Annotated in this window: 112 protein-coding genes and 1 pseudogene (2 of these 113 only partly in view); 26 read left to right on the top strand and 87 right to left on the bottom strand. The window is 72.1% G+C overall.

Features of this window, described 5'->3' with window-relative positions; all coding sequences use genetic code 11:
- From IEZ05_RS24430 to IEZ05_RS24280, 31 genes are all read right to left on the bottom strand, one after another.
- Positions 1-1,369, bottom strand: the 5' portion of a protein-coding gene (locus IEZ05_RS24430) for a glycerophosphodiester phosphodiesterase (RefSeq protein WP_189232375.1). 398 nt of this gene lie to the left of the window's left edge; 1,369 of the gene's 1,767 nt are visible here — the first part of the coding sequence; it begins with the start codon at positions 1,367-1,369; the stop codon falls past the left edge of the window.
- A gap of 9 nt (positions 1,370-1,378) precedes the next feature.
- Positions 1,379-1,984: a hypothetical protein gene (locus tag IEZ05_RS24425; RefSeq protein WP_189232374.1), complete on the bottom strand. Its 606-nt coding sequence runs from the start codon at positions 1,982-1,984 to the stop codon at positions 1,379-1,381.
- 12 nt (positions 1,985-1,996) lie between these two features.
- Entirely contained in the window at positions 1,997-2,926 is a 930-nt protein-coding gene (locus tag IEZ05_RS24420; RefSeq protein WP_189232373.1) for a hypothetical protein, read from the bottom strand.
- Positions 2,926-4,071 carry a phage tail protein gene (locus IEZ05_RS24415; RefSeq protein ID WP_189232372.1) on the bottom strand — a complete coding sequence of 382 codons (1,146 nt, stop codon included), beginning with the start codon at positions 4,069-4,071 and terminating at the stop codon, positions 2,926-2,928. The genes IEZ05_RS24420 and IEZ05_RS24415 overlap by 1 nt, the downstream gene beginning before the upstream one ends.
- A complete protein-coding gene (locus tag IEZ05_RS24410; RefSeq protein WP_189232371.1) occupies positions 4,071-5,480 on the bottom strand; it encodes a hypothetical protein in 1,410 nt (469 codons plus the stop codon). Before IEZ05_RS24410 ends, IEZ05_RS24415 begins: the two co-directional genes overlap by 1 nt.
- Before the next feature lie 11 nt (positions 5,481-5,491).
- Positions 5,492-9,103 (bottom strand): phage tail tape measure protein, encoded by a 3,612-nt coding sequence (locus IEZ05_RS24405; RefSeq protein ID WP_189232370.1) that lies wholly within the window; start codon positions 9,101-9,103, stop codon positions 5,492-5,494.
- Between the two features lie 3 nt (positions 9,104-9,106).
- Positions 9,107-9,403, bottom strand: a complete 297-nt coding sequence (locus tag IEZ05_RS24400) for a hypothetical protein (protein WP_189232369.1) — start codon at positions 9,401-9,403, stop codon at positions 9,107-9,109.
- Between the two features lie 170 nt (positions 9,404-9,573).
- Positions 9,574-9,912 carry a hypothetical protein gene (locus IEZ05_RS24395; RefSeq protein WP_189232368.1) on the bottom strand — a complete coding sequence of 113 codons (339 nt, stop codon included), beginning with the start codon at positions 9,910-9,912 and terminating at the stop codon, positions 9,574-9,576.
- Between the two features lie 105 nt (positions 9,913-10,017).
- The gene (locus tag IEZ05_RS24390; protein WP_189232367.1) at positions 10,018-10,677 is read right to left on the bottom strand and encodes a phage tail tube protein; all 660 of its coding nucleotides are present in this window, start codon (positions 10,675-10,677) and stop codon (positions 10,018-10,020) included.
- 74 nt (positions 10,678-10,751) lie between these two features.
- Positions 10,752-11,159, bottom strand: a complete 408-nt coding sequence (locus IEZ05_RS24385; RefSeq protein ID WP_189232366.1) for a hypothetical protein — start codon at positions 11,157-11,159, stop codon at positions 10,752-10,754.
- Positions 11,159-11,428 (bottom strand): hypothetical protein, encoded by a 270-nt coding sequence (locus IEZ05_RS24380; RefSeq protein WP_189232365.1) that lies wholly within the window; start codon positions 11,426-11,428, stop codon positions 11,159-11,161. The genes IEZ05_RS24385 and IEZ05_RS24380 overlap by 1 nt, the downstream gene beginning before the upstream one ends.
- Before the next feature lie 3 nt (positions 11,429-11,431).
- Complete coding sequence (locus IEZ05_RS24375) at positions 11,432-11,791, bottom strand: phage head completion protein (RefSeq protein WP_189232364.1); 360 nt, start codon at positions 11,789-11,791, stop codon at positions 11,432-11,434.
- On the bottom strand, positions 11,788-12,237 hold the full coding sequence (locus tag IEZ05_RS24370) for a hypothetical protein (RefSeq protein WP_189232363.1): 450 nt from the start codon (positions 12,235-12,237) through the stop codon (positions 11,788-11,790). The genes IEZ05_RS24375 and IEZ05_RS24370 overlap by 4 nt, the downstream gene beginning before the upstream one ends.
- A gap of 4 nt (positions 12,238-12,241) precedes the next feature.
- A complete protein-coding gene (locus IEZ05_RS24365) occupies positions 12,242-12,586 on the bottom strand; it encodes a hypothetical protein (RefSeq protein ID WP_189232362.1) in 345 nt (114 codons plus the stop codon).
- Positions 12,586-13,641, bottom strand: a complete 1,056-nt coding sequence (locus IEZ05_RS24360) for a major capsid protein (RefSeq protein ID WP_189232361.1) — start codon at positions 13,639-13,641, stop codon at positions 12,586-12,588. The genes IEZ05_RS24365 and IEZ05_RS24360 overlap by 1 nt, the downstream gene beginning before the upstream one ends.
- Positions 13,642-13,656: 15 nt before the next feature.
- The gene (locus IEZ05_RS24355) at positions 13,657-14,046 is read right to left on the bottom strand and encodes a head decoration protein (RefSeq protein ID WP_189232360.1); all 390 of its coding nucleotides are present in this window, start codon (positions 14,044-14,046) and stop codon (positions 13,657-13,659) included.
- 14 nt (positions 14,047-14,060) lie between these two features.
- On the bottom strand, positions 14,061-14,807 hold the full coding sequence (locus IEZ05_RS24350) for a hypothetical protein (RefSeq protein WP_229869839.1): 747 nt from the start codon (positions 14,805-14,807) through the stop codon (positions 14,061-14,063).
- A gap of 62 nt (positions 14,808-14,869) precedes the next feature.
- Entirely contained in the window at positions 14,870-15,676 is an 807-nt protein-coding gene (locus IEZ05_RS24345; RefSeq protein WP_229869838.1) for a hypothetical protein, read from the bottom strand.
- Positions 15,666-17,099 (bottom strand): phage portal protein, encoded by a 1,434-nt coding sequence (locus IEZ05_RS24340; RefSeq protein ID WP_189232358.1) that lies wholly within the window; start codon positions 17,097-17,099, stop codon positions 15,666-15,668. Before IEZ05_RS24340 ends, IEZ05_RS24345 begins: the two co-directional genes overlap by 11 nt.
- 15 nt (positions 17,100-17,114) lie before the next feature.
- On the bottom strand, positions 17,115-18,791 hold the full coding sequence (locus IEZ05_RS24335; RefSeq protein ID WP_189232357.1) for a terminase: 1,677 nt from the start codon (positions 18,789-18,791) through the stop codon (positions 17,115-17,117).
- Between the two features lie 15 nt (positions 18,792-18,806).
- Positions 18,807-19,301, bottom strand: coding sequence for a phage terminase small subunit (locus IEZ05_RS24330; RefSeq protein WP_189232356.1), 495 nt, complete (start codon positions 19,299-19,301; stop codon positions 18,807-18,809).
- The gene (locus IEZ05_RS24325; protein WP_189232355.1) at positions 19,301-20,023 is read right to left on the bottom strand and encodes a hypothetical protein; all 723 of its coding nucleotides are present in this window, start codon (positions 20,021-20,023) and stop codon (positions 19,301-19,303) included. The genes IEZ05_RS24330 and IEZ05_RS24325 overlap by 1 nt, the downstream gene beginning before the upstream one ends.
- Before the next feature lie 50 nt (positions 20,024-20,073).
- The gene (locus tag IEZ05_RS24320; protein WP_189232354.1) at positions 20,074-20,664 is read right to left on the bottom strand and encodes a bifunctional DNA primase/polymerase; all 591 of its coding nucleotides are present in this window, start codon (positions 20,662-20,664) and stop codon (positions 20,074-20,076) included.
- Positions 20,665-20,954: 290 nt separating this feature from the next.
- On the bottom strand, positions 20,955-21,257 hold the full coding sequence (locus IEZ05_RS24315) for an HNH endonuclease (protein WP_189232353.1): 303 nt from the start codon (positions 21,255-21,257) through the stop codon (positions 20,955-20,957).
- The gene (locus IEZ05_RS24310; RefSeq protein ID WP_189232352.1) at positions 21,254-21,520 is read right to left on the bottom strand and encodes a hypothetical protein; all 267 of its coding nucleotides are present in this window, start codon (positions 21,518-21,520) and stop codon (positions 21,254-21,256) included. The genes IEZ05_RS24315 and IEZ05_RS24310 overlap by 4 nt, the downstream gene beginning before the upstream one ends.
- Positions 21,521-22,235: 715 nt before the next feature.
- Positions 22,236-22,586 carry a hypothetical protein gene (locus IEZ05_RS24305; RefSeq protein WP_189232351.1) on the bottom strand — a complete coding sequence of 117 codons (351 nt, stop codon included), beginning with the start codon at positions 22,584-22,586 and terminating at the stop codon, positions 22,236-22,238.
- Positions 22,587-22,654: 68 nt separating this feature from the next.
- Entirely contained in the window at positions 22,655-22,891 is a 237-nt protein-coding gene (locus IEZ05_RS24300) for a hypothetical protein (protein ID WP_189232350.1), read from the bottom strand.
- Between the two features lie 22 nt (positions 22,892-22,913).
- The gene (locus IEZ05_RS24295; RefSeq protein ID WP_189232349.1) at positions 22,914-23,384 is read right to left on the bottom strand and encodes a hypothetical protein; all 471 of its coding nucleotides are present in this window, start codon (positions 23,382-23,384) and stop codon (positions 22,914-22,916) included.
- The gene (locus IEZ05_RS24290; protein WP_189232348.1) at positions 23,381-25,495 is read right to left on the bottom strand and encodes a hypothetical protein; all 2,115 of its coding nucleotides are present in this window, start codon (positions 25,493-25,495) and stop codon (positions 23,381-23,383) included. Before IEZ05_RS24290 ends, IEZ05_RS24295 begins: the two co-directional genes overlap by 4 nt.
- Before the next feature lie 14 nt (positions 25,496-25,509).
- Positions 25,510-27,096 (bottom strand): hypothetical protein, encoded by a 1,587-nt coding sequence (locus IEZ05_RS24285; RefSeq protein WP_189232347.1) that lies wholly within the window; start codon positions 27,094-27,096, stop codon positions 25,510-25,512.
- Positions 27,097-27,210: 114 nt separating this feature from the next.
- Entirely contained in the window at positions 27,211-28,431 is a 1,221-nt protein-coding gene (locus IEZ05_RS24280; RefSeq protein ID WP_229869837.1) for a DUF2637 domain-containing protein, read from the bottom strand.
- A gap of 184 nt (positions 28,432-28,615) precedes the next feature.
- Here IEZ05_RS24280 and IEZ05_RS24275 point away from each other — a divergent pair, with 184 nt between their 5' ends.
- Positions 28,616-28,861, top strand: a complete 246-nt coding sequence (locus IEZ05_RS24275) for a hypothetical protein (protein ID WP_189232346.1) — start codon at positions 28,616-28,618, stop codon at positions 28,859-28,861.
- A 24-nt stretch (positions 28,862-28,885) separates the two neighbouring features.
- Complete coding sequence (locus IEZ05_RS24270; RefSeq protein ID WP_189232345.1) at positions 28,886-29,377, top strand: GIY-YIG nuclease family protein; 492 nt, start codon at positions 28,886-28,888, stop codon at positions 29,375-29,377.
- 57 nt (positions 29,378-29,434) lie between these two features.
- On the opposite strand, the gene IEZ05_RS24265 is transcribed toward IEZ05_RS24270, so the two are convergent.
- From IEZ05_RS24265 to IEZ05_RS24145, 23 genes are all read right to left on the bottom strand, one after another.
- Positions 29,435-30,355, bottom strand: a complete 921-nt coding sequence (locus IEZ05_RS24265; RefSeq protein ID WP_189232344.1) for a hypothetical protein — start codon at positions 30,353-30,355, stop codon at positions 29,435-29,437.
- A gap of 95 nt (positions 30,356-30,450) precedes the next feature.
- A complete protein-coding gene (locus tag IEZ05_RS36460) occupies positions 30,451-31,059 on the bottom strand; it encodes a hypothetical protein (RefSeq protein ID WP_229869836.1) in 609 nt (202 codons plus the stop codon).
- Positions 31,056-31,631, bottom strand: coding sequence for a hypothetical protein (locus IEZ05_RS36455; protein WP_229869835.1), 576 nt, complete (start codon positions 31,629-31,631; stop codon positions 31,056-31,058). Before IEZ05_RS36455 ends, IEZ05_RS36460 begins: the two co-directional genes overlap by 4 nt.
- Entirely contained in the window at positions 31,628-32,593 is a 966-nt protein-coding gene (locus IEZ05_RS24250) for a DNA-methyltransferase (protein ID WP_189232343.1), read from the bottom strand. Before IEZ05_RS24250 ends, IEZ05_RS36455 begins: the two co-directional genes overlap by 4 nt.
- Positions 32,590-32,805 carry a hypothetical protein gene (locus tag IEZ05_RS24245; protein WP_189232342.1) on the bottom strand — a complete coding sequence of 72 codons (216 nt, stop codon included), beginning with the start codon at positions 32,803-32,805 and terminating at the stop codon, positions 32,590-32,592. The genes IEZ05_RS24250 and IEZ05_RS24245 overlap by 4 nt, the downstream gene beginning before the upstream one ends.
- Positions 32,802-33,455, bottom strand: coding sequence for a zinc finger domain-containing protein (locus tag IEZ05_RS24240; protein WP_189232341.1), 654 nt, complete (start codon positions 33,453-33,455; stop codon positions 32,802-32,804). The genes IEZ05_RS24245 and IEZ05_RS24240 overlap by 4 nt, the downstream gene beginning before the upstream one ends.
- Positions 33,452-34,210 carry a hypothetical protein gene (locus tag IEZ05_RS24235; RefSeq protein WP_189232340.1) on the bottom strand — a complete coding sequence of 253 codons (759 nt, stop codon included), beginning with the start codon at positions 34,208-34,210 and terminating at the stop codon, positions 33,452-33,454. The genes IEZ05_RS24240 and IEZ05_RS24235 overlap by 4 nt, the downstream gene beginning before the upstream one ends.
- 10 nt (positions 34,211-34,220) lie before the next feature.
- Positions 34,221-34,574, bottom strand: coding sequence for a hypothetical protein (locus IEZ05_RS24230; protein ID WP_189232339.1), 354 nt, complete (start codon positions 34,572-34,574; stop codon positions 34,221-34,223).
- On the bottom strand, positions 34,574-35,014 hold the full coding sequence (locus IEZ05_RS24225) for a hypothetical protein (RefSeq protein ID WP_189232338.1): 441 nt from the start codon (positions 35,012-35,014) through the stop codon (positions 34,574-34,576). The genes IEZ05_RS24230 and IEZ05_RS24225 overlap by 1 nt, the downstream gene beginning before the upstream one ends.
- A 2-nt stretch (positions 35,015-35,016) precedes the next feature.
- Positions 35,017-36,216 (bottom strand): DNA cytosine methyltransferase, encoded by a 1,200-nt coding sequence (locus IEZ05_RS36965; RefSeq protein WP_308426956.1) that lies wholly within the window; start codon positions 36,214-36,216, stop codon positions 35,017-35,019.
- Complete coding sequence (locus IEZ05_RS24205; RefSeq protein WP_189232335.1) at positions 36,213-36,845, bottom strand: RuvC family protein; 633 nt, start codon at positions 36,843-36,845, stop codon at positions 36,213-36,215. Before IEZ05_RS24205 ends, IEZ05_RS36965 begins: the two co-directional genes overlap by 4 nt.
- The gene (locus IEZ05_RS24200) at positions 36,842-37,306 is read right to left on the bottom strand and encodes a phiSA1p31-related protein (RefSeq protein WP_189232334.1); all 465 of its coding nucleotides are present in this window, start codon (positions 37,304-37,306) and stop codon (positions 36,842-36,844) included. Before IEZ05_RS24200 ends, IEZ05_RS24205 begins: the two co-directional genes overlap by 4 nt.
- On the bottom strand, positions 37,303-38,121 hold the full coding sequence (locus IEZ05_RS24195; protein WP_189232333.1) for an exonuclease domain-containing protein: 819 nt from the start codon (positions 38,119-38,121) through the stop codon (positions 37,303-37,305). Before IEZ05_RS24195 ends, IEZ05_RS24200 begins: the two co-directional genes overlap by 4 nt.
- The gene (locus tag IEZ05_RS24190) at positions 38,118-38,273 is read right to left on the bottom strand and encodes a hypothetical protein (RefSeq protein WP_189232332.1); all 156 of its coding nucleotides are present in this window, start codon (positions 38,271-38,273) and stop codon (positions 38,118-38,120) included. The genes IEZ05_RS24195 and IEZ05_RS24190 overlap by 4 nt, the downstream gene beginning before the upstream one ends.
- Positions 38,274-38,284: 11 nt before the next feature.
- Positions 38,285-39,346, bottom strand: coding sequence for a recombination directionality factor (locus IEZ05_RS24185; RefSeq protein ID WP_229869834.1), 1,062 nt, complete (start codon positions 39,344-39,346; stop codon positions 38,285-38,287).
- A gap of 18 nt (positions 39,347-39,364) precedes the next feature.
- The gene (locus tag IEZ05_RS24180; RefSeq protein ID WP_189232331.1) at positions 39,365-40,192 is read right to left on the bottom strand and encodes a hypothetical protein; all 828 of its coding nucleotides are present in this window, start codon (positions 40,190-40,192) and stop codon (positions 39,365-39,367) included.
- A complete protein-coding gene (locus IEZ05_RS24175) occupies positions 40,189-40,542 on the bottom strand; it encodes a hypothetical protein (RefSeq protein ID WP_189232491.1) in 354 nt (117 codons plus the stop codon). Before IEZ05_RS24175 ends, IEZ05_RS24180 begins: the two co-directional genes overlap by 4 nt.
- A complete protein-coding gene (locus IEZ05_RS24170; protein ID WP_189232330.1) occupies positions 40,539-41,309 on the bottom strand; it encodes a hypothetical protein in 771 nt (256 codons plus the stop codon). The genes IEZ05_RS24175 and IEZ05_RS24170 overlap by 4 nt, the downstream gene beginning before the upstream one ends.
- Positions 41,306-41,683: a hypothetical protein gene (locus tag IEZ05_RS24165; protein WP_189232329.1), complete on the bottom strand. Its 378-nt coding sequence runs from the start codon at positions 41,681-41,683 to the stop codon at positions 41,306-41,308. Before IEZ05_RS24165 ends, IEZ05_RS24170 begins: the two co-directional genes overlap by 4 nt.
- Before the next feature lie 82 nt (positions 41,684-41,765).
- Positions 41,766-42,260 carry a hypothetical protein gene (locus IEZ05_RS24160; RefSeq protein ID WP_229869833.1) on the bottom strand — a complete coding sequence of 165 codons (495 nt, stop codon included), beginning with the start codon at positions 42,258-42,260 and terminating at the stop codon, positions 41,766-41,768.
- A complete protein-coding gene (locus tag IEZ05_RS24155; protein ID WP_189232328.1) occupies positions 42,257-42,625 on the bottom strand; it encodes a hypothetical protein in 369 nt (122 codons plus the stop codon). The genes IEZ05_RS24160 and IEZ05_RS24155 overlap by 4 nt, the downstream gene beginning before the upstream one ends.
- A gap of 100 nt (positions 42,626-42,725) precedes the next feature.
- Positions 42,726-42,944: a hypothetical protein gene (locus tag IEZ05_RS24150; protein ID WP_189232327.1), complete on the bottom strand. Its 219-nt coding sequence runs from the start codon at positions 42,942-42,944 to the stop codon at positions 42,726-42,728.
- The gene (locus IEZ05_RS24145; RefSeq protein ID WP_189232326.1) at positions 42,941-43,231 is read right to left on the bottom strand and encodes a helix-turn-helix domain-containing protein; all 291 of its coding nucleotides are present in this window, start codon (positions 43,229-43,231) and stop codon (positions 42,941-42,943) included. The genes IEZ05_RS24150 and IEZ05_RS24145 overlap by 4 nt, the downstream gene beginning before the upstream one ends.
- A 243-nt stretch (positions 43,232-43,474) precedes the next feature.
- Between IEZ05_RS24145 and IEZ05_RS24140 the strand changes: the two genes are divergently transcribed.
- From IEZ05_RS24140 to IEZ05_RS24125, 4 genes are read left to right on the top strand one after another with little or no spacing between them, the layout of a single operon-like run.
- Positions 43,475-43,951, top strand: a complete 477-nt coding sequence (locus tag IEZ05_RS24140; RefSeq protein ID WP_189232325.1) for a helix-turn-helix domain-containing protein — start codon at positions 43,475-43,477, stop codon at positions 43,949-43,951.
- A gap of 3 nt (positions 43,952-43,954) precedes the next feature.
- A complete protein-coding gene (locus IEZ05_RS24135) occupies positions 43,955-44,323 on the top strand; it encodes a hypothetical protein (protein WP_189232324.1) in 369 nt (122 codons plus the stop codon).
- 14 nt (positions 44,324-44,337) lie between these two features.
- Positions 44,338-45,954: a recombinase family protein gene (locus tag IEZ05_RS24130; protein WP_308426954.1), complete on the top strand. Its 1,617-nt coding sequence runs from the start codon at positions 44,338-44,340 to the stop codon at positions 45,952-45,954.
- Positions 45,955-45,969: 15 nt separating this feature from the next.
- A complete protein-coding gene (locus IEZ05_RS24125) occupies positions 45,970-46,920 on the top strand; it encodes an LLM class F420-dependent oxidoreductase (RefSeq protein WP_268255229.1) in 951 nt (316 codons plus the stop codon).
- 76 nt (positions 46,921-46,996) lie between these two features.
- Here the strand turns inward: IEZ05_RS24125 and IEZ05_RS24120 are convergent, their stop codons facing one another.
- Complete coding sequence (locus IEZ05_RS24120) at positions 46,997-47,497, bottom strand: phage holin family protein (protein WP_189232321.1); 501 nt, start codon at positions 47,495-47,497, stop codon at positions 46,997-46,999.
- Between the two features lie 71 nt (positions 47,498-47,568).
- Here IEZ05_RS24120 and IEZ05_RS24115 point away from each other — a divergent pair, with 71 nt between their 5' ends.
- Positions 47,569-47,916, top strand: coding sequence for a VOC family protein (locus IEZ05_RS24115; RefSeq protein ID WP_189232320.1), 348 nt, complete (start codon positions 47,569-47,571; stop codon positions 47,914-47,916).
- A gap of 38 nt (positions 47,917-47,954) precedes the next feature.
- Here IEZ05_RS24115 and IEZ05_RS24110 read toward each other — a convergent pair.
- Positions 47,955-48,281 (bottom strand): annotated as a pseudogene (locus IEZ05_RS24110) (DUF5107 domain-containing protein); the annotation flags it as partial.
- 220 nt (positions 48,282-48,501) lie between these two features.
- Here IEZ05_RS24110 and IEZ05_RS24105 point away from each other — a divergent pair.
- Positions 48,502-48,849 (top strand): DUF6204 family protein, encoded by a 348-nt coding sequence (locus IEZ05_RS24105; protein ID WP_189232319.1) that lies wholly within the window; start codon positions 48,502-48,504, stop codon positions 48,847-48,849.
- On the opposite strand, the gene IEZ05_RS24100 is transcribed toward IEZ05_RS24105, so the two are convergent.
- The 11 genes from IEZ05_RS24100 to IEZ05_RS24050 all read right to left on the bottom strand — a co-directional run bounded on the left by IEZ05_RS24100 (position 48,821) and on the right by IEZ05_RS24050 (position 64,075).
- Positions 48,821-49,372 carry a GNAT family N-acetyltransferase gene (locus IEZ05_RS24100; protein ID WP_189232318.1) on the bottom strand — a complete coding sequence of 184 codons (552 nt, stop codon included), beginning with the start codon at positions 49,370-49,372 and terminating at the stop codon, positions 48,821-48,823. The genes IEZ05_RS24105 and IEZ05_RS24100 overlap by 29 nt on opposite strands.
- 37 nt (positions 49,373-49,409) lie before the next feature.
- Positions 49,410-50,336: a S66 peptidase family protein gene (locus IEZ05_RS24095; RefSeq protein ID WP_189232317.1), complete on the bottom strand. Its 927-nt coding sequence runs from the start codon at positions 50,334-50,336 to the stop codon at positions 49,410-49,412.
- Positions 50,333-52,288 (bottom strand): prolyl oligopeptidase family serine peptidase, encoded by a 1,956-nt coding sequence (locus IEZ05_RS24090; protein ID WP_373298841.1) that lies wholly within the window; start codon positions 52,286-52,288, stop codon positions 50,333-50,335. Before IEZ05_RS24090 ends, IEZ05_RS24095 begins: the two co-directional genes overlap by 4 nt.
- Positions 52,289-52,330: 42 nt before the next feature.
- Positions 52,331-53,650 (bottom strand): M20/M25/M40 family metallo-hydrolase, encoded by a 1,320-nt coding sequence (locus IEZ05_RS24085; protein ID WP_189232315.1) that lies wholly within the window; start codon positions 53,648-53,650, stop codon positions 52,331-52,333.
- Positions 53,643-54,476, bottom strand: a complete 834-nt coding sequence (locus IEZ05_RS24080; protein WP_189232314.1) for a M55 family metallopeptidase — start codon at positions 54,474-54,476, stop codon at positions 53,643-53,645. The genes IEZ05_RS24085 and IEZ05_RS24080 overlap by 8 nt, the downstream gene beginning before the upstream one ends.
- A 159-nt stretch (positions 54,477-54,635) precedes the next feature.
- Positions 54,636-55,451 carry an S-methyl-5'-thioadenosine phosphorylase gene (locus tag IEZ05_RS24075; protein ID WP_189232313.1) on the bottom strand — a complete coding sequence of 272 codons (816 nt, stop codon included), beginning with the start codon at positions 55,449-55,451 and terminating at the stop codon, positions 54,636-54,638.
- Positions 55,452-55,499: 48 nt separating this feature from the next.
- On the bottom strand, positions 55,500-56,660 hold the full coding sequence (locus IEZ05_RS24070; RefSeq protein ID WP_189232312.1) for a GNAT family N-acetyltransferase: 1,161 nt from the start codon (positions 56,658-56,660) through the stop codon (positions 55,500-55,502).
- Positions 56,657-57,454, bottom strand: coding sequence for a thioesterase II family protein (locus IEZ05_RS24065; RefSeq protein WP_189232311.1), 798 nt, complete (start codon positions 57,452-57,454; stop codon positions 56,657-56,659). The genes IEZ05_RS24070 and IEZ05_RS24065 overlap by 4 nt, the downstream gene beginning before the upstream one ends.
- Entirely contained in the window at positions 57,451-58,650 is a 1,200-nt protein-coding gene (locus tag IEZ05_RS24060) for an aminotransferase class V-fold PLP-dependent enzyme (RefSeq protein WP_189232310.1), read from the bottom strand. Before IEZ05_RS24060 ends, IEZ05_RS24065 begins: the two co-directional genes overlap by 4 nt.
- A gap of 96 nt (positions 58,651-58,746) precedes the next feature.
- Positions 58,747-62,277 (bottom strand): type I polyketide synthase, encoded by a 3,531-nt coding sequence (locus IEZ05_RS24055; RefSeq protein WP_189232309.1) that lies wholly within the window; start codon positions 62,275-62,277, stop codon positions 58,747-58,749.
- Between the two features lie 4 nt (positions 62,278-62,281).
- Positions 62,282-64,075 (bottom strand): non-ribosomal peptide synthetase, encoded by a 1,794-nt coding sequence (locus IEZ05_RS24050; protein WP_189232308.1) that lies wholly within the window; start codon positions 64,073-64,075, stop codon positions 62,282-62,284.
- A 350-nt stretch (positions 64,076-64,425) separates the two neighbouring features.
- Between IEZ05_RS24050 and IEZ05_RS24045 the strand changes: the two genes are divergently transcribed.
- Genes IEZ05_RS24045 through mtnB form a run of 3 tightly spaced genes read left to right on the top strand, consistent with a single transcriptional unit; the run spans position 64,426 to position 66,373 of the window.
- A complete protein-coding gene (locus tag IEZ05_RS24045; RefSeq protein ID WP_189232307.1) occupies positions 64,426-65,019 on the top strand; it encodes a 1,2-dihydroxy-3-keto-5-methylthiopentene dioxygenase in 594 nt (197 codons plus the stop codon).
- Positions 65,016-65,741, top strand: a complete 726-nt coding sequence (gene mtnC / locus IEZ05_RS24040) for an acireductone synthase (RefSeq protein WP_189232306.1) — start codon at positions 65,016-65,018, stop codon at positions 65,739-65,741. Before IEZ05_RS24045 ends, mtnC begins: the two co-directional genes overlap by 4 nt.
- The gene (gene mtnB, locus IEZ05_RS24035) at positions 65,738-66,373 is read left to right on the top strand and encodes a methylthioribulose 1-phosphate dehydratase (protein ID WP_229869832.1); all 636 of its coding nucleotides are present in this window, start codon (positions 65,738-65,740) and stop codon (positions 66,371-66,373) included. The genes mtnC and mtnB overlap by 4 nt, the downstream gene beginning before the upstream one ends.
- Before the next feature lie 114 nt (positions 66,374-66,487).
- Here the strand turns inward: mtnB and mtnA are convergent, their stop codons facing one another.
- The 13 genes from mtnA to IEZ05_RS23970 form a co-directional block, all read right to left on the bottom strand.
- A complete protein-coding gene (gene mtnA, locus IEZ05_RS24030; RefSeq protein ID WP_189232305.1) occupies positions 66,488-67,528 on the bottom strand; it encodes an S-methyl-5-thioribose-1-phosphate isomerase in 1,041 nt (346 codons plus the stop codon).
- Positions 67,525-68,811: an MFS transporter gene (locus IEZ05_RS24025; RefSeq protein ID WP_189232304.1), complete on the bottom strand. Its 1,287-nt coding sequence runs from the start codon at positions 68,809-68,811 to the stop codon at positions 67,525-67,527. Before IEZ05_RS24025 ends, mtnA begins: the two co-directional genes overlap by 4 nt.
- A 124-nt stretch (positions 68,812-68,935) precedes the next feature.
- On the bottom strand, positions 68,936-69,253 hold the full coding sequence (locus tag IEZ05_RS24020; protein WP_189232303.1) for a hypothetical protein: 318 nt from the start codon (positions 69,251-69,253) through the stop codon (positions 68,936-68,938).
- A 143-nt stretch (positions 69,254-69,396) separates the two neighbouring features.
- On the bottom strand, positions 69,397-69,627 hold the full coding sequence (locus IEZ05_RS24015) for a ferredoxin (RefSeq protein ID WP_189232302.1): 231 nt from the start codon (positions 69,625-69,627) through the stop codon (positions 69,397-69,399).
- A complete protein-coding gene (locus IEZ05_RS24010; RefSeq protein ID WP_189232301.1) occupies positions 69,620-70,894 on the bottom strand; it encodes a cytochrome P450 in 1,275 nt (424 codons plus the stop codon). The genes IEZ05_RS24015 and IEZ05_RS24010 overlap by 8 nt, the downstream gene beginning before the upstream one ends.
- A 64-nt stretch (positions 70,895-70,958) precedes the next feature.
- Positions 70,959-72,410: an aldehyde dehydrogenase family protein gene (locus IEZ05_RS24005; protein WP_189232300.1), complete on the bottom strand. Its 1,452-nt coding sequence runs from the start codon at positions 72,408-72,410 to the stop codon at positions 70,959-70,961.
- Positions 72,407-73,801 (bottom strand): cytochrome P450, encoded by a 1,395-nt coding sequence (locus tag IEZ05_RS24000; RefSeq protein ID WP_189232299.1) that lies wholly within the window; start codon positions 73,799-73,801, stop codon positions 72,407-72,409. Before IEZ05_RS24000 ends, IEZ05_RS24005 begins: the two co-directional genes overlap by 4 nt.
- A gap of 49 nt (positions 73,802-73,850) precedes the next feature.
- Positions 73,851-74,711, bottom strand: coding sequence for an oxidoreductase (locus IEZ05_RS23995; protein WP_189232298.1), 861 nt, complete (start codon positions 74,709-74,711; stop codon positions 73,851-73,853).
- A gap of 154 nt (positions 74,712-74,865) precedes the next feature.
- Positions 74,866-75,294 carry an ester cyclase gene (locus tag IEZ05_RS23990; RefSeq protein WP_189232297.1) on the bottom strand — a complete coding sequence of 143 codons (429 nt, stop codon included), beginning with the start codon at positions 75,292-75,294 and terminating at the stop codon, positions 74,866-74,868.
- A 118-nt stretch (positions 75,295-75,412) separates the two neighbouring features.
- Positions 75,413-77,887, bottom strand: a complete 2,475-nt coding sequence (locus IEZ05_RS23985; RefSeq protein ID WP_189232296.1) for a KR domain-containing protein — start codon at positions 77,885-77,887, stop codon at positions 75,413-75,415.
- Positions 77,884-84,156, bottom strand: a complete 6,273-nt coding sequence (locus tag IEZ05_RS23980; RefSeq protein ID WP_189232295.1) for an SDR family oxidoreductase — start codon at positions 84,154-84,156, stop codon at positions 77,884-77,886. The genes IEZ05_RS23985 and IEZ05_RS23980 overlap by 4 nt, the downstream gene beginning before the upstream one ends.
- 26 nt (positions 84,157-84,182) lie before the next feature.
- Entirely contained in the window at positions 84,183-85,979 is a 1,797-nt protein-coding gene (locus IEZ05_RS23975) for an acyltransferase domain-containing protein (RefSeq protein ID WP_189232294.1), read from the bottom strand.
- Positions 85,980-86,093: 114 nt separating this feature from the next.
- Positions 86,094-87,461: an NAD(P)/FAD-dependent oxidoreductase gene (locus IEZ05_RS23970; protein ID WP_189232293.1), complete on the bottom strand. Its 1,368-nt coding sequence runs from the start codon at positions 87,459-87,461 to the stop codon at positions 86,094-86,096.
- A gap of 326 nt (positions 87,462-87,787) precedes the next feature.
- Here IEZ05_RS23970 and IEZ05_RS23965 point away from each other — a divergent pair, with 326 nt between their 5' ends.
- The 3 genes from IEZ05_RS23965 (at position 87,788) to IEZ05_RS23955 (ending at position 90,393) form a co-directional block, all read left to right on the top strand.
- The gene (locus IEZ05_RS23965) at positions 87,788-88,324 is read left to right on the top strand and encodes a heme-binding beta-barrel domain-containing protein (RefSeq protein ID WP_189232292.1); all 537 of its coding nucleotides are present in this window, start codon (positions 87,788-87,790) and stop codon (positions 88,322-88,324) included.
- A 14-nt stretch (positions 88,325-88,338) separates the two neighbouring features.
- Positions 88,339-89,064, top strand: a complete 726-nt coding sequence (locus IEZ05_RS23960) for a 4'-phosphopantetheinyl transferase family protein (protein ID WP_189232291.1) — start codon at positions 88,339-88,341, stop codon at positions 89,062-89,064.
- A 552-nt stretch (positions 89,065-89,616) separates the two neighbouring features.
- The gene (locus tag IEZ05_RS23955; RefSeq protein ID WP_229869830.1) at positions 89,617-90,393 is read left to right on the top strand and encodes an IclR family transcriptional regulator; all 777 of its coding nucleotides are present in this window, start codon (positions 89,617-89,619) and stop codon (positions 90,391-90,393) included.
- Between the two features lie 82 nt (positions 90,394-90,475).
- On the opposite strand, the gene IEZ05_RS23950 is transcribed toward IEZ05_RS23955, so the two are convergent.
- Positions 90,476-91,708, bottom strand: a complete 1,233-nt coding sequence (locus IEZ05_RS23950) for an MFS transporter (RefSeq protein WP_229869829.1) — start codon at positions 91,706-91,708, stop codon at positions 90,476-90,478.
- 127 nt (positions 91,709-91,835) lie between these two features.
- Between IEZ05_RS23950 and IEZ05_RS23945 the strand changes: the two genes are divergently transcribed.
- Complete coding sequence (locus tag IEZ05_RS23945; protein WP_189232289.1) at positions 91,836-92,441, top strand: CGNR zinc finger domain-containing protein; 606 nt, start codon at positions 91,836-91,838, stop codon at positions 92,439-92,441.
- A gap of 298 nt (positions 92,442-92,739) precedes the next feature.
- Here IEZ05_RS23945 and IEZ05_RS23940 read toward each other — a convergent pair whose 3' ends face one another.
- From IEZ05_RS23940 to IEZ05_RS23930, 3 genes are all read right to left on the bottom strand, one after another.
- Complete coding sequence (locus IEZ05_RS23940; protein ID WP_189232288.1) at positions 92,740-93,366, bottom strand: Imm52 family immunity protein; 627 nt, start codon at positions 93,364-93,366, stop codon at positions 92,740-92,742.
- A 47-nt stretch (positions 93,367-93,413) separates the two neighbouring features.
- Positions 93,414-95,816 (bottom strand): MFS transporter, encoded by a 2,403-nt coding sequence (locus IEZ05_RS23935; RefSeq protein WP_189232287.1) that lies wholly within the window; start codon positions 95,814-95,816, stop codon positions 93,414-93,416.
- Positions 95,817-95,965: 149 nt separating this feature from the next.
- Positions 95,966-96,409 (bottom strand): SRPBCC family protein, encoded by a 444-nt coding sequence (locus IEZ05_RS23930; RefSeq protein WP_189232286.1) that lies wholly within the window; start codon positions 96,407-96,409, stop codon positions 95,966-95,968.
- A 157-nt stretch (positions 96,410-96,566) separates the two neighbouring features.
- On the opposite strand from IEZ05_RS23930, the gene IEZ05_RS23925 reads away from it, so the two are divergent.
- Positions 96,567-97,607 (top strand): Rv2578c family radical SAM protein, encoded by a 1,041-nt coding sequence (locus tag IEZ05_RS23925; protein ID WP_189232285.1) that lies wholly within the window; start codon positions 96,567-96,569, stop codon positions 97,605-97,607.
- 160 nt (positions 97,608-97,767) lie between these two features.
- Here IEZ05_RS23925 and IEZ05_RS23920 read toward each other — a convergent pair whose 3' ends face one another.
- Positions 97,768-97,950, bottom strand: coding sequence for a VOC family protein (locus tag IEZ05_RS23920; RefSeq protein WP_189232284.1), 183 nt, complete (start codon positions 97,948-97,950; stop codon positions 97,768-97,770).
- 85 nt (positions 97,951-98,035) lie between these two features.
- Positions 98,036-98,731 (bottom strand): DNA alkylation repair protein, encoded by a 696-nt coding sequence (locus tag IEZ05_RS23915; RefSeq protein WP_189232283.1) that lies wholly within the window; start codon positions 98,729-98,731, stop codon positions 98,036-98,038.
- A 252-nt stretch (positions 98,732-98,983) separates the two neighbouring features.
- Between IEZ05_RS23915 and IEZ05_RS23910 the strand changes: the two genes are divergently transcribed.
- The 3 genes from IEZ05_RS23910 to IEZ05_RS23900 all read left to right on the top strand — a co-directional run bounded on the left by IEZ05_RS23910 (position 98,984) and on the right by IEZ05_RS23900 (position 101,552).
- Positions 98,984-100,561: an alpha/beta hydrolase gene (locus IEZ05_RS23910; protein ID WP_189232282.1), complete on the top strand. Its 1,578-nt coding sequence runs from the start codon at positions 98,984-98,986 to the stop codon at positions 100,559-100,561.
- Between the two features lie 68 nt (positions 100,562-100,629).
- Positions 100,630-101,028 carry a RidA family protein gene (locus IEZ05_RS23905; protein ID WP_189232281.1) on the top strand — a complete coding sequence of 133 codons (399 nt, stop codon included), beginning with the start codon at positions 100,630-100,632 and terminating at the stop codon, positions 101,026-101,028.
- Between the two features lie 20 nt (positions 101,029-101,048).
- Entirely contained in the window at positions 101,049-101,552 is a 504-nt protein-coding gene (locus tag IEZ05_RS23900; protein ID WP_189232482.1) for a GNAT family N-acetyltransferase, read from the top strand.
- A 21-nt stretch (positions 101,553-101,573) separates the two neighbouring features.
- On the opposite strand, the gene IEZ05_RS23895 is transcribed toward IEZ05_RS23900, so the two are convergent.
- A complete protein-coding gene (locus tag IEZ05_RS23895; RefSeq protein WP_189232280.1) occupies positions 101,574-102,167 on the bottom strand; it encodes an adenylosuccinate lyase in 594 nt (197 codons plus the stop codon).
- A 375-nt stretch (positions 102,168-102,542) separates the two neighbouring features.
- Here IEZ05_RS23895 and IEZ05_RS23890 point away from each other — a divergent pair, with 375 nt between their 5' ends.
- The 7 genes from IEZ05_RS23890 to IEZ05_RS23860 all read left to right on the top strand — a co-directional run.
- Entirely contained in the window at positions 102,543-104,348 is a 1,806-nt protein-coding gene (locus IEZ05_RS23890) for a 3-hydroxyacyl-CoA dehydrogenase family protein (RefSeq protein WP_189232279.1), read from the top strand.
- Between the two features lie 139 nt (positions 104,349-104,487).
- The gene (locus IEZ05_RS23885; protein ID WP_229869828.1) at positions 104,488-105,300 is read left to right on the top strand and encodes a TetR family transcriptional regulator; all 813 of its coding nucleotides are present in this window, start codon (positions 104,488-104,490) and stop codon (positions 105,298-105,300) included.
- Positions 105,301-105,622: 322 nt separating this feature from the next.
- Entirely contained in the window at positions 105,623-106,966 is a 1,344-nt protein-coding gene (gene ccrA, locus IEZ05_RS23880; protein WP_189232277.1) for a crotonyl-CoA carboxylase/reductase, read from the top strand.
- A gap of 10 nt (positions 106,967-106,976) precedes the next feature.
- On the top strand, positions 106,977-109,004 hold the full coding sequence (locus IEZ05_RS23875) for a protein meaA (RefSeq protein WP_189232276.1): 2,028 nt from the start codon (positions 106,977-106,979) through the stop codon (positions 109,002-109,004).
- Entirely contained in the window at positions 109,001-109,963 is a 963-nt protein-coding gene (locus IEZ05_RS23870; protein ID WP_189232275.1) for an HpcH/HpaI aldolase/citrate lyase family protein, read from the top strand. Before IEZ05_RS23875 ends, IEZ05_RS23870 begins: the two co-directional genes overlap by 4 nt.
- Before the next feature lie 5 nt (positions 109,964-109,968).
- Positions 109,969-110,481, top strand: a complete 513-nt coding sequence (locus IEZ05_RS23865) for a MaoC family dehydratase (protein WP_043377938.1) — start codon at positions 109,969-109,971, stop codon at positions 110,479-110,481.
- On the top strand, positions 110,482-111,682 hold the 5' portion of the coding sequence (locus IEZ05_RS23860) for an acyl-CoA dehydrogenase family protein (RefSeq protein WP_189232274.1). Its footprint extends 5 nt past the window's final position; only the first 1,201 of its 1,206 coding nucleotides appear in the window; its start codon is at positions 110,482-110,484; its stop codon lies off the right edge, out of view.

The following is a 111,682-nucleotide window of genomic DNA, read 5'->3' as shown; positions in this document are numbered from 1 at the left end:
CAAGGGTGAAAGTGTTCGGCAGCGGCCCGAGGTAGCCCTGCACCGTCGACGCGTAGCCGCCGTTCGAGGCGAGCGCCGTCCCCGAGGTGTCGAGGCCGAACCATGAGACGCCGCCGGACTGCTGGAAAAACCCGCGATAGTCCGCAGCGTCGGTGATCCCGACCATGCCGTGATACCAGGTCTGCGCGGCGAACAGGTCGCTCGTGCGCATCGGCCCGGTGCCGCGCACGTACCACGGGTCATCGGAGATGACGCCCCACACGGACCCATCCTTGGGCAGCTTCGCGAAGTCGCCGCGGCGGTTGACGGTGTACGCGAGGACACGCATCCCCGCGGCCGCCGCCGCCTGGATCGTCGCGTTGGACGTCTTGCTGTAGTCGACCCCGAGGTACTGCGTACCGGACGCGATGAGCTGCGCGTAGGTCTGCGACGGCAGCACCCCGTCTTCGTCGAGCAGCAGACTCGGGATGCGGGCGGCGCGGGCGGCGGCGAGCTCCGCCTCGGTCCACGCCATGATCAAAACGTTCGCGTCGAGTTCCTGCCGTTGGATCTCGGCAACGGCGAGCGCCCCCGAGCCGAAGTTGTTCGCGTGCACGATGATCGGGATCGTGTTGCCGATCTCGGCGAGGACGTCGGCGAAAAGCGGAATCCGCAAGTCGTTGGGCCAGGTGTTGGCGAACCATGTGCCGGCGTCGATCCGCCCGCGCAGCGCCGCCGGGGTGGTGAGCGCCGCCGTGTTGCCGGTGAGGTTGCTCGTCCTGTCGACGGTCGCGTCGTGCATGACGAACAGCGACCCGTCAGCGACGCGGTACACGTCGATCTCGATCGCGTCGATCGCGAGCGCCGCCGCCATGCGGTACGCCTCGATCGTGTTCTCAGGGGCCAACAGACTGCCGCCGCGATGCGCGACCCATCGGGGGCCGGCTGCGGCTTCCAGTGCCGCCCACGGGGCGACGGTGCCCGAGGTGAGCCTGCCCCACACCGGGGCGCCGTCCGATCCGAGCAGCAGCGCGTCGCCGTCGCGGCCCGACGTCGCCGGCCGGGGCAGCGCTCCCTGCGCGGTCGTGAGCGCTTCCTGCGCGACCTCCCGCCCGGCCTGATACCAGCGCACCGGATCCCCGGACGTGCCGTTGTACTCGTATTCGATCTCCGTCACGTCGTCGATCTGGAACGGACGTATCGCGCCGGGCTGATCGGCGCCGGCCGGGTTGCTGCGTAGCTGCCCGATCGGGGCGCCGTCCGTCTCGTACAGGGCGGTGATCTGCTGCCCGGTCCCGGCGGCCCGCACGATGACGGGATAGTCGGGCACCACGTTGCCGGCGGTGTCGGTGAGGACGTCGGCGGGGCTGCCGCCGTAGGTGTACCGCATGCGTGCCTTTCAGTCGGTCCAGTACTGCAGGTCGACCCCTACCCAGGGGGATCCGGGCGCCTCTTGGCTGTACCAGATCACCGACCCCGGGCCGCCGGACGGTTTCTCCCACCCGATGGGGAGCACCTCGACCCGGCCGAGGCCGATCTCCAGGTCGCCGAGGATCGACTGACCGGCGCCGCCCGAGGCGAGCGCCTTGGGAATGCAGTCGTCGGGGACCTGCGCAATTTTGATGTCACCGCTCGACGTGATGAGCCCGCCGTCGGTGCGCTCGACCCTGCCTCTGATCCACACCTGCTTACCGACCCTGCGGATCTTCGGGGATTCCTCGCCGCCGGTGTATCCGGCGACGAGCGGCAGGTTCCGCCACGCCTCGGGTTCTTCGTGCGCGGTGATCCACGTACCGTCGATGACCTTGACCCACACGGTGCCGGCTACGGACACGGTGACCGTGCCCGGGTCGGCGTCGCCGAACGTGGCGTCGCGGTCGGCGGCGTCGTCGACGGGGTGCACGAGCCGCTTGTCGACGGCGAGGGCGAGCGCGGCCATGTCGCCGGGCGTCGTGGGTGCCTGTCCGCCGCCGGGGACGGGGAGTTGCGCGCGGCCTATCTGCATACGAACCCGCTCCTATCCGAACGTGATCTTCAGTTTTCCGCCGGACAGCGACATGTAGTCCCGGGATCCGGTCGCATACACGGCGAACCCACGCGCCGAGCCGGACGCGAGCGCCGACCGCCACGCCGACGGCAGCACCGCCGTGCGTGTCGCCCCCACCGACAGGGACATGAGGGATTGCGGGCCGTCGCCGAGGGTGAGCTGCCCCGACGGCGCGGACGTGTAGCCGTGCAGGTAGACGTGCACCGGCCGGGCCGCATTCACCCCCGAGCCCCGGCGGCGGGTGAGCGTGAGCTCCATACGGGTCACGGTCTTGCCCGCGCACGCGGCGGCGATCGCCGTGCCGTAGAAGAACGCGCCGCGCCGGTTGCCGCCGCCGGTCCAGTCGCCTTGCGTCGGATAGGTGGCATACGAGTCGGGCTTGCCGGTGCGCCACGACCCATAATCGGTCGGGGTGAGCGTGACCGGCTTCGCGCCCCGGGCCGGCGGCGCGGACGGTGACGTGTCGGACTGTGAGCCGAGTTGCCCGTACAGCTCGACCTTTCCCTCGCTGTTCTTGCGTAGGTACATGGTCGTGACGGTCTGCCAGCCGGTACCCGACGGTGCCGCGGTGCCCCACGTCGCTGCGCGCATCACCTGCGCGTCGAGGGCGACCTCCGTTGCGATTGCCCGCACCGATTCCTCGTCGGTGCCGCCGGGGTCGTCCTCGGGCCGGCCGAGGACGACCGGCCGTGATCCGGTACGGACCATGACCCAGTCGCCCGGCTGCCGGTTGCGGTACGCGCCGAGGCACGGCACGTCGATGACGAGCGCCCCGGACAACATCAGGTTGACGCCCCGGTCGGTGACGTCGACGACCTGCGCCGAAACGGTCTGCACCGTGGCCGCGCCCTTCGATGTGCGGGCAGTGTCCTCGCCGAACGCGCGGGCGGCGTCCCCCATCACAGCCTCCGTGTGCTCGTCCTGGTCGTGCACGCCATCGACACCCCGCCGAGCGTGTAGGGGTTGCTGTCGATGATGTGCCTCTGCCACTCACCGGGCCGCACCTCGACCTCGACGACGTCGCCCGGCTCCAACGCCGGATTGCACACGGTCGTGAACGACAGCGACGACTGCACGCCGGTGGAGTCGGCGAGCCGGGCCCGGCCGACGGTGTACGCCTGCGCCTCCGAGGTGATCAGCGCGGAGGTGTACCGCTCGACTCGCACCCGCACGTGGGTGAGCCCGAGCCGCTGCGGCGCGAGCGGGTCGTTGATCGGGTCGGGTCCGGCGAACGTGAGCGAGTTCGGGTCGTCGTCCCACACATAGATCGGGCCGACAGCGGGCGTGCCGTCGCCGCCGTCCCCGGAGATCACCCACACGTTCACCAGGCCCTCCGCGGTCTGCCGCTCGGCCGGTTTGGCGACGGCGACGCCGTACGGGATCCGCCACACGACGTCGTCGGCGATCGTCGGCACCGGGGCGACGGTCGGCACGCCGCGGGCGTCGACGTACAGCTCGGCCCCCATCGCCGCGGCGATACCGGTCTGCGTGCCCGCCGAGTCGGTGCCCGCGCTGAGCGCCTGCCACCGGTCCTCGTCGGCAACGAACTTGGGCACTTCCGTGTCCGGGTCGACGCCGCGCCGCCATGACACCGTCGCCCCGGGCAGTGCCTCGCCGACCAGGTCGGGCAGCAGCGCCCGAGCCGAGTTCGGCCCGAGGGTGCGCGGCGTCGGAAACTTCGCGCCCCTGATGGCGTCTTCGGTGCCGAGCAGTTCGACGCTTGCCCCGAGCCGGGTTCGCTCGACGTCGTCGACGACGTACACGCCGGCCGGGATCCATTCGGGTTCGGGCATGCGCGGCGCGGCGATCCCTTGGAACAGCCGCACGCGGGTCGCGACGGAGTTGATACCGCTACGCCCCAGCGGCACGCCGAGCAGCTCGGCGGATGCCGAGTACCGGCATTCCGCGGTGCGGTCGGGCCGCACGTCGGCGTCACCGATCCGTGCCGGGGTCCAGGTGCGGCCGCCGTCGTTCGACCACTCGGCGCGGCCCGGCCGGCGTGCGGCGCGCAGCCCGTGCAGCGCGGCATCGCTGATCGGCAGCACTACAGCACTCCGTCGGTCGACAGCGCCGCATATGAGCTGTACGAGCCGGCGACCGCGTCATAGGTGCCGAACTGCGCGGCCATCCGGTCATAGGACCAGTTCGGCAGCATCATGGGCTGCCCGGCGGGGTCGGGCCGCTCGAACGGCTCGATCGTCCACCCGAACCGGTAGCCCTCGGATGAGCCGAGTTTGCCCGTCGGTGTCGGGCCGGTGATGTCCGCCGGGACGTGGAACGCGTCGGGGAAGTAGTAGCCGGGCCGTGCCTGCGCGAGCAGCACCCCCGACCGCAGCAGCTCGCGCATGCGGTCGACGTCCTCGGGTGGCACGTCGACGACGATCGGGATCGTTTCGGCGCCGTGCACGTCATAGGCGACCGCCCGGTACGGCGACCCGTCGACGTCGAGGGTTTCCTGCCGGCCGGTCGCGGTCGGTCCGGGCCAGTCGACGAGCATCACCCGCATGGACAGTCCCGGCTCGTCGATCGACTTGACCCATAGGTCGCGGTCCTCGCCCGGCTCGGGCGCCGGGACGGTGACCGCGAGCGCCGACGACGGGCCGGTGCTGCCGTCCTGGTAGATCGGTGTCGCGGTGTAGATGACGGGCACCCCGAGGGGCGCCTCGTGGTCATACGCGGCGCCGACGCCCTCGACCGCCCACGCCGGGTCGCCCGAACGGACGGGGACGGGTTCCGTGGCGCCCGGGTCGGTGCGGGTGATCCGCACCTGCAGCACCTCGGCGGCGTTCGGTACGGCGGTCACGAGCTGCGACGGCGACGCGTTCGGGGCGCCCTCCCACACGGCGCCCGGCGTCGATCCGTCGACATAGTCGGACGGGGCACTCACCCCGGCCTCGACCATCATCGCGTCGGCCAGCCACACCGTCCCCACGGGCGCGTTGTGGGCGATGGCGACCTCGGTCACGGTCTGCCCGGCGGGCACGGTGTACGTGCCGGACAGTCGAACCCACTGGTTCGGTGCCGGGGTGCCCACGCTGACCAGCTGCAGCGTCGCGGACGCGGAACGGAACGCGAAAAAGCACGTCGTGCCGGTCCCCGGGACCTTGACCCACACCGACGCAGTCAGCACGGTGCCCGCGGCCGCCGGCGCGATCGCGTACCGCGTGCCGGAGAACGTGCCTCCGGACGTCTGCGTGTGCTGGATGGACGCCACCCCGCGCGCGGCGTCGCTCGTGATCCGGGCGCGGGTGGCGAATGAGTACAGCGTCGTGTTCGACAGATCGACTTCGGCCGACGGGTTCAGCACCAGGTTCCGCGCGGCGGGCGGGGTGGCGCCGTTGTACGACAGCGTCACGCCCGCCCACAGCTCGTCGACGATCGCCGCGAACCATCCGTCGGGCGACACGATCCGTTCCGGCGGCGTGATCTGCGGCGCCCCCGGATCGACGATCATCGGCATCCTTCTTACCCCCTTGCTCCTGCGCGCCTGCGCCGGCGCGCGTCGTTGAACCCTGCGTCGACCCGCTCGTCGATGACCGCCTGGAACTCGTGCTCACCGATGCGGACGACGATCGTGTCGCCGCGGCGCAGCGCCCCGTCGACGGCAGCCGGCTGCGCGGCGGCCGGGATCGCCGACGCTGCTCGCGCGGCCGACAGATCGACGGTCGGCAGCCGCTTGGACATGGCGGCGACGAGCCCGGCGCCGACTTCGGTCGCGGCGATCTGCATCGACGACTCGTGATCGATGACCCGGCCGCCGCCGCCGAACTGGTACAGCTCGGGGCCGCGTTCACCGACCCATGCGAGCTCGCCGGGCTTCGGTACGCCGCCACCCGCATACCCGGCTGGGGGCCGGTTCGCGTTGGCTTGCTGTACGCGCGTGATGTTGCCGTACCGCGCCACGATGTACCGGGTCGCGGCCGCTACGTTGGCGACGGGGTCGAGGATCCCGCGCGAGCGCAGCGACTTGGGCACGTACGCGTAGAACGTCGGCGGGATCGTCTGGGCCAAGCCTTGGCTCGGCACGCCGTTGCGGGCGTTGATATCCCAGTTGTTGGCGGCGCGCGGGTTCCATCCGCTTTCCCTCGTGATCAGGGTGTTGAGCCCGGCCAGCCATTGCGCGAGTGTGCCGGGCGGCGGCACCCCGGCCGCGGCGAGTGCCTGCGTGATGATGCTGCGGCGCTGCCCCGAGGGGATCGTGCCGCCGATGTTCCCGCCGCCGTCGTCGCCTAGGAATCCCTTTGCCGCACCGACGATCTTGTCTTTCAGCCCGGAGAGCATTTTCAGCGGGAACTTCGCGAGGACCTGCGCCCACCGGGATTGGCCGATCTTCGCGATCCGATCCTTCACGTACCCGACGGCTTTGTCCCACAGCTTCCCGGGGTTGGCGATGAAGTCGGCGCCGTCCATGATGGCGCCGCCCACCTTCTTTGCTTTGTCGCCGATCCATCCGGCGATGTCCCCGACGACGCCGCCGTCGGCGAACTTCTGCACCGGCGCGGGCGGCAGCTCGCCTGTGCGGTTGATGTACTCCAGCGTCCCGAACCCGACCGAGCGGGCGCTGTCGCGCTTCACGACGAACTCGTCGGCCATCATCAGCGCCGGGATGGAGTCCTTGCCGGGGATGCCGCCATGGGTGCGGCCACCGTTGGCGAGCAGCTTCGGTGCGGCGGGCAGCTTATCGAGCCCAACAAACCCGGCTACTTTATCCCAAACCGCCTTAATTCCTTTCGAATACACCCATTCGATAATGAAGTTGACAGGCTTTTTGGCGATATCGGAAACCTGCCCCCACGCCTTCGCGATGGCATCCTTCGCGACGCTGAACGCCTTCCCGAACAGCCCGACCCCGGTCTTTCCGGCGTCGAACGCCGGCTTGAGCGCCTTCGTCCACAGCCACGACGCGGCCGCGCCGATCCCGTCGAACGCAGGCTTGATCGCGACCCGGTACAGCGCCGTCCCGGCGTCGCCGAGCGCCTTCAACCCGGCCTTGAACCAGCCGAACACGACCTTTACGCCGGTCCACAGCCACCCGGCCACGACGACAATGCCCTGAAACGCGGGTCGGATCGCGGTCGTGTACAGCCACGTCCCGACCGAACCGAGCACGCGAATACCGGCCTTGAACCACCCGAAGATCGTCTCTACCTGCGTCCACAGCCACGACGCCCCGGCCACGATCCCGTCCCACGCCGGTTTGATCGCGCTCGTCCACAACCACTGTGCGCCCGCGCCGATCGCCGCGAACGTCGGCTGCAGCGCGCTCGTCCACAGCCACGAACCGACCGCGGCCAGCCCGCGGAATGCGATCACGAACGGCGTGATGAGCACCGTCGCCACGACCGCGAACAGGATGCGCGCGCCGAGCCCGATCGCCGAAAACGTCGGCTGCAGCACCGTCGACCACAGCCACGACGCGGCCGTGCCGATAGCCTGCAGCCCGGTCATGAGGTACCCGAACCCGGGCCGCAGCGCCCCGTTCCACAGCAGATCCCAACCCGCCTTGATCCCGGACCAGGTGGCTTGCACGACGTCGCGGAACCAACCGACCTTGGTGTACGCGACGATCGCCGCAGCGACGAGTGCCATGATCCCGACGACGACCAGACCGATCGGGTTCGCCGACATGACCGCGTTGAGTACGCCCTGCACGACCGCCCACCCGCGGGTGACCGCGGTCACCGCCAGGATGACGCCGCGATAGATCGAGAATGCGGCGGTCATGCCCCACGTGGCGATCGTCGAGGCACCGGCCACGACCGCAACACCGCCGATCGCGACGCCGAGCGGGATCAGCCACGCCCCATAATCCTTGACCCACTGAACGCCGCCCATGAACGCGTCGGCCGTGCCCTTGACCGCGGGCACGAGCACGTTCACGAGCTCGCCGCCGATCCGCTGCGCCGGCGGCAGTACACGGTCGTTGAGGACCGATCCGAACCGGGCGAGCGCCGGAAGCGCGTACTTGTCAGCGAAGGTGGCGAGGCCCTGCAGCGCCTGCCGCTTGAACACTTCGAGTGGCTGCGTCGCCGTGTTGTGGACCTGCTTACCCATGCGCTCCGCGGCGCCGCCGACGTCGCCGATACCCTTCGCGGCTGTCGACGGATCCATCGCGAGCAAACTCGCCCCGAGGTCCTCGGCCTGCGTACCGAACAGGGCGACCGCTGCCTGCGACTGAAGCACCGGATCCTTGATGCCGCGCAGCCGGTCGAGGGTGACGTCGAGGACGCCCTTTGCCGTCTCGCCGCCCTGCGCGAACCCGCGCGCCATGTCGGCGGCGTTGAGCTTCAGCATCTTGAACCCGTCGGCGGTCGTCTTGCTGCCGTCGATGGCGCGGATACTGAATTCCTTGATCGCGTCGGCGGCGACGTCACCGTCGCGGGCGCCGGCCTGCAACGCCTGATTGATCAGACCGATCGCGGTCGCCCCGTCGAGCCCGGCCTTCCTCCATTGCGTGCTGTACTCGTTGACCGTGTCGATCAGGTCGCCGGCCTTGTCGGCGCCCGACTGGAACCCGGCCGTGAGCAGGTCGAAACCTTCCTGCCCGTTCTTGACCAGGCCCGTGCGGATCAACTGGCCGACGGCCTTCGCGGACTCGCCGACGTCGGCGTCGAACGTCTCGGCGAGCGCGAGCGCGCTCTTGGACAGCCCGACGAGTTCCTTCTTCGGGGCGTTGATCGACGTGACGCCGTTCTGCGCGAGTCCCTTGAGCGCGTCGTTGACCTGGTCGATCGACTCGCCGTACCCCTTCGCGTACACGTCGCCGGCGATCTTCCCCGCGCGCGCGGACTCCTTCTCTGTGAGCCCGAGTTGCGCCCCTAGCTTCGCGTTGCTCTTGTCCTGCTCGACCGCCTCGGCGAAACCGGCCGCGAACAACGCGCCCGCACCCGCAGCGACGCCCGCGATACCGGCCTTGACGACGCCGCCGATCCCGCCGAGGAACCCCCGGCCGGCTTCCTGCCCGGCCGTGTCGCCGACGCTCACGGACTCGCCGCGTATCTGCTGAGTGAGCAGCCGGCCGAACCCGCGCGCCTCGGGGACGACGGACACGTACCCGACGCCGACCTCGACCGGCATGCCTCATTCCCCCTTCGAGGGCAGTACTTGTGCGGTGATGTGCTCGTACGCGGCACGGGCCTGCGCCCGGTCCTGCGCCCGCTTCGTCTCGACGTCCTCGGGCAGCGGATCGCCCGGCCGCCATCCCGGCTCGGGCCACGGCATCGCCTGCGTGCCCTCTTTCCGGTTGGCGTTGACGAACGCGGTGAACATCAGCGCGGCGAGATCGCGGGAGTCGGCGGCCGCGAAGTCGAGCGGCTGCCACGCGTGCCCGTTGACCGCGCGGGCCGTTGCCCCCGTCGGGGGGAGCTGCTCGACCATGACGCGCAGCCATCGCAGGCTGATCTCGCCCCGCCAGTACGCGGCGAGCGGGCCGCCGGGCCCATAACCGGGGTAGTGGTGCGCTAGGTCGGCCTCGACCGCCTCGGGGTGCTCGCCGAGGACGTCAAGGACGGTGTACGTGTAGGTCTCGACGACGTCGTCGCCGTCGCCTACCCCTTCGTAGGGCGTACCTTCGCGACCGTGTCCTGCGCCTCGTTACGGACACCGACGTACAGCAGCATGACCGACGTCGGGTCGCCGCCCGCGGCGATGAACGCGTCGTACTGGTCGCCGAGCAGCACGCGGGCGCTCGCTTCGTCGCCCTCGCCCTGCACGTCGTTCAGCCCCTTGTTCACGTCGTCCGGGGCGAACACCGGGTGAGGGAAGCTGAACACCTGCGGGGCGTCCTCGGGGCCGACCTCGAACTCGACGCGCTCGCCGCCGACCGCGTCGACGTACGACCGGCGCACGGTCTCCAGGCGGTACCGCTTCCCGTTCGGCTTGCTCATGATCGTCTCTCTCTTCCTCGGGTGAGCAGCGGGTGAGCATGCAAGGGGGGCGAGGGACGGTCGGGGCTCACCCAGAACCGCCGCCCCTCGCCCGATCGAGGGGGTCTACGGGGTTGCCGGGGCGGCGAGCGCACGCCACCCGGGCCCATCGACCCATTCCTTCTCCGACGTCTTCAGCACCGGGTCGCGGAACGCCTGGACGGTGACCGGCCACTGCGTCTCCGTGGACCGTGCCCACTGCTGGTCGTCCTTCGAGGTGACCCGGGCTCGCGGGTAGTGCTTGACGACGTAGATCGGCAGACCGGTGTCGCCGTAGTCCATGCCGATGAACAGCAGCCGGTAGTAGGGCACCTTTGGCACCGACGGGCGGGTGATCGCCCACTGCTCACCGATGGCGGGCAGCGCGTCAGTACCCGCCAGGGACAGACCCTTGTACATGGACACCGTGGCGGCGTTCGTCTCCTGCGGGGCGTACCCGCCGGTGAGCGTCTCCGTCTCGACGTCCGACCGGGTCGGCTCGGTCGACTGCGACGACGTCGTGTCGGCCATCGACAGATCCGAGGTGAACGTGATCCCGTCGTCGGTGGTGTACCCGACCGGTACATACCCGGCGGGCAGCGCGACGAGTGCCCCCGTCGCGGTGTCGAACGGGGCGGTGACCGCGGGGGCGCTCGGGTCGGCGGCGTAGATCGCCTGCACGAGCTGTTTGCGGATGTAGTCGGCCCGCAGCCCGTCTTCGAGGACGGGCGGTGTCGGTGTGGACATGTGTCCTCCATGGGAAACCCCCGGCGCCCTGCGGCGGCCGGGGGTGGTTGGTCATTGCGGCGGGTGAGCCGTTGTCACGGGGCGAGCGGGGCGCCGCGTAGCGACACCTCGACGGCGAACACGATCCGCGGCTGATCGCTCGCCGGGTCGGGCAGCGTGTTCGGGCCGCCGACCTCGGCGACGTCGTACGCGGTCACTCCGCGGTATCCGGGGATTGCGAGCATCAGCGGCCGCACGACGCCGACCAGGTCGGCGACCTGCTCGTCGTCCGCGCCCCAGCAGTGCACATCGATCCGGGGCCGGTCGGTGATCCGGTCGAGTCGGGTTCCGCCGATCCGTTCCAGTCGCACGAACCGGGCCGGCCGCGGGTTGGGCACGCGGGTACCGACCGGCACGTCGATGCCGCGGGCGACGAGTGCGTCGCGCAGGTACGCCCGCACGACCGCCACCCCGTCCGGGAAGCCGATGATCGGGCCGCCCATCACTCGACCGCCCGCGCGGCGTCCAGCGCGCGCAGCAGCGCCCGCCGCGACACCTCGGGGTCGCTGGTCGAGTAGTCGCCTATCACGGCGCCACGCACCCGACGGTCGCCCGTCTCGACGTCGACACGGAACTGCCCGCCGCCCTCCGATGCCTGCGCGGCCGCGTCGGCGACCGCCCGCGTCTTCCGCTCGATCAGCGCCCGCGTCTCCGGGGTGCGCAGAAACGACGCGATGTTCTGCCGGTTGGGTACGAACCGTGAGCCCGCCATGCGTCACCCCTCCACAGTCTTCAGCCTGATCTCGTAGTGGTGCAGCTCGGTCGGCGTGTACGCCGGCCCCGGCGGGCCGTTCACCTCGAAGCGCAGCGCACCCCAGTGCACGCGGTCGGCGCCGTACACCGTGAGCGGCTGCCCGGTGGCGTCGATCGGGTTACACAGCAGCGTCCACTCGCCGAGCTGCGCGGCCCGCTGGTCGTTGTCCTCGCTGCTCATGTTCTGCTGCACCCACGCCCACACCGCGGTGCGCACGGTCTGCCCCGGCGTCCAGTCGGCCACCTCGTTGCCGTAGCGGTCCGTGCGGGTGGCGGGGTGCTCGACCTCGACCAGGTGCGGCAGCACCGACTCGTCGATCACCACACACCACCGGCCCAAAACCCGGGCGCCGAATCGTACGGCGTGCTCGGGAACGGATCGTCCCGCCAGCCGGGCAGCCCGTCGTCGCGCAGCCCGATCGAGTAGGCGGCGTCGGCGCCCGGGTCGGTCGTGTCCTCGGGCTGCAGCTGCGCCTTCTCGTCGTCGGTCAGGTACAGCCCGCCGTCCTCGCCGAGCGACTCGGAGTACTGGCCGATCGTCCGCTGCCGGTAGCCGCCCGGGTTGGCCATCACCCGGCGCACCACCGACACGGCGATCGCCTTCAGCGTCGCCGCGTCCGGCTCGTACCCCGGCGGGATATGCCGCCGCATCAGCGCCGACGCGTCGTCGAGGTACGCCTCGACCTGCGCGCGCCGCGGGCTGCCCTCGGCGAGGGTGACGGCGGCGCGCGCTTCGTAGTCTGCGACCGTTGCGTACGCTGCCGCCACTGCCCTACGCCTCCCGCTCGATCATGCCGGCGTCCTCGGCGGCCGCGATGATGTCCTCGCGGGTCGCGTCGGCCGGCACGTCGAGGTCGCACTGCTCGGCGAACTGCCGCCATGCGTCGACGCTGCTGCCGCGGCCCGAGCGGGGCGGCGCCTCGACGGTCGGGCCCGTCGTGTTCTCACGCGTGCCCGGGTCGTCGAACCCGACGGCGGCCGGCTCGTCGCCGTCCTGGTCGTCGTCCGACTCCCACGCGTGGTCACCGATCCGCTTCGCGACGTCGGCGGGCACGTCGTCGTCGGGCCCGTAGGCGACGCCGTCGACGTGCACGTACGAGTTCAGCCGGCGTGCCATCAGATCACCACCGCCTTCAGCGTCAGGTTCGGCTCGCGCACGACCGGCATGCCGACCGCGGCCGCGTGCGTCCACAGCCTCACCGGGTCCTTCGTCTTCCACGTGGCGGCGACGACGCCGGCCCGCTCGGCGACCGCGCTGTACTCCGGTTCGAGCGACTCGGCGGTCGTGCCGAGCAGGAACCCGCCGAGGTCGGTCGGCTGGGCCGCGTCCGTCGCGCCCGGGGCGGGAACGAACACGAGCGCGTCGGCCGGCATGACCCGCGTTGCGGTGCCGTCGACAGACACCCGCGCGTCGTTGAGTTCGACGGCCGGCAGGTCGAGGCCCGACAGAACCGTGTTGAGCTGCTCGACGGAAACCATCGGCGCCGACCCGGCCGGGGCGAGCGGGTACACCTGCCGTACGACCTGGTCGCACTGCCGCATGTGCGCGAGCACGGTACGGGGCATCAGCGCCCGGTCGGGCGGGGCGCCGTTCGTGTCGACGTACACCTGCACCCACGCTTCGAGGTCGTCGAGCGGACGCGCGTTCGCGTGATCCGACCACAGCACCGCGGCGGTCACGCTGTGCTCGGGCTTCCGGCCGAACTGCACCGGGGCGAGCTGCACGTTGTTCTCGTTGATCGTGAACTGCGCGTTCGCGAGTGCCTCGCCCTTGCCGAGCTCGAACCTCGCCGCGATGTTCGTCGCGAGCCGGTACGCGTCGCGGGCGATCGCCCGGCGCATCGGGTTCGCGTTGTCGAGCGACCGGATCCGCAGCGAGTCGTACTCGTTCAGCGGGATCTTCTCGCTGATCGGGGGCAGCTCGCCCATGACCTGCGCGACGCCCTCGCGGCGGCCGATGCGCGACTCGGTGTCCCAGGACCGGTAGACGCTCGCCTCGGCGAGCCCGCCCGTGCCGCCCTTGCTGAACTTGAACGTGATGTCGTCGACAGCCACGTTCGGCAGCCACCGGGCCAGCGTGAAGCGGTTCACCTGCTGCTCGGCGAGCGACGCCCGGATGACCGCGGTCAGTTCCTCGGGCTCGATGTAGTCGGTGTCCAGCACCCATGCCATCTAGACCGCCCCCTTTCAGATGAACCGGATCGAGCCGGCGACGTCGGCGCGGCCGGCGGCGTCGACGGGAACGGGCAGCCGCGACGCACGGACCTTGCCGTGCACGAGCATGGCGCCGGCGACGTCGACCGTGTTCGACGCGGGCGCCTGGACCGCGGCGTACAGGAACCCGACGAGCGTTTCGCGGCCGTCGGTCGCGGCGCCGTCGTACGGGCCGAACTTGCCGCCGGCGGTGATCTGCCCGAGCGGGATCCCGCTGCGGAAGTAGCCGTTCGGGTAGTGCGTGCCGGCGGTGAACGTCGACGTGTCGAGGGTGACGGGCTCGGTTGCCTGCGTGCCGTGCTCGCTGCCGAGCCACGACTGATCGTCCACCCCGAACGTCTGAGTCGTCAGACTCAGGTCCATGGTTTCTCCCTAGGTCATGTAGAGCGGGCAGGCTTGCGGCCGAGCAGTTCCTCGAACAGCTCGTCGCCGTTGACCGTGCCTCGCTTGCTGTCTTTGCTGCGGCCGCTGCCGTTGCGTGCGCCCTGGTAGCCGCGTCCCTGCCGACGCCGGCGGCGCGTGTCGCGCTCGTCCTGGTCGTCGTCGTCCGTGTCGGACTGCTTCGGGGCGATCTTGTCGACGAGCTCGGCGATCGCGTCGTCGTCGACGTCGCCCGTCTCGGGGTCGACGTACTTACGCAGGTTCAGCTCTTCGGCGACGTCCCGCGGGCTGTCGAGCCGGCCCTTGGCCGCGGCGAGGAATGCCGAGCGGGCGACCCGCTCGCCGGCCTTCACACGCTCCTCGGCGCGGGCCGCCGACACCGCCTCGTCGACCTTCTTCTCAAGGTCGCTCATTCCCTCGCGCTTGAGCTTCGCGAGTTCCTTCGCGGCGGCCGCGTTCGCCTTCGCGCGCTGCTCCCACTTACGGGACAGTGCCTTGTGCTTCTCCGCCTCGGACTTGTGGTCGACCTTGTCGTCGCCGTCGTCGCCCTTGTCGGCGTCGTCGTCCGTGTCGGACTCGTCGTCGGTGTCGTCCTGGTCGCCGTCGTCGCCGTCTCCGTCGTCGTCGCCCGGGGCGCCGCCGAGGATCGGCCAAACCGGCTGCGGGCCGTCCTCGCCGCGGCGCGGCTTACGCCAGCCGACGGCGAGCAGCCCGGTACGGGCATGACGGGGCAGAGTGCTCATGCGCATGGTGGTGTCTCCCGTGTCGGGGTGGGTGAGCAGTGGTGCGCCGTGGCGGCGCAGGGTCACGGGCTCGGTATGTCGTCCGGCCCGGTGAACTCATGGCGGGCCACGGCGAGCAGCGGCCCGTACTCGCCGTGCTGCCGCGTCACGATGACCTCGCGGTAGTCGGGGGCCCGGCCGCCGGCGTCCGACGTGCCGATGCCCTTCGCGACGGCGTCGTGCGCCTCCTTCAGCAGGTCCTCGTCGATGATCTGCCCCGGATCCCGGTTGCCGGGCAGCGGCTCGGGCTTGCAATGGCAGCCCGGATGAATCGGCATCAGGTTCTCGACCCGATACCGCTGCGTACTGGCGATCACGCACAGCGCGCAGTTCTTCGAACCGGTGAGCCGGCGCCGGAAGAACTTCGCGCCGCTGCGCGTCATCGACTGCCGCGCGGCATGCGTACGGGCGAGCTGCAGGTCGGTCTCCGTGATCGACAGCAGCCGCGTGCGTGCCTCGCCGAGCGACGCCGCGTAGTCGTGGCCGGCGGCGAGTGCGCTGTACATGGTGACGAACGGCCGGTGGTACACCTCGGCCGGGTCGACGCCGCGCAGCGCTTCGTCGAGTTGCACGCCCACCGGGGCCGCAGCGCCGCCGAGCATGTCGGCGACCATCGCCGCGAGATACGCGTCGGTGATCTGCCCCATGGTCTGCTGCGCGGCGAGCACGACCGGCAGTACCCGCTCGATAAACACCGCGGCGTCCGCGTCGCGGTACGAGCCGAGGCTGTCGAACGCGTCCAGGACGAACGTGATCAACCTGTCGCGCAGCGACTGCGACATGCTGTCGTACCGCTCGTTCAGCGCCGCCTGCAGCGCCTCATTCGCCACCGGCCGCCCCTCCGTCGTCGGGCAGAGTGTTGCCCGCGGTCGGCGCCGGGTTCGCCGGCAGCAGCGAGGCGCCGAGCAGCGCGGCCGCCGCGGCGCTCGCGTTGATCCGGCGCACCCGCTCCGGGGTCTCTCCGAGGTCCTCGGCGATGATGTCGAGCGGGTATCCGATGCTCCTCTTCTTCACCGCCGCGTCGGCCATGACAGCCGGGCTCAGGTACTCCGGGGCAGCCCATCGCACTGTTGCCTCGGTGTAGTCCTCGGCGACACCGGCCTGCGCCGCCGCGAGCGTCATCACGTCTTCGAGGCCCTCGCCGAAACTCGAGATGTGCTCGCGGCACTTCGCGACGTGCAGCAGGTCGAGCGCGGCGACCGTGTCCGCCGAGATGTTGACCAGGTCGCCGGCGTAGTAGTACGCGGGGGTCTGGCTGATGATCAGCATGTCGCGGACGTCGCTCGCGTGCTCCTTCAGGAAGCCACTCAGGTCGGTGGCGTCGAGTTGCCCGAACTTCGTGTTCTCACCCTCGGACGCCCACACGCTGTTCGGGCCTGGTACGAACGGCTGATCCACGACCGTGAGCCCGGTCGACGGGTCGGTGCGCTTCGCGAACTTGTGTCCCGTGACCGTCTTCTGCCGGAACCCCGAGTAGCGGCTCGCGCTCATGCGGTTCAGCACGCCCGCATTGACACGGTCTTGCACGTCCATCACGGCGGCGAACTCGGGTTCGGGGTCCTCGCCGAGGTCGGGCATCCGCGCGAACTCGATCAGGGGCACGCCGCCGAGGTCGTGCTCGACGCCGTCGTCGAGCGGTTCCCATGAGTCGGGGCCCCAGGGCAGCCGGTTCGGCGTGCACCGCTCGCGCGTCCGGTAGGCGTACCGGGTGTCGTCGTACAGCACCCACGCGTAGCCGTAGCCGTCGACGTCGTCGTGAATCGCCCGGACACCGACATACGGCTCACCTGTCGCCGGATCCCGCTCGACGATCGCCTCCCGCGGGTGCTCGGCGGTGATCAGCGGCGACGGGCGGCCGTTGTCCTCGGTGCGGGTCGGATGCTCGCCGACGAGCATGTACCCGACGCTCTGCGCCATGGCGACGCGCCATACGAGTTTCTGCCGCGAGTCGAGCCGGTTGAGCTGCCACCACCGCGACGCGTTCGCGTCCGGCTCGCCGTCCCGGCCGGTCACGCCGAGGGCGCGCAGCCGGTGCACGGTGCTGTTTGCGATCACCCCGCAGAAGTTCGTGCGCGCCTTCCGCTGGAACTCCAGGAACGCCGCCTCGGCGTTCTTCGGCAGCATCGGCAGCGGCGGCCGGCCCCGGTAGTACCGCCACCACTCGTCGAGCACGCCCTGCCGCTTCCGCAGCCGACGCCCGAGACGCAGCAGCATGTAGTCGGGATTGTCGAGCTCGGGCGTCTCGTCGAGCATGTCGCCCCCTTCCTGTCAGAACGTGCCGCCGTACATCTCGGGTTCTTCGGCCGCGATGCCCTTCGCGATGGCGTCGAGCCGGCACTGCCACGCCAGCACCGCGGCGACCGCGGCGTCGATCTTGTCTGGTGAGTCGGGGTGCGCCTTCATGATCTGCATTCCGCTGCGGGTCTTCCGCCGGCGCGCGTTGAGCAGGTGACGGACGAGCGCCGACGAACCGTCGTGCGTCAACTCGCCCTCGGTCAGTGCGGTGTGGAACTTCTCCAGCGCCCGCACGATCAGCAGCGACCGACCGCCCGTCATCCACCACTCGATCGGGTGCTGCCGGGTCGCCTGCACCTGCAGCCGCGGCCCGTATGCCGCCTCCCAATCCGCGACGTGGCTTTCCCACTTGGCAGGGTCGGCGTACATGCCGACGACGTCGTACGTCGCGAAAGCCTCGTGCACCGCGGCGAGCACCTCGACGACGGGCACCTGCCACTCGATCAGCTTGCCGTCCGGCCCGACCTCGGGCCGCTTCGGTTGCTCCCACACACCGATCGTGAACACGTGCCCGTCGGACAGTCGGCAGCCGATCAGCGCCGTCGCGTCCGTCACCCCACGGGCGCGCTTCCGCGACCCGTCGAACCCGATCACGATGCGCTCGCCGGGCTGCACTACCTTGCCGAGGTCGGATGACGCCCGCACCTCGGGCTGCGTCAGCCACGCGTCCGACGCGTGGGTGATCTGGTTCAGGAAGTCGGCCCGCAGGTCCTGCACTTCGTTGCTCGTGTCGTAGAACGCTTCCGTGATGCCCTCGATCGGCGACCACCCGGGCGCGCACGGCGGATCGTGCAGCACGCACCCGTCGGGGTGATCGCTGCTGTCGCCGTACGCGTACCGCAGGCCCTCGACGAGCGACCGCTCGTCGCTCATGTCCGTGTCCGGCGGCGCCTCCCGGTGGTCGACCAGGATGCCCTTTGCCCGCGACCGGCCGTCGATAATGGCCTGATAGTCCGCGGCCGACCGCTCGGCGACCGATCCCTCGCCGGGCGTGAAAGCGTTCGGCGTCTCGATCAGGCTGCCGCCGAGTTTCGTCGCGTTCGCCCGCATCACCTGCGCGAGCCGGACGCCGCCGTTCGACTCCCGCCATTCCTCGGTCTGGTCGAGCGACGCGAAACAGGCAGGGTCGCCCTTGACGCTCGTCGACGACGACGTGATCGGGCTGATCTCCCCACGCGGCAGGTAGATCACGGTGTCGAGGACGTCGAGCCCGTAGTCGGCTGCGAGCGACCCGCCCCGCGCCATCTCCAGCAACGGAATCCATGTGTTGTCGGTCTGCTGCTCGGTCACCGCGGCGATACGTACGAGCGGCGTCCGCTTCGAGTGCCACGGCCGGCCGACCGGCTCGCCGTACGCGTCCCATCCGTCGGCGACGACGTCGGCGCACGCCTCGGCGAGCGCGATCGCCCCGACGAACGGACTCTTCCCCCAGCCACGCGGCCGCGACAGCAGCCCGCGGCGGATGATCCGCCGGCCGGTGACCGGGTGCACCTCGTAGTAGCGCAGCAGGAACTCGGCTTGTTCACGGGTCGGCACGAACGGCTCGCCGTCGTCCCGGCCGGGCTGCGCGAGGTTCTGCATCATCCAGTCGAGGACGTACCAACCGAGCGTAGGGCGCTCGCCTTCGTACTCCGGGCCGCGCCACGGCATGGCCGACCCCCCTCGCTACGCGCCGCGGCTCGTGCCCGGCTCACTCTTTCCGCCGGTGATCGGCCGCAGGTTCCCGTACACCTCCCGCGCCGACGGCGCCCCCGACCGGCCGCGCCCCTGGTCGGCGTCGTCCGCCTCGGCGAACACCATCCGCAGCCGCGCCCGCGACGCCGGCGTCGACCCGAACTCGGAGACGCGCAGCCGCAGCTCACCGGCAAGCGACAGGTTCCCCATCCAGTAGCGGGCGTGGATCAGCGCCGTGTCGAGTAGGTACTCCCAGTCGGACGAACCGAAGTGCTCGGCCTGCGGCGAGTCGATCCACATCTGCCACCACTCGCGCGTGCGCTCGGGCCACACGAACTCGACCAGGTCGCCGTCACGCTCGATCCGGAACTCGGGCAGCTCGGGCGCCTCGGCGTGCTCCCACCTGAGCACGGTCTGCGCGATGGTGTCCTTGTTCCGCCGTGCCTTCCGCCCCTCGGGCTTCGGCGCCGGTCCCATGCCTGCCATCACTCGCCCCCCTGCCGAACGACGTCACACTGCGGGGTGTCGCGACGTACCGCCCACTCGATCCGGGGCATGCCGCACCGGAGACAGGCGAGCTCATCACGCGCGCCGATGGGTCGGAACTCGTGCCCTGACTCGGCGTCCGCTCGCACCGTGCTACACGTACGCGTGTCCCGCTGCATGATCCACGAGTTGCGGTCGAGCCCGCACTGCGCGCAGCGCTGCGGGTCCTGATATCCGGGCTCGCCGAATACGTGCTCGCCGTCGGCGGCGATCTGCCGCTGCCTCCTGATCGCCGACACGATCTCGTCCCAATCCCGCAGCCGGTCGAACCCGAGCGCATCGGTGACCGCGTCCATGCGGTCGAGGTTCTCTCGATAGTGCGCCTCGGCGAACTCCTTCAGCTTGTTCTCAAGGTGCCGCGCCCGCTGCTCACTCTCGTCGTCGAGGGTGGCCAGCCGACGCAACGCCTCGGCCGGGTCCGGCACGAACGACTCGGCCCGGTAGTCCGCGACGTCGTTCGCGGGGATCTCGACCGTCTCGGGGGTCACGATCACACCGCGCGCCCCGATCTCGGCGGCGACCCGCTGCCAGTAGTCCGGCACCGCTCCGTGATCCATGCCGATCACAACACGCTGCGGCAGCGTCTCGTCGACGACGAGCACGAACGGCGGCCGCGAGTCGTCGGCCCCCTCGGGCAGTTCAAGGATCTGCAGGCGTGTCATGTGCTGTACCTCCCGTGTCGGGTGCGCCGCCGCGCGACCCGTGCCGGGCGCTACAGCAGCTCGTCGATTACGTGCTGCAGGTCCCCGAGCCGACGCGGCGTGCCGCCGAACGTCCGCCCCGTGACCGCGATGTACCGGCCGATGCCGTACAACTCGACCGAGCCCGAGCCGATCGGGATACGCCGGCCGTGCGGCAGCGACCCGCGGCCCCAGATGTGCAGGCCCGTGCCGGACGCCGACACCTCGACCCACGTCGGCCCGGCCGCGTCGACGATGGCCTGTGCCCACGGCAGCAGCTCGCCGTCGTCGAGGGCGTGGTCGAGGTCGAGGCAGACGACGCCGTCGCCGTCGAGGACGAACCCGAGGCCGACACCGGCCGTGCTCGCCGCCGCGTACGCGTGCCGCGACCAGGTCGCCGGGTCGGTGCTGCTCGCGACGTCGCCGTGCACGGTGAGCGGCACCTTACGGGCGGTGCGCCGGATCCATCGTGGCCGGCTCGTGAGCTCGGTCGGGATCGTCTTCCGCGCTCTGCACGCCGCGGTGCGGCAGCGGCCCGAGCAGTACCGGGCGTCGGCGCGTGCCGTGACCGGCATCGGGCCGCGGCACGGCTCGTGCTGGCAGCGGGGCGTCGTCTTGGGCATGCCCCCATCCTACCGGGTGTAACGGCTACAGCGCTCTGACCTGCGTGTATCAGTCTCGCATCGGAGAGTCGACCGGCTGAGAGGCTCTGTGCGGCACCCCAACCGCGCGCCATCGAATCAGCCGGCCGCCCTCCTGCCCGCCCCGCAGCGGGCCGCCCACGCCCCGCAGCGTGGCCGCTTTCCCCAGACCCGTACAGAACCAGCCCCACAGCACCTCCCGGGCCCCCGATGGGGGCGGGGAGGGGAGTCACCCCCCAGGGGGGCGGCGGCGATCTCGGTACGGATCGAGATCAGATCAGACCGGGATGCCGCTCCGGGGGCCGCGTCGTCCGCTCGGCCCATCGGGCGTCGTTGCCCTGCCTGCTGCTCTTGTGTGCGTGGCAGTCGACGCACAGTGCCTGCAGCATCTCGGGTCTGTGGTCGTGCTTGTCACCGATGTGGTCGACCTGGTTGGCGCGTCGTCCGCATGGTCTGCCGTCGATGCGGTTGCGGCATCGGTACTCGTCGCGCTGTAGGACGAGCGGTCGGATCGTGGTGTACCAGTCGGCCGGCAGCTCGGCCCGTCTGTTGCTGCCTACCCATCCGCCGCTCACTGCTGCGTGTCTCCGTGTTCGTCGTCGTCTTCGTATTCGGCGCCGCATCCGTCGTCGTACGGCTCGGCGCGTTCGGTGTCGCTGCTGAGGCTGACGCCGTCGAGGCTGAACCCGAACGGGGGTTGCTCGTCGGTGGGGGTGGCGTCGGTGGTGGGGGGTGTGTCGCCGGTGGGGGTGGCGTCGTCGGTGGGGGGTGTGCGGTCGGCCCGGGAGGTGCGTGTTCGGGGGTGGGTGTCGATCTGCAGGGTGATGCGGATCCGCATGGTGTGCCCCCGGGGAGTACGCGCGGGGCGGGCAGCAAACCCGCCAGAGTTCGTATCGGTTCCGCCCCGCGCGAGTTGGGGCGGCGCCGCCTCGGACCGGATGGGGAGACGGCGCCGTGCCGGCCGGGACGGGGGGTTGTCCGGCCGGTCTGTGGTGTGGGGGGAATGAGCAGCGCCCCCGGCCGGTGTGTCGGCGTCGGGGGCGCTGCTGAGAGTTCGTGTTCCGGCGTTTGGGCATGCCGGTCTAGGCCCAAGATTGGCGACACCTCGGCGGGATTGCAAGCCCAGATTTCGGTGGGCGGCAGTGAGTGAGCTCGGTTCGCACGCCCGCTACTACCGGTAGGTGATCTCTCTACCCCCGCCATAGACCGGTAGGGAGGGGAGGGGAACACGCGCGCGCGAGGGACCGGGGAGTCCCCCGGGGACACAACGCGATGACCTGCGGTAATGTGTTTCGTTTGCCGATAGATGTAGCGTGCAATTCACGCGCGTTTCTATTTCGTTTCTATCGAAACTGCGCGCCGTTTGGCCTCGGAATGGGTCGCTCCGGACGATCGGCGGGGCGTCGGGGCACTCGTTACCGCCGGGTAGAAATGTGTCGCAACTCACAATCGAGCGTTGCCCGTTGTGCACCATTCGCCCGAGTCGGGGTGCGGCGACGCCCCGCCCGGCGGTTGCCGAACGGGGCGTCGGATGGTTCGTCAAGGGGTTCGTGTCAGTCGGGACGCCCCGAGGTGAAGTCGTCGACGAACCCGCCGCCGTCGTCGGCCGGTCCGTCGCCCCGCGGGCGGGTGCTCATCCGGTACTCGCCGGGCTCGGCGTCCTCCTTCGCCAACTGGAGCGCGGCGGCGAGATCGCGCACGCCGGCTGCTCCCTGCGGGTAGTCGACGCCTCCGTCGTGCAGGGCGTCGTTCACGGCGTCGAGTTCTGCGCGTAGCCGCGCGGTTTCGGCGGCGCGGGCGTCGGGGGTGCGTAGGGCGTCGACGAGCCGCACGAACGTCTCAACGTCCTCTTCGGGGATCGCGAGCAGTTCGGCTGCCTGTTCAGGGGTGAGCGGGTTCGGCATGGTCGCATCCTCTCGTGACGGCGCCCCGTACCGCGAGCGGGCGGTACGGGGCGCAGGATGTCGTCGTGCTACTTCTCCGGGTCGATCAGGTCCGCAGCGGCTTGCGCGCCCGTGAGACGGAAGATCCGGTTGTCGCTGAAGTCGCGGTCATGCCGGGACCGCGCATCGGCACGGATCTGTTCTGCGAGCTGATGGGCGTGCTCGCGCTCGACCAGGTCGAGCAGCTCGCCGAGTCTGAGTGCTTGTGCCATCGGGTCGCGATCCTGTTGCCACTTGCCGGTCAGGATGTCCTCGCGTGCGGTCATGGGCCGATCCTCTCTTGCCGTTCTACTTCCGGGGCCCGTTCTGCGACTTCCAGCCGGCGAACGCGCCGCGGTTGTTCGTGATGTACGTCGTGCCCTGCCGCGCACTGCGGCGGCCGGACGGGACCACGGCCCGCGCGACCGCGCACACCGCGGCGGCGGTGAGCAGCTGCACGAGCGAGTCGACGAGTATCTGCAGCGCCTGCATACCGAAGTACGCGCCGATGCCCGCCCCGGCGGCGAGCACGCCCTTCGCGGCGGTGCGCTGCGCCTGCGGGTCGAGCCCGGCCGGGGCCGGCGGCGGCGCGGGCTCGAGCGGCTCGTGCAGCGGCCCGTACTGCGGGTGCAGCATGCCGTCGACGCGGACGTACCCGATCACGCGCATGCCGGGCGGCGGTGCGGGCGCGAGCGGCTGCTCGGCGGCGGAGACGACAGCGTGCGGGTAGACGACGTGCGGGGCGAACTCGGCGGGGCGGGCGACCGGTTGGTACGTCATGCGGTGGTGTCTCCGTTCGTGGGGCGCAGCGCGTAGCGGCCGAACCGGGGGCGGTGCACGCGCGGGTCGGCGCCGAGCCACCGGCCGATCGTCGCGGCGTGCGGTACCTCGACGTCGGGGTGCCGTTGCGCAATCACGTCGCGGATCGCCTCGGGTCCGATCCCGGCCGGGCCGGACTTGGTGACGATTTCGAACACGAGCGGGTATCGCGGGTCGCTGCTCGGCTGCACCTGGTCGACGTCCTCGGCCGGGGGCGGGGTGTAGGCGAGCCCGCCATGCTCGAAAATCTCGCGGGCGCGCGCTTCGAGCTCGGGGTCGCGGCTCGTCGTCTCGTCGATCTCGCCTCGGATGCGGCGCACCGCGGCGTCGGCGTCGGCGATCGCGTCGTCGGCAGCGGCCGGCGGGGCGGCCGCCGCGGCGGGCTTGCCCCATCCGGCGGTCGGGTCGGTCCATCCCTCGCGCACGGGCCGCTCGGCGGCCGGCTCGGGCTCGGCCGTGACGACCGGGGCGGGGGCGAGGCCGAACAGGTGGTCGGTGTTCTCCCACCGGCGCTCGTACGCTTCGCCGGCGGCGCGGCGAGACAACTCGTCGAGCTCGGGCCGGTAGTCGGCGGTCGCGACGACGATCTTCGCGATCTCGGCGGGGGTGATCCGGTACGCCTGGAACGCGCGGGCCGGCTCGTCGAGCACCTTCACAGCGCCCGTGCCCGGCTCGGGCATGTCCTCGGGCTTCAGCCGGTCGCCCCACCCCATGAGGTAGTTCAGCTCCCGCTCGTCCGACTTCATGGCGATCTTGAGCCCGGACTGCACGACGAGTTGCGGCTCTTCGAGGACGTCACCCGTGGCCCGCAGTGCACTCGCCATCAGGTTCGCGGCGACGGCGCGGGCGAGTTCGACGACGTGCAACAACTTCTCGCCGGCGCGCTTCAGCGTCGGGTTCTTCCGTGCCTTCGCGGAGTACAGCTCGGCGATCTCGTCGGCGTTCGTGATGATCGCGGGCACCTCGGGCGACACCGGGATTTTGTCGTCGTTGTGCTCGATCATCAGGTCGGCGTATCCGGGCTTGCGGGCGATCGAGATCCGCAGCAGTGCCTCGGCGAGTGAGAGGACCTTCTCAGGGGTGTCGGCGACCCAGTCGATCGGCGGCCGGCCGGGGCGCCCGGCGCGGTGCCATGCGCGCAGCCACGGCAGGGCGAGCCCGCCGCCGTTGAGGTCGATCACCCACACAAGCGCGTCGACCATGCGTACTTGGCCGGCGATCTGTACGTGCATCAGGTTCGACTTACCCGAACCGCGGCGGCCGGTCGCGATACCGGTGAGCTGCCGGCAGACCGGGGCGCACACGCTGCCGTCGCGGTAGACACCCATCGGTAGGCCGTCGTTGTACGACAGTGGCGTGTAGTCGTCGGGGTACATCTTCGGCTCGCCCGCGATCACCTGATTGCGGGTCTCGACGTTCGCGAGGAATGAGCCGCGGTCGGCGCCCTCCGTGATCTCGACGGTGCAGCCCTGCGGCAGCCGGGCGTCACCGGCGAGCCCGTCGGCGACGCGCTGCACGTGCCGCCACGTGTAGCCGCCCTCGGGCAACCTGCCTTCGAGGGTGAACCCGCTACCCGTGTCCCACATCTCGACGGCGACGACCTGCACCCCGTCGAGCCCGGCGACCCGGTCGAAACGAGCCTGCCACTCGTCGGCGAGCGCCCGGTAGCGGCGCTGCAGCGTCGAGTGCGCCACGGCCGCAGCCTCCGCCGTCTGTGCAGCGTCACGCCGCCGCCGGGCGGCACGGTTGCCGGCCATGGCGGCGCCGAGCGCGACCGCCCCGGCGCCGAGCGCGGCGAGCCGCTCTCCCGACCACGGCCCGACCGTCATCGCCCATGAGCACCAGCCGCCCGCGCCGAGCCATGCGGCGGCGCGCAGTACCAGGTCGCCGCGGCCGATACCGGCCCGGTGGCCCGTGATGTACGAGCCGCCGAGACCGGCAGCGGCGACGGCGGCACCCCACCACGGGGCGACACCGGCCGCGGCCGCCGCATAGGACACGGCGAGCGCGGATCCGGCGGCGCTGATCGGGGCGGTGTACGGGCCGTGCCCGGACTCCCAATCGATCTGCACAGTGCGTCGTCCTCTCACAGGCTCGTGTCGGCGTTCGCGCGCACGTCCCACTCGCGCTCGTTCGCCCGCTGGTTCTGCAGCCGCTCGATGTCGACGGCGTGCAGCTGCCGGAAGGCGCCGGGCAGTTCGCGGGCGAGCTCGGCGGCACGGATCTGCAGGTTGTAGATGTTCTGCATCAGCTCGACGATCCGCGGGTCGAGGGGCTGCTCCTGGTCGGCGCGGGCGGTGGTGATCCGCATCGCGTTCGCGACGTGCTCGAGGGCGTCGGGCAGGGCAGCGAAGTCGCGGCCGACCTGCATCATGCCCTCGGGCGTGTACGTCGCCGCGATGCGCTCCATTTCCATCGCGGGCGCAAGGAAGTGGTGTCCACCGGACATGGTGGTGCCTCCATGAGTCGAGGGTGAGCCGCCGGCGGATGCCGGGCGGCGAACAGTGGTGGCGACCGGCGCCGGCGTCGACGCGATCTCGGGGCCGGTCATCGCCGGGCCGCGCGCGGTGCGCTGCTCGACGCGACGGTTACGGCGACGCCGCCACACGGCGACGAGCGTGCGCAGCCCGGCGCGGACACCGCGGTGCCACACCGCCGAGCCGAGCCCGGCGAGCCCGGCGAGTGCGCCGTCCCACACGGCGCCCGCGGCACGGCCGGTCCCGCGGGCGGCGGCCCGGCGGGCGTTCGCGGTACGCCGCCATGCGGCAGCGACCGGCGACACGACACCGCGGCGCCCCGCCCGCGCGGTGTGCCGGACGGCGGCCGCGATACCCCGCCCCGCGGCCCGGACGGTGCGGCCGGTCGCCCGCCCCGCGCCAGCCATGCCCCGACGGGCAGCGCTCGCGGCGGGGCGCACCCATCCGGGGCGGGCGCCCCGGTTGCGGTCCCGGCGGGGCGTGCGCTGCGCCCCGTTCGCCGCCGAGGGCGTCGTGCCGCCCTGCCCGCGGCGGCGGTGACGCCCCGCACCCCGGGGGGTGTTGGCGCGGGGCGCGAGTCCACTTGCGGCGCCCCGCCCCATGAGCGATGCGAGGGCGCCCCGCCGGGTACGCCCCGGGCTACGGGGCGCCGCCCCGCCCTGCGCCCCGGCGGCCGCCCCGCGGGATCCGCCCCGGCGCCCCGCCCCGCCCCGGGTCTGCGCCCCGCCCCGCCCCGAGCCGCGCCCCGAGGCTGCGCCCCGCCCCGCCCCGCCACCGGCCGCCCCGCCCCGGGTACGCCCCCAGGGCGAGCCGGTCGCCCCGGAGCGGGGGCGCCCCGCGGCGGCCGTCGTACGCGAGCGGACGGTGCGGCGGCGCTGCACGACCGTGCCCGCCGCGAGGGCAACAGCGGTCGCACCCGCGGCGGCGAGCCCGAACGGGCCGGCCGCCTGATACGCGGCGGTCGCGCCGATCACGGTGGTGTTCGTCGCGCCGATCACGAGCGGTTCGATCGGCGCACCAGTACGGCGGCGGCGCCGTGGCTGCGGCTCGTCGTCGGCGGTGTCGTCAGTCTGGTCGGTCTGCTCGGGCTCGTCGACGACGGGCTCGTCGTCGTCCCAGCCGGGTACGGGCGGCATTTCCTCGGGTGTGGTGACCGGGTCCGCAGCGGGTGCGGGCGGTGCGTCGGTGTGGGACACCGTGACTCCTTCACTGCGACTGCAGTCGGTGTGATCGGGGGGTGTGCGGGGGTGTCTGTGCGGGTGGGAGGGGGTGCGGGCGGGCTGTGACTGCAGTCGCGGTCACAGTCACAGTCACGAGCCGGTGAGCGCGCGGACGTTGTCCGTGCCGCGTTCGAGCAGCGCCGGCTCGCCGGCCTCGATCTCGGCCCGCAGTGCCTGCGCGTGCCGGCGGGACTTGTACGGGTAGCCGCGCCGGTGCTCGTCTTCGAGCAGCTTCACGATCACGCCCTCGCCCGGCCGGGCGTCGAGCTCGTCGTACAGGGCGCGGATCTTGGCCTTCACTTCGGCGCGGGTCGGGGGCCGCTGCTCGTCGCGCGGGGCGTCGTTCTCGGCGGGGCGCTCGCCCTCGGTTGGGGCGCCCTCGGTCGTCGGGGTGTCGCCCTGGTCGTCGAGGGCGGGCTGCTCGGGGGCGCCCTGCACAGTCGGGGCGGGGGCAGCCGGGGCGCCCTCGGGTTCCGGGGCGGGGCGGGTCGGGGCGACCGGGGCGGGGGCGGCCGGGGGCGGGGCGGGCAGCGCCGGGGCGCCCTGCGGGGCGGGGGCGACCGCCGGCTGCTCGGCCGGGGCGGTCGGGGCGGGGGCGTCCTCGACCACGCCCTCGATCGGGGCGAGAGGGCGCCCGTAGCGCATCATCCGGTACCCGATCATGACGTCGACCGGAGCCTTACGCCGCCACCGGCGGCCATACGCGGCGCGCAGCCGCAGCCGCTCGACGAGCCTCTGCTGCTCCAATGCGATCACCGCGTCGTACGAACGCAGCTCCCACAGCTTCATACGCCGCCACAGCAGGAACGTGCGCACCGGCGCGAGCAGCCACCGCGACAGGCGTACCGACTCCATATGCCGGGCGGCGCTGATGTCCGCCGCGGTGCCGATCGCGTGCCGGGCCGCCTCAACGACGGCGACGAACAGGACCGGAATCACGGCGTGCATGCCGACGCCGAGCGGATCACCCCACGCGGCAGCCCCGTTGAACGCGATCGTTGCGGCGGTGAGCAGCCACGCGATGTGACGCAGCAGCGGCAGCGGCATGCGCAGCCACGTCAGCAACAGGTCGAGGGCGAGCAGCACGAGAATGCCGGCGTCGAGGCCCAACGGGAACAGGACGGCGAACCGGCCGAAGTGCTTCTGCTCGGCGAGGGTGCGCACGGCGGCGTATGAGCCGATGAAACCGATCACGGCGATCACGGCGCCGCCAGCGGCGACACCGCCGATCAGTCGGCGCTGTAGGGGGGTGAGCTTGGGGCGGTCGCTGCCCGTAGGCGGGGTGATCGACTCGCCAGTACCATCACGCACGGATCGGACCTCTCGGCGTCGCGGCTGCGGGGCACGGTCTGCCCCGGTCGTTTGGCCTGCCAGCGCTGACCGGGGCTTCCCGTTGTGCAGTGCGAGCGTAGGTGAATAGTTGCGTCGGTCGCAACTATTAAGGAAGGATGGCGCCATGCCCCCCGGCGAGTCGACCCAGGGAGAACCGCGCACCATGCTGTCGTTCACCCAGGCAGCCGAGCGTCTGACGGCCGACGGGATCGTGCGCAGCATGAGCGCCGAAGGTCTTCGGAAACTCGCGCGCACCGATCCTGAGTGGCCGTTCGGCGAGTCCGATTACGAGCACGTAGCGGGCGCCCGGCTGCTCCATTACGAACGGCTCGTCGGCTACTTCCGAACTCGCAGCAAGCGACCCGGCCGCGGTCCGGCCCGCCCCGCGCGGCCGGCCGACCCCGAGTAGCCGCTGCCTCGTTGAGAGGTACCGATGGCCACACCGACCAGGGCCGAGAGTGGACTGCTCTCCGACCTCGACCGCCGCGAGTCACCAGAGACCGCGGTGTACCGCATATACGACGACGCCGGCGGACTGCTGTACGTCGGGATCACCCGGGATATCGCGGCTCGCTTCCGTGAGCACAAGGGCGATAAGGGGTGGTGGCGCACGCGCGCTCACCGGTATGTCGTGCTGTGGTACCCGTCGCGCGAGCTCGCAGCAGCCGAAGAGCAGGAAGCGATCAGGGCCGATCGGCCCGAGTTCAATCAGGTGCACGCGGCGCTGCCTCGCCGCGAGATCACCCCGGCCGTGCCGGGCACGTACTCATTGACGGAGATCGCCCGCCGGTTCCGCATCAGCCCCGACACGCTGCGCCCGCTGGTGGCCCGGTCGGACTTCCCGGCGCAGCTCAACGGACACCGGGGCAAGCGGTACGCCATCGAGGACGTGGAACGGTACTTCGCGCAGGCACGACCGATCTAGCCGAGCAGCACGACAGCGACCCCCGCCCGAGTGGACGGGGGCCGTCGTCGTGCCCACTTACGCCGCGGCGTCCTGCCGGGCACGAGCCGCGGCACGCTGCCGCGCCCGCGCGTCCGCCCGCTTCCGTCGGTGCGCCGCCTCATGGATCTCGCGCTGCAGCGCGACGAGCTGCTCGGGCGTCGACCACACCCGCGCCCGCAGGCTGATGTCGAACGGCGCCGGCGCCGAGCAGTCGACCAGGCCCGTTCCGCACATCACCCGCTCGATCACGTCGCCGTCGAGGTCCGCGACGAGTTCGCCGCCGCACCATGGGCACGGCATGCCCAGGACGGCCGTCGAGCGGCGCAGTCCGACGACGCGGTCGAGCCGGTCGGCGGCCTCCCGTGCGTATCGGGCGATCTGCTGCTGCTCGGCGTCGTGGACGGTGCAGCACGGCTCATCGCTCAGACGGCCCTGCAGCCACTTCGCGGCGTTCGGCGCGGTGCGCTCGGCCCGGTCCCGGGCGTGCCAGTCGGCTGGGTCGAGGGCATCGCGAGCGGCGAGGGTGTCGGCGAGCGAACAGAGGGCGATTTCGATCGCGCGGCTCGCGTCGGCGACGTGCAGCCGGATCGGCACGGGCCGCTCGCCGAGTTGCATCGGGTCGCGGTCCTCGCGGGCGGGGTGCGGGATGCCCTCGCCGGTGTGGTCGCAGTGCGCGCACCGGTACTGCGGGCGGCCGTGCTCGTCGTGGCGGGTGACGAGTTGCTGCGGGTGGTCGAGGGCGTGGGCGAGGGCGGCGGCGAGCTGCTGCTCGGCCGACACTTCGGCGGCGTCCTGGTCGTCGAGGGCGGCGAGGTAGTCGGCGTGGCTGCTGCTGGGGTTGGGCGGCCACGTGTCGACGGTCTGTGTGGTGTCGATCAGGGCACGCAGGTGCTGCCAATGGTCGACGATCGTCTGCAGGTCGTCGCGGGCGGTGCGGGGGCGGGCGGTGTGCTGCATGGGAGTGCGCTCCTGTTGTGCGTGGGGCGTAGGGTGATCACACCGCGTGGGGCGCCCCGGGATGCTGGCCGGCATGGGGGCGCCCCGTCGTCATGTCAGGCGCCGTGCAGGTGCCGGTCGATGTCGCGGATCGCGGCCGCCTCGATGCCGTCCCACACGAGCCGCGTCGCGGCGAGCGCCTGCCGGCGGGCGTCCATCACCGCCCGGTGAGCGGCGACCGCCTCGGGCAGGCTCGCCGGCCGCTCGTACCGGGGCAGCGGCACGTCGGCGGAGAGCGCCGCAGCATCGAGCACGGCGTCGAGGGACGCGAAGTCGGCGGCGGCTGTGTGCGGCTGCAGGTGCCGCCACGCGCGGATCGCGTCGAGCGCTGCGGCCATCGCGTCGGCGTAGTTCGGGTGTGCGCGCAGGGCGTCGAGCGCGGCCTGATACATGCCGGCGATCGGGTTGCGGGCGGTGGTGTTGTCCACGGGGTCACTCACAGTCTGTGGATTACGGGCGGTGCGGGGGCGGTACTGGACGTCGGCCACGGTGCGGCCGGCGGCGTCCGGTTTGCGTCGGCGGGTGACCGGCGTCGGGTAGAACACGAGCGGGTCGCGGCCGCCGTGCAGCCATTCGATGGCGGCGGCGAGTTCGTCGTCGGTGAGCGCGCCGCCGTCCTGGTCGTCGTACTCGTTGAGGTACGGCTCGTCGTACTGCGTGCTCACGCCGCCGACCCGGTGTCGTCGACGAGCCACGGGGCGAGCGCGGCGAGTACGGCGTCGATCCGGCTGTCGGTGCGGTCGGCGATGCACCGGCAGGTCACCGTGCGCCGGCAGCTCGGGCACGGCACCGGCTTGCGCAGGGCGTGCTCGACGACGCGCCGCACCTGCAGCGGCACGGGCGCCGGCTCGGCCGCCGCGGCGGGCGCGGGTTCGTCGTCCTGGTCGAGCCATACGATCTCGGTCGCGCCCTGATGCCCGTGGATGTGCTCGACGGAGACGCGGCCCCGGTCCCAGTGCACCGTGGACGGGTGTTCGCCGCGCCACCGGATGGCGGCGGTGCCGTCGGGCCACAGCACACCGTCGGCGACGTCGCCGGTGCCGCTCACCCCGGATATGTCGGTGTGGCGGCGCAGCACGAACCGGCGCGGCGCGAGCTGCTGCTCGGGCCGGGGCACGGTGCGGCCGGCGAGTTCGAGGGTGGCGGCGTCGACGAGTGCCTGCGCGGCCTGGTCGTCGACGTGGCGGCGGGCGAACGCGGCGAGCGCCTCGACGGCGGTCATCTGCTGCTCGGTCATGATGCCTCGCTTTCGAAGAAGAACGCGCCCTGCGCGAACCGCTCGCGGGCGAGCTCGTGATACGCCGGGTTCAGGTCGACGCCGATGTACCGGCGGTCGAGTTGTCGCGCGGCGGCGCCGGTAGTGCCGGATCCGCTGAACGGGTCGAGGACGGTCCCGCCGGGTTTGCAGCCGGCCTTGATGCAGCGCAGGGGTAGGTCGATGGGGAACACCGCGAAGTGTGCGGCGGGGTACGGGCGGGTCGCGACGCACCACACGTCACCGGGGTTGCGTCCGCGGGCGTCGGGACCGGTGTAGGTGCTCGTCGCGGTTCGCTTGTGGTTATGGTCCCGGGCCCGGAATGCTCCCGCCCCTGCCTTTCGCTCGGGTGCCGTGTGCGGCTCGCGGATCGCGTCGAGGTCGAACCAGTAGCGCGGCGACTTCGAGAACATGAACAGATGCTCATGCCGGGTCGACAGCCGGTCCCGCACCGACTCGGGCATCGCGTTCGGCTTGTGCCAAATGATCTCGTTGCGGAGTATCCAACCGTCGTCCTGCATCGCGAACGCAGTACGCCAGGGGATGCCGAGCAACTGCTTGGCAGCGAGCCCGCCGCCGTTCTTGCCGCCGCTCCCGGCTGGCGTCGTCAGGTGGTTGCTCCGCCCGACGAGCCCGCTCGTCTTAGACTCGCTGCCCTTGGGGCTGCACACGTAGCTGTCGCCGAGGTTGAGCCACAGCGTTCCGTCATCCGCGAGCACCCGCCGCGCCTCGGCGAACAGCGCGCGCATCGTTTCCACGTACTCGGCCGGCGACGCTTCGAGCCCGTACTGCCCGTCGGTGCCGTAGTCACGCAGCCCGTAGTACGGCGGCGACGTCACGATGCAGTTCACCGCCCCGTCGGGCAGGGTGCGCAGCACTTCGAGGGAGTCGCCGAGTAGCAGCGTCACAGTGTCGTCGGTGTAGTACTCGGTCGGGTTGCTCATGCTGCGGTCCGTTCACTGGTCGTGGGCGTGTTGCGGCGGGCACGGTTCGCGGCGTCGTATGCGGCGACCTCGGCGGCGAGCTCGGCGAGGTGCCGGGCCGCGTTCGGGTCGGGCCCGCGGCGGGGCTTGCGCTGTCCGCGGCGGGGGCGGGCGCCGCCGAACGTGCCGTCGGGCACCGTCTCGGCGAGCAGCGGGTCGGCATAGATCTTCACGACGCGGCCCCCTCGGTCGCGGCGCCCTGCGCCTGCCACACGTCCCGCCGCGACGGGTGGCATTCCTTCATCGCCCGGTCGTTATGCGGCAGACGACACGGCCGACCCGCCGACGCCCCGCACTTCGGGCAGTGCACCGCCAGCTCGGGCGGCCCGGCCGGGCGGGCACGCCGCGGGTACCGCTCTTCTTTCACCGCGCGGAACGTCTCGTTGGCAGGGACCAGGACACCGACGCGGCTGCGCAGATCGGTACCCGGCGGCGGCAGCAACTCGCGCAGCCCGACCGGCTCGGAAGCACCGTGGGCGATCTCCGCCCGCTGCCCGCGCAGCGCAGCCACGAACGCGTTACCGGTGTCGTCGTCCGGGTCGATGTACGGGTGATCCGCCGGCTCGAACGTGCCCGTCGACCGGTCGAGCCGGTCGCGTACTTGCCTGCGCCACCGCTCGGCGATGTCCTTCGGCATGACCGGGTACGCGCTCGCGGCGTAGTGATCGCCGACTGCCTGTCCGGCGAACTGCAGAGGCACGTCGCGGAGTACCGCGGCCCACATGGTCACCTGCGCCTCTTGCTCGATCTCGTCGGCCTTGACGACGCGGTCATCGACGAGCGCAATCCGTTCGAGTAGGTCGATCACCTCGGAGACGATCACGATGCGGTACCTCCGTTCATGCGGTTGCGCAGCCGGTCGAGCCCGGCGCGCTGCTGCTGGGATTTGGTGACGGCGCCGAACGGCACGACGGTCCCGCCGGGCGCCGGCTGCTGCTCGACCCGCTCGCGTTCGGCCCACCCCTGCCAGCGGCCGCCCCACGCGGCCGCCCGCACCTGGTCGTCGGTCATGCGGCGCACGAACCGGCGCGTGACCTGGTCGAGTTGCTGCGGGTTGAGCTGCGGCAGACCGGCATCCGCGCGGGCGAGCTGCGCCGCCTCGACGTCGGCGTCGGTGGGCTGCCAGTCGGCGGGGATCGGCCCCGTGTCGTCGCGGCGCGGCCGCGGCGGGGGCGGGGTGTCGTCGGCGGGCTCGTCGAGGGGGAGTTGCTCGGCGGCAGCCTTCCCGCGGTACCGCTGCTTCTTTTCCGCCTCCCGACGGCGTCGGGCCTCAACCTCGGCACGCGACGGGTTGTACGGGTCGAGATAGTCGTGCATGTAGTAGTCGCCCGGCGCCGGCTGCGCGCACTTCGGGTGCGGGCAGGTGTGGCCGTGCTCGTGCCACAGCCCGGCCGCGACCAACTTCCTGATCTGCGCGGGCGTGCCGTACATCTTCGCGACGTGCGCGGGCACGATGCCGTCGGTCAGGTGCTGCGCGGCGTACGAGCCGCAGCGCAGCCACAGCCCGAGCCCGGCGTTCGTAGCCGCGAGCAGCTTCGGGTGCATGTGCGCCGAGTCGTCGACGACGAACCATGGCATCGGGATCTCCTTATCCGAGGGTGAGCTGTCCCTCGGGGACAGGGGTTGTACGGGTGCGGCGCCGGGGCCGCGCGGGTGTTGCGGGGGCGGTGCACTGGTGGTCGATGACGTGCGGCCGGTTGCAGTCGGCGGCGCGGCGGTGGCAGTCGGCCCACAGCAGGACCGTTCCGGCCTTCGTGACCTTCGTGCACCAGTCGAGCCGGTTCGGTTCGCGCAGTGCGGCGGCCCGAGCAGCGGGCATCGGGTCGGTGTCGGCGGTCACGTCGAGCGCCGCACGGTTGCCGACCAACTGCCGCAGTACGGTGCGGCCGCAGCGGCAGCGCACGCGGCGTGCGCTGCCACTGCTGCTCGGGCCGTACGGCATCAGTGCTGCTCGACCCGGGATCCGCGACGGCGGCGCTTGAGCTGCTCGTGCGCCTCGTACTCGGTTTCGGTGGGGTGACCGGCGAGCGCCTCGGCGACCGCGTCCTCGACGACCGACGCGCCGGGCCCGATCTCGTCGAGGGTCTGATCCATCTTCCGGCGCCGCATCATCGCCCGCATGACTTCCAGCACGAGTTTCGTCTGCTCGTTGTCGCGAGCGGCCTCGACCAGGGACATGCGCAACTTGACCTGCGGGGACTTGTCTTCGTCCTGCGCGTGGCCGGTGTACTGGACCGACCGGAGTTCGGCGACCACGACGACGCACATCCCGGGGTGCTCGAACAGTCCGCGGCGCTGCTCTTCGGTCAGCGACGCTTCGAGCATCGCGGCGGCGCTGTCGAGTTTGACCTCTACTGCGGCGTCCTTGTCCAGCTTGGGCATGATCACTTCTTTCGTCGTTTGCTGAGTGAGTGCTGCAGGGCGGCGTACTCGCGGGCGCCCGCCGCACGGATCGAGGGGATCGGGCAGTCGTCCCGGCGGTGCCGCCCGTACCGGACGGCGAGCGCCTGCACCTCGGCGTATCCGACGGCGTCCTCGGCGTGCCCGCAGGGACATGCGAAGTCGCCGCTCGCGAGGGACTTCGCCTTCGCGTTGTCCAAGCGGATCCGCAGCCCGTAGCCGGGGTGCGGGTTGCCGATCGACGGCCCGATCCCGGTCACGGCTGCTCGCCGCCGAGCGCGTCGACCTGGTCGTCGTCGAGCGCGCCGCACTCTCGCCAGTGGTCGACGAGATCCCCCTGCCCGGGGGCCGGCGGCACCGGTCGGGCGGTCGCGCGGATCGTGTCGTCGAGGGACGGCCGGGGCGGGGTGACGGCCGTACCGGGGATCGTCGGGGCGCCCGCCGCGGCGCGGCGCCGGGTCATGCGGGCACCCCCTCGACGTTGCCGACGAGCTGCGCGAGCGCCTGCCGCCCGATGAGCTCCGTGTACTGCGGCGGCACCGCCTCCCGCAGCCGTCACGAGACGCCCACGGCATCCGCATGTCGGCCCGTGCGGCGTCGACGCCCGAAAAGTTGCCGACGTAGTGCCGGAACTCTCCGGGCCCCGCGGGGCGCCCCATCTTCGCGAGGGGCGCCTCGTGCTTCGGGTGTGCGGGCGGGGTGAGCGTCCAGCCGTGCGGCTCGAACAGCCGGTGCCGGTACGTCTGCATCCCGAACATGACCCCGCACAGCAGCACCGGGTCGAGCAGCTCGCCGCGTGCTTCCTCGACGTTCTCGATCACGCCCGGCCGGCCGGTGGCAAGCATCAGCTCACGCGTCGGGGCGATCAGCCGCGGGTGCTCGCGCTGCTGGATCTTCCACGCGCGGGTGAATGCCTGGCAGGGCGGCGACGCGTCGACGAACGCGACGTGCTCTCGGATCCACTCGGCGAACTCGTCGAGGAACTGCAGCGCGTCGGCGAGGACGAACGTGTACGGGTACTTCGGCTGCGGCGCGTTGTCCACGCCGATCACGTAGAACCCGGCCGCCTCGTACCCGGCGGCGCTTCCGCCCTGGCAGCAGTACAGGTTGAGCAGGATCGGCCGCTTCCCGGCTTCCCGCAGGGCCCGGTCGAGGACCGCGACGATCTCAGCACGCGTCATCATGCGGCGGCCCCCATACCGAGCGCGGCCCGCTGCGCGTACGCGTCCGGCCAATCCGCCTTCGAGAGGTAGTCGCGCTGCGCCTGCGGCATCGTGAACAGCGGCACCCCGCACCAGTCGTGACCGGCCGCCCGCAGCCACCACGCGTCGACCTGATCGCCGCCCTTGTCGTCGACGAACTCGGCGCCGTCGGCGAGCAGCGCGGCCGCCGCCATGTCAGCCTTGCCCGCAGCGCCGTTGTCACAGGCGAACGACTTGAGCGTCTTCACGTTCACGTACGCCCAGGGCACCCCGGCGTCGACGAGCACGGACAACACGACGCCGTGCAGACCGGCCATGTTCTTGAGGTTCGTGAGGCTCATCCGGCTCGCGTTCATCGGCAGGTCCTCGATCACCGCGAGCTGCGGCTGCTGCTCGGCGACCTCGGCGGCGAGCCGGTCGCGGATGATGTTCTGCCGGCGCGGCCCGTCCTTGAGCCGGGTCTTGATCCGGAACGTCGAGCCGTCGCAGCGGCATACGCCGGTCGAGGTGATCGACAGGTCGAGGCCGATTACGCGGAACCCGGCCGGGGCCGACGGGTGGGTGCCGAGCGTGAGCTCGCCGGGAGCGATGAGCCCGGGAATCGACGTCACGCCGCACCGCCCACAGTCGGACGGATCGGGCCCCGCCCGGCGCGCAGCACGTCGAGCGGGTGCGCCCCCGGCCACTGGTCGCAGCGCAGCACCGGCATGCCCGACTCGCCGTCGAGGTGCCCGTGCCACCGCCACGTGTCGCCGTACACGTCCGCCCACGGCACCGTGAGATCCCACGCGTGCCCGGTGCCGTCGGTCCACACCTGCCGCTCGCGGTCGAGGGTGCCGGCCTGCGGCATGAGCGGTTCGTCGGGACGCTCCCACCATCCCGGCGCCTCGACCGGCGCGCAGGTCTCGGCCGTGGCCTCGGCGACGAGCCGGCCGGCGAGGACAGACAGGATCGCGGCGAGCTGCAGCCGGCACATGGTGTCGTCGCCGTGCAGTTCGGCGCCGCCGTCGGTGTCGATGAGCAGCACGACGGGGTGTTCGGCGGCGTCGACGAAACGGAAACGGTTGTTCATGCGGGTGCCCCCTCGGGTTCAGCGGCCGGCGCTTCGTATGGGCGCAGCGGCCACGACGGGTCGACGACGGCGTTCGGGTCGGTCTTCCGGAAGTGCTTCTGCAGGCCCTCGGCCTGTTGGGCGGCGAGTTCGATCTGTCGGGCGTGCAGCTCGGCGACGGTGAGCCCTGCGAAGTCGCCGTACCGCGGGCGCCGCACCTGCCGGATCCGGTCGGGCCATTCCTTGCGCGGGGTGTGGGCGAGCGTCCCGATCCGGTGAGCGACCCGGGCCGCGATCAGCGCGTCGTACGACGCGCCGTGCGCCTCGGAGTCGTCCCACGGCAGTTCGTAGACCTGCGCGAGGGTGATGAGCTGCCGCGCGCCCTGCTTGTCAGACACCCGCTTCCGGTACGGGTCGGCGTGCTGGTCGATCACCCGCGTGTCGATGACGTGCAGCGGGTGCAGCCCGAGCCGCGCCTGCAGCGTCGACAGCCCGTACCGGCGCAGTTCACGGTCGAGCAGCGTCAAGTCATAGACGATGTTGTGCCCGACGACCGTCGCCCCGGCGCGGGCGTACCCGGCGAGTACGGCGGCGATGTGGTCGACCGCCCCGGCGGCCGGCTCGCCCTTCGTCTGCGCCTCGGCGGTCGTGATGCCGTGAACGGCCGTCGCCTCGGCGGGGATCTCGATACCGGGGTCGATCATCCAGTCGTGCGGCTCGACCGGCTGCCCGCCGCCGAGCCCGTACACCGCGGCGGTCACGATCCGGTCCGCCTCGACGTCGACGCCGGTCGTCTCCGTGTCGAACGCCGCCAGGCGCCCGAGGTACCACGTCATGCCGCCACCTGCTTCCGCTGCGGGACGTCGAGCCCGAGCTGCGCGAGCAGGTCGAGGGCGTCGTCGCGGTCGGTGGCGTGCGCGAGTACCTGCATGGCGGCCCGCTCGCGCTCTTCGGGGCTGTTGCGGGTGACGTGCGGGGTGGGGTTCATGTCCTCGGGGATCACTGGCGTGCCCCCGCCCCGGGCTGCGCGGCCTGCGGCCACGACACGGCGGCCGCGTCCGCGGGCGGTTCGTCGTCGACGACCTCGGCCGGGTAGGCGCCGTCTTCGTCCGGGCCCGGCTCGTCGTCCTGGTCGTCGCCGAGCTCGCCCGTGCGCGGGTCGACCCCGTTCGCGATGTCCTGCGCGATCTGCATCAGGTCCTGCGACAGCTCGTCGGAACCGTCGCGGGCGACGTGCCCCGCACGGTTCGCGCGGTGCCACACCTCCCGCACATCCTCGGCCGTGCGGCACGCGCGGGCGTCGGCGAGGTAGTCGGGCTGCTCGGCGGGCGCCGCCTCGATCGCCGGCCGGTCCAGCGACGCCGGGTCGAGGGCGGCCGCCGTGCTGATCGGACCGGTGAGCGCGTGCCGCAACTTCGGGAGTGACGGCACGACCATCACGACGGGGAAGTGCTTCGGCTTGCCCTCGCGCATGATCTGCCGGTGCTCGATCCACATGCGTACCGGCAACAGGCCCTTACCGCCCGTCGCCTGCAGCACCGTGTCGAGCCCGCCCGCCATAGCGTCGGCCGCGTAGTACGAGTGCGTCTCCAGCCGCCACACGCCGAGGTCGGGCAGGTCGGGCAGGAACACGCCGATCCGGGACGTTGGGCGGCACACCTGCTTCGGGGACCGCTCGTGCCAGTCCTCGCCGAACCGCGCGAGGCACACGCACGGCTGCCGCTTGAGCTGCTCGGTCACGCCGTCGCAGCGCCGTTCGCAGCCGCCGCCGGTCCAGAACTCGTAAGACTGCGACAGCGGGTCGCCGGCCGGCAGGATCGCCCGCAGCTCGACCGCGTCCGTGATCACACGCCACTGCGCGACGCTCTGATTTTGCGGCGTCCACTGCTCGACCCGGCCGCCGTACAGATCGGCGGCCCGCTCGACGTAGTCGCGGCTGTGGGAGGTGAGTACGAACGTCTTGCTTTTGACGGGGATCGGCTTGCCGTCGGGCTTGGGGTTCGGCCGGCTGTAACCGGTGCGGATGCGGCCCAACTCGGCCGCCTGTCGCTTCATGGTCATGATGCGCGATCCCATGGGTCACGCTGCCTTTCGTTCGGTAGCGCCCGGCGCCCACGGCGGAACGACCGTGGGGTACGCCGAGGGCGCGGTGTGCAGATAGCGAGCGGTGCGGGACGCCGCCAAGAACGCGCGAAACTCGTCGCGGCCGGACGGCACTTCGATGAGCCGGTGCGCCCGCGGCCGCAGGTTCAGCAGCGCCGTGCGGTGCACCCGCGGCGCCGGTTCCGACGTGTCGTCGGGCAGCAGCCACTCGGGCGCGTGCCGCAGCGCGGCGAGCTGCAGCGGCTGCTCGTCGTACACCGTGTCGGCCGGCTTCTTCGCGCTGGTCTTGTAGTCGATGAGCCACAACTGCCGCCGCCGGTACTGGCCGGTCGGCAGCCACAGCCACACGTCGCCGGTGCCGGCGTAGCCGTACTTCCGGTGCATCACGGTCGTCTCGACGGCCTCGACGTCGCGCTCGAAGTCGACGCGCCACAGCCGGAAGAACGCGGCCAACTGGACGGCGTACGGCTCGACCTCTTCGTCGTACGGGTACGGAGTGTTCAGGACCAGGGCGACGGCGCGCAGGTGCACGCGCGTCCCGAGGTCCTGCGCCCGTTCGGTGTACTGCCGGTGCGCGGCGACGAGTTCCTTCCGCAGCGCGGCCGGCTCGGTCCGGGCCCGGCGGGCGACGGCGATCGGCTCGGCGAGTACCCGGTCGGCGGCCATGCCCGCGGCCCACGGAAGCAGTGCCGGTTTCGCGATCGAGGACAGGCAGTTGGTCACGCTGATCAGGTCCGGGCCCCCGGCGGGGTCGCGGTAGTAGCGACCCCGCTCGGTGTCCCGTGCCCATTTCGGGTCTGTCACCAGTTCTCACCGGCCCAGATGTGGCGGTCGTCGTGTCCCTGCCGGGCGCCTGCGAAGTAGTCGCCGATCCGGGCTCGCTTGCGGGCGCGGATGAACGACGCTTCGGGCAGGGTGCCGGGGCGCGGGCATGCGCAGGGCAGCACCTCGGGAAACTCGCACGGGCGCGGGTGCCGGTGAGTGGCGACGTCCTCGCGCGGCCCGGGGCCGGCGGGGATGCTCTTCTCATCGGCGTGCACCGTGCGCCGCAGGTGCGCGACGAACTCCGTCACGGTCACGGCCGTGCCGTGCTCGCGTGCGTAGTCCTCGGCGAACTCGGCGACCTGCCGCAGCAACTCGGTTCGGACGCTCATGCCGACTCACCGCCCTCGCGGTACGCGCGGATCGCGGCGTCGTGCTGCTCCTGCATCATCTTCGCGACGACCTCGGCGAGGTCGAGCGCTTCGTCGAGGCTGCACGCGAACGCCACGCGGCGACCGACTTCGGAGACGTACCGCCATCCGTCGCCGTCGATCCACGCCCGCAGCCCGCACAACGCGCCGTCCGTGACTGCCCAGCGGTCCGACCCGGTCGACTCGCGCTGTACGACGATCTCGCCGTACCCGCCGAGCCCCTCGGGCAGCGGCACACGGAACTCGGACGCGAGCGCGAGCTGCGCCGCGATGTGCTTGACGTACTGCGCGAGGATCCACGCCTCGTCGCCGTCGAGGTCCCACCGGTCGGGGTCGGGCATCGTGGCGAGCACGTCGTCGGCGAGTCGGCGGTACGCCTGCGCGTCGAGGACGAGCCGGGACGGGTTGAGGTCGTCGCCGAGGGTCTCGCGGCGCACCTCGGCGCGGTGCTCGTCCATGACGTCGCGGTAGTGGCCGGTGCCGAGGAAGGCACGGACGGCGCCCCGGTCAACCTTGGATGCGAGCGTCTCGATCGCATCGGCCGTGTAGGCATGCTGCTGGCTGCCTGTGGCGCGGTACTCACGGGCTTTCTTCACCAGCCATCCGACGGCCTCGATCTTGGCCTCGGCGAGAATCTCGGCGCGGTAGGCGTCGAGGAGCCCGACGACGTCGGCGTCGGCCGTCGCGAGGATCCCAGGGTGCCGAAGGATGTCGTCGCGGGCGCTCATGCGGCCGCGCTCCCCTCGGCGTCGTCAGCGTCGGCGGCCTGCAGCGCGGCCACAACCGGCACCGCGAGCTGCTCGATCCGCCCGGCGAGCGCGAGCGCCTGCAGCCCGTACACCGGCAACTTCGTACCGGCCACCGCGACCAGGTCGGCGACGAGTTCCTCGACCGGCAGCGCCCGCTCGGGCCGGTAGGGGTCCTGCGGATGCATGTCCTGCAGCGCGTCGAACCGGTCGGCGTACGTGTCGTCGTTCAGCAGCGCCATGACGACGTCGTGCACGACGTGCTGCACGAACGCGCCGACGTCGAGCGTGACGCCCGTCGGGATCGGCTCGACGGAGACACGGAACGGACCAGTGACGGGAACCTGGTTGGTCATCGGGAACCCCCAGCAGTGGAGACGAGTACGAGCGCGGCCGCGATCAGCAGCAGCACGGCAGCGACGGTGAAGTTCTCGGAGATCACGACCGCACCGCCGACCTGCGCGCCGCGTTCAGCGCGCTGTACATCGCGGGCACGCCGTACCCGACGAGCCGAGCCCGGACGCCGAGGTACGTGCAGCGCACGACCATCGCCGCCCCGGTCGAGTCGCCGCGGGCGTCACCGGCGTTGAGGGCGTGCAGCCACTGCTTCCAGTCGGCGAGCGTCCGCGGGTGCACGACGAACTGCACCTCTCCGCCGGCCGCCTCGACCGCCGGGGCGCCGGGCATGTCCGCGACGAGCGTCTTCGCGTCGTCGGCGATGCCCTTCGCGCGGCGGCAGTCCGCGAGCGCGGCGACTGCGGCCGGGGATGGGCGGTTGCGGCCCGGCGCCGCGAACGGATCGGCCGGCGTGGTGGCGAGCAGCCCCTGCTCGTCGAGCAGCCGGGCCGCCTCGTACGCGGGGTCGGTGGTGGTGCCGTGCACGATCGCCTGCGCGATGACGCGGGCCGCGCGCTCGATACGAGAGTTCGTCATGACGCCACCGGGCCCGACTGCTCCGCGGCCCGGAACTGCTCGGGCACCCACTCGTCGGCGACGAGCGCGACGTGCACGTAGATCCGCACCGTCGACCCGTCACCGCGGCGCGGCGTCTCGGTGCGCAGCGTCCACAGCGACGCCCCGTCGATCGCCGGGGCACGGTTCACGGTGCCGCCGAGCTCGTACACCCACCGCGCGAACTCGCCACCACCGGCGACGACGACGTGCACGCCGTCCTCGCGGGCGATCGGCTCGCGGGCGGTCGGCAGGTCGAGGAAGTCGCGGGTCGCCTCGACAGCCTCGATCAGGGGGTCGGTGCGCGGGATCAGCGCCTTACGGAGAGGGATAGGCTTGACGCTCACGGCGTCGCCTCGCTTTCGTCCTGGTCGGATGGGTGGGGCGATGCCCCTGGGGTCGTTCCGCTGCTTGGCCGTTGCGGGACGGCCCCTGTTTGCTGTGCGGCTACGCGGCAGCCCGGTGCGGGGCGGCGTCGGCGGTGCGGCGGCGCACGATCTCCGCCTCGATCGCCTCGACCGAGCCGAGCGGGTGACCGGGGTAGTAGGCGGCCTCGGCTGCCTCGCGCGGGGTGCGGGCGGCCCGTTCGGCGACGGCGTCGACGAGTGCGTCGGCGGCGGCACGGACGGCGCGGGCTCGCAGCAGCGTCGTGTCGGCGGCGCTCATGCGGCGAGTGCCTTCGTGCCCCGGGTGCTGGTCCGCTGGCGGGGCGCGGGCCGGCGCCGGGACTGCGCCGGGGCGACCGTGCCGAACGTGAACACGTCGTCGAACGCGACGCCGTACGTCAGGCAGATGCGGGCGATCGCGGCCGGGCCGGCCGGTCCGCCGGCGCGGAGCCGGTGCAGGGTTCCGACGCTGATGCCGGTCGCTTCGGCCTGCTGCTCGTAGGTGGAGTGGCCTCGGGCGCTGGTCACCGCCTCGAACGCCTTGGTGTTGAGCACGATGGTGTCCATCGGCTTCCTTCCGTCACTGGAAGTTCCGTTGATGGAAGGAAGCTAGCACGTTCCTTCCGTCAGTGGAAGTTCCAGCACTGGAAGGAAGTTGAGTGTAGGTTCCAATTGCGGAAATCGACCAGATGTTCGAAGCTGGGACCGACGTGCATCGACGGCGAAAGGTTGTACGGCAAACGACTTGACCTGCGCTTCCGCTGCTGGAAGATGGGCTCAGCTTGCTTCCAGTAGCGGTAGCCTGCGCGCATGCGGAGACGAGATGACGATCACGAGACCGGCGGGGACCTCGCGCAGCGCCCCGAATGGCGACAGTGGCTTACCGAGACACTGACCGACCGGGGGTACGACCTCGACCGGCGCGGCGGACGGAAGCAGCTCGCCGATGACACGGGCCTATCGGGCGGCATGGTCACGCGCCTACTGGCCGGGGAATCGATGTCATACGAGACGCTGCTTGCCTTTTCCCGGGGGACGGGCATTCCCATTTCGGAAGTTTTGGTCAGGAGTGGCAAGGCAGCGGAAGCTGATTTCTCACCTTCCGGATCAAAAACCAGTCAAGTTACGGTATCGTCCCGAAAGCGCTTGACACCCGAGGAAGTCGCTAAGGCTGCGGGTGTGCCTGAAGAAGACCAAGCGTGGTTCGCGACCATGGTCAGAAGAATGCGACGGCAAAACACAAGTGATGGCGGCAGCTCGGCGGGGGGTGCTGCAGCGGAGGGGTGAACAATGCAGGATCAGCGCAGAGTAGAAGTTCTGGCCAAGGCTTGCGCAACTGTGGGGGTCGCGCTCGCCGGGTACGGAACCGTCCTCGACCTCACGCCGGCCTACCGAGCCGGCGTCCTGATCCTCATCACATCAGTTGCTGCCTGCCTGCACCACATGATCCGGACCGCCACACGAGCAGTCATGGCGCACCAATCAGAGTGCACGCGCTCGGCCGTGCAGGAACGGCAGCAGATCGCAGAAATGGGAATGAAAGCCGCTCGTTTCGACATGCTGACGGACGTTGCCTTGGAGGCAAAAGGGGATGCGGAAGTCGTGGCTCTTCCGCGTCCCCGTGACACCCCCCGGATGCGTCGAAATGGGAGCGCATAAAAGTAGGGGGTTTGGTGTCTTCAATTCGGGGCACACGGATTAGTTCTTCTCTCGCCCTGGCGTCGGTGCCTCCCAGCGGGCTAATCCCCGTCATCGGATATGCCCGCGTATCCACATGGCGCGAAGAGATGATCAGCGTCGACATTCAGAAGAGCGTCGTCGAGGACGCCGCCGCCCGGCGCGGCCGGTACGTCGCCGAGTGGATCGTCGACCCGGACGCCACGGGTAGGGACTTCAAGCGCAAGGTGATGCGCGCGATCGAGATCGTTGAGGACCCCGGCCGGCCCGAGCGTGAGCTGTGGGCGTGGAAGTTTTCGAGGTTCGGCCGCAACAGACACGGCGTCGCGATCAACCTCGCGCGGATCGAGTCAGTCGGCGGCGAGCTCGTGAGCGCTACTGAAGAGGTCGACGCGAAGACCGCCGTCGGCCGCTTCACCCGCGGCATGCTCCTGGAGATCGCCGCGTTCGAATCGGACCGGGCCGGCGAACAGTGGAAAGAGACGCACGAGCTGCGCCGCAACCTCGGCCTACCCGCCACCGGAGGCAAGCGCTTCGGGTACAAGTGGCACCCGCGAGTTCTTCCCGACGGCGAGGGCGGGTGGCGCACCCAAGATGAGTGGTACGAGGTGCTCCCCGAGCATGCGGAGCTCGCCCATGAAGCGGTCGAGCGCTACAACAAGGGGCGCACCGGGTACGGCAACATCGCCCGATGGTGGAACGACCTAGGGGTGCTCACCACCCGCGGCACCCCGTGGCAGGACCAGACCGTACGGCGGTACATGCAGTCGGGATTCGCGGCCGGCCTGCTGCTCGTCCACCTGCCCGACGTCGGGTGCGCGACCCCCCGCTCGTGTAAGAAGCGCGACCACTACGCCTACCGGCCCGCCGAGCATGAAGCGATCTGGTCGGGCGACGAGTGGGACAACTACCTAGACCGCCGCGACGCTCGCCGTAACACGCCCTCGCGGGCGCTCGCGCCGGTGTACCCGCTCGCCAGTCTCGCGAAGTGCGGCATCTGCATCAGCCGAGATCCACACGGCGCGGCTACGGCCCGCACGCACGACAGCCGGGGTAAGAAGGGGTTCGCGTACCGGTGCGGGCCGCGGGCGCGGGGCCTGGTCAAGCACGAGCCGCTGTGGATTCACCGCGACCTGGTCGAAGAGCGCGTACTTGAGTGGCTGTACGACGTCCGCGACGAGATCGACGCCATCGTGTCCGGCCGTGTCGTGCTGCCGAAACCTGAGATCAAACCGGACACGGCTAAGAAGCGTAAGCGCCTCGAACGAGAGATCGGGAAGCTGCAGGGCGCCCTCGACCGGGCGAGCACCGGTTACAGCATGGGGGACATCCCGCGCGACTCGTACCTGCGGACACGGGACAAGTTGACCGAGGACGTTGAGGCCAAGCAGAAGGAACTCGCCGAGCTCGGGCCCGAGCAGCCGGCCGAGGTGCCGAGCCCGGTTCCGCACCGCGAGACCGTGCTCGGTCTGATCGCCGAGTGGGACACGATCAGCGTCGCCTCGAAGCGGCTGATGCTGGCGACGCTGGTCCGGCGGGTGGAGTTGTGGCCCGATGACCGGGTGGTCGTGGTGCCGGTGTGGGCACCGGCCGACCCGAAGCGCGACGCTTGAGCTCTCGTGTGTGCTTTGGAGTACTGGTCATGCGAGCAGTACGGTCCCGCGGAGCTGATCGAGCAGGCCCGCATGGCCGAGCAGGCCGGATTCCAGGCGCTGTGGATCTCGGACCACTACCACCCGTGGAACGACGAGCAGGGACAGAGCCCCTTCGTGTGGTCGGTGATCGGCGCGCTGTCCGAGGCCGTGTCCCTGCCGGTCGAGACGGCGGTGACCTGCCCGACCGTGCGCATCCACCCGGCGGTGGTGGCCCAGGCGGCGGCGACCAGCGCGGTAATGACCGAGGGCCGCTTCCGGCTCGGCGTCGGCACCGGCGAGGCGCTCAACGAGCACATCCTCGGTGACGCGTGGCCGGCCGCGCACGTGCGCCTGGAGATGCTGGAGGAGGCCATCCTCATCATGCGCCGGCTGCTGACCGGTGAGGAGGTCAACCACCACGGCACGCACTACACGGTGGAGAACGCCCGCCTCTACACCGTCCCCGACGAGCCCGTCCCGATCGACATCTCCGGCTTCGGCCCGGCGGCGACCAAGCTGGCGTCCCGGGTGGGCGACGGCTACATCACGATGATGCCGGACGCCTCGATGGTGGAGCAGTACCGCAAGGGCGGGGGCGGCGGCAAGCTGGTCAGCGGCGGCACGAAGGTCTGCTACGACACCGACCGGGAGGCGGCGGTACGGACCGTGCACCGGCTGTGGGCCAACGAACAGCTGCCGGGCGAGCTGGCCCAGGTGCTGCCCTCGCCGAAGCACTTCGAACAGGCGCAGACGCTGGTCACCGAGGACATGGTGCGCGAGAACCGGGTGTGCGGCGAGGACGTGGACGAGCACGTGGCGGAGCTGAGGAAGTTCGCCGACGCCGGGTTCGACCGCGTCTACGTCAACCAGATCGGCCCCGACATGCGCGGCTTCTTCGACTTCTACCGCACGAAGGTGCTGCCGCAGCTGCAGGAGAACACCTGATCCGCGGCTCCTCGACCGCGCACGGCCGCGCCCCCGGACCGTCCGTCCGGGGGCGCGGCCGTTCCCGTGGGTCCGGTCAGGCGCTGCGGTGCGGCCCCTCGGGGCCGGCGTCGTCCCGGCGCGGCGCGGCGGTGCCGGTGCCGCCCGGCGCGGGGGCGGTGGGCGGCATGGGCGGGTACGGCACGCCGAGTCCGTTCGGCGGGGCGGCGGCGGTGGTGGGGCCGCCGGCGGTGTGCTCGTGGCCGGCGACGTGCCCGGAGCCCGGCACGGCCCCCGGCCCCGGGGCATGCGGCCGTGCGGCGCCGCGCAGCAGATAGGCCGCGACGCCCAGGAGGGCGGCCGTGATCAGTGCGGCGGCCCAGTCGGGCAGGCCGATGGCGAGGGCCAGGCCCACGGTGAGGGCGAGGGCCGCGCCCGCGTACAGCGCGGCGGCACCGGAGGCGGCGTAGAGCGTGGCCTTGCGGCGCTGCTTCCGCGTCTGCTCGCGCAGCTCGTCGCGCACGGTCTCGCGTGCCACCTGCGCCAGTTCGTCGACCAGTTGCTTGTCCAGGTGTTCCAAGTGATCCATGCGGTCCATGCCTTGCGGGTACCCGCGGGCGGCGGGTCCATGGGGCCCGCGCCCGGCGGCGGCCAACTAGGCTCGTCCGTATGGACATTCTGGGAGCCACACTGCGTATCTGTGTCGACGACCTGGACAAGGCGATCCCCTTCTACGAAGGTCTGGCCGGCGGCCCGGCGCTGCGCTTCGAGCGCGGTGGCGTCCAGGTCGCCGCGATCGGCTGCTTCCTGCTGATGAGCGGCCCCGAGTCCCAGCTCGAGGTGCTGCGCAAGGTGGCGGCGACGATCGCCGTGACGGACGTCGAGGAGGCCCACCGGGTCCTGACCGAGCTGGGCGCGGACGTCATCGCGGGTCCGGTGCCCACGCCCGCGGGCCGCAACCTGATCGCCCGTCACCCGGACGGGGCGGTGTACGAGTACGTGGACCGGCGCGCGTAGGGCCCGCGCGCCGGAGTGACCGCCGGCCGGGCGGGGGCTCACCCTCCGTCCGGCCGCATCCGGAAGTCGTAGCGTGCCGGGAGCGGCTCGTCGGTGAGCCGGGCCCAGAGCCGGCCGATGCTCTCGTCGCCCTCCCGCAGGTCGGCGACCTCGAAGTCCTCGTCGTAGACGGCCCGGGCCTCGGCGCTCCGGCCCTCGGCGTGGAGCAGCTGGGCCTCGGTCAGCCGGAACCGGCCGCGGGTGCGGACCGTTTCGGGCGGCCGCTCCCACACGGCACGGGCGTCCTCCGTGCGTCCGGCCTGGAGCAGCGCCTCGATCGCCTCGCCTCCGAGTGCGGCGGTCGCCGCCCGCCACCGTTCGCCGTCGTGCCCTCAGCGGGTTGTCCGGTCCCAGCGGCGCGGCGGGCAGCGTCAGTACCTCACGTCGGATCGTCGTCACGATCCCCCATGGAAGCCGCTCACCGGCGCGGTGAGCAGGGGCGTCGCCGGTCACGTTCGCGCGACGTGGCTCACGTTCAATTCGCTGGGCGCCGTGCCGGTGGCGGCCTAGTGTCGGACGGTCGGCGTACGAACGAAGGAGCGGCACATGAGCGAGCAGCACACCTACCGGGTGATCGTCCGGGGCACCTGGGAGGGGTTGACGGAACAGGCGCGTGCCCGGCTGCTCGCCGAGGCCGCCGACCACGGGATGGCGAGCATGCGGTTCACCGAGGAGGGCTCGCTGTCGTACGAGCCGTCGCCGCTGAAGCACTTCTCGATGCGGTTCGTCGTGGTGTCGGACGCGGCGGACGGCGAGGAGATGGCGGGCGCGATCGCCGAGGACCGGACGGAGACGGTGCTGCGCGGGCTCGGCTACGGGTTCGGCGACCTGAGGTCGACGGTCACCGACCTGGACACCATGAAGATCAACCGGAAGTCGCGGTCTCGACGGTGATCGCCCAGCGCTGGTGGTCGCGCCAGGCCCCGTCGATGTAGAGCATCTTCGGCGAGAAGCCCTCCAGGTGGAAGCCGCAGGCGCGGGCCAGCGCGATCGAGGCGGCGTTGCCCGGCTGCACGTTGATCTCCAGTCGGTGCAGCCGCAGCGGCCCGAACGCGTACCGCACGACGAGGCCCAGTCCCTCGCGCATCAGGCCGCGGCCCGCCGCGTGCGCGAAGGCGCCGTAGCCGAGGGCGCCGCTGAGGAAGCCGCCCCCGACGATGTTGTTGATGTTGACGAATCCGGCGATGCCGCCGCCGTCCTTCTCGCACACCAGGAATCCGGCCTTGGTCGGGTCCTCGATCAGCCGGGACGCGTAGGCGGCGTAGGCCTGGGCGCTGTCCGGCGGGAAGAGCCACGGGTGGTGCAGGTCCTTGCTCTCACGGACCCGGGCGGTGAACTCTGCACCGTCCTCGTACGTGAAGTGGCGTATGCCCACGCGGGGACCCTCGGCGAGGTGGCGGGACGCGGTGTGCGGCATCCCGCCACTCTACGACGCACCCGGGCGGGGTGCCCGGTCAGCGCAGCGCCGGTTCGTCCAGCGTCAAGGTGCCCGCGTCCGCGTCGAGTTCCGCCGTCACTCCGAAGGGCACGGTCAGCGCCCCCGCGCAGTGGCCGAAACCGAAGTCCTCCACGACCGGCACCCCGAGACCGGCGAGGCGGTCGGCCAGCATCGGACGCAGCCGCTCGGCGGGCTCGCACTGCTCCCACGACCCGAGCAGCACCCCGGCGACGCCGTCGAGCCAGCCGGCGCGCAGCAGCTGGGTGAGGTAGCGGTCGAGGCGGTACGGCTCCTCCCCCACGTCCTCCAGGCACAGCAGCCCGCCGCGGGCGGAGGACCGGGCGTGCGGGGTGCCCAGCTCGGCGGCGAGCAGGGCGAGGCAGCCGCCGAGGGTGACGCCCCGCGCGCGGCCGGGCACCATCGGTGTGCCGCCGTCGGAGGCGATGACGCGGACCGTCTCCGGGGCGAACAGGGTGGCCTTCAGGTGGTCCTGTGCCCGCGCGTTCTTGAGGAAGTCGATGCCCGCGGCCATCGGCCCGTGCAGCGTGACCAGGCCCAGCCGGCGGGCGAACGCCTCGTGCAGCGAGGTGATGTCGCTGAAGCCGACGAGCACCTTGGGTCCGGCCGCGCGCATCGCCTCCCAGTCGAGCAGGTCGATCATGCGCTGGACGCCGTACCCGCCGCGGGCGCACAGCACGGCGTCCACGGCCGGGTCGCACCAGGCGCTCTGGAGGTCGGCGGCGCGGTCGGCGTCGGTGCCGGCGAGGTAGTCGAAGGTGGCGTGCCGGTCCAGGACGTGCGGCGCCACGACGGGGTCGAGGTCCCAGCCGCGCAGCACGTCGAGGCCCGCCTGCAACCGCTCCTCGGGCACCGGTCCGCTGGGCGCGACGACGGCGACACGGGCGCCCGGCCCGAGCCGGGACGGACGCGTCAGGGGTTTCACTCGGTCAGCTCCAGGGTCGGGACGCCGGGCGAGTCCAGTCCGAAGACCTGTGCGTAGAGGGAGAGTTCGGCCTCAAGGACGCGCACCATGGTCTCCGCCCGGCGGAATCCGTGTCCCTCTCCCTCGAAGGCGATGTAGGCGTGCGGTACGCCGCGGCCCGCCATGCGGGCGAGGAACCGCTCGCACTGGACGGGCGGGCAGATCACGTCGTCCAGGCCCTGCAGCAGCAGGAACGGCGCGGTGACGCGGTCGGCGTGCTCGGCGGGCGACCGCTCGGCGTATCGGTCCGGCACCTCGGCAAGGGGCCCGATCAGGCTCTCCAGGTACTGCGACTCGAAGTCGTGGGTCTCCCCCGTGCCCCAGCCGGTCAGGTCGAGGATCGGGTAGATGACCGTGCCGCAGGCGTAGACGTCGGTGGCGGCGAGCGACGCGGCCGCCGTCCAGCCGCCGGCGCTGCCGCCCCGTACGGCGAGCCGTGCCCGGTCCGCGGTGCCCTCGTCGGCGAGGGCCAGGGCGACGGCCGCGCAGTCCTCGACGTCGACGACGCCCCACTGCTCGCGCAGCCGGTTGCGGTACTCCCGGCCGTGTCCCGTCGAGCCGCCGTAGTTGACCTCCGCGACACCGATGCCGCGCGAGGTGAAGTAGGCGATCTCCAGGTCCAGCACCAGGGGTGACCGGCTGGTGGGGCCGCCGTGCGCCCAGATCACGTACGGCGGCAGTTCGCCGTCGGGGGCGGCGCAGGCGGGGTGCTGCGGCGGGTAGACGTGCGCGTGGATGTCGCGTCCGCCGGGGCCGGTGAAGGTGCGGATCCGCGGTTCGGGGTAGTGCGCGGGGTCCACGGCGTCGGCGTGCGGGGCGCCGATCACTCGGGCCCGGCCGGTGCGCGTGTCCAGCTCCACCACCTCGTAGCCGCTGCGCGGACCGGCGCCGACGGACACCACCCGCTCGCCGTGCGCGGCGAGGGTGGCCGCGAACTCGGTCCAGGAGCCGGCCGCGTCGACGACCTCGCCGGTCTCCGGGTCGAGTATGCCGAGGGCGGCGGCGCCGCGGCCGTGCAGGACGGCGATCAGGCCGCTGTCCAGCGGCGCGAACCAGCGCTGCCCGAGCTTCCACAGCGGCCCGCCGAACTCCTCCTCGCGGGTGCACAGCGGTCGCCCGTCGCGGTACAGGTTCCACCAGCCGGTGCGGTCGGAGGCGTACAGCAGGGCGCCGTCGGGGGCCCAGTCGGCCTGGGCGATCGACTCCTCGGGGCCGCCGGCGACGGTCCGGGCGTCCCGGAACGTGCCCTCGGGGCCGATGTCGGCGACGATCAGCTCGGTGCCGTCCCAGGGCATGCGCGGATGGTCCCAGGCGAGCCAGGCGGCGCGCCGCCCGTCGGGCGAGACGCGCGGCCCGGTGACGAACCGGTGCCGTTCGTCGGTGAGTTCACGTACCGCTCCCCGGTCGTCGGCCGCCGATCCGTCCAGCGGAACCGCCGCCAGGACCCGGCGCACGTCGCTCGGTCCGTCGCCGGTGAACTCCTCCAGCACGCACCACACCTCGCCGCGTTCGGGGCGCGGCTGCGGCTCCGCCCAGCGCAGCCCGCCGCCCACCGGGGAGACGGGGGTCAGCGGACGCGGCCCGGCGCCGCCCGGCTCGTAGGCGTACAGCCGCTGGTCGGCGAAGTTCACGAAGACCACCAGCGGCCCGTCGGGGGCCGTGAGCGCGGCCCAGGGACGGCCGCCGTACTCGATGACGCGGCTGCGCACATTCCACGGCGCGGGCAGCACCGGTTCCTCGGTGCCGTCCGGGTGCCGCCGGACCAGGGTGCGCCGGCCGCCCTCGGTGGGTCTGGGCGCCGTCCACCACACCTCGTCGCCGACGAACCCCACGTCCTCGGGCCGCCCGTCGTGCGCGGCGGCGAGCGCCGCGTCGATCGGCGAGGGCCACGATCCGTACGCCAGAGTCTGCACTGACTCCCCCAACTTCTCCTCCAGAGCCTTGTCGAGCGGGCGCTAGGCGGTGCGCAGGAACCGGTCGAGGACGCGGACACCGAAGTGCAGCGCCTCGACGGGAACGCGTTCGTCGACGCCGTGGAACAGGGCCTGGTAGTCGAAGCCCTCCGGCAGCTTCAGCGGCGCGAACCCGTAGCCGGTGATGCCGAGCCGCGAGAACTGCTTGGCGTCCGTGCCGCCGGACATGCAGTACGGCACCACATGTCCCTCGGGGGCGAACTCCTCGACGGCCGCCCGCATCCTCGCGAACGTCGGCGAGTCCACCGGTGCCTGGAGGGCGACCTCGCGGTGGGCGAACTCCCAGTCCACGTCCGGTCCGGTGAGCCGGTCGAGGGTGTCGCGGAACTCGTCCTCGCAGCCGTACAGGAACCGCCCGTCGACGTGGGCGACGGCCTGGCCCGGGATGACGTTGAGCTTGTATCCGGCGTCCAGCATGGTCGGGTTGCTGCTGTTGCGGACGGTGGCCTCGACCAGCTTGGCGGCCGGTCCGAGCTTGTCCAGCAGGGCGTCGACGTCGTCGAGGTCGGTGTCGATGCCGTACAGGGCGGCGAGTTCGGTGAGGGCGGCGGCGACGGTCGGGGTCAGCCGCAGCGGCCACTCGTGCTCGCCGATGCGGGTGATCGCCGCCGCGAGGCGGGTGACCGCGTTCTCCCGGTTCACCTTGGAGCCGTGTCCGGCCCGTCCGCGCGCGGTGAGCTTCAGCCAGCCGGTGCCGCGCTCGCCCGCGGCGATCGGGTAGATCTGCCGGCCGCCGCCGTCGTGGAAGGTGAACGCCCCGGACTCGCTGACGCCCTCGGTGCAGCCCTCGAACAGGGCGGCGTGCCGGTCGGCGAGGAAGCCGGAGCCGTCCTCGGCGCTGGCCTCCTCGTCCGCGGTGAACGCGATGACCACGTCCCGCCGGGGCCGGACGCCCTGCCGGGCCCAGGTGCGGGCGACGGCGAGGATCATCGCGTCCATGTTCTTCATGTCGACCGCGCCGCGCCCCCAGACGACGCCGTCGCGGATCTCCCCGGAGAAGGGGTGCACGCTCCAGTCGGCGGCCTCGGCGGGCACCACGTCCAGGTGACCGTGCACCAGCAGCGCCTCGGCGGACGGGTCGGTGCCCTCGATCCGGGCGACGACGTTGGTCCGGCCCTTGGTGCGTTCCAGCAGGGTGGGCTCGATCCCGGCCTCGGCGAGCCGCTCGGCGGCGTACTCGGCGGCCGGGCGCTCCCGGCAGTCGCCGCCGCCCCGGTTGGTGGTGTCGATCCGGATGAGGCCGGAGGTGAACCGGACGACCTCGTCCAGCGCCTGCGCGTCGGTCCCCGTGTGCTCAGCCATACTGCTCCTCCACGGCCGCCGAGACGATCGTCGTGACCGCCTTGAACGTCCGGATCGCCTCGAACATCGTGTCGTGGGTGTACGCCACCTTCCGCTCCCCGACCTGCGTCACCCCGGGCACCACGGTCGAGGCCGCCGCCAGGTGCTCGGCGTCGAACTCCAGGGCGAGGGTGAACGGCCCGGCACTCACCGGCTCGTGCCGCACCGCGAGCGCGGCGGCCTCCTTGGCCGCGGCCCGGATGTCGGCGGCGGTCCTGGCGGGTGTGCGGCACACGGCCGCGTAGCGCGACACGTGGTCCTTGACCGCGACCTTCCGCGCCTCGGGCGCGTACCCGAGCGCGTCCTCGCAGGCCACGTCGTCCCCGGTGACCAGCACCACCGGCACCCCGTACTCGGCGACCACGTGGGCGTTGAGCAGGCCCTCACTGGCCCGTACGTCGTTCAGCCACACGCCGGTGAGCTGGTTGGCGAGGTAGGTGTGCGCGAGGACACCCTCCATGCCGGCGCCGGCGTGGTAGCCGATGAAGGCGATGCCGTCCACGTCCCCGTGCTGCACACCCTCGACCATGGACAGGGCCTTGTGCCGCCCGGTGAGCATCTCGGTCCGCTCGTCGAGCCGCTCCAGGAGCAGGTTGCGCATGCTCCAGTGCGCCTCGTTGACGAGCACCTCGTCGGCGCCGCCGTCGAAGAAGCCCTGCACGGCGGCGTTCACGTCCGAGGTGAACATCGACCGGCACCGCTCCCACTGCGGAGTCCCCGGCAACACGTCGGCCGGCCAGGTGACGCCGGTGGCGCCCTCCATGTCGGCGCTGATGAGGATTTTCACGAAACGTGGTCCATTCGCAGGTCAGAGGCTTGCCGTGGGGCGGCGGGGATCTTCATGCCTCGAAACCGTACGCGTTGCCGGGCCGCCTCGGCCAGGCCTGTGGACAACTGTCGGTGGTCCGGACCACTGAACCCACCTCGAACGGCCCACGAGCAGCCCTCAGGGCAGCTCGAAGGGGAGATCCATTCCGGCGAGGGCGCCGGGGCACGGGCACGTCCGCTCCTCCGGCAGCCGTCGTATCGTCTCCAGCACGATCTCCCGCATACGGTCGGAATTGCGCGCGAACACCGCGAAGACATCGTCCTGCTGTACGCCCTCACCGGCGTCCAGGCCCGCGTCGTAGTCGGTGACCAGGGCGATCGACGTGTAGCACAGGGCGAGTTCCCGGGCCAGAGCGGCCTCCGGGTGTCCTGTCATGTTGACCAGCGACCAGCCGGCCGACGTGAACCACCGGGACTCGGCGCGGGTGGAGAACCGGGGCCCTTCGACCACCACCATGGTGCCGCCGTCGTGCGCGTCGGCGCCGACGGCCGCCGCGCCCTTGAGGACGGTGCTCCGCCCGTCGGGGCAGTACGGATCGGCGAACGGCACGTGCAGCGCCCCCTGGTCGAAGAAGGTCTGCGCCCGCCCGCTGGTGCGGTCCACCAGTTGATCCGGTACGACGACGGCACCGGGGCCGTGGTCGCGGCGCAGCGACCCCACCGCGCAGGGCGCGAGCACCTGACGCACCCCGAGGGCGCGCAGAGCCCACAGGTTGGCCCGGTAGTTGATGCGGTGGGGCGGGTGGGCGTGGGTGCGGCCGTGCCGGGGCAGGAACGCCACCCGTCGCCCGGCCACCGAACCGACCGCGACGGTGTCGGACGGCGCGCCGTAGGGCGTGTCGACGGTGATCTCCTCGGCTTCTTCGAGCAGTCGGTAGAAGCCGCTGCCGCCGATGACGCCAAGGGTCGGCGCGGCCTGGGTGGTTCCGGTCATGGGGCTGTCCTTCGGCGAGTGCGGTGCGGTGGCCGGGCAGGTGCGGGATCAGGATCCGGCGGCGGCGTGCGGGGCTTCCGGGTCGTCGCCGAGGCGGGCGAGCAGCCGGGCGACGATCGTGTGCGTCGCCGGGTCGAACGCCTTGACGTAGCCGAACCGGCGCTCCTGGGTGCAGCCGCGGGAGAGTTTGGTGCTTTCCGAGGCGACGGCGTAGTCGAGCGTGGTCGCGCCGATGCGGCTCGCGTGCTCCACCGGTTCGTAGAAGCACAGGGCGAAGTACAGGGGCAGCTTGCCCTGCCAGTCGTAGTCGTAGCCGGTCAGCCGGATGTACAGACGGGTGCCCCGGCGGACGACCAGCGAGAAGCCGCGCACCGCGCCGTCCTCGGAGCGGGCGGTGATGACCTCCGCGTCCGCGCCGCAGTGCGTGGCATGGAGCTCCAGGGTGCGGGTCAGCGCCTCCGGGGTGTAGGCGTGCCCGTACTTGCTGCCGTGCTTGAGCAGCAGCGGTACCAGTTCGCCGGTCAGGGCGGGGGTGAGGGGCTCGACACGGAAGTCGACGCCGGCCGCCTCGAGACGGCGGCGCTCGTAACGCACCTTGCGCCGGCGGTCGCTGGGCAGCAGGCCCAGGTACCCCTCGAAGCCCGGCTCGGGCAGCCGCAGGGTGGAGTAGTGGGCGGTGGGGAACTCGGCGTAGCCGCGCTCCCGCAGGACGTCCCGCAGCCCGGTGTCGGACGCGGCGACGAAGAGGAAGGCCGAGCTGGCCCCGCCGGCGGCCCGGGCGTCGTCCTCGCCGGCCGCGACCAGTTCGGCGATCCGGCGCCGGCGCCGGTCCTCGGGCAGTCCGGGCGCCGTGACGAGCGCGGTGTCGGGGACCCTGCGTCCGCCGAACAGCCGGGTGGGCAGCAGGGCGTCGACGGCTCGGGCGGTGTCCTCGTCCGGTTCGACGCCTCGGGCACCGGCGAGCATGCGCACGGTCCGGTCCACGCGCATGAACGGCCAGGCCTCCGAGGAGGCGTCGAGCGGGTAGCAGGACAGGCCCGCCTCGGCGCGGCCGGGCTCACCCGCCAGGTAGTACCGGGGCGGGATGTTGGTCTGTTCGCTCTCCAGTGCCAGCCAGCCCGGGGAGCGGAAGAGGTCGTCGGGCGGTACGACGGTGTCCCAGCCCCTCTCCCGCGCCTGAGCCAGGCTGTCGGTCGTCCATACGGTCATGCCCCGGCTCCTCGGGTCCGGCCGGCACCGGCGGTCTCCGGGTGGGTCTGCGGACGGGCCACGTCCGTGCGGAGCGCCGCGGTGACCATCCGCTGGACCTCGTGGCGGGCCTCGGTGAGATAGAAGTGCCCGCCGTCGAACACCTTGACCTCGCAGGGCGCTTCGGTGAGTTCCGCCCAGCCGGCGAGCGAAGCGGTGGGCACCAGGGCGTCCGTGGAGCCGCCCAGCGCGGTGACGGGGCACCTCAGCGGGTCGCGCCGGACCCACTCGTAGGTCTCGTACGCGGCGAAGTCGGCGCGCAGGGCGGGCAGCATCATCCGCATCAGGGCCCGGTCGCTCCACACCTCGTCCGGTATGCCCTGGTAGGCGCGGCGGACCTCGGCGAGGAACTCGTCGTCGGGCAGGTGCGCGACCGGCGGCTCCTCCACCAGCCGGTGCGCGGGCGGGCAGGCGGAGACGAACAGCCGGCGGGGCGCGACGGTGAGCCGCCGTGCCGTTTCGTAGGCGACGAGCGCGCCCATGCTGTGCCCGAGGAGGACGAAGGGCAGGTCGAGCAGGTCCGCGCAGGCACGGCCGACGCGCTGGGCGATGGCCGTGATGTCGTCGAGCGGCAGCTCGGTCAGCCGCGCCTCCCGCCCCGGCAGGTGCACCAGGCACAGCTCGACGTCCTCGGGGAGTTCGGAGACCCAGTGCGCGTAGGACGACGGTCCCGCCCCGGCGTGCGGGACGCAGAACACCCTCGCGCGGGCCTCGGGGCGCGGCCTGGGCCGCTTGATCCATGCCGATGCCGTCATGCGAAGGCCCTCGCTTTCGTTCCTGAGGTGACACCGGTGAGCACCGAGCAGAGCCGGTCCAGCTCGGCCTCGCTGTTGTAGTAGTGGACGGAGATCCGCAGCAGACGGCTGAGGCCGCGCTGCTGCATGTCGTGGCAGGCGGCGTTGTCGAGGCACACCCAGCTGTTGATGCCGGCCCTCAGCAGTTCGGCGCGCACCTGGAAGGGGTCGTGGTCGGCGAAGGTGACGGCGATGTTGCCGCACCGCTCCACGCCCCGGTCCTCCACCGTGACGCCCGGCACCCGGGCCAGGTCGGCGCGCAGTCCGGCGGCCAGGGAGCGGACCCGCTGCCAGGTGCGCTCCACGCCCCAGCCGCGGGCGTAGTCGACGGCCACCCCGAGCCCGATCCGGGCCGCGGCGTTGACCTCCCAGGTCTCGAAGCGGCGTGCGCCGGGGGCGATCCGGTACTCCCCGCCGTGCCACTCGACGCCGTCCAGGCCGAGCACCGCCGGGGTGAGGCGGGGGGCGACGTCGCGGGCGACGTAGAGGAAACCGGTGCCGCGCGGGCCGCGCAGGTACTTGCGGCCGCAGCCCACCAGCAGGTCGCAGTTGAAGTCCTGGACGTCCACCGGCAGCTGGCCCACCGACTGGCAGGCGTCCACCAGGAACAGGGCGTCGGTCCGGCGCACCGCCTTGCCCACCTCGGCGACCGGGTTCACCAGGCCGTCGTGCATGGGCACGTGGGCCATGGCCACCAGCTTGACCCGCTCGTCCAGGCACTGTTCCAGCGCGGCCGTGTCGACCAGGCCGTCACCGTCGACCGGCAGGAACTCCAGGCGGACGCCGGTGCGTTCGGCGAGGTGGAGCAGCGAGATGTGGTTGCTGCCGTACTCGACGGGTGACACCAGCACCCGGTCCCCCCGGCGCAGCGGGATGCTGGACAGCGCCATTCCCCAGGCGCGGGTCGCGCTGTCCATGATCGCGATTTCGTCGGGGCGGGCGTTCAGCAGTGCCGCGAGCGCGTCATGGGCCCGGGCGACCGCCTCGTGGGCACGCTCGGCGGCCTCGTACGCGCCCACGGTGCTCTCCAGCGCGAGGTGCCGGGTCATGGCGTCGGTCACCGCGCGCGGAGCGAGGCTCGCGCCCGCGTTGTTGAGGTGGACGACATGGGCGGCGCCCGGTGTGTCGGCGCGGGCCCTGGCAAGGTCGAATTCCATCGGTTCGGTCACCCGTCTTCGGCCGGCGTCTGCGCGAGACGCCTCTGAGTTGAGGTCTCGGGAGCGCTCCGCGCGAACGCGGAGCGCCGTGCCGCGTCAGCCGGCGAGATAGCGCAGCGCCTCCTCGGCGCCGTCGCCGTCGTCCGTCCGCTGTGCTCCGGCGGCCGCCCAGCAGACGTGGGCGAGGTCGGACAGGGTGGTGCAGCCCCACAGGTCGGCCATGGGCAGCTTGAGCCGCAGCGCGCTCTCCAGCCGGACCACCACCTCCAGCAGGGCGAGCGAGTCACAGCCGACGGCGAGCAGTTCGTCCTCGTCCTGCGGTCCGGGGGTGTCGGTGATCTCCCCGATGACGTCGCGCACGAGGCTGCCGATCTCCTCGCGGGTGAGGGCGCCCGGTGTGCCCTCGCGTGCGGCGGCGTCCTGCCGGCGTCGTTCGAAGGCGCGGCGGATGCGCTCGATGCGGCCGGCCAGGGGAACGGTGGAGACGACGCGCTGCGCCTCTCCGCCGGTCAGTACGGCGCCCAGGACGTCGCCCGCCTGCTCGGGCCGGATCGCGGTGCGGGCGGCGGCCGCTCCGATGCGGCCGGAGCCGTTCTCGTCGAACCGCCACGAGTCCCAGTCGACGCTGACCCAGGGGGCTCCGTGGGCGCGCCGCCAGTGCGCGTAGCTGTCGAGGTAGCGGTTGGCAACCGAGTAGATGCCGAAGGCGATGCCGCCGAGCAGGGTGTCGATGCTGGAGCAGACCAGGCAGAACGCCAGTGGCTCGTCGCGGGTCACCCGGTCCAGGACGGCTGTGCCGGGCACCTTGGGACGCAGGGCCGCCAGGGCCCGGTCGGTGCCGGTGTCGACGATGAACGAGAAGTTGCGGCTCTCCTCGATGCCCGCCGAGTGCACCACTCCGTCGATGGCTCCCCAGCGGGCGTGCACCTCGTCGACGACCCGTCGCATCGCCGTCTCGTCGGCCACGTCGGCGCCCAGCACGAGTACCTCGGCCCCGAGGTCGCGCAGCCGGCGCACGCCGGGCGCGTCCGCGTCCGGGGTGCGGGAGACGAGCGCCAGCCGGACCGGGGCGGTGCGCGCGAACACCTCGGCGACGACCAGACCGATGCGGCCCAGACCGCCGGTGACGAGGTACACCCCGCCGGGGCGTACGGGCACCGGCACGGGGCCGCCGTCGGGCGCGGGCAGCCGCTCCACCGTGGGCAGCAGCCGGTCACCGCCGCGGTAGACCACCTCGGGGTCGCCGCTCGGCCAGGCCATCTCCGCGAGCAGGCCGGCGGCGGCCTGCTCGTGCGGGGTGTCCGACGCGAAGTCGACGGCACGGCAGCGCAGTTCCGGGTGCTCCTGCGGGACGACCCGGCACAGTCCGAGCATCGCGGACGCCTCCGGACGCAGGGCACGGAGGCCGTCCTCGGGCGCGGTGGCCGCGGGGCGCGGGGCGACGGCGGCCTGCGCGTTCTCCGTGCCGATCCACAGGTCGGTGCTCTGCCGTGCCGCGGTGAGTGCCTGCACCAGGTGCAGCACTGCGAGGGCGCCCCGGGCGATGCCGGTGTCCTGGTCGGCCGGGGCTCCGTAGGACCACAGATGGACGGCCTCGGCCACCTGACCGCCCCGCGTCACGGCCCAGTCCACCAGCCGCCGGAAGTCCTCGGCGTCCGCGGGGCGTACGACGGCGTGGTGGTCGTCCGTCACCTCGAACCGGTCGCCGGGCGTGACGTGCAGCACGGTGCGTCCCGCCGCGATCAGCTCGGCCGCCAGCGGGCCGGCGGGGCCGCCGTCGCCGAGCAGCAGGGTGACGCCGTCGACGGGCGGCAGGTCGCCGGTCAGATACGGCCGGGGCAGCGCGGTCCGTTCCCAGGCGGGCCGGTGGAGCCACTCGGCGACCGGGGCCTGCTCCTGCGCCTCGAGTTCGACCGCGCCCTGGTCGCCGGCCGGGGCGGCCTCGATCCACAGGCGCTCGCCCTGCCACGGGTAGCCGGGCAGGGAGATCCGGCGCCGGTCGGCCGCCTGGAACACCTCGTCCCAGTCCGCGTCGTCGCCCTCGGCCCAGGTTCGGGCCAGTTCGGCGGCACGCGAGCCGTCCGGGGCGGGCGGGTCGCCGTCGAGTGCGCGCAGCAGGGTCTCCGTCGAGTCGACCGCCACGGCCCAGCGGTGGGCGAACGGGCGGCGGCCGGTGGCGAGCGTGTGGGAGAGGGCGACGAGATCGGTGTCCGGGTGGGCGCGCAGATGGGCGGCCAGGCGGCGCCGGACCTCCGTCAGTGCCTCGTCGCTGCGGGCCGACAGGACCACGGGGAGGGTCCTGCGGGGGCCGGACGGTCCCTCGCCGCCGGCAACCGGTTCGGGTGCCTGTTCGAGGACGAAGTGGGCGTTGGTGCCGCCCATCCCGAAGCAGCTGACACCGGCCCGGCGGGGGCCGGGCTGCGGCCACGGCTTGAGTGTCCGGTTGAGGTAGAACGGCGTGTCGGTGAAGTCGAGGTCCGGGTTGGCCTCCTCGAGGACGGCCATGGGCGGCAGTTCGCCGTGCTTCAGGCACAGGACGGCCTTGAGCAGCCCGGCGATGCCGGAGGCGAAACACAGGTGGCCGATGTTCGCCTTGACCGAGCCGAGGGCGCAGTAGGCGGTGCGGTCGGTGAAGGCCCGGTAGGCGCGTGCCAGACCGCGCACCTCGATCGGGTCGCCGACCTGGGTGCCGGTGCCGTGGCCCTCGACCATGGCGATGGTGTCGGCGGGGACACCGGAGGCCTCCAGCGCCGCCCTGATGACCCGGGACTGCCCCTCGACGCTGGGAGCCGAGTAACCAGCCTTGGCCCGGCCGTCGTTGTTGACCGCGCTGCTCTTGATCACCGCGTGGACGTTGTCCCCGTGCTCGAGGGCGTCGTCGAGGCGGCGCAGGACGAGCACGCCGGCGCCGTCGCCCTCCACGTAGCCGCTGGCGCCCTTGTCGTAGGCACGGGTGCTGCCGTCCGCGGACAGGATGAACCCGTCCTGGTGCTCGTACGCCAGTGTCTCCAGCGCGCTGATGCTGGCCGCGCCGACCAGCGCCATGTCCGCCCGGCCCTCCCGCAGCGACTCGCAGGCCAGGTGGACGGCGACGGCGGCCGACGAGCACGCGGACTGGACGTTGACGCTCTCGCCGGTCAGGCCCAGCTTGTAGGAGATACGGGTGGGCAGGGTGTCCGGCCCGTTGGACAGCTGGATGAGCATGTGCTCGGCGGCGGAGCGGGCACCGAAGTCCCTGGTGCCGTAGTAGGTGTTGGGGCCGACCGAGGTGTAGACGGCGACGGTCTCCCGCACTCGGTACGGGTCGTGACCGGCGTCCTCCAGGGCGTTCCAGGACAGCTCCAGCAGGCGCCGGTGCTGCGGGTCGAGAACCTCGGCCTCGCGGCGCGGTATGCCGAAGAACTCGGCGTCGAAGCGGCGGACGTCCTTCAGGACACCGCGGGCGTGCACCGTGCGGCGGCCGGTGGCGGGGTCCTCGACGACCCGCGGGGAGCCGTGCGTGATGGACTCCCTGCCCGCGCGGATGTTCTCCCAGAAGGCGTCCAGGTCGTCGGCGCCCGGCAGTTCGGCGGCCATGCCGATGACGGCGATGTCGCGACAGTGAGGGTCGTTGGGCTGAGGGTTCACAGGTTCATACCTCGTGCTTGGCCATGGCTTCGGCGAGCGCGCGAACGGTGGGGTATTCGTAGAGGGCCGTGGAGGGAAGACGGACGCCGGTCCGCTCCTCCAGGCGGAGCTGCGCCTGCTTGATGGTGAGCGAGGTGCCGCCCAGGTCGAAGTAGTTGTCGTCCATGCCGACGGTCCGCACGCCGAGGACCTCGGCCCAGATGCCGGCGATCAGTGCCTCCAGCTCGCCGGCGGCGGGCCGGTAGGCGGTGCCCAGCTCCAGCCGGGGCGCGGCGGTCTCGGCGCGCAGCGCGGCACGGTCCGTCTTGCCGTGCCGGGTGAGCGGCAGCCGCTCCAGGCGGTGGAACTCGGTGGGGATCATGTAGTCGGGCAGCCGGGTGGCGAGCCGGGCCCGCAGCTCGGCGACGGTGGGCGTGGCGCCGTACGCCGGGATGACGTAGGCGGCGAGCACCCGCTCGGCTCCCTCTCCCCGGTCGACCACGGCGGCCTGGGCGACGGGCGGTTCGTCCAGGAGGGCGGCCTCGACCTCGGTCAGCTCCACCCGGTTGCCACGGATCTTGACCTGGCTGTCGGTGCGGCCGACCACTTGGACCAGTCCGCCGGGGAGCATCCGGCCGAGGTCACCGGACCGGTAGATCCGGCCGTCGGCGGTCTCGCCGAACGGGTCGGGCAGGAAGGCCCGTTCGGTGAGGTCGGGTCGCCCGTGGTACTCGCGGGCGAGCGCGGGCCCGCCGATGTACAGCTCGCCCAGCTCTCCGTCGGGCACCGGCCGCATTTCCGCGTCGAGGATCCAGACCCGGGTGCCGGGCAGGGGGGCGCCGACCGGCGGAGGTGCGTAGGCGAGGTCGGACTCCTGGAAGATGTGACAGCAGGTGAACACGCCGGCCTCGGTCGGCCCGTAGCCGTTGGCGAAGCGGATGTCGGTGGACCGCATGGCCTGCGCCAGGTGCGGGGTGGACACGACCTCTCCGCCGATCACCACCTGGCGCAGGCCGCTGTCCTTCAGCCGACCCTCGTCGACCAGCTGGTTGAACAGGGTGGGGGTGAGCCAGCAGGTGGTCACGCCGTAGCGGCGGACGGTGTCGACGACGGCGTCCGCCGAGGAGCGCTGCTGCGGCAGCAGGACCAGCCGCGCGCCGTTGGCGAGGGCCGCCCAGATCTCGAACACGGAGGCGTCGAAGGACAGCGGGCACGCCTGGAGGAACGTCTGGTGCTCGTCGAAGTCGCCATAGATGCCGCTGCGGACGATCCGGGCGGCGGCGCGGTGCGGGACGGCCACGCCCTTCGGATTGCCGGTGGTGCCGGAGGTGTAGATGACGTAGGCGAGGTTCTCCTCGCTCGCACGGACGGGGCTCTCGCCTGCCGGGACGACGCCGGCGGCGGTGTCGGCGCGCACGCGCACTCCGTCGAAGTCGAGGCCGCGCCCGTCGGTCACGGGCGTGGTGACGACGACCCGTACTCCGGCGTCGCGCAGGATGAACGACACCCGGTCCGCCGGGTCGTCGACCCGGAGCGGCAGATAGGCGCCGCCCGCCTCCAGGATGCCGAGCATGCCGATGAGCATCTCGACCGACCGCTCCGCGAAAAGGCCGACCACCACGTCGGGTCCCACGCCCTCGGCCCTCAGCCGGGCGGCCAGGGCGCGGGCCCGCTCGTGCAGTTCCGCGTAGGTCAGGGACCGTTCGCCCTGGACGACCGCGACGGAATTCCCGCGCCGCCGTGCCTGTCCGGCGAATTGGTCGTGCAGGCATCGGCTGGCCGACCGTGAACCCGGATCCGACTTCGTCTGTTCCGCCATTCCGTACCCTCAACCCTCATTCTTCACCGGACGACGACCGCTTCCGCACCTTTCCTCGGCAAGCGTCGACCAGCCAAATATGCGCGGCGCGTCGTTGTCAATGTCGTTCGGCCGCCCCGACGGTGCGGACACGTGCTGGAAAGACGCCTGTTCCCGGCATGCGCAGGGCCTCTCGGGCAGCCGCGGGATATTTCTCACCGGGCGAGAAACACACTGTTCTTCTCGGCGGGCGAGAAAGAAATGAGTTCGCTCTGCCGGGGGTCCTCGGAATGCCGTACGATCCACCGACGGTGAAATCCTCCGGTGGTCCGGGAAGGACCCGCCGGCCTTCTTTCTCGGATGGAGTGCTGATGACGCTTCTGACCACCTGGCCCGAATCCGGCCCGGACACCGTTTCGCTCCGCACCACGGATCCGGAGCGGATCGGGGCGGCGCTGGCTCCGCTCGGCGTCCGCTACGAGCAGTGGCCCGTGCGGGACGACCTGGCGCCCGGCGCCGGTCCCGAGGCCGTGCTCGCCGCCTACGCCGACGAGGTGGAGGCCCTCACCGCCCAGGAGCAATTCCTCACCGTCGACGTCGTGTCACTGCACCCCGATGGCTCCCCGGACTGGGCGGACCGGGCCCGCGTGGCCCGGGAGAAGTTCCTCGCCGAGCACACCCACGAGGACGACGACGAGGTCCGCTTCTTCGTCTCCGGTGCGGGCGTCTTCTACCTGCACGCCGGCGGCGAGGTGCACGCCGTGTACTGCGAGAGGGGCGACCTGCTGGGCGTGCCGAAGGGGACCACGCACTGGTTCGACATGGGCACCCGGCCCTCGTTCACCGCGATCCGCTTCTTCCACGAGGAGGACGGCTGGATCGGCACGTTCACCGGCAGCGACATCGCCCGGCGCTTCCCCGACTTCGACACGCTCCGGGCCGGCCGCGCCGGGGTGGACGCGTGACGCTGCGCTGCCGGGCGGCCGCCGTGGTGCTGGACATCGAGGGCACCACCAGCGCGACCCGCCATGTCACCGACGTCCTGTACCCGTACTCGCGCCCGCGCTTCGCGCAGCTGCTCACCGAACGGCGGGACGAGCCGGAGATCCGGGCCGCCGTCGAGCAGGTCCGGGAGCTGCTGGACGAACCGGACGCGGACGCGCGCCGCGTCGAGCGTGCCCTCGACGAGTGGCTCGACGAGGACCGGAAGGTCACGCCGCTGAAGACGCTCCAGGGCATCATCTGGTCGGAGGCCTTCGCGCGCGGCGACCTCACGGCGCACTTCTACCCCGACGTCGTACCCGCCCTGCGGCGCTGGCACGAGCGGGGGGCGCGACTGTACGTCTACTCCTCCGGCTCGGTGTCCGCGCAGCGCTCTTGGTTCGGACATGCCGCGGAGGGCGACCTGTCGAAGCTGGTCAGCGGCTTCTTCGACACCCGCAACGCCGGGCCCAAGACGGCGTGCGCGTCCTACCGGGCCATCACCGCGGCGACCGGGGTACCGCCCGGGGCCACCCTGTTCCTGTCCGACCGGGCCGGCGAACTGAACGCGGCGCGGGAGGCGGGATGGCTGACGGGCGTCCTGCTCCGGCCACAGGAGCCGCACCGGGAGACCGACCGTACGGACCACCCCGGGGTCCGCTCGTTCACCGAGATCGACCTCGTCCTCACGGAGGGAACGGCATGACGGGAACCATGGCCACCGGTGCGCCGCGGACGGCGGCCGAGGGCAGGACGCTGGCCGCGGAGGCGGCGCGGTTCGCGGCACTCGGGTGGATGCGGGGGACCTCGGGAAACCTGTCCGTGGTCACGGGCCGGGACCCGCTGCGCCTCCTGGTCACGGCGAGCGGGCTGGACAAGGGGGAGCTGCGGCCGCAGGACACGGTCCTGGTGGACGAGGAGGGCGAGGCCGTGCCGGGCGCCTCGGCTGCCGGGAGGCCGTCCGCGGAGGCCGCCCTGCACGCCCGGGTGGTACGGCTGACGGGCGCCGGCGCCGTCGTCCATGTGCACACCGTCGCCTCGGTGGCGATGGGCCGCCGGCGCCCGGGGGGCATCGTGTTCCGCGACCTGGAGATGCTCAAGGGCATCGGGCGGTCCGCCCATGACGAAGAGGTCGTCCTGCCGGTGATCCGCAACTCCCAGGACATGCGCGTCCTCGGCGACCGTCTGGAGGCCGCGCTGAACCCCCGGGTACCGGCGGTCGTGGTGGCGGGTCACGGCCTGTACGCCTGGGGCGCGGATCCCGGAGAGGCCCGCCGCCACACGGAAGTCGTGGAGTGGCTGCTCGAACTCGGACTCGCGGAGGAGCGGGGGCGGTAGGCGGCGAGCGCTCCGGCCGAGGCGGGAGCGCTCAGCGGGCGGCCGAGGCGGCCGACAGGCCGCCCTGCCCGCACGTCACCCCCGCGCACGGGAGGCCGACGGCCGTGCTCGGCGTCAGCCCCAGTGGTCCCCCGGCAGTTGGCCCGACGAGACCTCCAGGACCCCTCGTTCCGACACCAGTGCGGTGATCAGGGTGCCGGGGGTGACGTCGAACGCCGGGTTGTGGGCGCGGGTCCGGGTGCCGTCCGGGGCCGTGATGCCGCCGGCGATGAGGTTCAGCACCTCCGCCTCACCGCGCTGCTCGATGGGGATCGAGGCGCCCGTGGCCGTGGTGAGGTCCACCGTGTCGGAGGGCGCGGCCACCACGAAGGGCAGGCCCGCGTGGGCACAGGCGAGGGCTATGCCCAGGGTGCCCGTCTTGTTGGCGGTGTCGCCGTTGCGGGTGATCCGGTCCGCGCCGACGACCGCGGCGTCGACCAGTCCGCCGACGACGGTGGCCGCGGCCGCCGCGTCCGCCTGGACCTGGTGCGGAATGCCCTCCTGGGCGAGCTCCCACGCCGTCAGCCGGGCCCCCTGGAGCAGGGGGCGCGTCTCGTCGACGTACACGGTCTCGATCAGTCCCCGCCCGTGCAGTGCGCGGATGACGCCGAGCGCGGTGCCGATGCCCGCGGTGGCGAGCGCACCGGTGTTGCAGTGGGTGAGGATCCGCAGCGGCCGGTCGGCGGCCACCCGCTCGACCAGCCAGTCGGCGCCGGCCTCGGCCATGGCCCGGTTGGCCGCCAGGTCCTGACGCAGGATCGCGTCGGCCTCGGCGACCACGGCGTCCGGGCCCTCGGGGATCCGCGCGGCGACCCGGTCCACGCACACGGCGAGGTTCACCGCGGTGGGACGCGCGGCGCGCAGCCGGGCGACGGCGTCGGCCAGGCGGCCGTCGGACCAGTTCTCCCGGCGGGCCTGTGCCACGGCCAGGGCGACACCGTAGGCGCCGGCCGCCCCGATGGCGGGAGCGCCTCGCACGGCGAGCCGGACGATGGCGTCGATCAGCGCGTCCACGTCACGGATGTCCAGGCGCCGCAGCGTTGCGGGCAGGGCCGTCTGGTCGATGAGGGACAGCGAGGTGCCCGTCCAGCTGACGGCTCGCGGTTCGTGGCTCACGGGGCTCTCTCCGGGGAGGGGTCGGGGCGGACGGACTCCGGCACGTCGGCACGGCCGTCCGGCACGGTGCGGCGCCTGCGGCGGACCGCCGCGAGGCCGGCCACGACGCTGACGGCGGACAATGCGGTGAAGAAGACCCAGATGGCGCGGTCCCCGAGGGACTCGTGCAGGCGCAGTCCGGTGAGCGGCGCGATCATCCAGGCCAGCAGCTGGGCGCTGGTGTAGCCGCCGAGGTAGGCCCCGTGCATGTGGGGCGGCGCCAGGCGGGCGACGGTGGCCTGCATGGTGGGCACCCAGAGCATCTCGCCGAAGGCGAAGACGAGCACCACCAGCACGACGGCCGCGGCGTGGTGGGAGATCAGGAAGAGCAGGAACGGCGGCCCCATCAGCAGCACTCCGACGCTCAGCGTGACGGAGGCGGGCCAGCTCCGCGTCCAGCGGGTCAGGCGCACCTGGAAGAGCAGCACCACCACGGGGTTCATGGCGTACAGCAGGCCCCAGGTCTCGGGCGCGAACCCGAACGACGTGACGGCGATGACCGGCAGCACCGTCTCGAAGGACATGTAGACCATGAATCCGAGGAGCGTCGCCACCAGGAGCAGCAGCAGCGGCCCGTCCGTCAGCACCACGCGCGCGGTCCGCGCGGCGGAGCCGCCCTGGTGGGCGCGGGCCCGGTCGCGCGGCAGGAGCCGGACGGCGAGTGCGCAGGTGAGACCGCCGAGCAGGGCGATACCGAGCAGGAACGCGGTCCAGTCACCGAGGAACAGGAACAGCGCGGCCAGCGGGGGGCCGACGACCACACCGAGGTTGTTGGCGGTGCGCAGGCCCGCGTACGCCTGGTCCCGGCGTTCCGGCGGGACGACGTCCGCGACGATGGCGTTGACGGCGGAGCGTCCCGGTGCCCACACCACCCCGGCCAGGACGACCAGGGCGATGCCCCAGGCCACGCTGTGTCCGGTGAGGCACAGACAGAGGATCAGCAGGGACTGGAGGCCGGTGCTCGCCACCAGCACGTTGCGGCGGCCCACCGCATCGGAGACGAAGCCGCCGAGCCAGGCCGCGGGCGGGCTGAGGACGGCGCTGAGGAGAAACATGACGCCCACCTGACCGGTGGTGGCGCCCGACGCCTCGATCGCCCAGACACCGGCGTAACTCCAGAAGGTCGAGAACGAGGCGCCGCTGATCAGGTGCACCACGGCCGCGCGCCCCAGTACGGGGTCCCATTCCATGCCGAGGAGCAGTTTCCCGCAGCCTCGCAGGAGTGCGGCAGGCTTTTTCGTCATGTGTGCAACTCCCATGGGCCGGGGGGTGATTCCCGCTCTCGTCTACGGAATTTCCACCGGTCCCCCGACCGAAAATGATCCTGGGCAGCCTAGCAAGGAGTCATGAGGGCCCGTCAATGAGCTTTCACCTCACTTCTTCCTCCTTTCTCACGAGGCGAGAAGTCGGCTTCTCTTTCTCACCTGCCGAGAAATAGCGCAGTGACGGCAACGGTATTTCGGTGACGGAGGATTTCACGGTGTCCAGGCCGACGAAGCGTTCCACCGACAGCGCCAGGGAGGCGCGCAGCCGGTACAGGGCGGTGTCGGAGATGGGGAATGCGGCGCCGCCGGCCCGGGGGCGTGCCGCGGAGCGGGACTCACCGGGTGTCTCGCGGCAGGATTCGCGCTCCTGGTCGGGTACGGCGCCGAGGGCCCGGTCCGTCCAGGAGGGCAGGACGGTCACCAGCCCTCCGCCGGGGCGTTCGCACAGGAGTTTCCCGGCACCGCGGCCGCGGACCGCGCGGACCGTCAGCCGCCGGCCGACGAGCGGATGCGGCCGGTGGGTCACCGTGACGAGGTCGCCCGGCCTGACCGCCCCGGACACGGTCATTCCACCGGGGCGAGCAGAGCGCCGGAGCCGGCCTCCCGGACCGTGATGGCCTCCATGGGGCAGGTCTCGGCGGCGTCCAGCACCGCGTCGTCGGGTGCGGAGACGGGGTGCACCGCGTGGGAGCGGCGGTCGCGCACGGCGAAGTGACCGGCCGCCACGGCCGCGCACACGCCGGAGCCGACGCACCGCCCCTGATCGACGGTCACCTCCCACTGCCGCTCAGACATGTCCGGCCTCCCTGTCACCGGCCGGGCCGGCGGCGGGCAGCCGGTCCGGCCGGACGTCCTGGAAGGTGATCCGCAGCCGGTCGGGGCCGCGCACGGACACGTGCGGCCGGTAGTGCAGCGACGCCTCGTCCAGCCTCGGCTCGACGAACGCCCGGGCGAAGGCGTCGAGAGCGATGGCGCCCTCCATCCGGGCCAGCACCGAGCCGAGGCAGAAGTGCGGTCCGGCGGCGAATCCCAGGTGTCCCGGATCGCCCCGGGTGATGTCGAAGCGGTCCGGGTCGCGGTGCTGCAGGGGGTCCCGGTTCGCGGCGGCCAGCAACAGCAGCAGCGGCTGCCCCGCGGCCACCTCCTGGTCGCCCAGGGTGAACGGCTCCCGCGCGATCCGGGTGATCATCTGGGCCGGGGCGTCGTAGCGCAGGACCTCCTCCACGGCGGCCTCGGCCAGTTCGGGACGCTCGCGCAGCAGCCGGAGCTGGTCGGGCCGGCGCAGCAGGGCGAGGAGGCCGTTGAGGATCAGGTTGGCGGTGGTCTCGTGGCCGGCGACCAGCAGCAGGACGCAGCTGAGGATCAGGTCCCGTTCGGTGAGACGGTCGCCCTCCTCCTCGGCGGCGATCAGCTCGGACAGGATGTCCGCGCGCGGTTCCCGCCTGCGTTCCTCGATGAGCCGGGAGAAGTAGCCGACGAAGCCGGTACGGGCCTCCTCGACGTTCCGTTCGACTTCGGTGGTCAGCTCGCCGGGGACCAGTTGCGGGTCGACGGTGAAGGCGATGGCGTGCGCCCACTTCTCGAAGACCGCGTGGTCCTCCCGGGGCACGCCGAGCATCTCGCAGATCACCCGGACGGGCAGCGGGTAGGCGAAGCGGGAGACCATGTCCACGCTGTCGGCGCCGCTCGCGGCGATGTCCGCGAGCAGTTCGCCCACGATGGCCTGGACGCGGGGTCGCCAGCGTTCGATGACCCGCGGTCTGAACGCCTTTCCGGCGAGCCTGCGCAGCCGGGTGTGGTCCGGTGCGTCCAGGTTCAACAGGTTGGGCTGCTGGGGGACCTTGGTGATCCCGGCGCCCAGTCGGTTGCTGCTGACCCGTGGGCTGCGCAGCACGGTCTCGCAGTCCGCGCGCCGGCCGACGACGACGATGCCGCTGGCGGGGTCGGTGAAGGGGGACGCCTCCCGCAACTCCCGCAGGAGAGGGTAGGGGTGGGCCCGGGAGGCGTGGTCGGCGAGCCGGGCCAGCCCGGTGGTCGCGGTACCGGTCGGGGTGGTGGTCATGTGCTGTGTGCTCCTTTCGGGGCGGGTGCGCGGGGCCGTCGGCGCGGGGTTGCCGCGATCGCCGTCACCGGCCGTGGAGGGTGCGCACCATGCGCACCAGGGCCGGCATCGTCCCTGCGCGGCGGCGGAAGGAGGTGGGCTGCATCAGCGGCCGGAACCGCTGACGGGTGACGGCCTGGGTGCGGGTGAACTCGCGCAGCCCGTCCGGGCCGTGGACCCGGCCGAAACCGGATTCGCCGACCCCGCCGAAGGGGACGGCGGGCATTCCGGCGAAGGCGATCACGGCGTTGACGGACACCATGCCGGCCCGCAGCCGGGCGGCGACGCTCCGGCCGCAGGACCGGTCGCGGGTGAAGACGGACGCGCCCAGTCCGTACCCGCCGGCGTTGGCGCGCTTCACGGCCTCCTCCACGGAGGCCACCCGGTTCACGACGAGCACGGGTCCGAAGGTCTCCTCGGTGACGGCGGACGAGTCCTCCGGTACGTCGGCGAGGACGATCGGAGCGACGTACGGCGGGCTGACGGACTGCGGGCCGCCGAGGACCGCGCGGGCGCCGCGGGCCAGGGCGTCGCGCACATGGCCGGCGATGACGTCGAGTTGCCGGGGCAGCACGATCCGGCCGAGGTCGGCGTCGGGCCCGTCGCCGACGCGCAGGGCGCCCGCGCGCTCGGTCACCAGGTCCAGGAAGCGGTCGGCGACGGCGTCGACGACGTAGACGCGTTCCAGGCCGACGCAGGTCTGTCCGGCGTTGGTCATCGCCGCCCAGACCGCGGCGTCGGCGGCGGCGTCGAGGTCGGCGTCGGCGGCGACGACCATGGCGTCCTTGCCGCCGCCCTCGATCACCACCGGTGTCAGGTTGTCGGCGCAGGCCGCCATGACGCGGCGACCGGTGGCGCTGGAGCCGGTGAAGGAGACCTTGTCGACGGCGGCCCGGCACAGGGCCTCACCGGTCGCCCCGTCGCCCGTGACGAGGTGCAGCACCCGGGTTCCGCCGGTGACCTCGGCCAGGGTGGCCGCGAGCCACTCGCCGGTCCTCGGGGTGAGCTCGCTGGGTTTCAGCACGACGGTGTTGCCGCCGGCGAGGGCGGCCGAGACGGGTCCGATGGGGATGAACGCCGGGTAGTTCCAGGGGCCGATGACGCCGACGACGCCGAGCGGCCGGTGGCTCACCTCGACCGCGTGGTTGAACATCAGCAGGCCGGGCGAGACCCGGCGGCGGCCGAGGACCCGGGCGGCGTGGGCGGCGGTCCAGCGCAGGTGGTGGGCGACGAGGACCACTTCGAGACGAGCGTCGTCGGCCGTCTTGCCGGTCTCGTCGCGGATGAGGCCGATCAGCTCGTCCGAGCGGCGCAGGATCAGCGCGCACCACGCGTCGAGGATCCTGCGCCGCCCGGCGAAGCCGAGCGCGTCCCAACCGGGCTGTGCGCGGCGGGCGTCCGCCACCGCGGCGGCGACGTCGTCCGTCCGGGGGGTGGCCGGGCCGGTGGCGGGGGGCGGGTCGGTGGCCGTGGTCATGCCCGGCCTCCCGGCTCGCGCGGCTCGAGAAGGGCGAGCACCTTGGTCAGCGGGCGCAGCGAGATGGAGGTGTCGCCGTAGCGCAGGAGGTCACCCGGCACCAGCTGCAGCCGGAACCGCTGGTGGATCATCGCCGTGATCATCCGCAGTTCCAGCAGGGCCATGAAGTTGCCGATGCACATGCGCGCGCCGGCGCCGAACGGGAAGTAGGTCATCCGGGGCCGTTCCCTCACCCGGTCCGGGTCGAAGCGGTGCGGGTCGAAGGCCTCGGGGTTGTCCCAGTAGCGGGGGTTGCGGTGGGAGACCAGGGGCGAGAGCAGTACGGACGAGCCGCCGGGGATGTGGAAGCCGCCGAGTTCGTCGTCGGCCACGGCGTCCCGGGGGTAGATCCAGATCGGCGGGTACATCCGCAGGCTCTCGTCGACGACCTGACCGGTGTACGGCAGCCGCTCCACGTCCTCGGGGGTGGGCTCGGCGCCGCCCAGCACCGTCGCGAGTTCCTCGTCGAGCTCCTCGGCGACGGGCGGGTGGTTGGCGAGGGAGACCAGCGTCCACAGCAGGGCGACGGCGGTGGTCTCGTGTCCGGCGAGATAGATGGTGAGCATCTCGTCGCGGATCTCGTCGTCGGTCCAGCGGGCGCCGGTGACCGGGTCGGTGGCCGCCTCGATGAGTTCCATCAGCGGCCCCTCCCCGGTGGCCGCGTGGCTGTCGCGGATCTCGGTGACGAGCCGGGTGAAGATCCGCCGGTCGCGGGCGATGAGCCGGTTGCGCTTGGTCGGCAGCCAGGAGGGCATGAACTCGGCGGCCGAGCCGTGCTTGAACATCACTTCGATGACGTTGTCGACGATGTCCTTCAGAACCGGTGCGGCGGGCCGGATGTCGTAGCCGAACAGCGAGCGGCTGAGCGTGACGAGGGTCAGGCGCAGGGTCTCGGTGACCAGGTCGACGGGCTCGCCGCGGCGGGCGCGGACCTCCCAGTCGTCGAGCATCTCCCGGGTGGCGCGCACCACGTTGGGGCCGATGGCGGCGACCGCCTTGCGCAGGAACACCGGCTGGACCGCCCTCCGGTGGGCCTTCCAGTAGTCGCCGTCGGTGGTGAGCAGCCCGTCGCCCATGACGATCCGGAACTGCTCGTAGAGCACGCCGCGCGTGTAGTTGGCGTTGTTCTCCTTCAGGACCCGTCCCACCGCGTCGGGAGCCGTCACCAGGTGGACCGTGTAGGGGCCGAGGCGCAGCCGGGCGACCTCTCCGTGGTCACGCTGGGCGCGCAGCAGGAACTGGGCGGTGTCCGCCTTCCACTGGGGCAGGTTGCCCAGCAGGGGAACGCCGCGTGGGCCGGGGGCGACCGCGCCGCGGGGGGCGGTCGCGGGGGTCGGTGCCAGGGTGGTCATGTCTCTCGTCACCTCGTTGGTTCGCCGGGAAGCTGCCGGGTCCGCCCGCTCACGGGACCGGGAACTGGCGCCGTATGAACGCGTTGTCGAAGATCCGGTCCGGAGTCAGCCGGCGCAGCGCGATGGTGCCGGCGGCGAGGAAGCCGACCGGGTAGCGCGAGCGCGGGGAGCGGGCCCCGACGGCCCGGACGATGGTGCCGGCCACCTGCTCGGCCTCGATGGCGAACGTGCCGGCGAGCGTTCTGCGGGTGCCGTTGTAGATGCTGTCGTAGTAGGCCGCCGTCCGTTCGTGGAAGCGACGGTACGGGGAGTCGGCGCGGGCCCTTCCGTGCGGGATGTGGTCCATGAACCGCTGGCCCCAGGGGGTGCGCACCGGCCCCGGTTCGATGAGCACGACCCGGATGCCGAAGGTCGCCACCTCGAGCCGGAGCGCGTCGCTGAGGGCTTCGACGGCGTGCTTGCTCGCGTGGTAGTAGCCGCCGCCAGGGGCCGCGTACCGCCCGAAGATGGAGGAGACGTTGACGACGGTGCCGGCGCCGCGGGCGCGCATTCCGGGGAGCACCAGCTGGGTGAGCCGGACCAGGCCGAAGACGTTGGTCTCGAACTGCTCGCGCACCTGCTCCAGCGAGGTCTCCTCGAAGGTCCCGGACAGTCCGTATCCGGCGTTGTTGACGAGGACGTCCACCGCGCCGTGCTCGGCCTCCACGGTCTCGACCGCGGCCTCGGCGGACTCGGGGTCGGTGACGTCCAGGGCCAGGGTGCGCAGGCCGCGTGCGGCGAGCTCGTCGAGCGTCTCCGGCTTCCTGGCGGTGGCGTAGACGCGGTGACCGGCGGCGTGCAGGCGCAGTGCGGTGGCCCGGCCGATCCCCGACGAACACCCGGTGACGAGGGCGGTCGGGCGCTGTGTCATCGTGCCTTCCCCTTTCTGGGGGGCTCATGGGTACGCGGATGGGTGTGCTGGGTGCGGGGAGACAGGGGTCGGACGGCCGGGGGCGGGGCATCGACGGGATCGCCCCCGGCCGTCCGGTCCGGTGGGGCGGAGCCGTGGGGCGGCTCCGCGCGGGTCAGCCCAGGGCGCCCAGCTGCTGGGCGAGTTCCATGCCGTCCATCGAGAACCAGCTTTCGACGATCTTGCCGTCGACGAAGTGGTCGATGACGATCCCGGAGACCTCGATCTTCCGGCCGCCGGCCGGGATGCCGTAGTAGTCCTCGCCGGAGTGGGTGCCGCGGGCGGTGAACCGCTGGACGACCTTGTCGCCCTCCTCGATCCACTCGTCGACGACGACGTGCAGGTCGGGGAAGGAGGCGCGCTGGATGCGGACCCACTCCTTGAGGTGCTCCACGCCCTCGAAGCCGTCGGCGCGGGTGCCGTGGCTGATGTGGTCCGGGACGGCCTTGGCGTAGACGGCGTCGAGGTTGCCCTTGTTGAGGCACTCCTCGTAGTAGTGCTCCAGCAGCTTTCGGTTGGCGCTGACGTGCTGGGTGTCGCTCATGTCGTGCACTCCTCGGGATCGGGTGATGCGGTGGTGACCGGCCGCGGTGCGGATGCGGTCGGGTCGCTTGCGGTCGGTGCGGATGCGGTCGGTGCGGATGCGGTCGGTGCGGATGCGGTCAGATGCGGTTGGCCGCGAGCCCGCGGATGCGGACCACGGTCCGGCCGGTGTCCGCGTGCCGGGCCCGCCAGACACCGAGTGCCGGATCTCCTTCGAGCCGGACCCGTCCGCCCGCCGGTGCGTCGGCCGACGGGAAGGAGAGGTGGCGGATGACCAGCGGGTCGTGGGTGACGGACAGTCCGGGAGTGCGTTCGGCGACCGCGCGGACGATGTTCTCGAGCGCGGCGACCGGCACCAGGCACACGGGCGGCTGCGGCACCACCCAGAGGTCGGGTGCCGTGCAGTCGCCCGCCTCGGCGACGATCCGGTGCGGACCGTCGGGGCGCCAGCGCACCACCGGTACCACCCGCCCGTGCCAGCGGAGCACGGGCGCCGCGGTGAGCAGGGTGGTGCCGACGGTGCCGGCGCCGTGCCCGGTCCGCGGCCGTTGCGGAGGGGGCGCGGCGTCCTGCGCGGCGGCCGCGCCGGGTTCGCCGAAGACCAGCCGCAGGCGCGCGGTCTCCGCGTCGTCCGTGCCCGCCGGCGTGGCGCCGTCGGGCCCGACCCGCTGGAAGGTGACGTCCACCCGCCAGCGGCCGTCGGTGCCCTGTCGTGCCCGGGCGTCCCGGCGCAACCGCAGCGGCCCGCCGTCCGTGCAGCGCAGCACGCTCCACGGGACGCGCAGGTCCTCCACCGCGTGCAGGGCGTGGTCGGGCAGATCGGCGGGGGTCACCCACTCCGCGCCGCGCACGGCGCTCTCCAGCAACATGCCGAGCGGCACGGCGGGCGTGCCGTGGACGGTGAAGTCGCCGATCGCCGGGCTCGTCGCGGGGTCGAACGTGACGACGCAGCACAGGCGTTCGTGCGGCTGGAACACCTCCGGTTCGCCGAGGTGGAAGACCTTCGGGTAGGTCTCGGCGTACCCGGGCAGGGACGGCGGCACCGGGTAGCCGGTGGCCTGCACCGGGTCCAGCGCGCGGCCCAGCGGGCCGACGAAGGTGATCTCGCCGCGGCTGCCGGCCCGCAGCTCCGCCTGCCAGTGGTCCAGGCCCTCGGAGAGGTCGAGCGCGGCCATGTAGCGCAGGCTGGCCTCGAAGTTGGAGATCAGTCCCAGCCGGGCCCAGGTGGGCCAGGCCAGAGTCATCACCGGGTACGCCAGCTGCCGTTCGGCCCACAGGCCCAGGCGGGCCAGGCACTCGTTGGCGGCCGCGTAGTCGAACTGGCCGACCATGCCGCCGAGCCGTCCGGTGAGGGAGCCGACCGTGCACAGGAGTTTCAGCGGCCGGTCACGCAGGGCCTGCACCAGGTGGACGAAGGAGTCGACCTTGGTCGCGACCACGGCGACCACGTCGTCGTCGGACTTGTTGGGCAGCCGGGTCGGCCGGTCCACTCCCGCGTTGTGCACCACCGCGGTCAGGTCGGGCAGCCCGGCGACGAGCGTCCGCACCTGGTCCGGATCGGTGAAGTCGCACTGCCGGTACTCGAGGCGCAGTCCCTCGGCGCGTGCGGAGCGCAGGTGGCCGACGAGTTCCCAGGTGCTTTCGGCGTGCCCGATGTCGCGGCGGATCTCGGCCACGCCGCGCCCCTGCCGGTGCGCGGCCCACAGCTCGGCCCGGCGCTCGGTGAGCCGCTCGGGTGTGTGGTCGTCCCAGGTGTCCTCGGCGGGCGGCCGCCCGCGTCCGGTCACCACCACCCTCAGTCCGAACTCGGCGCACAGCCGCCGGGCCAGCGCCATGCCGATGCCGCGGCTGCCGCCGCTGACCAGCACGGTGTCGTCGGGGCCGAGGCGCACGGCGGGCGGACCGGGCCGCACGGCGTCCGGTGTCAGGGTCCAGCGCGCTCCGTCCCGTATCCCGATCTCGCTCAGGCCGGGGCGGCCCAGTTCGTCGCCCACCAGCCGGGGCAGGTCCGCGCGTTCGCCTAGGGCGATGTCGAGGACCCGCGCCCGGCAGTTGGGCAGCTCCCGGTGCAGCGTCTTGGCCAGCCCCGCCCACAGCCCGCCGAGCGGCTGGGCGATGTCGTCGTCGGGGTGGTATCCCATGCCGCCGCCGTGGTAGGTGACGGCGAGATAGGTGAGCCGCTGCGCCGAGGTCTCCCGGCTCCACTCCGTGTAGCAGTGCCGCAGTGCGTCGAAGGTGCGCAGCAGGGCCGTGCGCCACCGTCCGGTGCCGGCGTCGGCCGAGAACCGCTCGGCGAGCGTCAGGTCGACCAGGGTGTCGGGCACCGGGCCGGGGGTGGCGGAGGGGCCGGTCAGTACGGTCGCGCCCCGGGCGCGCAGCTCGTCGCGCACCCGTTCCGCGTCGTCCGCTGTACCGCCCAGGACCAGCACCCGGTGGCCGGCGAGGCCGTGGGGGCCGTCGGCGGCCGGGGCGGGGGTGAGCCGCCACAGCATGCGGCTCACCGGACGGGTCGTGGCGTCGGCTCCGCCGGCACCGGCCGTCGGCCGGTCTCCGGAAGGGCCGTCGAGGCGCGGGAGGTCCGCGAGCGTGGTCATGCGGTACGCCCCCCTGCCGCGGACGGGCCCTGCACGGGCGGACGCACCTCGCCGGTGGCCGGGTCGAGGTACCCGATCACGGTGGCGTCGAGGTCCTTCATCTGGGCCACGACGTGACCGCCGGGGGCGACGGCGACGAACCGGTTGCCGGACCGGGGCGCGGCCGAGAACCCGGGTTGAGTGACGTAGAGGTCCAGCGCTCCGTGGGTCTGCGCCAGTTCCAGGTCGTTGGCGCTCTGGTACAGGTCGATGCGCCGGACGGACAGCGGGGCGGCGACCGGGACGAGCCCGTCCACCGGGTCCAGCACCCCGGTCCGCGCCAGGGCGTCCAGCAGCACGGTGGGCATCAGGAACTGCCGCCAGGGGCCGGTCGCGGGATCCAGCTGTGGCCGGAACACCGCGCGGGCGCCCAGCCGGTGGCGCCGGGTGTCGGTGGTGGCCCGGAACGGTCCGCTCAGCAGGACCGGGGCCGACGGCACGTGGTACGGGTCCACGACGGGCTGCTCGCCCTCGCTGTCCCACCGCTGCCACTTGGGGGCCGTGGGGAAGGCGTCGGCGACCAGGACCCGCACGGTGAAGTGCGGTTTCCCGGACACCAGCAGCACCCCGGACGGGGCGATCACGTCGTGGGTGACGGAGACCTCCACGGTGGTGAGGTCGCCGACCCGCTCGGTGATCCGGGCCGTGATCCGCTTGGGCGCCTGGGAGACGCCCTCCCGGACCTGGAGGAAGTGCAGGAAGCGCAGGTCCTCGAAGGCGACCACGCAGCCGTCCGGTACGAGGGCGAGGGCGGCCTCTGCGGCGATCTCGGTGACGAAGGTCCCGGGCAGCGTCGCCGCTCCGCGCACCAGGTGCCCGGTGAGGTAGCCGTCGGTGTCCAGGTCGAAGGGGCACTCGAAGCGCACGGTGCCGTCACGGTCGCCGGCGTCCGCCGGGATCGTACGGCGCAGGTAGAACCGGCCGCGGGCGGATCCGCCCGGCTCTGCGGCGACGGTCCGGGAGACGGCCGTCCGGGCGGGTGCGGCCGGGGCCGGCGGCGTGGTGGCGGTCGCCGGCCGCTCGGTGAGGTAGCCGGGGTAGAACGACTCCACCGTGGCCCGTTCCGCCGCCCCCATGTGCACGAGCGAGGGCGTGCGGTCCGCGGTGCCGAGTTCGGCCAGGAAGTGCCGGATGCCCTCGGCGACCGGCATGTGGCTGTAGGAGCCCGCCCGCTTGAAGTACTCGCGGGTCAGCTCGTCGGCGCCCATCCCGACCTCGTCCCACAGGGTCCAGCCGATGACGAACTCCTCGCTGCCGGTCGTCCGCGCGGCATAGGCGGCGGCCGTGGCCAGGTAGTCGTTGCCGGACGCGTAGTCCGGTTCGCCGCGCTGCCCGAAGTAACCCAGCAGGGACCCGAAGTCGCACCACAGGCGCGGCGGACGGCCGGCGAGCGCGCGGTGCAGGTTGCGGTGCGCGACCAGTTTGAGGTCGCGGATGCGCCGGAACTCGCCGAAGTCCTTGTCCTTGATGAGCGCGGAGCGGTTCAGGCCGGGCGCGTTGACGAGCAGATCGATCCGGCCGTGCGCGGCGTGGACGGTGTCGAGGGCGCGGCGGACCGACTCCTCGTCCCGGGCGTCGCAGTGCAGGTACGTCACCCGCCCCGCACCGCTGTGCCGGGCCATCCGCTCCAGGTTCCGACGGGCGGCACGCGCGTCGGCCATGCGGTCGAAACTCCTGTTGATCTCGGCGACCGTGCGGCCGCCCACCGCGAGCTGCTCACGGATGTGCCGGGCCCGGGTGGCCGTGAACTCCTCGTCCGTGCCCTCGAAGGTCGCGGCCGGATAGCTGTCGATCGGGTTGCTGCCCAGCGCGTAGACACGGCTGCCGTACCGCTCGGCGACCGCCGTGAGCAGTTCGGCGGTGATGCCGCGGGCCCCGCCCAGGGCGACCACCACGGACTCCCGGTCCAGCGGGTCGGGGCGGTCCGCGGCGGCGGTGGCCGGCCGTGCGGTGAGGGTCGGCACCCGGCGCTCTTCCCCGGTGCGGTGGACGACCGGGAAAGGCCGCTCGCAGGCACGCTCGGCGGCGATCAGCTCCGCCGCCTCCTCCGGGTCCCCGGTGGCGGTCAGCAGGGCGAAGCAGCCGGCGTCCGGACGTTCCAGGCGCACGCACTTCAGCAGACCGGTGAAGAGCCCGGCGAGCGGGTGGACGGCGCCCCGCGGCTCGGCACCGAGCAGGGCGAACACCACGGAGGCGGGCGCCTCGCCGAGGTCGGCGTAGCACTGCTGCACGACGAGGAAGGCCAGGTCGTGCAGGGCGGTCAGACCGGGGTGGTCCGCGGTGAGCGCCGTGCGCGGCGGCGCGGACGCGGTCAGATCCGTGACCAGGACGACATGGCGCACCGGGCGGCCCAGCGCGGCCAGGGCCCCGCGCACGCCCTCGGGGGTGCCGGTCACCTGCCGTACCGCGGGCCGCTCGCCCGTGACGGGCGTGGTGCTGAGCACGGTGCAGTCCGCGGCGCTCCGGGCGAGCCGCTCGGCCAGGCCGGGGCGGTCGGTGAGGATCAGCGCGCCGTCGGGCACCGCGGCGGGGACCGGGCCGCCGGGCGCGGCGGGCGCCGGGGCCAGCGTGACGGCGTAGCGCTCGACCAGGTCGGCGGTGGGCCCCGCCACCGCGGTCACGGCCGCCTCGGCCGGCCGGATTCCGGAGTCCTGCGGGTCCGGTGCCGGCTCTCCCGCGGAGACGACGAGGTGGGTGGCCCGGTCCTGGCGGTTCTCCCGGCAGTGGACACGGGTGGTGGCGCCGGTCCGCTGGAGGGCGCGCAGGATCTGCGCCCCGCCGGCAGCGCCGAGATAGTGGCCGTAGCCGCCGCGTGAGCCGCAGTCGAGGACGTCCGGTGCGGTCCCGCCGGTGACGGCGTCGCGCACGTCGGCCTCGTCGACGATGCCGAGGATGCGCAGCCCGGCCTCCCTGGCGGCGCTCTCGGTGGTCAGACCGAACAGGAAGGCCCCCTCGGCCGGTTGCACCGGCTCCTCGAACACGTCGCCGAGCAGGCCGCCGAGTTCGGGCAGGCTGTTGCCGTTGATCCCGCCCGCGAGCACGAAGTCGAGTTCACCGCTGCGCAGATACCGGACGGCCGTCGCGAACGCCGCCACGGTCGAGGCGAGTCCCGCGTCCACGGTGATGTTGGGGCCCTTGAGGTCGAAGTAGTTCGCCACGCGGGCCGAGATGATGTTGGGCATCATCCCCGGGAAGGAGTCCTCGTTCGACGGCGGAACCAGTGAGCGGACGCGGTCGCGCATCCGCTCCAGCAGCGGCGTGAGCTGCGCGGTGCCGGCGAGTTCGGGGTCCTGGCGCAGGGCGTGCTCGATGTCGTCGAGGTAGCAGCGGTTGGCGTAGAGCATGGCGGCGCGGGTGGGGCCCATGTGGCCGACCACGACACCGGTGCGCTCGGTGTGCCGCTGCCAGAAGTCGCCCAGCTGGTCGCGCAGGTCGTGGGCGCAGGCCAGGATCATCAACTGGCAGCGGTCGATGGTCCGCACCGTGGCGGGGGGCATCCGCACCTGCTGGAACGGCGGCGCCGGGTACTGTTCCCCGAAGCTCCGCTCGACGTCCCGGTCACCGGAGAGCCACTGCAGGACCTGGTCGCGGTCCTCGACCCCCGGCAGCTTGACCGACCAGCCCACCACCGCGATGCGGTCGGCGTCGGACCGGGCCGCGGCGGCCGTACGGCCCCGTGCCCCTTCGGCCGTGCGCTCCGTCCCCTCGGCGCCGCGGTCCGGCGTCTCCTCGCTCAGGATCAAGTGCGCGTTGGTGCCGCCGAACCCGAAGCCGGAGATCGCCGCCGTGCGTGCCCGGCCGGGGACGGCGGGCCACGGCCGCGGGCTGCTGGATATCTCCAGCCGCGTGCGGTCCAGTTCGAACGTCTTCGGGGCGGTGGCGAACCGGTACTGGCCGGGGACCGTCTCCCCCTGCAGCGCGAGGACGGACTCGATGAGCGAGACCACACCGGCGGCCCAACCCGTGTGCCCGATCAGCGACTTGTTGGAGGTGACGGCGGTGGAGCGGGTGTTGCCGTAGTGCTCCCGGAGCGTGGTGAACTCCGCGAGGTCGCCCGCCGGGGTACCGGTGGCGTGGGCGTTGACCCAGTCGACGTCGGCACCGTCGAGGCCGCCGGCCTCCAGCGCCCGCTCCACGGCCAGGTTCTGCCCGGTGGAGCTGGGCGCGTAGATCGCCTTTCCCTTGCCGTCCGAGGAGGACCCGAACGCCTTGAGCACGCCGAGGACCCGGTCCCCGTCGGCCCTGGCCCTGCTGAGGCGCTTCAGTACGACGACACCGGCGCCGTCGGCGAAGATCACGCCGTCCGCGTCGGCGTCCAGCGCGTGCACCGCGCCACGCTGGGACAGGCCCTTGAGCTTGGAGAACAGCACGGTCCCGCGCGGGGCCAGCGCGAAGGCGCCGCCGCACACCGCGATGTCCTGCTTGCCCATCAGCAGGCCCTTGATGCCGATGTCGATGGCGTACAGCGAGGAGGAGCAGGCCGTGTCGACCATCTGGAGCTGGGTGTCGTCCGGCAGGATGCCCGCCATCGCGGTGTGGCCCACCTGGTGGGGCAGGAACCGCGGGGCGTCGGTGGCACCCCGGTGGTAGCGGCCGGACAGGACCTGGTCGACGCGGCCCACGAGGCGGGCACGGGCCTCCTCGGTGAGGTCCAGGCCGGCGGCGATGTCCGCGGTGAGGTGCCTGGCCGCGTTCAGGACACCGGCTTCCTCCAGGTGCTGGCTGCCGTCGGCGGTGTAGCCCACGTGGAAGGAGAAGCGGTCGGTGTCACCTACGCGCACCCCGTCCAGGGCCTGGACCAGCGAGTGGCGCAGCCACAGGGTGGTCAGTTCGGTCTCGTCCGGTGACGGCGACAGGCCGTCGAGGACGGCGCGGCCCGGCTCGAAGTCGGTGATGAACACGCAGGTGTCCTGGTAGGACTTGTCCTCGGCCGACCGGTCCGGCGAGGAGAACTGGGCCCGGTCCCAGCGGTCCTCGGGCACCTCGATGAACAGCTCACGGCCGGTGGTGCGCAGGTGCCAGAACGCCTCGGGACTGTCGGCTCCGCTGACGACGAGCCCCATACCGACGACGGCTATCTCGTCGTCCTCGGGAACCTCCGCGTGCGCCTCCGGCGAGGCGGGCAGGGGCGCGCCGGAGGCGATGCCGGCCCCGGCCCGCACCGGCACGCCGGTTTCCGCCCCGGCAGACGCGGCCGGGGCAGACGCGACCGCGGCAGGAGCCGCCGGGGCGGGAGCCGCCGGGGCGGGAGCCGCCGCAGCAGACGCGACCGCCGCAGGAGCCGCCGCGGCAGGCGTGGCCGGGGTCGGTGTGGGCTCCGGCTCGGTCGTGGCCTGGGCCGGCGCGGGTACCGCCGCCCCGACCGCCGTAGCGGCCGCCGTTTCCGTGGCCGTAGCCGCCGGATCCGGGGCGGTGGTGGCCGCCTCGGGTGCGAGAGCGGCCGGCGCGCTCGTGGGCGGCGAGAGCAGCGGTGCCCCCAGGGACAGGCCCCCGTCGGCCAGGACGACCTGACCGGTGATCCAGCGGGAGCGGTCCGAGGCGAGGAAGGCGACGACCTCGGCGAACTCCTCGGGCGTGCCCAGACGCCCCAGCGGAGTGCTCGCCGCGACGGCGTGCTGCATCGCCCCGGCGTCGGGGAAGGCGTCGGCGACCTCGCTGAGGAGCATCGCCGCCGATGCGGTGTTCACCCGGATGCCGAACGCCGCGAACTCGACGGCCAGATAGCGTGCGGCGGCCTCGACCGCGGCCTTCGCGGGTGCGCAGGCCAGGTAGTTCGCCATCACGAGCTGGGAACAGCCCAGGGCGGAGATGTTCACGATGGAACCGCCGCCTGCCCGCCGCATCAGCGGGAGGGCCGCCCGGGCACACCGCAGGCCGCCCTTGAGGTTGGTGTCGAGGGCCTTGTCGAGATGGGCGTCGGTGACCTCGGGGCCGGGGACGAGCGCCCCGTCGGCCGCGTTGTTGACGAGGATGTCGAGCCGGCCGTACCGCTGCTCGATCTCCGCGAACATCCGCTCGACCTGCTCGGGGCGGGCCACGGAGGCGCGGAGCAGGTCCACCTCAGCACCGCGGGCGCGCAGTTCGCGCTGGGTCTCCTTGGCCTGCTCGTGCGAGTGGAAGTAGTTGACGAGGACATGGGCCCCGTGGTCGGCGAGGGTGGCCGCGATGGCCTTGCCCACATTACGGGCGCCGCCCGTGACCAGTGCGATCTTGCCGGTCAGGTCCTGCATGGACGTGGCTCCTCCGGTCCGCCCGCTCACGCCGAAGCGCCCTGGAGCCGATGGCCGCTCAGTTCGTGGTGGATGAGGTCGGCGATCCTGTCGAGGGTCTCGTAGTCCGCCAGCCGGAAGTCCGCACCCCGCGCCGGCAGCCCGTAATGCTCCGACGCCCGCGACAACAGCTCCACCTGCTTCACCGAGTCCACCCCCAGCTCCGCCTCCAGCAGCACACCCGGCGTGAACACCTCCTCCGGGTACTCCAACGCCTGCGCGTACAGCCCCCGCACCGTCGCGAACACCTCGTCCCGCTCCGGCACACCGGCCGCCGCCGGCTCCGCACCGGCATCCGGCCGCTCGGCCGCGACGATGCCGCGCAGGGCGCCGAGCTCGTGGTGGATGAGGTCGGCGATCCTGTCGAGGGTCTCGTAGTCCGCCAGCCGGAAGTCCGCACCCCGCGCCGGCAGCCCGTAATGCTCCGACGCCCGCGACAGCAACTCCACCTGCTTCACCGAGTCCACCCCCAGCTCCGCCTCCAGCAGCACACCCGGCGTGAACACCTCCTCCGGGTATTCCAACGCCTGCGCGTACAGCCCCCGCACCGTCGCGAACACCTCGTCCCGCTCCGGCACACCGGCCACCGCCGGCTCCGCACCGGCATCCGGCCGCTCGGCCGCAGCGGCCGCGTCGTCCCGCGGCGTGGCACGGAAGTCCGACAGGCGCTGGTTGACCAGGGTGGTTATCTCGTGGCCGGTCGTGGTCCAGAAGGTGGAGAACTCGGCGGCGCTCAGCTCGGGGGCGAGGTACTGGCGCAGGGACTCCAGTCCGTCGTCGGCCGCCAGGCCCGCCCGCCGGAGCTCGGCCAGGGTGTCGGGCAGCCGCAGGGTGTTGCCCCGGCCCACGGACAGCGTGGACAGGGCGGTGAGGTCGTCCGGGCTGTGCAGGACCTTGGGCACCAGCGAGGTGAGGGTGGCGCGTCCGCCCGCCTCGACGAACGTGCGCGCGCCGCGCTCGTGGAGGAGGGTGATGGCCGAGGAGAACCGCACCGGCAGCGTGAAGTGGTCGGCGAGCCGGTCGCCGAGGCTCTCGTCCTGGTCGTAGAAGCGCTGCAGCACCGGCGAGTACACGGGCACGTCCAGCGGGCCGCGCGGCAGGTCCCGTACGGCGGCGGCGAAGTCCGGTGCCGCGGAGGCGAGCGACGGGTTGTGGAACGCGAACGCGGCGTCCAGTTCGGCGCAGCCGATCCCGAGCTGCTCGGCGATGACCTTGATCTGGTCGATGGCCTCGCGGGGACCGCTCAGCACGGTCTGGGTGTCGTGGTTCTCGGTGGCGACGGCGACACGGTCGTTCTCCACGAGTCCGATCAGGTGCCGGGTACGGCCCGGTGAGGCGGCGAGCGCGAGCATCGCTCCGGTGCCTCCGTCCCGCCCGGCGATGGCGGCGGTGCGGCGCAGCACGATCCGGGCGCCGTCCTCGACGGAGTACCCGCCCGCGGCCACCAGCGCCGTGATCTCGCCGAGGCTGTGGCCGACGAGGACGGACGGCCGTACGCCGTGCTCGGTCAGCACGCGGTGGGCCGCCAGGCCGGCCCCGTAGATGGCGAGCTGGGACAGCCAGGGCTCGTCCCCCAGCAGCTCGCTCAGTTCCACCGGGGTGTCACGGAACAGGGTGGTGGACAGGTCCCGGCCGTGGATCTGCCGGCTGACGGTGTCGATCCGTTCGAAGACGGCCCGCACCTGCGGGTAGCCGTCGGCCGCGCGGCTGAGCGCGGCACCGTCGAAGCCGCCTTGGCCGGGGAAGAGAAGAACGGGGCCGGCAATCTGCTGCGTACCGGTCATGGTGGGAATCCTCCAGAACGAGGTGTCACGGGCTGCCCCGAGCGCCGCACTACGGCGTCGACGCGCGTGCGTGTCGTGGGGTGGGGAAAGGCCGGGCCGTACGGGGCGCGCGGCTCAGGCGGCCGTGCTGCGCAGAAGGAGCTCGCCCATCAGGCCGAGCCGCGCGGCCAGCATCCGGTCGGCGAGCCGGGCCGTGGCCTCCGGCCGGCCGGGAACGGCGTGCAGCAGCCAGCGCAACACGCGGATGTTCCGCGGCAGTCCGCCCTCTTCGTCGAGGAAGTCGAACAGCTCGCGGAAGGTACGACGGGAGTAGAACTCGGTCGGCGGAACGACCGTGGCGAACAGGCCGATCATGCCCCGCGCGTGCCAGGGGCTGCGGCTCATGGCCTCGATGAGCGCCCGCTCGTCCAGCGTGTGGTCGAGTATGCGCGCGTAGTCCCGGGTGTAGTCGTAGTGGTCCCGGACGAGTTCGTCCCGGGCGCGTGCGTACGACGCCAGCTCCGGGTGCATGCCCTGGCTGCCGGACAGACCCCGGTGCACGGCGTCCGCGAGGAGTTCGGCGCCGAGCACGGCGTGGGTGATGCCGGACGCGGTGATGGGGTCCCGGGTCGCGGAGGCGTCGCCGACGAGGGCCCAGCCCGGGCCGTGCGGCGTGCGCAGGAAGTTGGGGACGGAGCCGGTGAGCCAGCGACCGGCCCGCCGGCCCGCCCGGACCTCCTCCGCGAACTCCGGGTCGGCGTCGGCCAGGGCGGCGAGGACCGTCCGGTCGGTCGCCTCGTCGCTGCCCGGCGAGGGGAAGTCCGCCGTGGGCCAGGCCACTCCGACGATGGACAGTCCGTCGTGGGTCGGCCAGGTGAAGGGGTGGCGGCGGTTCTTGCGGTAGGTGCGGACCAGGGAGGGCTGGGCCGGCCCCTCCCAGTACGTCCAGAGGCTCTTGCTCAGCACCGGTTCGGCGCGGTACTGCTCGGCGCCGGCCAGCCGGGCCACCTTGGAGTTCTTGCCGTCGGCACCGATGACGACGGCTGCCTTCTCCCGGAAGCGGCCCGAGCCCTTGCCCGTGCCCGCGACACCGACGACGGTGCCGTCGGCGTCGCGCAGCAAATCCTGGACGGACGTCTCCTCGCGCACTTCGACGCCGGCGTCGGCCGCGCAGCGCACCAGGGCCTCGTCCAGCTTGACGCGGGACGGCGACAGCGCGTAGTCGACGTCCTCGACGGCGGGCAGCCGGGCCTCCAGCCGGACCGGCCCGCTTTCCAGGCGGTAGCGGCTGATCCGCGGAACGGTGGGGTCGCCCAGCCGGTCCAGGACACCCCATTGCTCGAGCCGCTGGACGCCCGGCGGGTGGATGAGATTCGTGGACGACGACGTCGGGCTGGGAAAACGCGCCCGGTCGACCAGCAGCACCCGGTGGCCGAGCCGCGCCAGCAGCATGGCCGTGGATGCGCCGGATATTCGCGCGCCTACAACAATGGCGTCGTACACGAAAGTCCCCCGTTCGCCGACAAATACCTCCGGATGAGATCCGGCGCCAGCAGCGTAACAACACGCCCCGACCGTCCGTCAATCATTTATTGACCCGCCCACCATCTGCGCATTCTCACCCGCCGAGAAAGCCGGTCCGCTTTCTCGGAGGTCGAGAAAATGCGCCGGCCACCGCGAAGCCTTTTCGTTTCTCATGTGCCGAGAAAAGGGGTTCCCATTGCAGAAAATCGGCACGCTCCCCGCTACTCTGCGTCCGGTACCACTGATTCCGGGCACAGCCGATTCCAGTACTGCCGGTACGGGCCGACACAGCGGAGTGAGCAGAGTTGGACAGCGCGCAGACCCCTTTCCCTGACAGCCAGGTCGCGGGCGTGGGCCCGGAACCGCATCCGTGGATCACGCCCGCCCTCGCCCTGCTGGGCAGCTGGCGCGGGTCCGGCAGCGGTGGATACGGCACCCTGGCCGCCGGCTTCTCCTACGAGCAGGAGATCACCTTCAGCCACGACGGCCGGCCCTTTCTGCGGTACGAGGCGCGTGCCTGGCTGACCGACGCCGAGGGCCGGCCGCAGCGGCCTTCGGGGCGCGAGACCGGCTGGTGGCGGGTCGGCGCCGACGGCTACCTCGAGGCGGTGGTCGCCCATCCCCTCGGGATCGTGACCACCTACGTCGGCCGGATCTCGGGCGATGAGATCGAGATGGCGTCGCGGGACATGGCCGTCACTCCGCTGGCGAAAGAGGTCACGGCCTCCCGGCGCCGGCTCACCCTGCACGGGGACGAGCTGACGGTCGTGCAGGAGTTGGAGGCGGTCGGGCAGCCCCTCCAGCAGCACCTGTCGGCCCGTCTGCGGCGCCGGCCCGTCTGACCGGGCCGAACGAGGTGGAACTGTGGTGGTGGCGGCCCGGCACGCCGGTACCCGAGGGCTTCGCCGAGCTGCTCGACACGTCGGAAAGCGCACGTGCCGCCGCCTACCGCTTTCCGGCGCACAGCGCCCGGTTCATCTGGGCGCGGGCCTTGGCGAAGCGGATCGTGGGCGCTGCCGCCGGGGTGCCCGCCCAGGACGTACGGCTGGCCCGGGAGCCCTGCCCCGGCTGCGGTGATGCCGGGCACGGCCCGCCGGTGGCCGAGTTCGCGGACGGCACGGCGCACCTCAGCCTCTCGCACAGCGAGGGCTATTCGGCCCTGCTCCTGTCCCCACGTCATCCGGTGGGCCTCGACATCGAGCGGGTGCGACCGATGCCCGTGGACGTCCTCGCACCGACGACCCTGGGCGGCACCGAACGGGCCTTTGTGTTCGACGAGCCCCCGGGCCCGCGCCGCTCGCTCGCCTACCTGCGCTGCTGGACCCGGAAGGAAGCCGTGCTCAAGGCGGCGGGCACCGGGGTCGTGGGCGACCTCACCGAGCTCGGCGTGCGGCCGTGGGAACGGACGGCGCGCCTCGCGCACGGCACGGGCCGGCGCGCGGGCGACTGGTGGGTGAGCGACCTCAGGCCGGTTCCCGGCCTCCTGGCGGCGGTGGCACGACCGGCCGCCGCCGGGGACGAGCCCGTGGTGGTGCACCGGGCCGAGGCGGCGCTGTCCGGTCCGACCGGCCACATGGCTTGATGACGTGCCCTCGCACACCGGACGGACCCGCCCATTCCGCGTGCTGCGCCGCGACATTCGGCGGTCCGCCCCGAGTCGGAGCATTGCCACGGCAAATTCCAGCCGAATCCGTTAGGGAGTGAGTCCCGTCACATCCGGACTCGTCGGCTCCCCTGTACCGTCCTTTCGAACGCGCCTGACTTGCGTGTCGGATACGGGGACCGTCCACCCACCAGCACGGCAAAGTGGTTGAACGAAGAAGAATACGGGGGCTGTGACATGCATTTCGCGCCATTGGCAACTCACCCGACAGCATCACCGCCGGACACATGCCACACACCTCGGCGTTTCCCGCCACGACGCACACAAATCCGTCACTGACATCACTCAGGGACTCTGATGCCCGCCGGCTGCGGGCTGCCATTTTCCGTGTCGAGAGGTCATATCGTGCGCCATGGTGCCGTCCATCAGTCCGGAACCACACGGACTCATTTTGCCGCACCCCGGCAGAACAAACACAAAAGCCAATCCACCGACACATCGCACACCGCCGGGACGAGCCATGCCGAGCGCGTGTTCCGCGTGCAGCACGCCTTCACCCAGCTCGGCGGCGAGGTGCACGGGCTCGCGGAACTGGCCCGGGCCTCCTCGCTGGACGACTCCACCGTGTACCGGATCCTCCGTTCGGGTATCCAGCAGGGCGCGTTCGTCCAGGTCTCCCGGGGCCGGTACCGGCTCGGTCCCGCCGCGGCGCGGCTGGGCACCCAGGCGCTGACGCCCCGGCTGGACCATGAGGCGCTGAGCGACTGCCTGGAACAACTGCGCCTGACGGCCGACGGCGGGATGGTCTTCCTGTACGGCCTGACCAACCTGGGCCACCCGCAGCGGCACTGCATCGACATGGCGGTGGGCTCCCACGACCTGACCGAGCTGGGCATGTCGCCGCGGGAGATCATGCGGGTCAACCGCTCGCTGCGGATCGGCGCCTCGGGCCGGGTGATCCTCGCCCACCTCTCCGACAACCTGCAGCACCGGGTGCTGGCGGAGCAGTTGCCGTCGGCCGTCGGCCCGGGGGTGTACCGGGACCGGAACCAGCTGCTCGCCTCCCTGACGGAGATCCGGGCCAAGGGGTACGCGATCGGTCTCCAGGAGTGCGCACGGGGCTGGGACTCCTTCGCCGCACCCGTGCTGTGGGACGGCACCGTGCTGGGCTCGCTCGTCCTGCTGAAGCCGACCCACCTTCCGGCGGCCGCCCGTGACCGTTGCGTCCTGGCCGTCAAGTCCGCGACGGCCGAGGTGAGCCGGCTGATGGGAGTGCCGGAACCACAGCCGCGCGGCCGGATCGCCTGACCCCCGGCCCTCCGGCTCCCCGCAGGTGCTTCGCACGGTACCGCCGCCCGGTCCACGCGAAGCACCTGCGCGGTCCACGCGGTCAGCGTGCCGGGACGGCCCGCTCCTCGGCGGGAGCCTCCCCGCCGTCCGCCTCGGCCTGCCGCTGCCCCCGCCGGATCAGCAGGTACCCCGCCTCGCCGATCAGCAGGCCCGCGACGACGATCGCGGCGGACGGCACACCCAGGTAGCGCATGTCCACGCCGCGGTCGAGGAAGAAGTGGCCGATCACCGGGGCGAGGGAGACACCGGCGTAGTTCGCCGAGGAGCTCAGGGAGATGGACATCTGCGCGACCGCGGGGTTCACCCCGGCGAGCCGGTGCTGGATCGGGACGAGCATCGCCCATCCGCAGGCACCCCACAGCATCACGGCGACGAAGGCGGTCACCAGGTGCCGGCTGGTCCACGGGGTGGTGACGAACACGGCGACCGCGATGACGCCGGCCGTGTTGATCACGACGCGGCTGCCCAGCTTGTCGGTCAGGCGCCCGGAGGTCATGTTGCCGACGACGGCCGCGAGGCCCCAGGCGAACAGCAGCCAGGCCAGGGTCCGGCCGTTGCCGTCCGTGGCCGGGGCGAAGATCTGGCTGACGTAGGTGTAGAGGACGAACAGGCCGCTGTAGCCGACCAGGACCAGCAGCAGGGTCAGCGCGATCCTCGGATCGGTGACGGGCGACAGGCGTTGCTTCAGCGTCACCGCCGGCGGGCTGGGCACGGAGGGCAGGGCCAGGGAGATGGCGATCAGTGCCACGAGACCGACCGCGGCCACGAAGATCATGGTGCCGCGCCAGTCGGTGAATCCGCTGATCGCGGTGCCGATGGGGGAACCGAGGGCGGTGGCCGCGCTCAACCCGCCGAACAGGATGGACAGGGCGGTACCCCGTCGCTCCGGCCCGGCGAGCGCGACGACGACCCCGGCCGCGGTCGGCGTGAACATGGCCCCGCCGAGCGCGGCCATCACCCGGAAGCCCAGCGCCACCTCGAACCCGGGCGCGAGCCCGGTGCCGATGTTGCCCGCGATGAACACGAGCAAGCCGCTGATCAGCAGCATTCTGCGGGGCACGCGGGCGGCCACCGCCGCCACGACGGGCGAGAGGATGGCGTAGGACAGCGCATAGGCCGTGATCAGCTCCGCGCTGGTGGGCACGTCGACGTCGAGGTCCTTGGCCACGCTGGGCAGGATGCCGGCGACCACGAAGCTGTCCGTGCCGATGGCGAACATGCCGATGGCCAGCGTGACGAACCGTAAGGTGAGGCCTTTGTCTGTCTTTTCCATAGGGATCCCCATCGTTGACAACGGAAGCCGGGGGCGGCTGAACTAACGGCGAATTCACGATTTCACCGTTAGTCGCTGTCGACCTTATCCCAGCCTCACGGAAACTCTCAAGTGCTAGCGTTAGGACATGGACGCTGCCGAATCCTCCACCGCGACGCCCCTGCCGCAGACTCCCGGCGAAGACCGGCACGGCGCTCTGGCACTGGTCAACACGGAGTTCAGCCGGCCGAGCGGCCCGTACGACGGCCTGCGCGACGCGGAGAGCGCGGCCGCCTGGCTGAGCGACCGGGGGCTGGCCCCCTCCGGTGCCCGGATCGGCGCTCGGGAACTGGATCAGCTGCTCGAACTGCGGCGCTCGCTGAGGGAGTTGCTCGACGCCCACCTCAGCGGTGGGTCCCCCGACCCGGCCGCCCTGTCCACGCTCAACAGCGCGCTCGCGGCGGCACCCGCCGTCCGTGCGGTGCGCTGGGAGGAAGCCGGTCCGGTGGCTGCGGTGTGCCGCCCGGCCGGCGAGCCCGTCGGAGCGGCCCTTACCGCACTGGCCGAGGACGGCGTGGAGCTGCTGACCGGCCCCCCGAGCGGGCGTCTGTCCTCGTGCGGAGCGCCGGGCTGCACCCGTCTCTTCGTCCGCAATCACGGCGCCCGCCGCTGGTGCTCGGACCGCTGCGGCAACCGCGTCCGCGCCGCACGCCACTATGTCGACCACCACTCGGCCCGAGGCCGTGCGGTCTGATCGGTTGCCCCTGTGCCGAGTTGACCAGCGCGCTACGGAAAAGAGGCCGGTCCCCCGCCAGCACCCGGGACGGTCACTCCGTACGCACGAACACGCTCAACCGGTAGGTGGTCGGCTGCGACAGGCGCCCGCACAGCGTGTCGATCCTCGTCATCGCCCAGTCGATCTCCGCCGTCGCTGACCTGGCATCGGCCCATGATCGATGTCCCGGCTCCACCACCGCAAGGCCGACCGGCCCCCGGTACTCAACGACGACAGGAGACGCCGGCCGCCGCGCCCGCCCTCGGGTGAGCCTCCCTCACCACCCCCGCCGGGTCAGCAGGGTTCCGTCCGCGAGGGGCTCCGCCGCCAGGTGCGGGTAGTCGGCCAGGACCGGCGCGGTGGGGCCCGGGGTCCAGGTCAGGAAGCCGACGGGCCGGCGCTTCCGCGCCTCGCTCCGCCCCGTGTCCAGCAGGGAGTCGGCGAACGTCACCCACTCCGGCTGCCACACCTCTGCCACCGCCGTCACCAGGCCCCGGACGGTGTCCGGGCCGTAGCGCCGCGCCGTCTCGGGGGCGGGCTCCGGGAAGAAGAGCGCGACGCTGTTCCAGGTGCCGGGCCCGTGCCGGTGTGCGCCGCAGCAGATGCTGAGGGACAGGCTCCGGTCCGAGGAGAGAAGGGGCAGCCGGAAACCGACGTACTCGGGAGGGTCTCCGTCGTCCCGCCGGCACTGCCGCACGAACCGCTCCGCCTGCGCCACGTCGGGTCCCAGGCGCCACGCCTCGGGCGGCAGCGTCTCCTCCCCGACCAGGCCGTCCCACCCGGCCAGCGCCGGGTGGAGCGCCGCCAGCCGGGTCAGGAACGCCGCCAGCCGCTCCGCGCACTCGGGTGCGGACTCGGCCCGGTCGCCCCAGCGGGCCAGCACATGACTGAACTCGTGTGTCATCGCCGGGCAGGCTACGTCACGCCCCGCGCCGGCGATGCCCGTGGGGGTCAGTCCTCGTGCCCGAGCTGCAGATCCCGTTCGGTGCGGCCGCCGCCCGCGACCTGGAGCACGGTGGCGACGGGCGGGTAGCCGGCGGCGATGACGGTGTACTCGCCGGACGACAGGTCGACGAAGCGGAAGGTGCCGTCGGGGCCGGTGGTCAGCGTGTCCACGACGTTCCCGGCCGCGTCGAGGAGCGTCACGCGCGCGTCCTCCACGGCCCGTCCGCCACTGGCCCGCACGGTGCCGCGCAGGACGGCCCCGCCGGCCAGTTCGACGTCCTGCCGGGTCTCGCGGGCGGCCTGGACACTGACCGGCAGGGCGGCCGGGCGGAAGGCGGGCGCGCTGGCGGCGAGGGTGTACTCGCCGGCCACCAGCTCGGTGATGACGTAACTGCCCTCGCGGGCACTGCGGGTGGTGGCCACGACCTCGCCGTGGACGTTGGTGAGGGTGACGATCGCGTCCCGGACGGGGCTGCCGTCGGCGGTGACGACGCTGCCGGCCAGGCGGCCGGCGCCGCCGAGGACCACGTCCAGCTCGACCGGGCGCTCGCCCACGGTCACGGAGACCGCCTGCGGCTGGTGACCGCCGGCCGCGGCGATCAGGACGTACGCCCCGGAGCCGGGCGTGGCCAGCGCGTACCGTCCGTCGTCGCCGCTGGCGCCCCGGCCGATCTGCTGCCCGCCGACGTCGATCAGGGTGAGCGCGGCGCGGGGCACCACGGTGCCGTCGGGGTGCTGCACCGTGCCGCAGACGGCGATCCCGGCGGCGTAGGGCGAACGGGCCTGGGGGACGTGGGCGGTGGGCTGCGCGGTCTCGGGCTCGGTGACGGGGGCGTTGTGGGACACCAGTGGTTTCTCCTTGAGGAAGAAGGCGATGAGCAGGCCGAGGACGAGTACCGGCACCAGGTACAGGAAGATGCGCGGCATGGCGTCGGCGTACGCCTGGATGTAGGCGTCGCGCAGCGCCGGGGGCAGGGTGTGGACGAACTGCGGGGTGATGGACTCGGCGTCGGGCAGTCCGGTGCCCGCGCCGGCGGGGACGCGTTCGGCCAGGGCGTCGGTGAGCCGGCCCGCGAAAAGGGTGCCGAAGACGGCGGCGCCGACGCTGCCGCCGATCTGCCGGAAGTAGTTGTTGGCGCTGGTGGCGGTGCCGAGGTCGGCGGGGCGTACGGAGTTCTGCACGGCGAGGACCAGGACGGGCATCACCATGCCGATACCGGCGCCGAGGACGGCCATCCAGATGCTGTAGTGCAGCCGGGGCGTGTCGACGTCGAGGCGGGAGAGCAGCCACATGCCGAGGACGGACAGGGCCCCGCCGAGGATGGGGTGGATCCGGTAGTGCCCGGTGCGGCTGATGAGCTGCCCGGAGATGATCGAGGCTCCGACGATGCCGCCCATCATGGGGAGCATCAGCAGGCCGGACTCGGTGGCGGTGGCGCCGTCGACCATCTGGAGGAAGGTGGGCAGGTAGCTCGCGGCGCCGAACAGGGCGACGCCGACGACGAGGCCGACCAGCGCGGTGATGTTGAAGACGGAGTCCCGGAACAGGCGCAGCGGGATCAGCGGTTCGGGTGCGAAGCGCTCGGCGATCAGGAAGAGGACGGTGGCCGCGACCGCGCCGCCGGCGAGGCCGAGGATGACCGACGAGTCCCACGCGTACTCGGTGCCGCCCCAGCTGGTGAGCAGCACCAGGCAGGTGGAGGCGGCGGCGAGCAGCAGGGCGCCCAGGAAGTCCAGGCGGGGCTTGACGCGGGGCCGGGGCAGTTTCAGGACGACGGCGACGACGGCCATGGTGACGAGGCCGAAGGGCACGTTGATGTAGAAGCACCAGCGCCAGGAGAGGTGGTCGGTGAAGTAGCCGCCCAGCAGGGGCCCGGCGACCGAGGCGAGTCCGAAGGCGGCGCCGATCAGTCCCATGAACCGGCCGCGTTCCCGGGGCGGCACGATGTCGGCGATGATCGCCTGCACGCCGATCATCAGGCCGCCGGCGCCGGCGCCCTGCACCGCGCGGAAGGCGATCAGCTGGTCCATGGTCTGCGCGCGCCCGGCGAGCGCCGAGCCGATGACGAAGACCAGGATGGCGAACTGGAAGACGCCCTTGCGGCCGAAGAGGTCGCCGAGCTTGCCGTAGATCGGCAGCCCGACGGTGGAGGTGAGCAGGTAGGCGGTGATCGCCCAGGACATCTTGTCCAGGCCGTGCAGCTCGCCGACGATCTTGGGCAGCGCCGTGGCGACGATCATCTGCTCCAACGCGGCGAGCAGCAGCGCCAGCATCAGTCCGACGAAGACCAGCCGGACCCGGCGCGGGCTGAGCCCGGCGTCCCGTTCCGGCTCGGGAGCGGGGGCCTCGAGCGCCTCCGGGGGTGGCGCGGTGACCGGTTCGTCCTGCACCAGAGTGATCCCGCCCACGTACCGCTCCCCTCGTCGCACCTGCTCACTTTTGCCACCAGAGGCGACAACTACGAGCAAGTGCGACAAGTTACGGCGTACGGCGCGATCAGCCGAGGATCACTCGAACCGGTGAGATTGCCAACACCCTTATTCGAAGGGCCTGTTGACTATTTCTCCACCTCGGCGGCGAGCCTGGCGAGCAGCGCGTCGTAGATCCGGCCGAGCCCCTTGGGCGCGAAGGTCTTCTCGAAGAAGCCGCCGATTCCGCCGGCACCCTGCCAGGTGCTGGTGACCACGACCCGGGACTTGCCCTCGCCGGCCGGGGTGACCCGCCAGGTGGTGACCATGGAGGAGTTGCGGTCCTTCTCGACGAGTTCGCCGTCGCTCGGCTCGCTGACCTCCAGCAGGCAGTCGCGGATGCGCTTGCTGGTGGCCTGGAGCTTCCAGTGCACGAGGGTGCCTTCGCCGTCGCCGCCCTCGCGGACCTCGTACTCGCTGAAGTGCTCGGGGAGCAGCTTCTCGCGCGCGCCGCTGTAGTCGGCGAGCGTGTCGAACACCGTCTCCGCGTCCGCGGCGACGATCCGCTCCGTCGTGGCCTCGACCTGCGCCATCGGGTTCCTCCAGGGCTGGTTCTCGGGGACGGGGCAAGCCAACCACCCCGCCGCCCGGCCACCAAATCCGGGGGCGCGAAACGGCCCCGTGCGACTCACCCGCACGATCAAGGGAACATGTGTTCTATTCTGTGGGGAGTGCTACCGAGGAGGCGTCATGCGCTGGGAGAACCTCACGGACTCCGACCACGCCCGGGCCGCCGATCCCGCGCTGTTCGGCGCGGACGCGGTGACCACCCGCACCTTCGACACGCCCGAGTTCCGCGGCATCACCTTCCACGAGGTGCGGGCCCGCTCGATCCTCAACCGGGTGCCGGGCGCCTCGCGGATGCCGTTCGAATGGACGGTGAACCCGTACCGGGGCTGCTCGCACGCGTGCGTGTACTGCTTCGCGCGCAAGACGCACAGCTATCTGGACCTCGACACGGGCCTCGGCTTCGACTCGCAGATCGTCGTCAAGGTGAACGCCCCCGAACTGCTGCGCCGCCAGCTGGCCTCCCACCGCTGGCAGGGCGAGCACGTGGCGATGGGCACCAACGTCGACTGCTACCAGCGTGCCGAGGGCCGCTACCGCCTCATGCCGGGCATCATCACGGCCCTGACCGAGCGGGCGAACCCCTTCTCGATCCTCACCAAGGGCACGCTGATCCTGCGCGACCTGGACCTGCTGACCCGGGCGGCGCGCGTCACGGACGTCGGCATCTCCGTCTCGGTCGGCTTCACCGACACCGAGCTGTGGCGCACGGTGGAGCCCGGCACGCCCGCACCGGAACGCCGGCTGGACGTCGTACGGACCCTGACCGAGCACGGCATCGGCTGCGGGGTGCTGATGGCGCCGGTCATTCCCTTCCTCGGCGACGAGCCGGCGCAGCTGCGCGCCACGGTCCGCGCCATCGCCGCGGCCGGCGCCACGTCGGTGACACCGCTGGTCCTGCATCTGCGCCCGGGCGCCCGGGAGTGGTTCATGGCCTGGCTCGGACAGCACCACCCGCACCTGGTACGCCGCTACGAACGCCTGTACGCGGAGGGCGCCTACGCCCCGAAGTGGTACCAGCGCCGGATCACGGGCCAGGTGCACGCCCTGGCCCAGGAGTACGGCATCGGACCGACGCGCCCGGGAATGCCGCGCCGGGCCGAGGGGGCGGAGCGGGCGGAAGCGTCCCCTGCGACGGAGCCGGTGCAGCTGTCGTTCATGTGAGGTCAGGTGGCCGGATCACCGGCATCCGTCGGCGCGTCCTGCGATTCGGCCGCAGCCGGCGATCCCATGCGGCCGGGCCATGCCCGAGCCGAAGCCGCTGCACGCCGACGACGCCGCGTCCCGGAACGTTCTGACCAAGGCCGGGTTCGCCCCGGTCGGGTCATGCGGCCCCCGGGGCGCCCTGACTCCGCGGGGCCAGTGTGCGCAGCACGCAGAACTCGTTGCCCTCGGGGTCGGACATGACCACCCAGCTCCGTTCGAAGTCGAGGGCCTCGCACCAGAAGGACGCGAGTCTCTCCGGATCGTGGCAGTCAACGGCCAACTCCGTGAACCGACTTGTCATGGCTCTCCCCGGTAGTGCGGACGCGCCCAGCGTACGGACCACGCCGCGTCCGCCGCGAGGAAAACCGGGGGAACCGACGGGGCGCCTAACCGGACGAGGCCTCCCCCTGCCGGCGCACCATTTCCGTGATCCACGTGGGAGCGAACGGGGACGTACAGCCCGGGGGTGTGGGGTAGTCCTTGAGGACCTCCAGGCGTTCGCCGATGCCGATCGCGCGGGAGCGGTACTCCGCGTGGTCGATGCCGATGCGGGCCAGGCAGTGGTTCATCGCCCACTGGAGGCGGTCCGGGGCGTCCTTCATCTCCGCCTCGATCACGTCGAGCAGTCCCGCGAGGTCGAGGCCCTCGGGCTTCTTCGTCACGCGTTCGGTGGTCAGCGCCCAGCCGGCGCTCGCGACCACGGGGTCCGGATCGGCGGACCAGGCCAGGCGCAGGTCCTCGGCGTGGGGGTTCTTCTTCACCACGTGGTTCACGAGCCAGTCGTGCACTTTGGGTGTGCGCGCCTCGCGCACCATCGCGTCCAGCTCGTCACGTCCGAACGCCTTGGGGCGGCAGATCAGGGTCGCCAGGAGCCTGGCCGCGGTGTCGCCCGTCCGCCAGAGCCCGCCCGCGAGTTCGTGCTGCGTCTTCAGCCGCTTCGCGAGGGCGCGCAGCTTGCCGAGGTTCACGCCGTGATCGTCGCCGTGTCGCTCGTTGACCGCGCGCACCTTCGGGTCCTCGAGCGCGGCCAGCTCGGCCGTCACCTCGGCGACCGTCGGTCCGGTCGGCGCCGTCCGGGTCATGTCGGCCTCCTGTTCCTCACCTGCGCGGTTCAGCCTAGCGACCGGGCGGTCCGGCGAGCGTGTCTTCGACGGCCGGCCCGCCCGGCCCGGCCTCGCGGCCGGTCGAGAGCATTCGGGGGGATCCGGCGGCCCAATCGGGTCACGTACGGACAGATCGCGTTCCTCCGGGGGCGCTTCCCGGGACGATGCGGCGAGGACCGTGACCCGCGCGGACCGCAGCCCTCCATCAGCCTCTCCGTCCTGGGAGTCTCCATGAGACAACGCGCAGCCGTGCTGTGCGGCGCCGCCGTCATCGCGGCCGGTGCCGTCACGGCCGTCCCCGCCGAGGCCGGCGCCCCGCTGCCCGCGGGCGCCCCGCGCGCCGCCGGGATCGACTGGAAGAAGTGCGGGACGGACGACTATCCGACGCTGCAGTGCGGGTCGCTCACGGTGCCGCTCGACCACGCCCGCCCGGCCGGGAAGCGGATCACCCTGGCCCTGTCCCGCGTCCCGCACACCGCCGAGACGTACCAGGGCCCGCTGCTGGTCAACCCGGGCGGTCCCGGCGGCAGCGGTCTGACACTCGCCGGGTTCGTGGCGTCCTCGCTGCCCAGGAAGGTGGCCGCCCAGTACGACGTCATCGGCTTCGACCCGAGGGGTGTCGGCAAGAGCGAGCCGGCCCTGGACTGCCGACCGGGCCACTTCTCCGCGGTGCGCCCCGACACCCTGCCGGCCACGCCGGCCGTCGAGCAGGCCAACCTCACGCGCGCGAAGTCCTTCGCGGAGGCCTGCGGCAGGAAGTACGCGGAGGTCCTGCCCCACATCGACACCGTCAGCGCCGTGCGGGACATGGACGCGATCCGCGGGGCACTCGGCTCGGAGAAGATCAACTACTTCGGCTACTCCTACGGCACCTACCTGGGCGCCGTCTACGGCAAGCTCTACCCCCAGCGGGTGCGGCGCCTGGCCCTGGACTCGGTCGTCGACCCGACCGACGTGTGGTACCGCGCCAACCTCGACCAGGACCACGCCTTCGACGACCGCCACCGCGCCTTCATGGCCTGGATCGCGAAGTACGACACGACGTACGGGCTCGGTACCGACCCGGAGCGGATCGAGGCGGCGTGGTACGCGATGCGGGCGGCGCTCGCGAAGAACCCCGCCGGTGGCACGGTGGGTGCCGCGGAGCTGGAGGACACCTTCCTGCCGGGCGGCTACTACAACGGCTACTGGCCCTACCTGGCGGAGGCGTTCGCGGCGTACGTGAACGACGGAAAGACCGCCCCGCTCGTCGAGGCGTACGAGAACTTCGGCGCGCTGGACGCCTCGGGCGACAACGGCTACAGCGTCTACACCTCGGTGCAGTGCCGCGACGCCGGCTGGCCGCGCGACTGGGACGAGTGGCGCGAGGACAACTGGGACGCGTACGAGAAGGCGCCCTTCATGACCTGGAACAACGCCTGGTACAACGCACCGTGCGCCTTCTGGCCGACGGCCGCGCGGCAGCCGGTGAACGTGGCGAACCAGCAGCTGCCGCCCGCGCTGCTGTTCCAGGCCACGGGTGACGCGGCCACCCCGTACGAGGGCGGCGTCGCGGTGCACCGGCTGCTGGGCGACTCCAGCCTGGTCGTCGAGCAGGGCGGCGGCAACCACGGCATCACGCTGAGCGGGAACGCCTGCCTGGACGAGCACCTGGCCGCCTATCTGGCCGACGGCACCGTGCCGCGCGGCACCGGTGAGGCCGACGCCGTGTGCGCGACGCTGCCCGACCCGGAACCGCTGGAGTCCAAGGCGGCGTCGACGTCCTCGCGCGGCTCCACGCTGCACGGCCTGCTCGGCTTCCGGGGCTGACGCCGAACGCTCCCGGCGCCTGACGGGCCGTCGGGGGCGTTGTCGGTGCCATGGTCCACCATGGGGGCATGAGTGAGCTGACCAGGATCGCCGCCCCCGACGGGGTCGCCCCCGCCGCCCAGTACAGCCACGTCGTCCTCGGTACGGGGCGGTTCGTGGCCGTCTCCGGCCAGCTCGCGCTGGACGAGCACGGCACGCTCGTCGGTGAGGGCGACGCGGCGGCGCAGGCCCGGCAGGTCTTCGAGAACCTGCGGCGCTGCCTGTCCGCGGCCGGCGCCGGCTTCGACGACGTGGTGAAGCTGACCTTCTTCGTCACGGACATGGCGCACATGCCCGCGATCCGCGCGGCGCGCGCCGAGCACATACCCGACGACCGGCTGCCGGCCGCCTCGGCGGTGCAGGTCGCCTCGCTGGTGCGTCCCGAGTTCCTGATGGAGATCGAGGCGTTCGCGGTCGTGGCCCCGTGAGCGGGCCGCGCGTGCGGGAGATGACGCTCGCCGACTGCGACCGCGTGGCCGAGATCCGCGTCCGGGGCTGGCAGTCGGCCTACCGGGGCCTGATGCCGCAGCCGTACCTCGACGGACTCAGCGTCACCGAGGACGCCGAGCGGCGCCGCGCCCTCTTCACCCGGGCACCGGCCGGCCTGGTGAACCTGGTCGCGGAGGACGACGCCGGCGACGTCGTCGGCTGGGCCTGCCACGGGCCGTACCGGGAGGGCGAACTGCGCACGGTGGACGCCGAGTTGTACGCGCTCTACGTCGACACCGGCCGTTTCGGCGGCGGTGTCGGACAGGCCCTGCTGCGGGAGTCGGCAGGCCGGTGCGCAGCCGCCGGGCATCCGCGGATGCTGCTGTGGGTGCTCGAGGGCAACGCCCGCGCCCGGCGTTTCTACGAGCGGGCCGGTTTCCACGCCGACGGCGCCGTGGAGTCGTCCGACGTGGACGGCGTCCCGGTGCCCGAGGTGCGGTACGCCAGGCCGCTCACCGGCTGACGGAGCGTACCGGCCGGCGGCTCACCGCCGACCCGGGATCCGCGCCAGCGCCCGCACCGCCGCCTCGGCCAGCGCCGGGTGGGCGAGGGCGTCCTTCAGCACGGGCGCGGCCCGTTCGTCGCCGAGCGAGCCGAGGCCCTCGACACAGGCGAGCGCCACGCGCCGGTACGGGTCGTGCGGGCGCAGCCGGCGCCCCAGGGTGGTGATCAGCGCGGGCACCGCCTCCGGGGCGCGCAGCTCGACCAGCAGGCGCACCGGTTGCAGTGCGTAGGCGACGCGCAGTTCGTTGGTGGCGAGGGCGGCGGCGGCGCGGGCGGTGCGCGGGTCGCCGAGCCGGGCGAGGGCGTGGGCGGCCGAGGCGCAGCGCGGTGGGTCGCGGTGGTTGAGGAGCAGCACCAGGGACTCGAAGGCCCGCCGGTCCCCGGCCACCCCGAGCCGGAACGCGGCCAGCTCGCGGGCCCACAGCGGCCGGCCGGGCTCGGTGAGCACCGCGGCCAGTGCGTCGTGGTCCCCGGTCTCGGCGAGCCGGTCGCACGCAGCCACGGCGTCCGGCGTGCCGGAGGCGGCCGCCTCGGCCCGTAAGCGCTCCGTGAGCGATCGCAACTCTTCGTCCATGACTCCGAGGTTAGGCGGGTCACACGCCACGTGGGACCTACATCACGAACACCGGGGGCTGGCGCGCTCGTTACCCGCGAGTTAATCTCAGACGAGCGGGTCACCCACTCGCAGCACTCCTCACGACGGTTTGGTGACGCAGCCTTCGTGAGAGCAGATCAGCAGGTTCGGTGCCTCGGGCACCGCAGTGCGACCCGGCCTCGGGACAGGGCCGGTCGGACCCCGCCGCCGCCCGGGCGTGTGCACGCCCTGCGGACGGCACCGGGCGTGTGCGCATGCAGCCCGGCAACACCCGCACTCCTCTCCGTACGCACCCGGTGCGCCCCTCGGCGCACCCGGGCGTTCCGTCGTCACCCTCATTCCAGGAGTCCCGCGATGGCCACTCCCCAGTCCGACACCCCTCTGTCCCCGCTCCGCACCGTCGCCGTCGTCGGCCTCGGCACGATGGGCACCGGTATCGCCGAGGTCCTGGCCCGGGCCGGCCGTGACGTGGTCGGCATCGACATCAGCGAGGCGCAGGCCGCGACGGCTGTCGCCGCGCTGGAGGCGTCCACCGCCCGTGCCGTGGAGCGCGGGCGCCTGACCGAGCGGGAGCGCGCCGACGCCCTCGCCCGGGTCCGCACCGCCACCGACCTGCGGGCCGCGGCCGACGCCGACCTCGTCATCGAGGTGGCACCGGAGTCGTACGAGATCAAGCAGCAGATCTTCCGGGAACTGGACGGGATCGTGCGCCCCGGGACGATCCTGGCGACCGGCACCAACGCGCTGTCGGTGACCCGGCTGGCCGCGGACTCGGCCCGTCCGGAGCGGGTGCTGGGCCTGCACTTCTTCAACCCGGCCCCGGCGATGAAGCTGGTGGAGGTCGTCTCCTCCGTGCTGACCGCGCCGGCCGCCGTCGCGGCGGTCACCGACCTCGCCCTGGACCTCGGCAAGGAGCCCGTCGCGGTGGGCGACCGGCCCGGTTTCGTGGCCGACGGGCTGCTGTTCGGGTACCTCAACCAGGCCGCGGCGATGTACGAGGCGAACTACGCCTCCCGCGAGGACATCGACGCCGCGATGCGGCTCGGCTGCGGGCTGCCGATGGGTCCGCTGGCGCTGCTGGACCTGATCGGCGTGGACACCGCGCGTACGGTCCTGGAGGCCATGTACTCCGCCTCCCACGACCGTCTGCACGCCCCCGCGCCCATCCTGAAGCAGCTCAGCGAGGCGGGTCTGACCGGCCGCAAGGCGGGACGCGGCTTCTACACCTACGAGGCGCCCGGCAGCGCGGCCGTCGTGCCGGACGCCCTGACCCCGCGCGCGAGCGGCAGTCCCGTCGCCGGCCGTACCGTGCGCTCCGTGGGCGTCGCGGGCTCGGGCACCATGGCGTCCGGCATCGCGGAGGTGTTCGCCAAGGCCGGGTACGAGGTCGTCCTCGCCGCCCGCAGTGCGGAGAAGGCGCAGACGGCCAAGGCCCGCATCGGCAAGTCCCTGGCGCGCAGCGTCGACAAGGGCAGGCTCACCGCCGAGGCCGCCGCCGAGACGCTGGAGCGGATCACGCCGACGGGGACGTACGACGACTTCGCCGACGTCGAGCTGGCCGTGGAGGCGGTCGCGGAGGACCTGGAGGTCAAGCGGCAGCTGTTCGCCACGCTGGACAAGGTCTGCAAGCCCGGCGCGGTGCTGGCCACCACCACCTCGTCCCTGCCCGTCGTCGCCTGCGCCCGCGCCACCTCGCGCCCGCAGGACGTGATCGGCATGCACTTCTTCAATCCGGCGCCGGCCATGAAGCTGGTCGAGGTGGTCCGTACGGTGCTGACGGCGGACGACGTGCACGCCACCGTCCGCGAGGTCTGCGCCAAGGTCCGCAAGCACGCCGTGGACTGCGGCGACCGGGCCGGGTTCATCGTGAACGCGCTGCTGTTCCCGTACCTCAACAACGCGGTCAAGATGGTGCAGGAGCACTACGCGACGCTCGACGACATCGACGCGGCGATGAAGCTGGGCGGCGGCTATCCGATGGGCCCGTTCGAGCTGCTGGACGTGGTCGGGCTGGACGTGTCGCTGGCCATCGAGAAGGTGCTGCACCGCGAGTTCCGCGACCCGGGGCTGGCCCCGGCGCCCCTGCTCGAGCACCTGGTGGCCGCCGGCTGCCTCGGCCGCAAGACGGGTCGCGGCTTCCGCGAATATGCCCGCCGCTGAGCCGGGTCCCGGCGACTGGTTCCGGTCCGAGGAGGACTGGGGCGGACTGCTCGATCCGGCCGGGTCTCCCCCGCCCTTCGCGGGCGGGGGAATCCCCGGTCATGCGCATCAATCTGCGCACATGCAGTACGTTCGGGTCATGTCCCAGCCCGCCAAGTCCTCACGTACACCAGCTGCGCCCGACGCGCCGGAGAGCGCGGCCGGCAGCCGAGCCGCCGCCCAGCGGCTCAAAATGCGCCGGGAGCTGGCGGCCGCGGCGATGGAGCTGTTCGCGACCAAGGGGTACGAGGCGACCACCGTCGACGAGATCGCGGCCGCGGCCGGCGTCGCACGCCGCACGTTCTTCCGTCACTTCCGCTCCAAGGAAGAAGCGATCTTCCCGGACCACGACGACACCCTGGTCCGCGCCGAGGCCGTGCTCAACGCGGCGCCCGCGCACGAGCATCCGCTCGACACCGTGTGCCGCGGCATCAAGGAAGTCATGAAGATGTACGCGGCCCGGCCGGAGATCTCGGTCGCCCGCTACAAGCTCACGCGCGAGGTGCCCACCCTGCGCGAGGCGGAGATCGCGTCGGTGGCCCGCTACGAGCGCCTCTTCACCCGGTATCTGCTCGGCCACTTCGACGAGCACGCGCACGACGACGACGCCAACGACGACCCGCTGCTGGCGGAGGTCGCCGCGTCCGCCGTGGTCACCGCCCACAACCACGTGCTGCGGCGCTGGCTGCGGGCGGGCGGGCAGGGCGACGTGGAGGCGCAGCTCGACCACGCCTTCGCGATCGTGCGCAAGACGTTCGGCACGGGCATCGGCGCCGGGCGCAGCACGGCGTCCTCGCGGCCGGCCTCCTCCGCGGTCTCCGTGGAGGGCGAGGTGCTGGTGACGGTCGCCCGCACCGACGCCCCGCTGCACGAGATCATGCGCACCATCGAGCAGGCGCTCAAGGAGCGCTGACCGACTTTTCCCCTGTGACGACGGCCACCCATCGGGTGGCCGTTTTTGCATGTCAACGCCCCTTTTTCACCCCGTGCGAGACCCCATTCGATCGATCATCGCTCATATGTTGCGTAAAGATTTCATCTGAGTGCAGTTTCTGGCACTCAGTGCCTTGCGGGGTGACACGCGGTGTCATACGTTGAAGGTGTCCGGGCTGTCCCCGCACTCATCCCCTGCGCGCCCGGCGCCTGCGTCACAGGCACTTTCACCAACCCTCTGCTAGCACCGACGTACCCCTCAGCGCCCCTCCCTCAGGGCGCTCACCGCCGGAGGCAACACCGTGACCGTGAAGGACATCCTGGACGCGATCCAGTCGCCCGAATCCACGCCGGCCGACATCGCCGCGCTGCCGCTCCCCGAGTCGTACCGCGCGATCACCGTGCACAAGGACGAGACCGAGATGTTCGCGGGCATGGAGACCCGCGCCAAGGACCCGCGCAAGTCGATCCACCTCGACGAGGTGCCCCTGCCCGAGCTGGGCCCGGGCGAGGCCCTGGTGGCCGTCATGGCCTCCTCGGTCAACTACAACTCGGTGTGGACCTCGATCTTCGAGCCGCTGTCGACGTTCGGCTTCCTGGAGCGGTACGGCCGCACCAGCGAGCTCGCCAAGCGCCACGACCTGCCGTACCACATCATCGGCTCCGACCTGGCCGGCGTCGTCCTGCGCACCGGCCCGGGCGTCAACGCCTGGCAGCCCGGCGACGAGGTCGTCGCGCACTGCCTCTCCGTGGAGCTGGAGTCGTCCGACGGCCACAACGACACGATGCTCGACCCCGAGCAGCGCATCTGGGGCTTCGAGACCAACTTCGGCGGCCTCGCCGAGATCGCCCTCGTCAAGTCCAACCAGCTGATGCCCAAGCCGGGCCACCTCAGCTGGGAGGAGGCCGCGGCCCCGGGCCTGGTCAACTCCACCGCGTACCGCCAGCTGGTCTCCCGCAACGGCGCCCAGATGAAGCAGGGCGACAACGTCCTGATCTGGGGCGCGAGCGGCGGCCTCGGCTCCTACGCCACGCAGTTCGCGCTGGCCGGCGGCGCCACCCCGATCTGCGTCGTCTCCAGCGAGCAGAAGGCGGACATCTGCCGGTCGATGGGCGCCGAGCACATCATCGACCGCAACGCCGAGGACTACCGGTTCTGGAAGGACGAGAACACCCAGGACCCGAAGGAGTGGAAGCGCTTCGGCAAGCGCATCCGCGAGTTCACCGGCGGCGAGGACATCGACATCGTCTTCGAGCACCCCGGCCGCGAGACCTTCGGCGCCTCCGTCTACGTCACCCGCAAGGGCGGCACCATCACGACGTGCGCCTCGACCTCGGGCTACATGCACGAGTACGACAACCGCTACCTGTGGATGTCGCTGAAGCGCATCATCGGCTCCCACTTCGCCAACTACCGCGAGGCCTGGGAGGCCAACCGCCTCATCGCCAAGGGCAAGATCCACCCGACGCTCTCCAAGGTGTACTCGCTCCAGGACACCGGCCAGGCCGCGTACGACGTCCACCGCAACCTCCACCAGGGCAAGGTCGGCGTGCTGTGCCTGGCCCCCGAGGAGGGCCTGGGCGTGCGCGACGAGGAGATGCGCGCCCAGCACATCGACGCCATCAACCGCTTCCGGAACATCTGAGGAGCGCCGCATGACTGAGCGTCAGAAGGACCGGCCGTGGCTCATGCGCACGTACGCCGGTCACTCCACGGCCGAGGCGTCCAACGAGCTGTACCGGCGCAACCTCGCCAAGGGGCAGACGGGTCTGTCGGTCGCCTTCGACCTGCCGACCCAGACCGGCTACGACTCCGACCACATCCTCGCCCGCGGCGAGGTCGGCCGGGTCGGCGTGCCCGTCGCGCACCTCGGTGACATGCGCCGGCTGTTCCAGGACATCCCCCTGGAGCAGATGAACACCTCGATGACCATCAACGCCACGGCCATGTGGCTGCTGGCGCTCTACCAGGTCGTCGCCGAGGAGCAGGGCGCGGACATCACCCGGCTCCAGGGCACGACCCAGAACGACATCGTCAAGGAGTACCTGTCCCGGGGGACGCACGTCTTCCCGCCGGGACCGTCCCTCCGCCTGACGACGGACATGATCGCGTACACGGTCTCCCACATGCCGAAGTGGAACCCGATCAACATCTGCAGCTACCACCTGCAGGAGGCGGGCGCCACGCCGGTGCAGGAGATCGCGTACGCGATGTCCACCGCGGTCGCCGTGCTCGACGCGGTGCGCGACAGCGGCCAGGTGCCGCAGGAGCGCATGGGCGACGTGGTCGGCCGCATCTCCTTCTTCGTGAACGCGGGCGTCCGCTTCGTCGAGGAGATGTGCAAGATGCGGGCCTTCGGGCAGATCTGGGACCGCGTCACCCGCGAGCGGTACGGCATCGAGGACCCCAAGCACCGCCGCTTCCGCTACGGCGTCCAGGTCAACTCCCTCGGCCTGACGGAGGCCCAGCCGGAGAACAACGTCCAGCGGATCGTCCTGGAGATGCTGGCGGTCACCCTCTCCAAGGACGCCCGGGCGCGTGCCGTGCAGCTGCCGGCCTGGAACGAGGCCCTCGGCCTGCCCCGCCCCTGGGACCAGCAGTGGTCCCTGCGCATCCAGCAGGTACTGGCGTACGAGAGCGACCTGCTGGAGTACGGCGACCTCTTCGAGGGCTCGAAGGTGGTCGAGGCGAAGGTGGACGAGCTGGTCCGGGAGTCGCTCGCCGAGATGGAGCGGATCGAGGAGATGGGCGGCGCGATGGCGGCCGTCGAGTCCGGCTACCTCAAGTCGCAGCTGGTCGCCTCGCACGCCGAACGCCGGGCCCGGATCGAGTCCGGCGAGGAGAAGATCATCGGTGTCAACGCCTTCCAGGGCACCGAGCCGAACCCGTTGACCGCCGACCTGGACACCGCGATCCAGACCGTCGACCCGGCGGTGGAGGCCCGCGTCATCGCCTCGCTCCAGCACTGGCGCGACACGCGGTACCAGCCGCCCTTCAACCACCCGCGCCCCTGCAAGGCGCTGGAGAAGCTGAAGGAGGCCGCCAAGGGCACCGACAACCTCATGGAGGCCACCCTGGAGTGCGCCCGCGCCGGCGTCACGACCGGCGAGTGGGCCGGGGCGCTGCGCGAGGTGTTCGGCGAGTTCCGGGCGCCGACCGGGGTGTCGTCGGCGCCGGTCGCGGTCGCCGCGGAGGAGGGCTCGGCCCTGGCCGAGGTGCGCCGGAAGGTGGAACTGACGGCTCGCGACCTGGGCGTCGGCAAGCTGCGGTTCCTGGTCGGCAAGCCGGGTCTGGACGGCCACTCCAACGGCGCCGAGCAGATCGCCGTGCGGGCCCGCGACGCCGGGTTCGAGGTGGTCTACCAGGGCATCCGGCTCACCCCCGAGCAGATCGTGGACGCCGCGATCGCGGAGGACGTGCACGCGGTGGGCCTGTCCATCCTGTCCGGCTCGCACGCCCAGCTCGTGCCGGACGTGCTCGAACGGCTCCGTGTGGCCGGTGCCACAGATATACCGGTGATCGCCGGTGGCATCATCCCGAACGGTGACGCCGAAGAACTGCGGGCCGCGGGAGTGGCCGCGGTCTTCACCCCGAAGGACTTCGACATCACCGGCATCATCGGCCGGATCGTCGACGAGATCCGGAACGCGAACAAGCTCGACCCCCTGGAGGTCCCCGCATGACGACCGTCAACCGCCTTCGCCCCCGGCGCTCCTGCCTGGCCGTACCGGGCTCGAACCCGCGCTTCCTGGAGAAGGCCCAGGGCCTCCCCGCCGACCAGGTCTTCCTCGACCTGGAGGACGCCTGCGCGCCGCTGGCCAAGCCGGAGGCACGGCACACGATCGTCAAGTTCCTCAACGAGGGCGACTGGACCGGCAAGACCCGCGTCGTGCGCGTCAACGACTGGACGACCGAGTGGACGTACCGCGACGTCGTGACGGTCGTCGAGGGCGCCGGCCCGAACCTGGACTGCATCATGCTGCCGAAGGTGCAGGACGCCCAGCAGGTCGTCGCGCTGGACCTCCTGCTGACCCAGATCGAGAAGACGATGGGCTTCGAGGTCGGCCGCATCGGCATCGAGGCGCAGATCGAGAACGCGCAGGGCCTCAACAACGTCAACGAGATCGCGCAGGCCAGCCCGCGGGTCGAGACCATCATCTTCGGTCCGGCCGACTTCATGGCGTCCATCAACATGAAGTCGCTCGTCGTGGGCGAGCAGCCGCCCGGCTACCCGGCGGACGCCTACCACTACATCCTGATGAAGATCCTGATGGCCGCCCGTGCCAACAACCTCCAGGCGATCGACGGCCCCTACCTCCAGATCCGCAACGTGGACGGCTACCGCGAGGTCGCGCAGCGCGCCGCCGCCCTCGGCTTCGACGGCAAGTGGGTGCTGCACCCCGGCCAGGTCGAGGCGTCCAACGAGATCTTCTCGCCCTCCCAGGAGGACTACGACCACGCCGAGCTGATCCTGGACGCGTACGACTACTACACCTCCGAGGCGGGCGGCAAGAAGGGCTCCGCGATGCTTGGCGACGAGATGATCGACGAGGCCAGCCGCAAGATGGCCCTGGTCGTCTCCGGCAAGGGCCGCGCCGCCGGCATGCAGCGCACCAGCAAGTTCGAGATCCCGGAGGCCTGAGCGCGATGCAGTTCGGACGCACCTACGAGGAGTTCGAGGTCGGGGCGACGTACAAGCACTGGCCCGGGAAGACGGTCACGGAGTACGACGACCACCTGTTCTGCCTCCTCACCATGAACCACCACCCGCTCCACATGGACACGAACTACGCCGAGAAGACGACGGACTTCGGCAAGAACGTGGTGGTCGGGAACTACGTCTACTCCCTCCTGCTGGGCATGTCCGTGCCGGACATCTCCGGCAAGGCGATCGCCAACCTGGAGATCGAGTCGCTCAAGCACGTGGCGCCGACCTTCCACGGCGACACCGTCTACGGCCAGACCACCGTGCTCGACAAGTGGCCCTCCAAGTCGAAGAACGACCGGGGCATCGTCCACGTCGAGACCAAGGGCTACAAGCAGGACGGCACGCTGGTCTGCGTCTTCCGCCGCAAGGTGATGGTGCCGACCGAGACGTACATCAAGGAGCGCGGCGGCGAGCAGCCGGGCCGCCCCGAGCTGAAGGAACAGGGGAAGTAGATGAGCCGCCTCGCCCAGACCCACGGCCTCACGGACGTCCAGCGGGAGATCCTCTCCACCGTCCGGGACTTCGTGGACAAGGAGATCATCCCGGTCGCGACCGAGCTGGAGCACCGGGACGAGTACCCGCAGGACATCGTGGACGGGCTGAAGGAGCTGGGCCTGTTCGGCCTGATGATCCCGGAGGAGTACGGGGGCCTGGGCGAGTCGCTCCTGACGTACGCGCTGTGCGTGGAGGAGATCGCCCGCGGCTGGATGTCGGTGTCCGGCATCATCAACACGCACTTCATCGTGGCGTACATGCTCAAGCAGCACGGCACGCAGGAGCAGAAGGACCACTTCCTGCCCCGCATGGCCGCCGGTGACATCCGGGGCGCGTTCTCCATGTCGGAGCCGGCGCTCGGCTCCGACGTGTCGGCGATCTCCTCGAAGGCGGTGAAGGACGGCGACGAGTACGTCCTGAACGGCCAGAAGATGTGGCTGACGAACGGCGGTACGTCCTCGCTGGTGGCCGTTCTCGTCAGGAGTGACGAGGGTCACCCCGAGGGCACGGCGCCGCACAAGTCGATGACGACCTTCCTGGTGGAGAAGGAGCCCGGCTTCGGCGAGGTCCGTCCCGGCCTCACCATCCCCGGCAAGATCGACAAGATGGGCTACAAGGGCGTCGACACGACCGAGCTCATCATGGACGGCCTGCGCATTCCGGCCGACCGGGTGCTCGGCGGCGTCACCGGCCGAGGTTTTTACCAAATGATGGACGGCGTCGAGGTCGGCCGCGTCAACGTGGCGGCGCGTGGCTGCGGTGTCGCTCAGCGTGCCTTCGAGCTGGGTGTCCAGTACGCCCAGCAGCGTCACACTTTCGGCAAGCAGATCGCCCAGCACCAGGCCATCCAGTTCAAGCTGGCCGAGATGGCTACCAAGGTGGAGGCCGCGCATGCGATGATGGTGAACGCTGCACGCAAAAAGGACTCGGGCGAACGAAACGACCTGGAAGCGGGGATGGCCAAGTACCTCGCCTCCGAGTACTGCAAAGAGGTCGTGGAGGACGCCTTCCGGATCCACGGCGGCTACGGCTTCTCCAAGGAGTACGAGATCGAGCGGCTCTACCGCGAGGCTCCGATGCTGCTGATCGGTGAAGGCACCGCCGAGATCCAGAAAATGATCATCGGCCGCAGGCTGCTCGAAGAGTATCGATTCCAGG

This window comes from Streptomyces flaveolus (assembly GCF_014648815.1).
Lineage (GTDB): Bacteria > Actinomycetota > Actinomycetes > Streptomycetales > Streptomycetaceae > Streptomyces > Streptomyces flaveolus.
This window is presented reverse-complemented; position numbering and strand designations above follow the sequence as displayed.

Coding starts and splice junctions, on each gene's coding strand:
- IEZ05_RS24425 (WP_189232374.1), bottom strand. CDS start 1,984: ATGCAGATAGGCCGCGCGCAACTCCCCGTCCCCGGCGGCGGACAGGCA.
- IEZ05_RS24420 (WP_189232373.1), bottom strand. CDS start 2,926: ATGGGGGACGCCGCCCGCGCGTTCGGCGAGGACACTGCCCGCACATCG.
- IEZ05_RS24410 (WP_189232371.1), bottom strand. CDS start 5,480: ATGATCGTCGATCCGGGGGCGCCGCAGATCACGCCGCCGGAACGGATC.
- IEZ05_RS24405 (WP_189232370.1), bottom strand. CDS start 9,103: ATGCCGGTCGAGGTCGGCGTCGGGTACGTGTCCGTCGTCCCCGAGGCG.
- IEZ05_RS24400 (WP_189232369.1), bottom strand. CDS start 9,403: ATGGTCGAGCAGCTCCCCCCGACGGGGGCAACGGCCCGCGCGGTCAAC.
- IEZ05_RS24395 (WP_189232368.1), bottom strand. CDS start 9,912: ATGAGCAAGCCGAACGGGAAGCGGTACCGCCTGGAGACCGTGCGCCGG.
- IEZ05_RS24390 (WP_189232367.1), bottom strand. CDS start 10,677: ATGTCCACACCGACACCGCCCGTCCTCGAAGACGGGCTGCGGGCCGAC.
- IEZ05_RS24385 (WP_189232366.1), bottom strand. CDS start 11,159: ATGGGCGGCCCGATCATCGGCTTCCCGGACGGGGTGGCGGTCGTGCGG.
- IEZ05_RS24380 (WP_189232365.1), bottom strand. CDS start 11,428: ATGGCGGGCTCACGGTTCGTACCCAACCGGCAGAACATCGCGTCGTTT.
- IEZ05_RS24365 (WP_189232362.1), bottom strand. CDS start 12,586: ATGGCACGCCGGCTGAACTCGTACGTGCACGTCGACGGCGTCGCCTAC.
- IEZ05_RS24360 (WP_189232361.1), bottom strand. CDS start 13,641: ATGGCATGGGTGCTGGACACCGACTACATCGAGCCCGAGGAACTGACC.
- IEZ05_RS24355 (WP_189232360.1), bottom strand. CDS start 14,046: ATGGACCTGAGTCTGACGACTCAGACGTTCGGGGTGGACGATCAGTCG.
- IEZ05_RS24350 (WP_229869839.1), bottom strand. CDS start 14,807: ATGAGCACTCTGCCCCGTCATGCCCGTACCGGGCTGCTCGCCGTCGGC.
- IEZ05_RS24340 (WP_189232358.1), bottom strand. CDS start 17,099: ATGCTCGACGAGACGCCCGAGCTCGACAATCCCGACTACATGCTGCTG.
- IEZ05_RS24335 (WP_189232357.1), bottom strand. CDS start 18,791: ATGCCGTGGCGCGGCCCGGAGTACGAAGGCGAGCGCCCTACGCTCGGT.
- IEZ05_RS24330 (WP_189232356.1), bottom strand. CDS start 19,301: ATGGCAGGCATGGGACCGGCGCCGAAGCCCGAGGGGCGGAAGGCACGG.
- IEZ05_RS24325 (WP_189232355.1), bottom strand. CDS start 20,023: ATGACACGCCTGCAGATCCTTGAACTGCCCGAGGGGGCCGACGACTCG.
- IEZ05_RS24320 (WP_189232354.1), bottom strand. CDS start 20,664: ATGCCCAAGACGACGCCCCGCTGCCAGCACGAGCCGTGCCGCGGCCCG.
- IEZ05_RS24310 (WP_189232352.1), bottom strand. CDS start 21,520: ATGCGGATCCGCATCACCCTGCAGATCGACACCCACCCCCGAACACGC.
- IEZ05_RS24305 (WP_189232351.1), bottom strand. CDS start 22,586: ATGCCGAACCCGCTCACCCCTGAACAGGCAGCCGAACTGCTCGCGATC.
- IEZ05_RS24300 (WP_189232350.1), bottom strand. CDS start 22,891: ATGACCGCACGCGAGGACATCCTGACCGGCAAGTGGCAACAGGATCGC.
- IEZ05_RS24295 (WP_189232349.1), bottom strand. CDS start 23,384: ATGACGTACCAACCGGTCGCCCGCCCCGCCGAGTTCGCCCCGCACGTC.
- IEZ05_RS24275 (WP_189232346.1), top strand. CDS start 28,616: ATGCTGTCGTTCACCCAGGCAGCCGAGCGTCTGACGGCCGACGGGATC.
- IEZ05_RS24270 (WP_189232345.1), top strand. CDS start 28,886: ATGGCCACACCGACCAGGGCCGAGAGTGGACTGCTCTCCGACCTCGAC.
- IEZ05_RS24265 (WP_189232344.1), bottom strand. CDS start 30,355: ATGCAGCACACCGCCCGCCCCCGCACCGCCCGCGACGACCTGCAGACG.
- IEZ05_RS36455 (WP_229869835.1), bottom strand. CDS start 31,631: ATGACCGAGCAGCAGATGACCGCCGTCGAGGCGCTCGCCGCGTTCGCC.
- IEZ05_RS24250 (WP_189232343.1), bottom strand. CDS start 32,593: ATGAGCAACCCGACCGAGTACTACACCGACGACACTGTGACGCTGCTA.
- IEZ05_RS24235 (WP_189232340.1), bottom strand. CDS start 34,210: ATGCCATGGTTCGTCGTCGACGACTCGGCGCACATGCACCCGAAGCTG.
- IEZ05_RS24230 (WP_189232339.1), bottom strand. CDS start 34,574: ATGCCGTACGGCCCGAGCAGCAGTGGCAGCGCACGCCGCGTGCGCTGC.
- IEZ05_RS24225 (WP_189232338.1), bottom strand. CDS start 35,014: ATGCCCAAGCTGGACAAGGACGCCGCAGTAGAGGTCAAACTCGACAGC.
- IEZ05_RS36965 (WP_308426956.1), bottom strand. CDS start 36,216: ATGATGACGCGTGCTGAGATCGTCGCGGTCCTCGACCGGGCCCTGCGG.
- IEZ05_RS24200 (WP_189232334.1), bottom strand. CDS start 37,306: ATGAACAACCGTTTCCGTTTCGTCGACGCCGCCGAACACCCCGTCGTG.
- IEZ05_RS24195 (WP_189232333.1), bottom strand. CDS start 38,121: ATGACGTGGTACCTCGGGCGCCTGGCGGCGTTCGACACGGAGACGACC.
- IEZ05_RS24190 (WP_189232332.1), bottom strand. CDS start 38,273: ATGAACCCCACCCCGCACGTCACCCGCAACAGCCCCGAAGAGCGCGAG.
- IEZ05_RS24185 (WP_229869834.1), bottom strand. CDS start 39,346: ATGACCATGAAGCGACAGGCGGCCGAGTTGGGCCGCATCCGCACCGGT.
- IEZ05_RS24175 (WP_189232491.1), bottom strand. CDS start 40,542: ATGAGCGTCCGAACCGAGTTGCTGCGGCAGGTCGCCGAGTTCGCCGAG.
- IEZ05_RS24170 (WP_189232330.1), bottom strand. CDS start 41,309: ATGAGCGCCCGCGACGACATCCTTCGGCACCCTGGGATCCTCGCGACG.
- IEZ05_RS24165 (WP_189232329.1), bottom strand. CDS start 41,683: ATGACCAACCAGGTTCCCGTCACTGGTCCGTTCCGTGTCTCCGTCGAG.
- IEZ05_RS24160 (WP_229869833.1), bottom strand. CDS start 42,260: ATGACGAACTCTCGTATCGAGCGCGCGGCCCGCGTCATCGCGCAGGCG.
- IEZ05_RS24150 (WP_189232327.1), bottom strand. CDS start 42,944: ATGAGCGCCGCCGACACGACGCTGCTGCGAGCCCGCGCCGTCCGTGCC.
- IEZ05_RS24145 (WP_189232326.1), bottom strand. CDS start 43,231: ATGGACACCATCGTGCTCAACACCAAGGCGTTCGAGGCGGTGACCAGC.
- IEZ05_RS24140 (WP_189232325.1), top strand. CDS start 43,475: ATGCGGAGACGAGATGACGATCACGAGACCGGCGGGGACCTCGCGCAG.
- IEZ05_RS24135 (WP_189232324.1), top strand. CDS start 43,955: ATGCAGGATCAGCGCAGAGTAGAAGTTCTGGCCAAGGCTTGCGCAACT.
- IEZ05_RS24120 (WP_189232321.1), bottom strand. CDS start 47,497: ATGGACCGCATGGATCACTTGGAACACCTGGACAAGCAACTGGTCGAC.
- IEZ05_RS24115 (WP_189232320.1), top strand. CDS start 47,569: ATGGACATTCTGGGAGCCACACTGCGTATCTGTGTCGACGACCTGGAC.
- IEZ05_RS24105 (WP_189232319.1), top strand. CDS start 48,502: ATGAGCGAGCAGCACACCTACCGGGTGATCGTCCGGGGCACCTGGGAG.
- IEZ05_RS24100 (WP_189232318.1), bottom strand. CDS start 49,372: ATGCCGCACACCGCGTCCCGCCACCTCGCCGAGGGTCCCCGCGTGGGC.
- IEZ05_RS24085 (WP_189232315.1), bottom strand. CDS start 53,650: ATGGCTGAGCACACGGGGACCGACGCGCAGGCGCTGGACGAGGTCGTC.
- IEZ05_RS24075 (WP_189232313.1), bottom strand. CDS start 55,451: ATGACCGGAACCACCCAGGCCGCGCCGACCCTTGGCGTCATCGGCGGC.
- IEZ05_RS24070 (WP_189232312.1), bottom strand. CDS start 56,660: ATGACCGTATGGACGACCGACAGCCTGGCTCAGGCGCGGGAGAGGGGC.
- IEZ05_RS24065 (WP_189232311.1), bottom strand. CDS start 57,454: ATGACGGCATCGGCATGGATCAAGCGGCCCAGGCCGCGCCCCGAGGCC.
- IEZ05_RS24060 (WP_189232310.1), bottom strand. CDS start 58,650: ATGGAATTCGACCTTGCCAGGGCCCGCGCCGACACACCGGGCGCCGCC.
- IEZ05_RS24050 (WP_189232308.1), bottom strand. CDS start 64,075: ATGGCGGAACAGACGAAGTCGGATCCGGGTTCACGGTCGGCCAGCCGA.
- IEZ05_RS24045 (WP_189232307.1), top strand. CDS start 64,426: ATGACGCTTCTGACCACCTGGCCCGAATCCGGCCCGGACACCGTTTCG.
- mtnB (WP_229869832.1), top strand. CDS start 65,738: ATGACGGGAACCATGGCCACCGGTGCGCCGCGGACGGCGGCCGAGGGC.
- IEZ05_RS24025 (WP_189232304.1), bottom strand. CDS start 68,811: ATGACGAAAAAGCCTGCCGCACTCCTGCGAGGCTGCGGGAAACTGCTC.
- IEZ05_RS24015 (WP_189232302.1), bottom strand. CDS start 69,627: ATGTCTGAGCGGCAGTGGGAGGTGACCGTCGATCAGGGGCGGTGCGTC.
- IEZ05_RS24010 (WP_189232301.1), bottom strand. CDS start 70,894: ATGACCACCACCCCGACCGGTACCGCGACCACCGGGCTGGCCCGGCTC.
- IEZ05_RS24005 (WP_189232300.1), bottom strand. CDS start 72,410: ATGACCACGGCCACCGACCCGCCCCCCGCCACCGGCCCGGCCACCCCC.
- IEZ05_RS24000 (WP_189232299.1), bottom strand. CDS start 73,801: ATGACCACCCTGGCACCGACCCCCGCGACCGCCCCCCGCGGCGCGGTC.
- IEZ05_RS23995 (WP_189232298.1), bottom strand. CDS start 74,711: ATGACACAGCGCCCGACCGCCCTCGTCACCGGGTGTTCGTCGGGGATC.
- IEZ05_RS23990 (WP_189232297.1), bottom strand. CDS start 75,294: ATGAGCGACACCCAGCACGTCAGCGCCAACCGAAAGCTGCTGGAGCAC.
- IEZ05_RS23985 (WP_189232296.1), bottom strand. CDS start 77,887: ATGACCACGCTCGCGGACCTCCCGCGCCTCGACGGCCCTTCCGGAGAC.
- IEZ05_RS23980 (WP_189232295.1), bottom strand. CDS start 84,156: ATGCAGGACCTGACCGGCAAGATCGCACTGGTCACGGGCGGCGCCCGT.
- IEZ05_RS23975 (WP_189232294.1), bottom strand. CDS start 85,979: ATGACCGGTACGCAGCAGATTGCCGGCCCCGTTCTTCTCTTCCCCGGC.
- IEZ05_RS23950 (WP_229869829.1), bottom strand. CDS start 91,708: ATGGAAAAGACAGACAAAGGCCTCACCTTACGGTTCGTCACGCTGGCC.
- IEZ05_RS23945 (WP_189232289.1), top strand. CDS start 91,836: ATGGACGCTGCCGAATCCTCCACCGCGACGCCCCTGCCGCAGACTCCC.
- IEZ05_RS23940 (WP_189232288.1), bottom strand. CDS start 93,366: ATGACACACGAGTTCAGTCATGTGCTGGCCCGCTGGGGCGACCGGGCC.
- IEZ05_RS23930 (WP_189232286.1), bottom strand. CDS start 96,409: ATGGCGCAGGTCGAGGCCACGACGGAGCGGATCGTCGCCGCGGACGCG.
- IEZ05_RS23925 (WP_189232285.1), top strand. CDS start 96,567: ATGCGCTGGGAGAACCTCACGGACTCCGACCACGCCCGGGCCGCCGAT.
- IEZ05_RS23920 (WP_189232284.1), bottom strand. CDS start 97,950: ATGACAAGTCGGTTCACGGAGTTGGCCGTTGACTGCCACGATCCGGAG.
- IEZ05_RS23915 (WP_189232283.1), bottom strand. CDS start 98,731: ATGACCCGGACGGCGCCGACCGGACCGACGGTCGCCGAGGTGACGGCC.
- IEZ05_RS23910 (WP_189232282.1), top strand. CDS start 98,984: ATGAGACAACGCGCAGCCGTGCTGTGCGGCGCCGCCGTCATCGCGGCC.
- IEZ05_RS23905 (WP_189232281.1), top strand. CDS start 100,630: ATGAGTGAGCTGACCAGGATCGCCGCCCCCGACGGGGTCGCCCCCGCC.
- IEZ05_RS23900 (WP_189232482.1), top strand. CDS start 101,049: ATGACGCTCGCCGACTGCGACCGCGTGGCCGAGATCCGCGTCCGGGGC.
- IEZ05_RS23895 (WP_189232280.1), bottom strand. CDS start 102,167: ATGGACGAAGAGTTGCGATCGCTCACGGAGCGCTTACGGGCCGAGGCG.
- IEZ05_RS23890 (WP_189232279.1), top strand. CDS start 102,543: ATGGCCACTCCCCAGTCCGACACCCCTCTGTCCCCGCTCCGCACCGTC.
- IEZ05_RS23885 (WP_229869828.1), top strand. CDS start 104,488: ATGTCCCAGCCCGCCAAGTCCTCACGTACACCAGCTGCGCCCGACGCG.
- IEZ05_RS23875 (WP_189232276.1), top strand. CDS start 106,977: ATGACTGAGCGTCAGAAGGACCGGCCGTGGCTCATGCGCACGTACGCC.
- IEZ05_RS23870 (WP_189232275.1), top strand. CDS start 109,001: ATGACGACCGTCAACCGCCTTCGCCCCCGGCGCTCCTGCCTGGCCGTA.
- IEZ05_RS23865 (WP_043377938.1), top strand. CDS start 109,969: ATGCAGTTCGGACGCACCTACGAGGAGTTCGAGGTCGGGGCGACGTAC.